At 44.0% G+C, this 115343-nt stretch carries 104 protein-coding genes and 1 tRNA gene (1 of these 105 running past the window's edge); 54 read left to right on the forward strand and 51 right to left on the reverse strand.

The features are described from left to right. The 5 genes from ACFPIB_RS01915 to ACFPIB_RS01935 all read left to right on the forward strand — a co-directional run. A protein-coding gene (locus ACFPIB_RS01915; RefSeq protein WP_378015726.1) for a glycosyltransferase crosses the window boundary here: on the forward strand, window positions 1-726 show its 3' portion. 465 nt of this gene lie to the left of the window's left edge; 726 of the gene's 1191 nt are visible here — the last part of the coding sequence; its start codon lies off the left edge, out of view; the stop codon is at window positions 724-726. 179 nt (window positions 727-905) lie between these two features. Further along, window positions 906-2117: a glycosyltransferase family protein gene (locus ACFPIB_RS01920; protein ID WP_378015727.1), complete on the forward strand. Its 1212-nt coding sequence runs from the start codon at window positions 906-908 to the stop codon at window positions 2115-2117. Window positions 2118-2122: 5 nt separating this feature from the next. Continuing rightward, entirely contained in the window at window positions 2123-3187 is a 1065-nt protein-coding gene (locus tag ACFPIB_RS01925) for a glycosyltransferase (RefSeq protein WP_378015728.1), read from the forward strand. Between the two features lie 52 nt (window positions 3188-3239). Then, window positions 3240-4229: a polysaccharide deacetylase family protein gene (locus ACFPIB_RS01930; RefSeq protein ID WP_378015729.1), complete on the forward strand. Its 990-nt coding sequence runs from the start codon at window positions 3240-3242 to the stop codon at window positions 4227-4229. After that, window positions 4219-4995, forward strand: a complete 777-nt coding sequence (locus ACFPIB_RS01935) for a formyl transferase (RefSeq protein WP_378015730.1) — start codon at window positions 4219-4221, stop codon at window positions 4993-4995. Before ACFPIB_RS01930 ends, ACFPIB_RS01935 begins: the two co-directional genes overlap by 11 nt. Here ACFPIB_RS01935 and ACFPIB_RS01940 read toward each other — a convergent pair. The 6 genes from ACFPIB_RS01940 to ACFPIB_RS01965 form a co-directional block, all read right to left on the reverse strand. Next, a complete protein-coding gene (locus ACFPIB_RS01940) occupies window positions 4976-6334 on the reverse strand; it encodes a hypothetical protein (protein ID WP_378015731.1) in 1359 nt (452 codons plus the stop codon). The two genes, ACFPIB_RS01935 and ACFPIB_RS01940, sit on opposite strands and share 20 nt — an antisense overlap. Window positions 6335-7155: 821 nt before the next feature. Further along, the gene (locus tag ACFPIB_RS01945) at window positions 7156-8097 is read right to left on the reverse strand and encodes a glycosyltransferase family 2 protein (protein WP_378015732.1); all 942 of its coding nucleotides are present in this window, start codon (window positions 8095-8097) and stop codon (window positions 7156-7158) included. Next, window positions 8084-9196, reverse strand: a complete 1113-nt coding sequence (locus ACFPIB_RS01950; RefSeq protein ID WP_378015733.1) for a DegT/DnrJ/EryC1/StrS family aminotransferase — start codon at window positions 9194-9196, stop codon at window positions 8084-8086. The genes ACFPIB_RS01945 and ACFPIB_RS01950 overlap by 14 nt, the downstream gene beginning before the upstream one ends. A 37-nt stretch (window positions 9197-9233) precedes the next feature. Next, window positions 9234-10172, reverse strand: coding sequence for a GNAT family protein (locus ACFPIB_RS01955; RefSeq protein ID WP_378015734.1), 939 nt, complete (start codon window positions 10170-10172; stop codon window positions 9234-9236). Next, window positions 10160-10564 (reverse strand): sugar 3,4-ketoisomerase, encoded by a 405-nt coding sequence (locus tag ACFPIB_RS01960; protein WP_378015735.1) that lies wholly within the window; start codon window positions 10562-10564, stop codon window positions 10160-10162. The genes ACFPIB_RS01955 and ACFPIB_RS01960 overlap by 13 nt, the downstream gene beginning before the upstream one ends. Window positions 10565-10671: 107 nt before the next feature. Beyond that, window positions 10672-11940, reverse strand: a complete 1269-nt coding sequence (locus ACFPIB_RS01965; protein ID WP_378015736.1) for a tetratricopeptide repeat protein — start codon at window positions 11938-11940, stop codon at window positions 10672-10674. Window positions 11941-12110: 170 nt separating this feature from the next. Here ACFPIB_RS01965 and ACFPIB_RS01970 point away from each other — a divergent pair, with 170 nt between their 5' ends. The 3 genes from ACFPIB_RS01970 (at window position 12111) to hpt (ending at window position 16626) form a co-directional block, all read left to right on the forward strand. Next, window positions 12111-13025, forward strand: a complete 915-nt coding sequence (locus tag ACFPIB_RS01970) for a M20/M25/M40 family metallo-hydrolase (RefSeq protein ID WP_378015737.1) — start codon at window positions 12111-12113, stop codon at window positions 13023-13025. Between the two features lie 92 nt (window positions 13026-13117). Beyond that, window positions 13118-15355: a sodium-translocating pyrophosphatase gene (locus tag ACFPIB_RS01975; RefSeq protein WP_378015738.1), complete on the forward strand. Its 2238-nt coding sequence runs from the start codon at window positions 13118-13120 to the stop codon at window positions 15353-15355. A 731-nt stretch (window positions 15356-16086) separates the two neighbouring features. After that, window positions 16087-16626, forward strand: a complete 540-nt coding sequence (gene hpt / locus ACFPIB_RS01980; protein WP_378015739.1) for a hypoxanthine phosphoribosyltransferase — start codon at window positions 16087-16089, stop codon at window positions 16624-16626. Here hpt and ACFPIB_RS01985 read toward each other — a convergent pair. Continuing rightward, on the reverse strand, window positions 16623-17351 hold the full coding sequence (locus ACFPIB_RS01985; protein ID WP_378015740.1) for a hypothetical protein: 729 nt from the start codon (window positions 17349-17351) through the stop codon (window positions 16623-16625). The two genes, hpt and ACFPIB_RS01985, sit on opposite strands and share 4 nt — an antisense overlap. Before the next feature lie 93 nt (window positions 17352-17444). Here ACFPIB_RS01985 and ACFPIB_RS01990 point away from each other — a divergent pair, with 93 nt between their 5' ends. The 4 genes from ACFPIB_RS01990 to dnaJ all read left to right on the forward strand — a co-directional run bounded on the left by ACFPIB_RS01990 (window position 17445) and on the right by dnaJ (window position 21089). Further along, window positions 17445-18032 (forward strand): adenylate kinase, encoded by a 588-nt coding sequence (locus tag ACFPIB_RS01990; protein ID WP_378015741.1) that lies wholly within the window; start codon window positions 17445-17447, stop codon window positions 18030-18032. Window positions 18033-18147: 115 nt separating this feature from the next. Further along, a complete protein-coding gene (gene obgE / locus ACFPIB_RS01995; protein ID WP_378015742.1) occupies window positions 18148-19140 on the forward strand; it encodes a GTPase ObgE in 993 nt (330 codons plus the stop codon). Window positions 19141-19349: 209 nt separating this feature from the next. Continuing rightward, window positions 19350-19931, forward strand: a complete 582-nt coding sequence (locus tag ACFPIB_RS02000; protein WP_378015743.1) for a nucleotide exchange factor GrpE — start codon at window positions 19350-19352, stop codon at window positions 19929-19931. Window positions 19932-19937: 6 nt separating this feature from the next. Continuing rightward, on the forward strand, window positions 19938-21089 hold the full coding sequence (gene dnaJ / locus ACFPIB_RS02005) for a molecular chaperone DnaJ (RefSeq protein ID WP_378015744.1): 1152 nt from the start codon (window positions 19938-19940) through the stop codon (window positions 21087-21089). 169 nt (window positions 21090-21258) lie between these two features. On the opposite strand, the gene ACFPIB_RS02010 is transcribed toward dnaJ, so the two are convergent. Further along, window positions 21259-22290: an alpha/beta hydrolase family protein gene (locus ACFPIB_RS02010; protein WP_378015745.1), complete on the reverse strand. Its 1032-nt coding sequence runs from the start codon at window positions 22288-22290 to the stop codon at window positions 21259-21261. Between the two features lie 69 nt (window positions 22291-22359). Then, window positions 22360-23139 (reverse strand): hypothetical protein, encoded by a 780-nt coding sequence (locus tag ACFPIB_RS02015; protein WP_378015746.1) that lies wholly within the window; start codon window positions 23137-23139, stop codon window positions 22360-22362. A 211-nt stretch (window positions 23140-23350) separates the two neighbouring features. On the opposite strand from ACFPIB_RS02015, the gene ACFPIB_RS02020 reads away from it, so the two are divergent. From ACFPIB_RS02020 to ACFPIB_RS02030, 3 genes are all read left to right on the forward strand, one after another. Beyond that, on the forward strand, window positions 23351-24286 hold the full coding sequence (locus tag ACFPIB_RS02020; RefSeq protein ID WP_378015747.1) for an ABC transporter ATP-binding protein: 936 nt from the start codon (window positions 23351-23353) through the stop codon (window positions 24284-24286). Further along, window positions 24279-25580: an ABC transporter permease gene (locus ACFPIB_RS02025; RefSeq protein ID WP_378015748.1), complete on the forward strand. Its 1302-nt coding sequence runs from the start codon at window positions 24279-24281 to the stop codon at window positions 25578-25580. Before ACFPIB_RS02020 ends, ACFPIB_RS02025 begins: the two co-directional genes overlap by 8 nt. 145 nt (window positions 25581-25725) lie before the next feature. After that, window positions 25726-26595: a ChaN family lipoprotein gene (locus ACFPIB_RS02030; RefSeq protein WP_378015749.1), complete on the forward strand. Its 870-nt coding sequence runs from the start codon at window positions 25726-25728 to the stop codon at window positions 26593-26595. A 72-nt stretch (window positions 26596-26667) separates the two neighbouring features. Here ACFPIB_RS02030 and ACFPIB_RS02035 read toward each other — a convergent pair whose 3' ends face one another. Continuing rightward, a complete protein-coding gene (locus ACFPIB_RS02035) occupies window positions 26668-27018 on the reverse strand; it encodes a HesB/IscA family protein (RefSeq protein WP_378015750.1) in 351 nt (116 codons plus the stop codon). Window positions 27019-27154: 136 nt separating this feature from the next. On the opposite strand from ACFPIB_RS02035, the gene ACFPIB_RS02040 reads away from it, so the two are divergent. Then, window positions 27155-27685 (forward strand): DUF7935 family protein, encoded by a 531-nt coding sequence (locus tag ACFPIB_RS02040; RefSeq protein ID WP_378015751.1) that lies wholly within the window; start codon window positions 27155-27157, stop codon window positions 27683-27685. Between the two features lie 160 nt (window positions 27686-27845). On the opposite strand, the gene ACFPIB_RS02045 is transcribed toward ACFPIB_RS02040, so the two are convergent. From ACFPIB_RS02045 to ACFPIB_RS02055, 3 genes are all read right to left on the reverse strand, one after another. After that, on the reverse strand, window positions 27846-29528 hold the full coding sequence (locus ACFPIB_RS02045) for a T9SS type A sorting domain-containing protein (protein WP_378015752.1): 1683 nt from the start codon (window positions 29526-29528) through the stop codon (window positions 27846-27848). A 184-nt stretch (window positions 29529-29712) separates the two neighbouring features. Beyond that, entirely contained in the window at window positions 29713-30861 is a 1149-nt protein-coding gene (gene bshA, locus ACFPIB_RS02050) for an N-acetyl-alpha-D-glucosaminyl L-malate synthase BshA (RefSeq protein ID WP_378015753.1), read from the reverse strand. A 288-nt stretch (window positions 30862-31149) separates the two neighbouring features. Beyond that, on the reverse strand, window positions 31150-34098 hold the full coding sequence (locus tag ACFPIB_RS02055) for a glycoside hydrolase family 3 N-terminal domain-containing protein (protein WP_378015754.1): 2949 nt from the start codon (window positions 34096-34098) through the stop codon (window positions 31150-31152). A 374-nt stretch (window positions 34099-34472) separates the two neighbouring features. On the opposite strand from ACFPIB_RS02055, the gene mutL reads away from it, so the two are divergent. From mutL to ACFPIB_RS02075, 4 genes are all read left to right on the forward strand, one after another. After that, window positions 34473-36323, forward strand: a complete 1851-nt coding sequence (mutL, locus tag ACFPIB_RS02060) for a DNA mismatch repair endonuclease MutL (protein WP_378015755.1) — start codon at window positions 34473-34475, stop codon at window positions 36321-36323. Between the two features lie 129 nt (window positions 36324-36452). Continuing rightward, window positions 36453-37241 carry a rhomboid family intramembrane serine protease gene (locus ACFPIB_RS02065; protein ID WP_378015756.1) on the forward strand — a complete coding sequence of 263 codons (789 nt, stop codon included), beginning with the start codon at window positions 36453-36455 and terminating at the stop codon, window positions 37239-37241. A gap of 6 nt (window positions 37242-37247) precedes the next feature. Beyond that, complete coding sequence (locus ACFPIB_RS02070; protein WP_378015757.1) at window positions 37248-38147, forward strand: rhomboid family intramembrane serine protease; 900 nt, start codon at window positions 37248-37250, stop codon at window positions 38145-38147. Between the two features lie 319 nt (window positions 38148-38466). Beyond that, window positions 38467-39849, forward strand: coding sequence for a DEAD/DEAH box helicase (locus tag ACFPIB_RS02075; protein WP_378015758.1), 1383 nt, complete (start codon window positions 38467-38469; stop codon window positions 39847-39849). Window positions 39850-40289: 440 nt separating this feature from the next. Here ACFPIB_RS02075 and mdh read toward each other — a convergent pair whose 3' ends face one another. The 4 genes from mdh to tilS all read right to left on the reverse strand — a co-directional run bounded on the left by mdh (window position 40290) and on the right by tilS (window position 44398). Continuing rightward, complete coding sequence (gene mdh, locus ACFPIB_RS02080) at window positions 40290-41228, reverse strand: malate dehydrogenase (protein ID WP_378015759.1); 939 nt, start codon at window positions 41226-41228, stop codon at window positions 40290-40292. A 127-nt stretch (window positions 41229-41355) separates the two neighbouring features. Continuing rightward, entirely contained in the window at window positions 41356-42087 is a 732-nt protein-coding gene (locus ACFPIB_RS02085) for a hypothetical protein (RefSeq protein ID WP_378015760.1), read from the reverse strand. Window positions 42088-42276: 189 nt separating this feature from the next. After that, window positions 42277-42990 (reverse strand): hypothetical protein, encoded by a 714-nt coding sequence (locus tag ACFPIB_RS02090; protein ID WP_378015761.1) that lies wholly within the window; start codon window positions 42988-42990, stop codon window positions 42277-42279. A 76-nt stretch (window positions 42991-43066) separates the two neighbouring features. Further along, on the reverse strand, window positions 43067-44398 hold the full coding sequence (gene tilS / locus ACFPIB_RS02095) for a tRNA lysidine(34) synthetase TilS (RefSeq protein ID WP_378015762.1): 1332 nt from the start codon (window positions 44396-44398) through the stop codon (window positions 43067-43069). Between the two features lie 323 nt (window positions 44399-44721). Between tilS and ACFPIB_RS02100 the strand changes: the two genes are divergently transcribed. The 9 genes from ACFPIB_RS02100 (at window position 44722) to ACFPIB_RS02140 (ending at window position 52934) form a co-directional block, all read left to right on the forward strand. After that, on the forward strand, window positions 44722-46398 hold the full coding sequence (locus tag ACFPIB_RS02100; protein ID WP_378015763.1) for an OstA-like protein: 1677 nt from the start codon (window positions 44722-44724) through the stop codon (window positions 46396-46398). A gap of 66 nt (window positions 46399-46464) precedes the next feature. Then, window positions 46465-47286 (forward strand): outer membrane protein assembly factor BamD, encoded by an 822-nt coding sequence (locus tag ACFPIB_RS02105; protein ID WP_378015764.1) that lies wholly within the window; start codon window positions 46465-46467, stop codon window positions 47284-47286. Window positions 47287-47346: 60 nt separating this feature from the next. Next, on the forward strand, window positions 47347-47673 hold the full coding sequence (locus tag ACFPIB_RS02110) for a DNA-directed RNA polymerase subunit omega (RefSeq protein ID WP_200504377.1): 327 nt from the start codon (window positions 47347-47349) through the stop codon (window positions 47671-47673). 6 nt (window positions 47674-47679) lie between these two features. Continuing rightward, window positions 47680-48237 carry a flavoprotein gene (locus ACFPIB_RS02115; RefSeq protein WP_378015765.1) on the forward strand — a complete coding sequence of 186 codons (558 nt, stop codon included), beginning with the start codon at window positions 47680-47682 and terminating at the stop codon, window positions 48235-48237. Then, window positions 48230-48880, forward strand: a complete 651-nt coding sequence (gene coaBC / locus ACFPIB_RS02120) for a bifunctional phosphopantothenoylcysteine decarboxylase/phosphopantothenate--cysteine ligase CoaBC (protein WP_378015766.1) — start codon at window positions 48230-48232, stop codon at window positions 48878-48880. The genes ACFPIB_RS02115 and coaBC overlap by 8 nt, the downstream gene beginning before the upstream one ends. Continuing rightward, window positions 48873-49778 (forward strand): type IX secretion system protein PorD, encoded by a 906-nt coding sequence (porD, locus tag ACFPIB_RS02125; RefSeq protein ID WP_378015767.1) that lies wholly within the window; start codon window positions 48873-48875, stop codon window positions 49776-49778. Before coaBC ends, porD begins: the two co-directional genes overlap by 8 nt. 209 nt (window positions 49779-49987) lie before the next feature. Further along, window positions 49988-50215, forward strand: a complete 228-nt coding sequence (locus ACFPIB_RS02130; protein ID WP_378015768.1) for a hypothetical protein — start codon at window positions 49988-49990, stop codon at window positions 50213-50215. A 6-nt stretch (window positions 50216-50221) separates the two neighbouring features. Beyond that, entirely contained in the window at window positions 50222-51874 is a 1653-nt protein-coding gene (recN, locus tag ACFPIB_RS02135) for a DNA repair protein RecN (protein ID WP_378015769.1), read from the forward strand. Window positions 51875-52115: 241 nt separating this feature from the next. Beyond that, window positions 52116-52934, forward strand: coding sequence for an enoyl-ACP reductase FabI (locus tag ACFPIB_RS02140; protein ID WP_378015770.1), 819 nt, complete (start codon window positions 52116-52118; stop codon window positions 52932-52934). Between the two features lie 495 nt (window positions 52935-53429). Here the strand turns inward: ACFPIB_RS02140 and ACFPIB_RS02145 are convergent, their stop codons facing one another. Further along, window positions 53430-53801, reverse strand: coding sequence for a cupin domain-containing protein (locus ACFPIB_RS02145; RefSeq protein WP_378015771.1), 372 nt, complete (start codon window positions 53799-53801; stop codon window positions 53430-53432). A gap of 30 nt (window positions 53802-53831) precedes the next feature. Beyond that, window positions 53832-54059: a Kazal-type serine protease inhibitor family protein gene (locus tag ACFPIB_RS02150; protein WP_378015772.1), complete on the reverse strand. Its 228-nt coding sequence runs from the start codon at window positions 54057-54059 to the stop codon at window positions 53832-53834. A 217-nt stretch (window positions 54060-54276) separates the two neighbouring features. On the opposite strand from ACFPIB_RS02150, the gene ACFPIB_RS02155 reads away from it, so the two are divergent. Beyond that, window positions 54277-54804, forward strand: a complete 528-nt coding sequence (locus ACFPIB_RS02155; protein ID WP_378015773.1) for a CsbD family protein — start codon at window positions 54277-54279, stop codon at window positions 54802-54804. A gap of 245 nt (window positions 54805-55049) precedes the next feature. Beyond that, window positions 55050-55409 carry a YtxH domain-containing protein gene (locus tag ACFPIB_RS02160; protein ID WP_378015774.1) on the forward strand — a complete coding sequence of 120 codons (360 nt, stop codon included), beginning with the start codon at window positions 55050-55052 and terminating at the stop codon, window positions 55407-55409. Window positions 55410-55669: 260 nt separating this feature from the next. Here ACFPIB_RS02160 and lysS read toward each other — a convergent pair whose 3' ends face one another. Next, window positions 55670-57208 (reverse strand): lysine--tRNA ligase, encoded by a 1539-nt coding sequence (gene lysS, locus ACFPIB_RS02165; RefSeq protein WP_378015775.1) that lies wholly within the window; start codon window positions 57206-57208, stop codon window positions 55670-55672. A gap of 210 nt (window positions 57209-57418) precedes the next feature. Here lysS and ACFPIB_RS02170 point away from each other — a divergent pair, with 210 nt between their 5' ends. After that, complete coding sequence (locus ACFPIB_RS02170) at window positions 57419-57886, forward strand: hypothetical protein (RefSeq protein WP_378015776.1); 468 nt, start codon at window positions 57419-57421, stop codon at window positions 57884-57886. A 187-nt stretch (window positions 57887-58073) separates the two neighbouring features. Here the strand turns inward: ACFPIB_RS02170 and ACFPIB_RS02175 are convergent, their stop codons facing one another. Then, a complete protein-coding gene (locus ACFPIB_RS02175) occupies window positions 58074-59105 on the reverse strand; it encodes a hypothetical protein (protein ID WP_378015777.1) in 1032 nt (343 codons plus the stop codon). Window positions 59106-59382: 277 nt separating this feature from the next. Here ACFPIB_RS02175 and ACFPIB_RS02180 point away from each other — a divergent pair, with 277 nt between their 5' ends. Continuing rightward, the gene (locus ACFPIB_RS02180) at window positions 59383-60540 is read left to right on the forward strand and encodes a trans-sulfuration enzyme family protein (RefSeq protein WP_378015778.1); all 1158 of its coding nucleotides are present in this window, start codon (window positions 59383-59385) and stop codon (window positions 60538-60540) included. A 91-nt stretch (window positions 60541-60631) separates the two neighbouring features. Here ACFPIB_RS02180 and ACFPIB_RS02185 read toward each other — a convergent pair whose 3' ends face one another. Both ACFPIB_RS02185 and ACFPIB_RS02190 read right to left on the reverse strand, forming a co-directional pair. Continuing rightward, complete coding sequence (locus tag ACFPIB_RS02185; protein WP_378015779.1) at window positions 60632-62728, reverse strand: carboxy terminal-processing peptidase; 2097 nt, start codon at window positions 62726-62728, stop codon at window positions 60632-60634. Between the two features lie 365 nt (window positions 62729-63093). After that, complete coding sequence (locus tag ACFPIB_RS02190; RefSeq protein WP_378015780.1) at window positions 63094-63624, reverse strand: hypothetical protein; 531 nt, start codon at window positions 63622-63624, stop codon at window positions 63094-63096. Between the two features lie 25 nt (window positions 63625-63649). On the opposite strand from ACFPIB_RS02190, the gene ACFPIB_RS02195 reads away from it, so the two are divergent. Next, the gene (locus ACFPIB_RS02195) at window positions 63650-63820 is read left to right on the forward strand and encodes a hypothetical protein (RefSeq protein ID WP_378015781.1); all 171 of its coding nucleotides are present in this window, start codon (window positions 63650-63652) and stop codon (window positions 63818-63820) included. Window positions 63821-63822: 2 nt separating this feature from the next. Here the strand turns inward: ACFPIB_RS02195 and ACFPIB_RS02200 are convergent, their stop codons facing one another. Further along, window positions 63823-65010 carry a proline dehydrogenase family protein gene (locus tag ACFPIB_RS02200; protein WP_378015782.1) on the reverse strand — a complete coding sequence of 396 codons (1188 nt, stop codon included), beginning with the start codon at window positions 65008-65010 and terminating at the stop codon, window positions 63823-63825. A 206-nt stretch (window positions 65011-65216) separates the two neighbouring features. On the opposite strand from ACFPIB_RS02200, the gene ACFPIB_RS02205 reads away from it, so the two are divergent. Next, complete coding sequence (locus ACFPIB_RS02205) at window positions 65217-66299, forward strand: chorismate mutase (protein WP_378015928.1); 1083 nt, start codon at window positions 65217-65219, stop codon at window positions 66297-66299. A gap of 56 nt (window positions 66300-66355) precedes the next feature. On the opposite strand, the gene ACFPIB_RS02210 is transcribed toward ACFPIB_RS02205, so the two are convergent. Beyond that, window positions 66356-66568, reverse strand: coding sequence for a hypothetical protein (locus ACFPIB_RS02210; RefSeq protein ID WP_378015783.1), 213 nt, complete (start codon window positions 66566-66568; stop codon window positions 66356-66358). Window positions 66569-66877: 309 nt separating this feature from the next. Next, complete coding sequence (locus tag ACFPIB_RS02215; protein WP_378015784.1) at window positions 66878-69544, reverse strand: cation-translocating P-type ATPase; 2667 nt, start codon at window positions 69542-69544, stop codon at window positions 66878-66880. Window positions 69545-69730: 186 nt separating this feature from the next. Here ACFPIB_RS02215 and ACFPIB_RS02220 point away from each other — a divergent pair, with 186 nt between their 5' ends. The 5 genes from ACFPIB_RS02220 to ACFPIB_RS02240 all read left to right on the forward strand — a co-directional run bounded on the left by ACFPIB_RS02220 (window position 69731) and on the right by ACFPIB_RS02240 (window position 73880). Then, entirely contained in the window at window positions 69731-70279 is a 549-nt protein-coding gene (locus tag ACFPIB_RS02220; RefSeq protein WP_378015785.1) for an energy transducer TonB, read from the forward strand. 8 nt (window positions 70280-70287) lie between these two features. Next, window positions 70288-70857, forward strand: a complete 570-nt coding sequence (locus ACFPIB_RS02225; protein WP_378015786.1) for a Crp/Fnr family transcriptional regulator — start codon at window positions 70288-70290, stop codon at window positions 70855-70857. A 66-nt stretch (window positions 70858-70923) separates the two neighbouring features. Continuing rightward, window positions 70924-71487 carry a DinB family protein gene (locus ACFPIB_RS02230; RefSeq protein WP_378015787.1) on the forward strand — a complete coding sequence of 188 codons (564 nt, stop codon included), beginning with the start codon at window positions 70924-70926 and terminating at the stop codon, window positions 71485-71487. A gap of 90 nt (window positions 71488-71577) precedes the next feature. Next, window positions 71578-72612 carry a 3-dehydroquinate synthase gene (gene aroB / locus ACFPIB_RS02235; protein WP_378015788.1) on the forward strand — a complete coding sequence of 345 codons (1035 nt, stop codon included), beginning with the start codon at window positions 71578-71580 and terminating at the stop codon, window positions 72610-72612. Then, entirely contained in the window at window positions 72609-73880 is a 1272-nt protein-coding gene (locus tag ACFPIB_RS02240) for a 3-phosphoshikimate 1-carboxyvinyltransferase (RefSeq protein ID WP_378015789.1), read from the forward strand. Before aroB ends, ACFPIB_RS02240 begins: the two co-directional genes overlap by 4 nt. A gap of 241 nt (window positions 73881-74121) precedes the next feature. Here ACFPIB_RS02240 and ACFPIB_RS02245 read toward each other — a convergent pair whose 3' ends face one another. From ACFPIB_RS02245 to ACFPIB_RS02255, 3 genes are all read right to left on the reverse strand, one after another. Continuing rightward, a complete protein-coding gene (locus tag ACFPIB_RS02245) occupies window positions 74122-74904 on the reverse strand; it encodes an ABC transporter substrate-binding protein (protein ID WP_378015790.1) in 783 nt (260 codons plus the stop codon). Window positions 74905-75214: 310 nt separating this feature from the next. Beyond that, window positions 75215-76285, reverse strand: coding sequence for a M42 family metallopeptidase (locus ACFPIB_RS02250; RefSeq protein ID WP_378015791.1), 1071 nt, complete (start codon window positions 76283-76285; stop codon window positions 75215-75217). 274 nt (window positions 76286-76559) lie between these two features. Next, the gene (locus ACFPIB_RS02255) at window positions 76560-78119 is read right to left on the reverse strand and encodes an acyl-CoA carboxylase subunit beta (RefSeq protein ID WP_378015792.1); all 1560 of its coding nucleotides are present in this window, start codon (window positions 78117-78119) and stop codon (window positions 76560-76562) included. Between the two features lie 217 nt (window positions 78120-78336). Here ACFPIB_RS02255 and ACFPIB_RS02260 point away from each other — a divergent pair, with 217 nt between their 5' ends. Beyond that, complete coding sequence (locus ACFPIB_RS02260; protein WP_378015793.1) at window positions 78337-79371, forward strand: TolB family protein; 1035 nt, start codon at window positions 78337-78339, stop codon at window positions 79369-79371. Window positions 79372-79479: 108 nt separating this feature from the next. On the opposite strand, the gene ACFPIB_RS02265 is transcribed toward ACFPIB_RS02260, so the two are convergent. Next, window positions 79480-82071 (reverse strand): ATP-dependent Clp protease ATP-binding subunit, encoded by a 2592-nt coding sequence (locus tag ACFPIB_RS02265; protein WP_378015794.1) that lies wholly within the window; start codon window positions 82069-82071, stop codon window positions 79480-79482. Between the two features lie 122 nt (window positions 82072-82193). Beyond that, entirely contained in the window at window positions 82194-82790 is a 597-nt protein-coding gene (locus ACFPIB_RS02270; RefSeq protein WP_378015795.1) for a WbqC family protein, read from the reverse strand. Between the two features lie 72 nt (window positions 82791-82862). Here ACFPIB_RS02270 and ACFPIB_RS02275 point away from each other — a divergent pair, with 72 nt between their 5' ends. Both ACFPIB_RS02275 and ACFPIB_RS02280 read left to right on the forward strand, forming a co-directional pair. Then, a complete protein-coding gene (locus tag ACFPIB_RS02275; protein ID WP_378015796.1) occupies window positions 82863-84389 on the forward strand; it encodes a GWxTD domain-containing protein in 1527 nt (508 codons plus the stop codon). Window positions 84390-84398: 9 nt separating this feature from the next. Beyond that, entirely contained in the window at window positions 84399-85310 is a 912-nt protein-coding gene (locus ACFPIB_RS02280) for a lysophospholipid acyltransferase family protein (RefSeq protein ID WP_378015797.1), read from the forward strand. A gap of 91 nt (window positions 85311-85401) precedes the next feature. On the opposite strand, the gene ACFPIB_RS02285 is transcribed toward ACFPIB_RS02280, so the two are convergent. Beyond that, window positions 85402-86034: an L-threonylcarbamoyladenylate synthase gene (locus ACFPIB_RS02285; RefSeq protein ID WP_378015798.1), complete on the reverse strand. Its 633-nt coding sequence runs from the start codon at window positions 86032-86034 to the stop codon at window positions 85402-85404. A gap of 69 nt (window positions 86035-86103) precedes the next feature. Then, window positions 86104-88011: a lamin tail domain-containing protein gene (locus ACFPIB_RS02290; protein WP_378015799.1), complete on the reverse strand. Its 1908-nt coding sequence runs from the start codon at window positions 88009-88011 to the stop codon at window positions 86104-86106. Between the two features lie 118 nt (window positions 88012-88129). On the opposite strand from ACFPIB_RS02290, the gene mltG reads away from it, so the two are divergent. From mltG to ACFPIB_RS02315, 5 genes are all read left to right on the forward strand, one after another. Next, window positions 88130-89188, forward strand: a complete 1059-nt coding sequence (gene mltG, locus ACFPIB_RS02295) for an endolytic transglycosylase MltG (protein ID WP_378015800.1) — start codon at window positions 88130-88132, stop codon at window positions 89186-89188. Window positions 89189-89493: 305 nt separating this feature from the next. Then, window positions 89494-89919 (forward strand): acyl-CoA thioesterase, encoded by a 426-nt coding sequence (locus ACFPIB_RS02300; protein WP_378015801.1) that lies wholly within the window; start codon window positions 89494-89496, stop codon window positions 89917-89919. Beyond that, a complete protein-coding gene (locus tag ACFPIB_RS02305; protein ID WP_378015802.1) occupies window positions 89903-90826 on the forward strand; it encodes a YihY/virulence factor BrkB family protein in 924 nt (307 codons plus the stop codon). Before ACFPIB_RS02300 ends, ACFPIB_RS02305 begins: the two co-directional genes overlap by 17 nt. A 251-nt stretch (window positions 90827-91077) precedes the next feature. Then, a complete protein-coding gene (locus ACFPIB_RS02310; RefSeq protein WP_378015803.1) occupies window positions 91078-92937 on the forward strand; it encodes a DUF4153 domain-containing protein in 1860 nt (619 codons plus the stop codon). 95 nt (window positions 92938-93032) lie between these two features. Further along, window positions 93033-93117 (forward strand) — tRNA-Ser (locus ACFPIB_RS02315). An 83-nt stretch (window positions 93118-93200) separates the two neighbouring features. Here ACFPIB_RS02315 and ACFPIB_RS02320 read toward each other — a convergent pair. The 5 genes from ACFPIB_RS02320 to ACFPIB_RS02340 form a co-directional block, all read right to left on the reverse strand. After that, the gene (locus tag ACFPIB_RS02320) at window positions 93201-93503 is read right to left on the reverse strand and encodes a TlpA family protein disulfide reductase (RefSeq protein WP_378015804.1); all 303 of its coding nucleotides are present in this window, start codon (window positions 93501-93503) and stop codon (window positions 93201-93203) included. 12 nt (window positions 93504-93515) lie between these two features. Then, window positions 93516-93824, reverse strand: a complete 309-nt coding sequence (locus ACFPIB_RS02325) for a thioredoxin domain-containing protein (protein WP_378015805.1) — start codon at window positions 93822-93824, stop codon at window positions 93516-93518. 130 nt (window positions 93825-93954) lie between these two features. Then, a complete protein-coding gene (locus ACFPIB_RS02330) occupies window positions 93955-94833 on the reverse strand; it encodes a DoxX family membrane protein (RefSeq protein WP_378015806.1) in 879 nt (292 codons plus the stop codon). Window positions 94834-94908: 75 nt separating this feature from the next. Continuing rightward, the gene (locus ACFPIB_RS02335) at window positions 94909-96459 is read right to left on the reverse strand and encodes a bifunctional metallophosphatase/5'-nucleotidase (RefSeq protein WP_378015807.1); all 1551 of its coding nucleotides are present in this window, start codon (window positions 96457-96459) and stop codon (window positions 94909-94911) included. A gap of 328 nt (window positions 96460-96787) precedes the next feature. Continuing rightward, complete coding sequence (locus ACFPIB_RS02340) at window positions 96788-97171, reverse strand: hypothetical protein (RefSeq protein ID WP_378015808.1); 384 nt, start codon at window positions 97169-97171, stop codon at window positions 96788-96790. Between the two features lie 129 nt (window positions 97172-97300). Here ACFPIB_RS02340 and ACFPIB_RS02345 point away from each other — a divergent pair, with 129 nt between their 5' ends. Further along, window positions 97301-97702, forward strand: a complete 402-nt coding sequence (locus tag ACFPIB_RS02345) for a rhodanese-like domain-containing protein (protein WP_378015809.1) — start codon at window positions 97301-97303, stop codon at window positions 97700-97702. A gap of 3 nt (window positions 97703-97705) precedes the next feature. Beyond that, window positions 97706-98647: a YeiH family protein gene (locus ACFPIB_RS02350; protein WP_378015810.1), complete on the forward strand. Its 942-nt coding sequence runs from the start codon at window positions 97706-97708 to the stop codon at window positions 98645-98647. 46 nt (window positions 98648-98693) lie between these two features. On the opposite strand, the gene ACFPIB_RS02355 is transcribed toward ACFPIB_RS02350, so the two are convergent. From ACFPIB_RS02355 to ACFPIB_RS02405, 11 genes are all read right to left on the reverse strand, one after another. Continuing rightward, window positions 98694-99953: an MFS transporter gene (locus ACFPIB_RS02355; RefSeq protein ID WP_378015811.1), complete on the reverse strand. Its 1260-nt coding sequence runs from the start codon at window positions 99951-99953 to the stop codon at window positions 98694-98696. A gap of 64 nt (window positions 99954-100017) precedes the next feature. Then, a complete protein-coding gene (locus tag ACFPIB_RS02360) occupies window positions 100018-100431 on the reverse strand; it encodes a DUF6691 family protein (RefSeq protein ID WP_378015812.1) in 414 nt (137 codons plus the stop codon). A gap of 28 nt (window positions 100432-100459) precedes the next feature. After that, window positions 100460-101017, reverse strand: a complete 558-nt coding sequence (locus ACFPIB_RS02365; protein ID WP_378015813.1) for a YeeE/YedE family protein — start codon at window positions 101015-101017, stop codon at window positions 100460-100462. A gap of 99 nt (window positions 101018-101116) precedes the next feature. After that, the gene (locus ACFPIB_RS02370) at window positions 101117-101443 is read right to left on the reverse strand and encodes a rhodanese-like domain-containing protein (RefSeq protein WP_378015814.1); all 327 of its coding nucleotides are present in this window, start codon (window positions 101441-101443) and stop codon (window positions 101117-101119) included. A 276-nt stretch (window positions 101444-101719) separates the two neighbouring features. Beyond that, the gene (locus ACFPIB_RS02375; protein ID WP_378015815.1) at window positions 101720-103132 is read right to left on the reverse strand and encodes an MBL fold metallo-hydrolase; all 1413 of its coding nucleotides are present in this window, start codon (window positions 103130-103132) and stop codon (window positions 101720-101722) included. 146 nt (window positions 103133-103278) lie between these two features. Next, the gene (locus tag ACFPIB_RS02380) at window positions 103279-104079 is read right to left on the reverse strand and encodes a sulfite exporter TauE/SafE family protein (RefSeq protein WP_378015816.1); all 801 of its coding nucleotides are present in this window, start codon (window positions 104077-104079) and stop codon (window positions 103279-103281) included. A gap of 85 nt (window positions 104080-104164) precedes the next feature. Continuing rightward, window positions 104165-104812, reverse strand: a complete 648-nt coding sequence (locus ACFPIB_RS02385; protein ID WP_378015817.1) for a Crp/Fnr family transcriptional regulator — start codon at window positions 104810-104812, stop codon at window positions 104165-104167. Window positions 104813-104834: 22 nt separating this feature from the next. Continuing rightward, window positions 104835-105290 (reverse strand): hypothetical protein, encoded by a 456-nt coding sequence (locus ACFPIB_RS02390; protein ID WP_378015818.1) that lies wholly within the window; start codon window positions 105288-105290, stop codon window positions 104835-104837. Between the two features lie 115 nt (window positions 105291-105405). Beyond that, on the reverse strand, window positions 105406-106746 hold the full coding sequence (locus tag ACFPIB_RS02395; RefSeq protein WP_378015819.1) for an MBL fold metallo-hydrolase: 1341 nt from the start codon (window positions 106744-106746) through the stop codon (window positions 105406-105408). 147 nt (window positions 106747-106893) lie between these two features. Further along, the gene (locus tag ACFPIB_RS02400) at window positions 106894-108285 is read right to left on the reverse strand and encodes a porin (protein WP_378015820.1); all 1392 of its coding nucleotides are present in this window, start codon (window positions 108283-108285) and stop codon (window positions 106894-106896) included. A gap of 161 nt (window positions 108286-108446) precedes the next feature. Next, window positions 108447-109295 carry a universal stress protein gene (locus ACFPIB_RS02405; protein ID WP_378015821.1) on the reverse strand — a complete coding sequence of 283 codons (849 nt, stop codon included), beginning with the start codon at window positions 109293-109295 and terminating at the stop codon, window positions 108447-108449. 195 nt (window positions 109296-109490) lie between these two features. Between ACFPIB_RS02405 and epsC the strand changes: the two genes are divergently transcribed. Together epsC and cysK are read left to right on the forward strand one after the other, a co-directional pair. Next, complete coding sequence (gene epsC, locus ACFPIB_RS02410; protein ID WP_378015822.1) at window positions 109491-110330, forward strand: serine O-acetyltransferase EpsC; 840 nt, start codon at window positions 109491-109493, stop codon at window positions 110328-110330. A 4-nt stretch (window positions 110331-110334) separates the two neighbouring features. Then, window positions 110335-111255, forward strand: coding sequence for a cysteine synthase A (cysK, locus tag ACFPIB_RS02415; protein ID WP_378015823.1), 921 nt, complete (start codon window positions 110335-110337; stop codon window positions 111253-111255). Between the two features lie 41 nt (window positions 111256-111296). Here cysK and ACFPIB_RS02420 read toward each other — a convergent pair whose 3' ends face one another. Both ACFPIB_RS02420 and ACFPIB_RS02425 read right to left on the reverse strand, forming a co-directional pair. Continuing rightward, window positions 111297-111776 (reverse strand): helix-turn-helix domain-containing protein, encoded by a 480-nt coding sequence (locus tag ACFPIB_RS02420; RefSeq protein ID WP_378015824.1) that lies wholly within the window; start codon window positions 111774-111776, stop codon window positions 111297-111299. Between the two features lie 354 nt (window positions 111777-112130). Beyond that, window positions 112131-112493, reverse strand: coding sequence for a hypothetical protein (locus ACFPIB_RS02425; RefSeq protein WP_378015825.1), 363 nt, complete (start codon window positions 112491-112493; stop codon window positions 112131-112133). Window positions 112494-113452: 959 nt separating this feature from the next. On the opposite strand from ACFPIB_RS02425, the gene ACFPIB_RS02430 reads away from it, so the two are divergent. Together ACFPIB_RS02430 and ACFPIB_RS02435 are read left to right on the forward strand one after the other, a co-directional pair. Next, entirely contained in the window at window positions 113453-114511 is a 1059-nt protein-coding gene (locus tag ACFPIB_RS02430) for a sensor histidine kinase (RefSeq protein ID WP_378015826.1), read from the forward strand. 32 nt (window positions 114512-114543) lie between these two features. Then, entirely contained in the window at window positions 114544-115242 is a 699-nt protein-coding gene (locus ACFPIB_RS02435; RefSeq protein ID WP_378015827.1) for a LytR/AlgR family response regulator transcription factor, read from the forward strand. The last annotated feature ends 101 nt before the right edge of the window (window positions 115243-115343 follow it).

Consider the following 115343-nt stretch of genomic DNA (forward strand, 5'->3'; position numbering starts at 1 on the left):
AAATATTCTTATGCCTTACTTCCAGTAGCAGAAAACTACCGTACAGAATTAATTAGTGAAGGGGTAAATGCTAAAAAGATAAAAACTGTCCCCTGTTGTATAAATAATGAAAAGTATGCTTTCAATACAATAATTCGTGAAAGATTACGACAGGAATTAGGGATAGGTTCCAAAGAAATAGTTGGAATTTATGTAGGTAAGTTTGGCGGCTTATATTATGAGAAAGAAGCCTTCGATCTTTTTAAAAAGTGTTTTGATTATTTCAATAATAACTTCAAGCTGTTAATTCTTTCTCCTAATGAACCAGACTACATAGAAAATCAATTATTAAATGCAAAAATAGAGTTAAATAATACTTATTTTAAGAAGGTTAAACCGGAACTTGTTCCTCAATATCTTTCTGTTAGCGATTTTGGAATTGCTACATATAAACCAGGTCCTTCTAAATTGTTTCTTTCTCCAATTAAAGTTGGAGAATATTGGGCAAATGGTCTTCCTGTACTTATTACCGATGGCATAGGAGATGAAACGTATCTTGTTGATAAGGAAAATTGTGGCGCAACATTTGTTGCTGGAGAGGAAAATAGTATAAGAAACGCTCTTGTAAAAATTGAAAAGATAATAAGTAATCCTGAAAGCAGAAAAAGAATTTCAATTTTATCTCGGAAATATAGGTCATTAAATATAGTTAGAGAAGTTTACAGGCAAATCTTAAGGCATAATTGATATTTAAGAGAGCTAATTGCTTCTTCTTATATTATTCTTCCCTTAATTATGCGGTCTGACAATATTTAATTAAAATATTTGTGAGTCATTTAGTCTTTAGGCATTAATTTTTTTTTATAGAATCAAATTTGATGTTAGTTATGTTGAGGTCTGGTTTATTTAATGTGAGTAATTAAGGTATGACTATTCTATATTTATGCTATTGGAGCATTAATGACGCTTTAACTGTAGCAACCTGTTTTCCTAACCTTAAAATCCTGAATAATTTTACTGCTATAGAAAAAATCGTTTTTATAACTATTGAAAGAAATTTTGAATCTGAGGTGAAATTTGCCCCATCTTTTAAAAATGAAAAGATAGAATTTAAACCCTTGCATTCATCTGATTTACATTATGGAGTATTAAATAAGATCAATGATTTTGTTTCTTTTCCAAAAGAACTGGCCAAGCTTGTTCAACATTACAAAGTAGACAAAATTATTGCTCGTGGAGCTCCAGCCGGGGCATTAGCTTATCTTGTGTGGAAAAAACTGAAAACCCCGTTTTTGGTAGAATCTTTTGAACCACATGCAGACTATATGCTTGAATCCGGTGTCTGGAAAAACTACGACCCCAGATATGTTTTTCAGAAGCATTGGGAAGAAAAGCAGAAAACAGTAGCAGCAGGGTTAATGCCCGTAGCTGATAATTATAAAAAGAAGCTTTTATCGGAAGGAGTAAGTGAACAAAAAATAAGGACTGTACCAGTTTCGGTTGATACGCAACATTTTAGCTTTAATAAGCCAGATAGAAATGAGATCAGGAAAAAATTGAATATTAGCTCTGATGGCATCGTTGGTATATATGTCGGCAAGTTCGGCGATATATATTACGACCAGGAGGCTTTTGATATTTTCAGGAAAGCGTTTGATTTTTTCGGGTTATCCTTCAGGCTAATTTTGCTTACTCCAAATAGTATTGATGAGGTTAAAGCAAAATTGTTAAAGATCGGTATTGATCCGGCAAAAGTATTTACAGCTAAAGTGGCTCATCATGAGGTACCACAATATTTATCTGCTAGTGATTTTGCTTTTTCTACCATAAAGCCAGCTGCTTGCCGCAAATACTGCTCACCGACGAAAAATGGAGAATATTGGGCTAATGGGCTACCAATTATTTTAACAGAAGGTGTTGGTGATGATTCTGATATTATAAAAAATGAAGGCGGTGGAGCTGTCTTTAATTTAGAAGTCCCTGGCAGTATAGAATCTGCTCTTCATGAGATAGCTGAAATTATAAGCGATCCCGGTTGCAGGGATGGTATTTTAAAGCTGGCTGAGAATCACCGGTCGTTAAAAAAAGCAGAAAGTGCATACCAATATTTCTTTGCCATGCATAATACTTCCGAGTAAAATTTATGAATATATTATTTATTGTACCCTACCCTGAAGGTAAAGCACCATCCCAACGATTCCGATTCGAACAGTATCTGCCTTTTCTGAAAGAGAAAGGATGGAATTATACATTGGCTCCTTTTCTTGACAATGCAACCTGGACAATACTTTATAAGCAAGGATATACTTTAAAGAAAGCTGCTGGTGTGTTAACAGGTTTTTTAAGGCGATTATTTCTCTTATTCAATTTAGGGAAATACGATTTTGTTTTTATTCATCGGGAGGCAGCTCCTTTAGGGCCACCGGTTTTCGAATATATCATTACTAAAGTTTTAAAGAAAAAGGTTATCTATGACTTCGACGATGCGATCTGGATGGAAGATTCCGCCGGAAACAATAAGATCGTGTCCGGCATAAAATGGTACGATAAGGTTAAAAGTATTTGCCGGTGGGCTTATAAAATAAGTGCCGGAAATACCTATTTGAGTAACTTTGCTTTACAGTTTAATAAGCAGGTGATCTTAAATCCTACTACCATAGATACTTTAAACCTGCATAATGAAGTAAAGGATCAGGATACCAAAAGAATTGTAATTGGCTGGACAGGAACACATACAACTTTGCGGCACCTGGCAATAGTTACGCCGGTAATTGCAGCACTTGAAAAAAAATATGATTTCGACTTTTGCGTAATTTCCAATGCTGCTCCGGAGCTACCGTTAAGATCTTTGAAATTTAAACCCTGGAAGAAGGAAACTGAAATAGAAGATCTGCTTTCGTTTAATATCGGCCTGATGCCTTTGGAAGATGATGCCTGGGCAAAAGGAAAATGTGCTTTTAAAGCTCTGCAATATATGGCTCTTGGCATTCCGGCGATTGTTTCACCGGTTGGTATGAATAGTGAAGTGGTTGATAATGGTAAGAATGGCTTTATTTGCAACACGGAAGCTGAATGGTATAACGCGATAGAAACCCTGCTTACGCAACCAGAAGTAAGACGCAGCCAGGGTAAAGCAGCCCGTGGAAAAATAATTGATAACTATTCGGTTCTGGCTAATCAACAAAACTTTCTGAAGCTCTTTAGCTAAGTTTTATTATTCTGATTTACTACTAGTTGCTTAATTTTAACCTTTTATCTCTGTGAAGCCTGAAGGTATTTTTGTTATTTCCCTTGATTTTGAATTGTTCTGGGGTGTCCGGGATGTACATACATTCGAATCTTATGGAGAAAATATTTTAGCAGTAAGAAAAGTTGTTCCTGCGCTGTTGCAATTATTTACGGAGTTCGATATACACGTTACCTGGTCTACTGTCGGTTTCTTGTTCTTTCGTACCAAAGAAGAATTGTTGCGGGGGGTACCAGAAATACGACCCGATTATACCAATCCGGTTTTGTCGCCTTATGCTGATCTGGTAAATATAGGTAAAGATGAAAATGCTGATGCCTATCATTTTGGCAGTTCATTAATAGAGCAGATAAAGCGCACACCGCATCAGGAGATCGGTACCCATACTTTTTCACATTATTATTGTCTGGAAGACGGACAGACGAGAGAATCGTTCCGAGCAGATCTTCAGGCTGCTATTAAAGTTGCCGGTCAGCAAGAGATCAGGATCGAAAGCCTGGTGTTTCCAAGGAATCAATATAACCGGCAGTACCTTGACATTTGTGCTGAGCTCGGGATTACGTGTTTCAGAGGGAATGAAGAAGCCTGGTTCTACCGGGAAGGTAATGCCGGTTCCCAGACATCGTTAAAAAGAGGCGCCCGCTTGTTGGATGCCTACCTGAATGTTTCAGGAGATAATTGTTATAGCCTGGAAGAGATTGCCAGAACCTATCCTTATAATATTCCGGCAAGCCGCTTTTTCCGACCATATTCTGAGCAGTTAAAGTTTTTGGAGCCGTTAAAAGTTAGCAGAATTAAAGCCGGATTAACAGCTGCGGCAAAAGAAAAGCAAGTGTACCATTTATGGTGGCACCCTCATAATTTTGGAAAAAATCTGGAAGAGAATATCGAACAATTGAGACAAGTATTGGTGCATTATAAAAATTTGCAGCAGCAATATGGTATAGCTAGTTTCACGATGGCTGAAATAGCGGCATTAATTAAAGAACAGTATGAAAAGTGATAAGAAAATAGTTTTATTAGCCGGAAAAGGAGATTCAACCAATATTATTTATCATGCTTTAGCCAAAGATTTTAATATTGCCCGGGTTATTATAGAAGATGGGGTAGATACTAAATCCTTTCTTAAAAGAAGGGTAAAGAATTTAGGTTATAATAAGGTATTGGGTCAAATTCTTTTTAAAGTTTTAGTAGATAAACCTTTGTCTGTTATTTCTAAGGGTAGGGTTAAGGCTATTTTGCAGCATGCCGGGTTGGTGAATACTCCGATACCGGAGGATATTATATTGCGTGTTAATTCGGTAAATGAAGAAGCCACTATAGAGGCCCTGATAAATCTGGAGCCAGACGTAGTGGTAGTTAATGGAACCAGGATCATTTCTAAAGCTGTATTAAACAGCATTAATGCGAAGTTTATAAATATGCATGCTGGAATTACGCCTTTATACAGGGGAGTACATGGTGGCTATTGGGCTTTAGCGGAAGGCGATCTTAAAAACTGTGGTGTAACTGTACACTTTGTAGATTCGGGTATAGATACTGGTACAATATTATATCAGACCTGCATTACTCCGGAAAAAGACGACAATTTTACAACCTACCCTGTATTGCAATTGGCTGCTGGTATTCCTTTCCTGAAAAAAGCTATAAACGATGTTTTGAAAGATCAGGTAAAGTTAATTACACCACCCGAAGGAAAGTCTGGTTTATGGTATCATCCTACATTCAGTTCCTACATTTGGCAGTGGATTAGGCGGGGTGTGAAATAGCTCTTGCAATAAGTTTCTTTTGCTTTTTTGCTGTTTGGGCATAACTACGCATAATATATAAGGCAGATAAATAAAACGGCATCAAGGGTATTTTATAACGGACCAGCGTTCCGAAATTCCCACTACTTGTGCCAACGCCAATCGCAAAAATTATTGAAAAGATAAAGCAGAATAAGAGAATAGGAGTATTACCAATAAGCTTCAGGCTTTTTAATATTCCTGTTTGATAAAAGAGATAAACTGTTAGATACATAAAAAAAACCGCTTCTAACGCTGAAAGTAGCATTACCGGGTTTCTGACCTCCCATAAGTATGGCCTGAATAATGTAACATTGACTGCTGCAGGAGCTAACTTTAACATACCTCCAATGGTGCCATCTAATTCTCCAATATTATAGGCAGACCCACTGGTAACATATTCGCTAAGATATACTTGGGTAATCTTTGATCTTTCACCCAACTTTTCAATATCATATTTTTCATCACCTGCGGTTATGTTCAAGGCTCCAAAATATGACACAATACCTCCTAAACCAATAAAAACAGGTTTAGCTATTAACCGGATAGTATGACTTTTAATTCTTCGGTTATTTTCGTTAAAGATCCAGAATAATGCGGGCGGAATAAATGATAAAAGGATATAGATTTTTACAGTAAGAATCAGGTAGCCAGCTATAATTAAGGCTACTATGGACCAGAAAATTTGTTTCTTTGCAATAAATATATTGTAAAACCCGAAAAACACCCAGCCGAGTCCCCCCAGGGTCAATGAGTCTTTCATCAAGCCGGAACCCCAGAAAAAGACAGAGGGAAGGAAGAAGATCGCAATTGCAAATTCTTTGGTGAGTTTTGGATAAAGTTCCAGGAAAGCAATGTATAAAGCCCAGAAGCCGCTAAAGCTAATAAATGCAAAAAATAGCGCAATCACCGTATAGGTGTTGAGTGCAAAAATACCTATAACTGACGCAATTTTAGCGATAAGGAACTCTGTAGGAGCCTTATACCAAAACATCCAGATAGTATATCTGTATGTATCAGAGTCATATTCTCCATGAGAAAAAAGTAGTTTTAGACCAATTTTTGGGGAATCATAAAAAGCTTGCGTAATCTGTTTGCTGTGCCAGAAGTAGTTAAAAGTATCGCCGGCAGGATTTCCTAAGCTGCCATAATAAAACTGGTAAATAAGCCCTAATGTAATGGCACCAATTAATTTTAAAGTTAAGGCAGGAATAAAATATTTTCTGGTTACGTTAGTAGTAACTTTCGGCCTGATCCAATAGGCCATACCATAGATCAGTATCAGGTATATAGGAGTTAAGAATAAATCTTTTAAATCCATAAGAATCTCTCTTTAGCAGAGAATATTGAAGAATAAAGAACAAATAATAACTAAACACCTTACATGATACCAATTTTTCATGTTGCGAAAAACAGTAACGGTAACATAAGTATAGCCTGCCTCCTTTAACATTTTTTATAGTTACAGTTCCAAAAGTCTGACTAAGATTTTTGATTCGGCAATTTTATAATGTTAAATGTTTCAAATGCGTCAATTTTTGAAAATTTAGGTAGAGTTTAGTACGGTGAAAAAGAGCAGATTTAGGATTACAAATGTACATAAAATCTACGACTTAAAAGTTGGAAAGCATGATAAATGCTACTTTTAGAGCTGAAAATAATAGCGTTTTAGTAAATAATATCTTTCTTAATTCCTTCAATTATATTTTGCAGTCTTGCACGGAATGGGTGTTTTTTAGCAAAGCTATTTAAAAGCTTATAATGCTTTTTTCCAGTTTAGGAGCTTACGGATGTTGTGTGATTTTTATAAGATCCAGCAGGAATAAAAATGTTAGGAGAAAGAAATATGTACGTTACGACAGGAAAATGCAATGTGGTGATTTTTACTGTGTTTTTGATGGTCTAGTATGGTTATCAAGCTAATATGGCTGAATTTTTCCTGCAATCTGGATATTCAGGGCTGAATTTTCAATCTAATCTAAAATTTTCAATCTAATCTAATCTAATAGGGATTAAATCTGTTATGCCATATGCATTCAGGTAAAAACAAAACCTAATATTCTGAAGCTTTATTTAATTAGGTGAATGTTGAGTTGATGTGAGATAAATAAGGCTTAACTAAAACCTTCTAAAATTGAAATATTACTTTAAATCATTTGGAAAAGCCTTTTCAACGATATATAAGGGTCTCTTCCTTGATGCATCTAAACCTCTCCAGACATATTCCCCAATAATACCCAGTGCAATCATCTGGAAAGAGGAAACAAATAGTAGAACTAGCATTATTGCCGTCCAGCCCTGGACGGCAATAACACCTGAGAATTTTGCTACTAAAATATAAAGGCCGTAAATAAAAGCTATAACTCCTAACAGTAATCCCATAACGGAAATAGCCCGGATAGGGAAATAGGAAAAGGCTAATAAAGAATCAATTAAGAGCTTTATTTTTTTCTTCAATGTCCATCGGGATTTACCAATTTCGCGTTGCTTGCGCACATAAGGAATATTTACATAGTCATATCCCATCCAGCTCATCAGGTAAAAAACGTTGGAATTATTTTCCTTTATTTTTAGAATTTCTTCCCTGATTTGTTTGTCAAAGAAAACAAAGTCGAAGCCTCCATCCGGAATGTTTTTTAAGGCAATTTTTTTCATGAGCCAATGAAAGCCGTTGGCGAAAAATTTTTGCATTGTAGATTCCTCGCGGTCCTGACGGTTGCCAATCACAAGTTTTAGTCCCTTTTTCCAATAAGCGTACATTTGTAGCATTAGTTCTGGGGGGTCTTGTAGATCGGCTGTAATAATTGCATTGCAATCGCCGGTCGCAAACTCCATTCCGGCAACAATAGCATTATAGGAACCAACATTGCCCGCCAGTTTAATAACCTTTACTTTTTCCGGATTTGCATTTCTGATCTTTAGGAGCTCGGCTAAAGTGTTGTCTTTAGAGCCATCGTCTACAAAAATGTATTCGAAGGTGACTTCCGGGGGAAACAAGGCCTCCGTTTCAAACAATTTCCCAGCAGTAACCGGAATATTTTCTTCGTTGAAATAGCAGGGGATTATAATGCTAAGCTTGGGCATAGAAGAAGCTTTTTATCTGATTACAAACTACCACAATTTCATTTTCGGTTAAACCGGGATACATGGGTAAGCTAAGGCTGGTATTGGCTAAAGATTCGGCTATAGGAAAATCTCCGGGATTAAAGCCGGAAGCCTGATACGCTTTTTGCAAATGGGGCGGAACCGGGTAATGAATCAGGGTGCCTATTCCATTTCTGTTTAAATGTGCCTGCAAAGTGTCGCGTTTGGAAGTACGGATAACAAACAGATGGTATACATGGGTAGCGCCAATAATTATTTTGGGCAAAATCAAATCTTCGATTCCTTCAAGCTCCCGATAGTAAATGGTAGCAGCTGCCTGACGTTGCTGGGTCCATTCTGTAAGGAAAGGCAGTTTTACATTTAATACTGCAGCTTGCAGTTCATCTAAACGGGAATTGATGCCAATAACTTCGTTGTAATATTTCTTTTGCGAGCCGTAGTTACGGATCGATTGTGCTTTTTGCGCAAGGTCAGATTTATTGGTAGTTATCGCGCCGGCATCGCCTAAAGCACCTAAATTTTTCCCTGGGTAGAAACTTGTGCCATTAATGTCGCCGAAGCTGCCTGTTACTTTGTCGTTAAAAGTAGCACCCTGGCTTTGCGCATTGTCTTCAACCACAAACAGATCATATTTTTTTGCAATTGCCATAATTGCATCCATTTCGCAAGCCTGGCCATATAAATGGACGGGCATAATTGCTTTGGTTTTGGAGGTTATTGCTGCTTCTATTTTGCACGGGTCAAGGTTATAGGTTTCCGGATCTGGTTCTACCGGAACTGGTGTTGCACCTACAAAAGATACTGCCATCCACGAAGCAATGTAGGTGTTTGAAGGCACGATCACTTCGTCGCCGGGGCCAATATTCAGCGTTTTTAAAGCAATATGTAAGGCATCTAAACCATTGGCTACCCCAATACAGAATTGTGTCTGGCTAAAATCTGCGTAAGCGGCTTCGAAATTTTTTACTGCCTTGCCTAAAACATACCATTGTGAATCAAAAACCTCTTCTATGGCTTGCATAATCAGAGGTTTTATCTGCTTATTCTGGGCTTCAAATGATAAAAATGGTATTGTCATGGGGTAAAAAAGGAAGTGCTAAGTTACGGCAAACAATTTAAATCGTGATACTTAATAAATGGGTTGTGCTTCCTAATTTAAAGCCAAGCTTTTCGGAAGTGCGGAAAACCGCTCTGTTAGTGGCTTGGGTAGTCATTAAAACGTAGCGGGTATTCCATTCTTTAGCGAATTGAATAGTTTCTGAAGCGAGTTTCAGGTGCCAGCCTTTGCAGTCCGGACTTACAGCCGTTAACAGGATCCGGGCAAAACTTGTGTTCAGTTGTTCAGCATCTTGTTTATGGCGTAAAATTGCCATAAAGGCTTCTGAATTTCGCTCATTTTCACCGGGGAGTAATACTAGATCGGCTAAACCTTTCTGACAGGCTTCTGCATAGGTTGCCAGGTAGTTGTCTGCTTGTTCAGGTGTAAAAAAGATGTCGGCGTGGTACCGGTCAAAAGGGTTTCGGTTTTGAGAGGCTACTTTTTTTATTAAATCGATATCGTTTTTGCCCGCTACCCGTACCGGAAATCTTTCAGATTCGAAAGTTTGTACCTGATCAAAATAATAATTCAGCCGGGTTTCACTTAGCCGGAAACCGGAAGCCGTAAAAGCCTGTAAAAGCAGACTGTCTTCCGCAGGAATTTCTCCGAAAAAGTAGCCCGGATTATTGGAATGTAAATGTTTGAGAAAACCTGCTACTGCCTGAACAAGGTCAACGAAATTATTTTCCGGATACAGAACGGTGAACAACTTGCAGGTAGAAACCTGAAAGTGATCGCTATCCCAGGGAAGGAAATGATACAAAAAGGAATAAGCAGCGCCATTTATTTCTATGTTGAAAGTAAAATGGTTGGCGGCTTGGTTCAGCCAAAGCTGCAATTGGTTCAGCAAAAAGTTGAAATGCGAATGTCGCCCTAGTTCCCGGAGGTAATTATAAGGTGAATAGTATAGCAGTCTTTCAGCCTGTTCATTAAAAGCCCGGATCACTTGTTCCATTGCTTGCGAAAATCAGCGTGATCCCGGATGTAATCTTCCTCATTATAAGGCTGAGAAGCTAATACCATCTGAATGGCTGTGTGAGAATACTGCATGGTATGCCAGACCGAAGGAGGAATATATACGCCTACATGCGGGTTGTCCAGAATAAAGGTGTGAATTTCACCGTCGGGCATTTCGGTAGTAACAATAATTCTGCCTGTTACTGCAACTAATACCTGCTCAGTCTTATAATGAGCATGTCGCCCTCTTACAATACTTTCCGGGGTATAGTAGGTCCAGAAAACGCGTTTAATGTCAAAAGGAATGAGGCTGGAATTTTCAGCAACGGAAATATAACCAATATCAGGTGAACCAAGTTTAGGGAATTCAATCAAATAAGGTTTATTCACAAGTATAGTATTGATAGGGCTTTATCCTTCAAAAATAATTATTTTTTTTAACGGTAGCGCTGTTTGATGTTGTGAAACGGAAGCTAAATCAACTGACAAAAAGAATATTATACCTTCCGATGCTTCTTTAACCAGCTTTTCGCAGCTTTATGCGGTTCAGATTTCTTATCGGCAATATCTTTTAGGCGCTCATAATGCTTTTTTGCCAGTTTCAGATCCTGCTGCTGTTCCGCAATTTTGGCCAGATTCAGCAATGCATAAAGTGCGTAGCCGGATTTCTCTTCGTTGGTTTGTTTCGAGAAATTTACACATTGCTCGTAATATCCTTTGGCGCGGTTCAGGTCTTTGTACTTGTTTTGGGAAATGTAGGCGAGAAAATAAGAAGCATAACGTCCGCCAATTTCTTCGTAGCCCGGCATGTGGCGGTTTAGTTTATCGAGAATGTCTAACGAAACGCGTTCAGATTCCATGAAATTGCCTTCCAGAAAAGCTAAGCGGGCGTAAAAGCGCTGGAAATAGGCATTATCCGGATAGGTGTAGGCCAGGTAACGCGAAATTGGCATGGCTGCAGCCGGGTTATTTTCTTCGTTGGCGTAGATCTTCATCAGGAAGAATTTCGCTTCGGTGCCAGTATAAAAACCGTTTGCTGCTACCGTATTCAGTTGTTGCAAACCAAGTTTTTTATCGCCATCCGGGAAGAACAGGAGCACTGGTTTAAGCAGCGGATAATTATTCGAGATCCAGACTGCGTAGTAATTATAAAGGCCTTCGCCAAATAAAAATTCCGGACTCAAGTCGTTGCCAACACGGCTTTTCTGCAGATATTCCAGCGAGTTTTTGCTGGCGAAAGTGGCTTTGCTCCAGTCACTACGTTCGGCGTGCAGGCGGGCTTTGAAACCGTATGCAGCAGCCAGGAAAAAGGCAGCTTCAAAGTTTTTCTCATTGGCATCAAACATCGCTTCGGCGTGCGTAATGGTGGTATCCATGTAAGCGTAAAAAGCGGCGTCGTATTGTTTGGTGCGAATATTCGTTGGTACAATTTTCCACCACTGGCTCAGGCCCATCAGAAAATAAGGCATGGGGTGTTTGGGGTAGCGGCGGCGCAGCGACTTGAATTGTTTTTCGGCTAAAGCGTATTTGAAATTGTAGAGATTATCTACTGCGCCACCAAGTTCGTTCTGAATATCTTTGTCGAGCAAAAGCATGCCGCGAATATCTTTGGGCTGCGGCAGCACTACCACCGAATCGATCTCGATCACGCGCATGATAGAATCTACGATCTGCTGTTCGCGGGCCGTATTGCGGATCGAATCGTTTTGAGCGTGGGCAGCGAAGGCAAAAAACGCTAGGGAAAAGAGGCAAAAAAGTCGCTTCATAGCTGCAAATAACAAAAAAACGAAAGTAATTAAAAGTAAACGCAACAAGTGCGATGGCGTTGTGCTAATTTTACCAGTATTATTTCCTGACTTTTTCGGTGCAAAACCATACCGTTTTTTATTGGTGATGGCTGAAAAGTACACACATACCTGCAATTGATAAAAACGCTATGGAATTACTGAAAAAACTCTGTGCCGTGCACGCGCCTTCTGGCAATGAAATTAACATGACAAATTTCGTGCTCCGTTATATTGAAACGGAAAAAGCGAACTGGAAATTGCAACCGCAAATTATTGTTGGCGAAACTTTTCAGGACTGTATTTTGCTGGTTTTCGGAAAGCCGCGGACGGCCGTTTTTGCCCATTTAGATTCCATTGGTTTTATGGTGCGTTATGGTAAACAGCTCATTAAAATTGGCGGACCAGATACAGAAACGGGTTACAAACTGGTAGGCGAAGACAGCTTAGGAAAAATTGAATGCACGCTGGTAGAAAATGAAGAAACCGGTGAACTGACCTACGATTTTGAACGGGACATTGAACGTGGCACTGAACTGGTTTTTAAACCTGATTTCCGCGAAACGGAAGAAACTGTGCAATGTTGCTACCTGGATAACCGGCTGGGTGTCTGGAATGCGTTGAAATTGGCCGAAACGCTGGAAGATGGCATTATTGCTTTCAGTTGCTGGGAGGAGCACGGCGGTGGTTCGGTGCGCTACCTGGCCAAATATATTTACGAAACTTACGGCGTGAAGCAGGCTCTTATTTCTGATATAACCTGGGTTACGGAAGGAGTGGAGGCTGGAAAAGGCGTGGCTATTTCCCTGCGTGATAGTTTAATTCCGCGGCGTAGTTTTGTAATGAAGATCATTGAGATCGCGAAGAAGACAGGAATTCCATATCAGGTGGAAGTGGAAAGTGCGGGCGGATCTGACGGAAAAGAGCTTCAGCACAGTGATATTCCCTGGGATTGGTGTTTTATTGGTGCGCCGGAAGATAACGTACATTCACCTAACGAGATCGTGCATAAAGCCGATATTCAGGCCATGGCGGAGATGTACAAGGTTCTGTTAAAGGAATTATAAATTTCACGTTTATTTCTTGCAGATTTCATTTAGAAAATTCTATATTTAGAGCAATTAAACTATGTTCATCATCAAGCTCAAAAATTTTTTAAATGGAAGAAATCGTTTACGCAGTCCCGGCGCTGGGAATCCTGGCGCTGCTGTACACCGCCGTTAAATCGGCCTGGGTAACCAGGCAGGATGCCGGCGACGAAAAAATGCAGACCATTGCCCGGTATATTGCCGAAGGAGCTATGGCTTTTTTGAAAGCAGAATATAAGGTACTTGCCTACTTTGTAATTATCGGCACTATTTTACTGGCATACCTGGGCTTTACCGGCGAAAAATCGCACTGGACCATCTCCCTGGCTTTTATTATGGGTGCCGTTTTCTCTGCCCTGGCTGGTTTTATAGGCATGCGCATTGCTACCAAAGCCAACGTACGCACCGCCGAAGCCGCTAAAACCAGTTTGTCGCGCGCGCTGAACGTATCTTTTACCGGTGGTTCGGTTATGGGTATGGGCGTAGCTGGTCTGGCAATTCTGGGTTTAGGCTCGCTGTTCATTGTGCTTTATCAGATCTTCGTGCAAAGTACCGGCGCCGATGTAAACGGCATCGAAATGGAACGTGCGCTGGAAGTTTTAACCGGTTTCTCGTTAGGCGCGGAAAGTATTGCCTTATTCGCCCGCGTAGGCGGCGGTATTTACACCAAAGCCGCCGACGTTGGCGCGGACTTAGTTGGTAAAGTAGAAGCCGGAATTCCGGAAGATGATCCAAGAAACCCCGCAACCATTGCCGATAACGTAGGCGATAACGTAGGTGACGTAGCTGGTATGGGTGCCGACTTATTTGGTTCTTACGTGGCTACCATGTTGGCAACCATGGTTTTAGGTCGCGAAATTGTAGCGAACGATAATTTTGGCGGGATTTCTCCGGTTTTATTACCGATGGTGATTGGCGGTCTGGGCATTATCTTCTCCATAATAGGAGTAATGTTCGTGAAAGTGAAAGAAGGCGGAAACGTACAAGGTGCGCTGAACTTAGGCAACTGGGTTTCGGTGATCTTAACGGCTGTAGCTTCTTACTTTGTAATAAACTGGATGCTGCCCGATACCATGAATATGCGTGGTTTCGAATTCACTTCCATGGAAGTTTTCTATGCCGTAATTGTGGGCCTGATCGTAGGTGCTTTAATGAGTATCATCACCGAGTATTATACCGCTATGGGCAAACGCCCGGTTAACAGCATTGTACAGCAAAGTTCTACCGGCCACGCTACAACCGTAATTGGTGGTCTGGCTGTTGGTATGGAATCTACGGTTCTTCCGATCATCGTTTTAGCCATCGGTATCGTGCTTTCTTACGCGTTTGCCGGTCTTTATGGCGTGGCAATTGCTGCCGCTGGTATGATGGCCACTACGGCTATGCAGCTCGCAATCGATGCATTCGGGCCGATTGCCGATAACGCCGGTGGTATTGCCGAAATGAGCGAATTACCGAAAGAAGTGCGCGAAAGAACCGATATTCTGGATGCCGTTGGCAACACTACTGCTGCTACCGGTAAAGGATTCGCCATTGCTTCGGCTGCCTTAACTTCCCTGGCTTTATTTGCAGCTTTCGTAGGAATTGCGGGTATCGATGCGATCAATATTTATAAAGCACCGGTATTAGCCGGACTTTTTGTGGGCGCCATGATACCGTTTATTTTCTCTGCTTTAGCCATTTCGGCGGTTGGTAGAGCGGCCATGGCCATGGTGCACGAAGTACGTCGTCAGTTCCGCGAAATTCCGGGCATTATGGAAGGAACCGGCAAACCGGAATACGAAAAATGCGTGGCCATTTCTACCCAGGCGGCTATTCGGGAAATGATGTTGCCGGGCGCAATTGCTTTGATCGTCCCGATTATTGTTGGTTTTGGTTTGAAAGGCGTTTTCCAGTACACTTCTTCCGCCGAAATTCTGGGTGGTTTACTGGCCGGCGTTACGGTTTCGGGCGTATTGATGGCGATGTTTCAGGCAAATGCCGGTGGTGCGTGGGATAATGCCAAAAAATCCTTCGAAAAAGGTGTAATGATCAACGGCAAAATGGAATACAAAGGCTCTGATGCGCATAAAGCGTCCGTAACCGGCGATACCGTTGGCGATCCGTTTAAAGATACTTCCGGCCCATCTATGAACATCCTGATCAAATTAATGTCTATCGTTTCGCTGGTAATTGCGCCGCACATCGCCGATAATTCCAGAGAGCACGATCGCCGCATCGAGAATCCGGAAAATACCATTCAGGCTCCGGAAGCACGTTACGATCAGAAAACTGAAAGTACACATGTGATTACAGTAGCCAGAAAGTAGTTAAGTTTTTGCATGAAAAACAGTAGCGTTTTTCACGCGAAAAGTCCATATGAAAAAGATCCTTCCCAGTTTCCGGAAGGATTTTTTTTTTGCAAATCAATCTACAGAAGTTGGTAGCAATTGATTTGAATACGATTTTAAGGCTTAGTGGGATAGGATTATGACAAAATACCCCACCTAAATCCTCCCCTAAAAACAGGGGAGGACTTTTGATCTGAATATGTACCGTCAGCTAAAGCAAACGGCAATGAATATTCTTAATTAATTTCCCACACCTATCGCCAGCGCAGCGTCGCGCGAAAATCACGTTAGTTAGAAAGCTAAACTAAAAAAGAAGCTGACTACGAAGGGAAACTGACACCAGTTTCTGCATGAGCGGCCTCCAAGTCTTCTGGTGCCGCAGGCATGCCGCGTGCGGCAAGGAAGGGTTGCAGCCGCGAACGCAGAAACGAAGCCGCCCGGCTAGAGGGAATAAATTGCCGATAAAAGTAGAAAGCTAGATGTTTAGCAAGAAAGGTCTTTCAAAAACGGTATGCTTTGTAGTTGAAAAACTACTTCCCGCCGATGAGGTCCTTCAGAGCTACGCTCGCAATCTTCGCGCTCCCGCGCTCAATTGTGCTCAGGATGACAAAAACGGTGTCCTTTCAAACTAAAAAACTCAAAAATACACGGAAAAACTTTTCCTTTTTTTGTATTACTTTTGATTTTTCAAACCTGATCAAACGTTACCAATGGCATCGCAATCCGTAACCCTGCACGATAAATCTTTTGGCATTTACCTTCCGGAAACTGAAATTCTCAACGATATTAAAGTTGTGGCTGACAGAATTAACGAAGATTACGCCAGCCTGAACCCGCTGTTTGTTGCAGTTCTGAACGGTTCGTTCATGTTTGCTTCAGATCTGTTAAAAGAAGTGAGCATGCCCTGCGAAATTTCTTTTATGAAGGTTTCTTCTTATGAAAATACCACCAGCACCGGGCAGGTTACAGAATTGGTTGGTTTGAAAGAAAATGTTGCCGGCCGGCACCTCGTTATTCTGGAAGATATTGTAGATACCGGTAATACCGTAGTGAAATTACTCGCTATGTTGAAAGAAAGAAATCCCGCTTCCATCGAGATCGCGACCTTGCTTCAGAAACCGGAATGCCTGAAGCACGAACTCAGCGTAAAATACATTGGCCGCGAAATTCCGAATGATTTTGTAGTGGGCTATGGTCTGGATTATAACGGTTTAGGAAGAAACCTGCGCGATATTTATAAAGTTCTCTAACGTTTTTTAAGCGTAGATTTGTAAAAAGAAACCAGATTTCCGTTCAAAAGTTCTACCATTTCCGGTTCCGAACGTTTCCGCGGCGGAATATTCTGCGATGCTTTTATGAAATATGGGAAAGGTTTATTGAGCTGGTGAAAATCATTATCGCGAACTACCAGTGCTTTAAACGAAACTTCGGCATTATTGCTTGAATTCAAATCATCCGGTTCCGGTCGGTATTGCTCCAGGTCGGTTATTTCAGCAACGTAGTAATTGCGGTCTGCAATTTCAGGGGCAGCCGTAAGTTCCAGATTCTCATTTACAAAGCTTCCTTTATAATCGCCCGATTTTATTTTGTCTGAATAACTGCTGAGAAAGAAATATACCGGGCAAAACTTAAAATGCTGCTGAAATGCGGCGATCAAACGCTTGTTTTCTGCTTCCTGTCTCCGCCGCAACGTAGCAGCCATCTGTTCATTCCCGGCTTTCTCCAGGCTGATAATTGCTTTTTCTGAGGTCCTGAGCCGAACCAGTAAAACCCCGTTTTTAAGGTTTTGAATATGAGTTCTTGCCTGTACTTCGGATGGAATTACTTCTTTTTTCTTTCCGGCCGGGCGATGCGATTTGCGGATAGTTTCTTCCATTTCCGGCTGCGTATTCAGAGCGTCTTTTTTATTTACCGGCGGATTTTGCTGCGCAAAGGTGTGTGCGGATAAAAGCAGTATGAGTACGATCGAAGCCATAGCTTTCTTCATATTAAAAGGATAATTTTCTGTAAGATTAACAGTTTCCGCGAATTTATTATTATTTTTGCTCTTTATTTTCACGAAGAAAGCATGCTGAACCTCGTTTTATTTGGCCCTCCGGGCGCTGGCAAAGGTACTCAAAGCCAGAAACTGATTGATAAATATAACCTTGTACACCTTTCTACCGGTGATTTGTTACGTTCTGAAATTACGGCGGGCACGGAGCTTGGTTTAAAAGCCAAAGCACTGATGGACGAAGGCATTTTGGTGCCGGACGAAGTGGTAATCGGGATGATCGATAACAAGCTGAAGGAAAATAAAACTGCCGGCGGCTTCATTTTCGATGGTTTCCCGCGCACGGTACCGCAAGCCGAAGGTCTGGATCGCCTAATGAAAGAAAATGGCACCGAAATTACCTGCATGATCGCGCTGGAAGTGGACGAAGAAGAACTTACCAAACGACTGTTGCTGCGCGGTAAAACTTCCGGCCGCCCCGACGATCAGAACGAAGACCTGATCCGCAAACGTGTGCAGGAATATAATAACAAAACTACGCCGGTAGCCAATTACTATGAAAAGCAAGGTAAATTCTTTGCGGTTCACGGCATTGGCGAAATTGAAGAGATATTTGACAATAGCTGCGCCATCATAGACCGGCATTTGGCCAAAGCACAATAAATAAGCAGTTTGAACCTATCGGAAAACGGTAGGGTTTCAGGCTGAAAAACTAATCGGAAGCCGGTTTTGCCTCAAGGTGAAACCGGCTTTCAGCTATCATTTAAAACCCCAGAACGTGTCAGGATCAAACTTCATCGACTACGTAAAAATATGTTCGCGTTCCGGCCACGGCGGCGCAGGTTCAGCGCATTTACACCGCGATAAAAAGAACGCCAAAGGTGGTCCTGATGGCGGCGACGGCGGGCGCGGTGGTCACATTATATTGCGTGGCAATGCCCAGCTCTGGACGCTTTTGCACTTACAATACCAGAAACACGTAATTGCCGGCCGCGGCGAAAATGGCGGTTCCAGCCACAGTACCGGTGCGCAAGGCCAGGATATTATTCTGGATGTACCTATTGGCACTATTGCCCGCGACGCCGAATCTGGCGAACTGAAAGCCGAGATCGTGGAAGACGGTCAGGAAATAATTCTTACTCCCGGCGGCCGCGGCGGTTTGGGTAATTCCCATTTCAAATCGCCAACCAACCAAACGCCCCGCCACGCGCAGCCTGGCGAAGAAGGCATTGAAGAGTGGGTAATTTTAGAATTAAAGTTACTGGCAGATGTAGGTTTAGTTGGTTTCCCGAATGCCGGAAAATCAACCTTGCTTTCCGTAGTTTCTGCAGCCAAGCCAAAAATTGCGAACTATCCTTTTACCACGCTGGTCCCAAACCTGGGCGTAGTGGCTTACCGCGATTACAAATCCTTCGTAATGGCCGATATTCCGGGTATTATTGAAGGCGCTTCAGAAGGTAGAGGCTTGGGAATTCGTTTCCTGAAACACATTGAGCGCAATTCCATTCTGTTGTTCATGATCTCGGCTGATAGCCCGGACATTCTGGAAGAATACCATATTCTGCTCAATGAACTGGAAACTTTCAACCCGGAATTACTGGATAAAAAGCGCCTGCTGGCTATTACCAAATCTGATCTGATAGACGATGAACTGGAAGCAGAAATGCGCGAAACCTTGCCAACCGACCTGCCGACTATTTTTATTTCGAGTATTACCAATAAAAATATTACCAAGCTCAAAGATATGATCTGGGAGGCGCTGAATGGTTAGTTACTGCTTGGTTTCGGAAGGCTAAGAGCTTTAGGTTTTGCTTCAGAAAACGGTAGGGTTTTGAGGCCAAAAAGTCACTGGCAAGCGTTCTTCATTAGGTTAGTTCCTAATTCTTAATTATTAATTTAAAAAGTGCCACAATGTCAGAAAAAAGCTTTGGCAAATTAATTGATAGGCTGGCTGATAAGTATAAAACGATAATTACAGGTATGAAAACCGGAAAAGATAAAAATACGCCCGACTCGGAAGAGCAAGTAAATAATCTGGAAAATATTGAAAAACAGGATGCTGCGGTAGAAAATGAAACTATTCCTGCAGATCATCAGATGCCGGGCGTGCCAACCGATGAGCTTTCGAAGACGGAGGAAGAACTGAGCGAGATGAAGGACAAGTACCTGCGCCTTTTCTCCGATTTTGAAAATTTCCGCCGCCGTACTTCCAAAGAACGCCTTGAACTGATGAAATCGGGTGGGGAAGACGTAATGACTGCCTTGTTGCCGGTAATGGATGACCTGGAACGTGCCAAAATGGCGATGGAAAATGCAACCGATGTAAATGCGGTAAAAGAAGGGCTGGAATTAGTTTTCGGGAAATTAACGAACGTTTTGCAGCAAAAAGGCCTTAAACCTATGGAGGCCAAGGGGCAGCCATTCGACGCGGATCTGCATGAAGCCATTACGCAAACGCCGGCCGGCGACGAGATGAAAGGGAAAGTGGTAGACGAAATTGAAAAAGGTTACTACCTGAATGATAAAGTGATCCGCTTCGCGAAAGTGGTTATTGGAGCATAAAATACAATGGCAAAGAGAGATTATTACGATGTGTTAGGCGTGAGCCGGGAGGCAAGTGCGGAAGAAATTAAAAAAGCCTATCGCAAAATTGCTATTAAATATCACCCCGATAAGAACCCGGACGACCACACGGCCGAAGATAAATTCAAGGAAGCAGCGGAAGCCTACGAAATTCTGAGCAATCAGGAAAAACGTGCGCGTTACGACCGTTTTGGCCACCAGGGCATGAACGGCGGCGGCGGTTTTGGCGGCGGTCACATGAACATGGAAGATATTTTCTCCCAGTTCGGCGATATTTTCGGTGGCGGTGGTGGCGGCTTCGGCGATTTCTTTGGCGGCGGTCAGCGGCAAGGTGGCCGGAGAGTGCGGAAAGGTTCTAACCTGCGCATTAAACTTAAGCTGAACCTGGAAGAAATTGCTAATGGCGTTGAGAAAAAAATTAAAGTTAAGCGCTACGTAGCCTGCGAAGCCTGCTCCGGTAACGGTTCTAAAAACGGCTCATCGCTCCAGAACTGTACTTCCTGCCAGGGTTCGGGCCAGGTTCGCAAGGTGGTAAATACCATGCTGGGTCAGATGGTGAGTACGGCAACCTGCCCAACCTGCCACGGCGAAGGCAAGATCGTAACGCAGAAATGCGACGTCTGTCATGGCGAAGGCCGTCAGTTGCAGGAGGAAGTAATTCCGATTAACATTCCGGCGGGTGTGGCCGATGGTATGCAGTTGAGCATGAGCGGCAAAGGCAACGTGCCGGAACGCGGTGGTGTACCGGGTGATCTTTTAATTCAGATTGAAGAAGAAGTACACCCAACGCTGAAGCGCGACGGCAATAACGTAGTTTACGACCATTACATCAGCTTTGTAGATGCAGCTTTAGGCGCGAGCATTGAAGTTCCAACCATAGAAGGCAAAGCGAAGATTACCCTGAAAGCCGGTACCCAAAGCGGTGAAATTCTGCGCCTGCGCGGCAAAGGCATTAAAGACCTGAACGGTTACGGAAAAGGCGACCAGTTGATCTACATCAACGTCTGGACGCCGAAAAACCTGAGCAGCAGCGAAAAAGATCTGTTAGAAAAGCTGCGTGATTCTCAGAACTTTACCCCAAGCCCGGGAAAAAATGAAAAAGGTTTCTTCGAGAAAGTGAAGGAATATTTCCAGTAATAATAAGCATTACCCTGTTTTATTGTTTTAGTTTTTGTTTGTAAGAAAAAGCCGCCCCGAAATTCTTCAGGACGGCTTTTTCGATTTAAAAACGGTAGGGTTTCAGGCAGAAAAAGTCAGCAGTCTTTTCAAAAACGCTATACTTTTGGGTCCAAAAAGTCGGAAACGTTTAATTCTTATCCAGCCAGGCTTTCCAGTCTTTGGCCGTTTGGGTCCAGCCAATTCCTCTATCCGGAATGCCTTCGCCTTTTGCATCTACTTTAAAGTAATTGTGCTCTAAACCGGGATAATCTTTAAAAGTAAAATTCTTCTTTTTATCGCGGATCATGGCAATGCGCATGTAGTCGTTGTATGGTGTGCAATTGTCTTTCGCGCCATAGGTAACCAAAACCGGCACTTTTATTTTCTGGAAATTTTCGAAAGAAGGTTGATTCGCGCTTAACTCATATTTGTATTGTTGCTCCAGGGTATTGCCGGGAGGTGTTTGAAGTTCTGGCGATTTATTTACCAGCTTTTCCCAGTAATCAAACATATCACGGGTGTAATTTCTTGTCGAATCATCGTATGGCCGGCAGGAATGTATTATGGAAGCCATTTGTCCGAACGGATTAGCGCTGGAACTGATCACGTGAGTAACGTCTTTAGAAACCGTAGCCAGCTTCGCTACAATGGTTCCGCCTTCGGAATGCCCGGCAATTACCATTCTGCTTTTATCTACCCAAGACTGCTTTTTCAGGAATTTTAAAACCTGCGCGTCGCGGTTTACATAATAATCTATGTTGTTAAGTTCCTGGTATTTTGCCGGAAAATGCCCGGTCTTCGGGTCGTTATATTCGCCGCGGTTGGTAATATTTTTTACGTTCACCATTACCGGAACACCGGGCTTGCTCACAAAAACCAGGTGGTAATCTTTTGTCAGAATGCGGGTGTCAAAAGGCATAATGGAATTGATACCCTGACCATCATATACCGACAGCAACGGACTAGGCAATGAGCCTTTTTCGATCAGCATTACGGGTTTGCGCAGGTTTTCTTCACCCTTTTTTGAATTTACCACCAGCTCTACGGTATCTTTCTTAAAAGGCATTTTCAGGATGCGGTAACCAAAATCTTCGGGTTTGTATTGTTGGGCAAATGCTCCGGAAACCTGAAGGAAAGCAAGCGCAAAGACAAAAAGGCTGAGCTTAAAGTTGATTTTCATAGGCAGTATTTTGAGTACTTTATAGGTTTGAAAACGGTAGGGTTTTGAGCAGAAAAAGTATGAAATGCCTTATTCGTAAAATATTGCGTTTCCATTTTCATCGTAATTGAATGTCCAGGATTGTTCAGCCGATTGATATACGAAGCCGTAGCGGTTTTTCCGGTGGCGGGTATAGCTTCTGAAATTATGATTTGATAAGGATCGTAAAAATATTTCCTCGAAAATAGCCAGGTTTTTCAGCGGGTTGGCAGCCTGATCATAATTGCCGAACGTTTCCGTTTCTGTATAAATTGTATCCTGCAGGTAATGATCAAAGCTTAAGGTTTCGGTTTTTTGAAGATTCCCTACTGCATCGAAAATGAAGTGCTTTGTAGTAGAAATGCTGCGGTCTTTGTGCTCGGTATAAAGTAGTTTGTGGCCGGCATAAAAAAACTGGGTAGTATCGTACGGGTGGTTAGTATTCATGGGGTCGTGCCGGATGATCTTCGCGATCCGGCCCCAGGAGTTCAGGAATATCCGTTTAGGTTCATTGGCAAAAGTTATTTCCGGATCTTTCTGTATGATGCTGATCTCGTGCCCCTTATAGCTTATCTCTTCGTAAAGTTCCGCGCGGAAAATGGAGCTAAAACCTGTATTCGGATTGATCTGAATAAAACCGCCCTGTCTTTTACTTACCAGACCCTTTGCGTTGTACGATAGCGTTACCAGCGGTTCCGGACCCATGAAAAAGTTAATGGGATAGGACATGTATTTTATCAAATATTTATCGGGCTTGGGCGCCGGGTTTTCAGTTTCGGGTTTGCAGGCGAAAAAGGGTAGGAAAAAAAGCACTAAAAGTAACTTGCGCATAAAGTAAAAGGCCAATTGATAACCCTAAGTTACAGGATTAAAGTTGCCTTTCAAATATACCTTGTTGTTGATGCAGTTTTATGTTAAAGGACATTCAGAATCAGTAATTTTCATTTTCATCATCAGCCAAAAATTATGCTTCCTGCTTGCAGATTCGGCGCAAAACCGTAGTTTTACAATACAAAACCCTAGCGTTTTCCGCACAAAAACTATGTTGCAGATAAAAGAAGTCAGTAAAAACTACGCCAACCATCTGGCCCTCGATCGGGTCAGTTTCGAGATTCCGAAGGGTAGCATTTTTGGGCTGTTGGGTCCGAACGGTGCCGGTAAAACCTCGCTCATTCGTATTATTACCCAGATTACCGGCGCCGATACCGGCGAGGTGCTTTTTAAAGGGGAAAAATTGCGCCCTGATCACATTCGGTATATGGGTTATTTGCCGGAAGAACGTGGGCTTTACAAGAAAATGAAAGTGGGCGAGCAACTGCTTTATTTAGCGCAGCTCAAAGGCCTGAGCAAAGCCGAAGCCACCAGCCGCATTAAAAAGTGGATCGATAAACTGGATCTGCGGAGCTGGCTCGATAAAAATATAGAAGACCTGAGCAAAGGCATGCAGCAGAAAGTACAGTTCATTGCCACCGTAGTGCACGAGCCTGAACTAATCATTCTGGACGAACCTTTTTCCGGCTTCGACCCGGTGAACGCCAACATTATTAAAGACGAAATTCTGGAGCTCCGTGAAAAAGGCTGCACCATTATTTTTTCCACGCACCGCATGGAGTCTGTGGAAGAGCTTTGCGACAACATTGCGCTTATCAATAAATCTAAAAAAGTGCTTGACGGTCCGGTTAAAGCTATTCGTGACAGTTACAAGACCAACACCTATATGGTAGAAGGAAAAGGCCATTTGCTGCTCGCTTCGCCCGATTTTAAGGTAGTGGAACAAACAGAGCATAACGGCCACTTCCGGGCTACGGTAAAGATCTTAGATAACCAAAGCCCGAATGTATTGCTGCGTTACATGCTGGACCGGGTGGAAATTCACAGCCTGATGGAAAAGATCCCGAGTATCAATGAGATCTTTATTCAGACCGTAACCGCCAAAGATATTCCAACTCCCACTTTAACCGAAGAACTCCATGCATAAGATCTGGCTCATAATACAGCGTGAATACTGGACCCGGGTACGGAAAAAAAGTTTCCTGATTATGACGGTGCTCGGGCCTTTGTTAATGGCAGCCACCATGATCGTGCCGATCTGGCTTACCACCATTTCCGATGAAGCTAAAACCATTGAAGTGCTGGATGAAACCGGCCTGTTTGCAGGAAAACTGAAGAACGAAGAAGACGTGAAGTTCAAAGTGGTGCCTGGGCCGTTGGAACTGGCTAAAAAACACGTGCTCGATGCCGAAAATACGGTATTGCTTTACATTCCAAAATTAGACCTGGACAAACCTGCGGGCATTAAACTTTATGGTTCTACCAACGGCGGCCTCAAATTGCAGGATAAGCTGGAAAAAATGCTCGAAAAAGAAATTGAAACGGAAAAATTTGCCCGTTCCGGCCTGGATAAAGCGGTGGTAGAAAAAATGCAGGCCAAAGTAGATATCGGCACCGTAAACCTGAGCGAAACCGGCGAAAAGAAAAGCAATACCGGCGTAACCACCATTATTGGTTTGTTCAGCGGTATTCTTATCTATTTCTTCATTTTCCTGTATGGCATGCAAATTATGAACGGGGTAATTGAGGAAAAAACCAACCGGATCGTAGAAGTGCTCATTTCATCGGTGAAGCCTTTTCAGCTGATGATGGGGAAAATTGTGGGCGTTGCTGCCGTTGGTTTAACCCAATTCCTGCTCTGGATCATGCTTTCAATTGGTATTTTTACGTTCGTTTCTTCCCGTTTTCAGCTGGACCGTTTCTCCGATAACAAAATTGAAGAAACCATGAAAAACGTGAAAGATGTAGATAAAGCCCAGGAAATGCACGAACTGATGTCGGCCATGAACAGCCTGAACATTCCGCTTATTCTGGGTTGTTTCCTGTTTTATTTTCTGGGTGGTTATCTGCTTTACGGTGCATTGCTTGGAGCTATCGGTTCGGCGATTGATAATGAAACCGATAAGCAACAATTTATGCTGCCCATTACCATTCCGCTCATACTTTCGCTGGTCGTTTCGCAAACCATGATCATTCAGAATCCGGATGGGCCCGTTGCTTTCTGGATGTCTATCATTCCCTTAACTTCGCCTATTTCTATGATGATGCGGGTGCCTTTTGGCGTGCCTGCCTGGCAATTGGTGCTTTCTATGGTATTACTCATTGCCGGATTTTTCTTTACCGTTTGGCTGGCCGGCCGAATTTACCGCGTTGGTATTCTGATGTATGGTAAAAAAGTGAATTACCGCGAGTTGAGTAAATGGTTGTTTTATAAAGGTTAAAAAAGTAGCGGAAGGTTTAAACCCTCCGCTACTTTTTTTGCTCCAAACCCTACCGTTTTTTATAATACTTTTCTTCTACTATAGTTGGTGCTTTTGAGCAGCAGCGTAGTTTTTAGCTCCGAAACCCTACCGTTTTTCTGAACATATGAAGCGCTTTTTAACTTTTCTGCCTTTCGTTTTGCTGTTGCTTGCTATGAAAGAAAAACAGGCTTACCAGTTGTTTACCAAAGAAGGCAAAGCTACCGACCGCGATAAAATGTTGCAGGAACTGGCCAAAGCCGATGTGATTTTGTTCGGGGAGCAGCATAACGATTCTATAGCGCACGCGTTGCAATTGGAAGTAGCCCAAAAACTGTTTCAGACCCACGGCAACCAATTGGTTTTAGGCGCAGAAATGTTTGAAGCCGATGTGCAGCTGGTGCTGAACGAATATTTTGCCGGCCAGATTCCGGAGAAAAATTTTGAAGCCGAATCGCGGCTCTGGAGCAATTATGCTTCTGATTATAAACCGCTGGTTATTTTCGCTAAAACCAATAATCTGAAATTTATTGCTACCAATGTGCCAAGGCGTTATGCAGCTGCGGTAGCCAATTTTGGGGTAGAAAGTTTACCGAATTTCAGCCCTGATGCTCAGAAATTTATGGCGCCGCTGCCTTACAAGATAGATTATGAATTACCGGGTTATAAAAATATGCTGAGCATGTTTGGCGGTTCGCACAGCATGGGGGAGAAGGGCAGTAAAATGGTAGCCGCGCAGGCGCTGAAAGATGCCACCATGGCGTATTTTATTTTGAAGAATTTACAGCCGGGCCAGAAATTCCTGCACTTCAACGGCTCGTACCATTCCGATAATTTTGAAGGAATTTACTGGTACTTGAAGCAGCTGAAACCCGATCTGAAGATTATGACGATCTCAAACCTGAGCCAGAAAGAACTGAAAAAACTGGACAAGGAAAACCGGAATAAAGCTGATTTTTTGCTGGTGGTTCCGGAAGATGCACCGAAATCGTACTGAAAGGGCAAAAGAAAAGTCCGGCTTGTTTCAGGCCGGACTTTTTTGTGCTAAAACGATAGCGTTTTTTATTGCTTATGCGGAGAATGAGCTGCCACAACCGCAGGTGCTTTTAGCTTGCGGATTGTTGAAGGTAAAGCCGCGGGCGTTCAGGCCATCCTGAAAATCTACTTCCATGCCCATAACGTACATGCCGTGCTTTTTATCCATGATCAGCGTTACACCGTCCAGGTCAAACGTTTCGTCGGCCTCTTTGGCTTTGTCGAAACCTAATAAGTAAGACATACCCGAACAACCGCCACCTTGTACGCCAATGCGCAGGCCGTAGCCTTCCGGCACGTTTTTATCTTGCATGATAAGCTTTACTTCCGCCAACGCCTTCTCAGTAATGGTGATCGGCGCTTTTTTTATTGTTGAAGTTTCCATGTTCTACAGTTTTGATGCGTAAAAATACGAAATAAATTCCGGAAAAAATCTGTTCCGTATTTTCTTAAAACGCGAATATTGCTGAAATGATTTCAAAAATATTCCGATATTTAGAACGCTAAAAATCTAACCCTTAATGAACACTTCCGAACTCATTTTCGACCTGCTGAAAATTATTCTGCCTTCTGCCTTACTGCTCGCCGGCATGTATTACCTGGTAAAAAGCTACGTAGACCGCGATTATAAACTCCGCTTGCTGGAATTACGCATGAAAAACGCCGAAACGGTGCTCCCGATCCGCCTGCAGGCTTACGAAAGGATGACCCTTTTTCTGGAACGCATTACGCCGAGTAACCTGCTTATTCGCGTGAGCAGCAGCGGCCACACCGCTTCCGATTACCACCGCATGCTTATTAATGACATCCGGAACGAATACAACCACAACCTTTCGCAGCAAATTTACATGACCGACGTGACCTGGGAGAAAATTCAGAGTGCAAAAGAAAATGTGGTAACCCTCATTAATAAATCGTACCACGAAATGCAGGACAAAAGCAAAGGCACCGATCTGGCCAAACGTATTCTGGAAACCATCATCGCACAGGAAACCGACCCGACCGCGCACGCCATTACGGTGATGAAAAAAGAGATAAACCAGGTTTTTTAACCGGAAACCATAGCGTTTTTACATAAGAAAGCCAGCTTCTGATAAGAGGCTGGCTTTTAGTTTTTCTGCCCGAAACACTACCGTTTTAAACGGAAAAACCTGTGAAGTTTTAAATACCTCACAGGGTTGAAGCAGTTTTCAGCTCAGAAATCCTACCGTATTACAGCTTAACTAACTTAGACGTAATGGTTTGTTTTTCGGAAGTAACGGTAACCTGGTAAATGCCTTTGCTGAGCTTTGAAATATCGAGTTGCTGGTTCTGGTTAGCTTTAGCAGTTTTAGTTTTCAATACAATTCGGCCGGTATAATCGGTAATAGCAATAATGGCATCCTTGTTTTCAAACGAATCCGGCAATTGAATCTGCAGAAGGTCGTTGGCCGGGTTCGGGAAAAGTTTCAGGGTTTGCTGAATTCTTTCAGACTTGGTTGAGCTTACCACTGAGTTTCGGAAGAAATTATGCACGGTCTGGGCATCCTGGGCGGCTGTTACCAGACTGTTAAGATTAGAACTTCCTCTACTGTAATTATAAGCTACCGTAAATTTTAGTTCCTGGCCAGCGTTCAGATTGAATGGGCCAATGGAACCAACGCCGCGTCGGTCACCCGGAACATTTGTAACGGAGGAAGTTAAATTATTCATTTCTGACCAGCCGTTTCCTGTAACAGGATTGCCAGGATACATATAGTTTGCCGGAGCATTCAGGGAATCAGTTCCTACTCCGCCATATGTTAATCGCTGGCCGATTTTCCAGTGTCCGCGCAAATAATTGTAATATCCAGCGGCACGATTCGGGTATCCATAATACGGATTCGAATCATGATAATAATACATAAAATGGCTCATTTTTTTATCTAAAAAGATTACTGATTGCGCAGGTGGGTTTGCACCGTAATAGCTGTTTAGATATGAAACTTGTTGTTGCCCATTATATGGATCGATTGTGATAATGCTATCTTCATCATAATTATCTGCATTATAGGCAAAGAAGCGGTTTTGAGTAGTATCACAGCCTACATAATCGTCACCATAATTGCCAAGGTCAAAATCGATCCAAATACCGGCATAGAAATCTTGCAAGTTAATGGTGCCGCGGTTTATGATACGGTATTCGGTAAAGAGCGTATTGAAAATGGCCGCAATATTTGGGTTATCGTAACCGTAATGCATCACATGAACTTCGGCATGCATGGAGGGTGAAGTTGGATATTTCACATTTCCATTATCGTTCAGAATGAGATAGATTGCCTGATCACCATTGATTTTGGGATAATCACCTTGCGTTGGCGAATAAATACCGTCATTATTCAGATCTATAAACGGAGCAAGTTTAGCCGCTTCGCCATTAGCCGTATTTCCATTGCCCGGCCAGGTAGCAATTGCTTGTGGCATGGAATAATTAGAATTGTTGTAATTGGCAATGTGATTCTGAATCTCGGCTTTACTTATTTTCCAAAGCTTATCATATTTAGCGGTATGTGATGGATTATGTATATTACCTATAGGCCCTGGCCAGTTATTTGCATCTGAATGCGGAGTACCCTGTCGATATGTTTGTGATGCAACGTATAGATTATTCTGCTGGTCTTTTCCTCCAATCCAGAGTGCCCCGGCAAAAATAGTGTGTTTCCCACTTCCACGAGGTACTTCAAAGGCAGAATTACCGGTAGAAGGATAAGGTCTGCTGGTAAAATCTAAGGTATTGAACATATCACCATTTGCTAAAATGCCAGGGTTGATATTTGAAACATCCAGGTTACTCACAGAAATTCCTTCGGTTTGCGTACCCTGGCTGAAAGCGTTTAAAGAAATTCCAAGTAGAAGGAGGATAAGTGCTTTTTTCATAGTTATCGTTTTGCGTTCTTTTAACAGACAAGCCAAATATTACAAACGCTGCTTCACATTTTAAAGAATGTTAAAATTTTTCTAAAGTAGTTTTTCTGCCCGAAACGCTACCGTTTTACAACAAAAAAGCCAACTCCTTTTTCAGAAGCTGGCTTTTAGTTTTTCTGCCTGAAACCCTACCGTTTTAAGCTTGCGCCGTTACCGATTCTTTCTGACTTTCTACGGCACGCTGATAGCATTTTTCGTAAAGCGGAACGATCTTATCCGTTTCAAATTCCTGGGCGTGGACTAAAGTAGCAGCTTTAAAACGCGGCAGATTTTCGTCTTTTAACACAAAAAGTGCATTTTTTACCATGTCATCCACGTCGCCGATGTCGCTCAGAAAACCGGTTACGCCCTGAATGTTAAGTTCCGGAATACCGCCCGCGTTCGAAGAAATTACCGGCACTTCGCAGGCCATCGCTTCCAAAGCCGCCAGACCAAAGCTTTCTTTTTCTGAAGGCATCAAGAAAAGATCAGCAATGGAAAGCACTTCTTCCACGGCTTCGAGTTTGCCTAAAAAGCGCACATCCTGGCAAATGTTCAGGTCGCGGCAAAGTTTTTCAATGCCCGGCCGTTCCGGACCATCGCCTACTAAAAGCAATTTGCTCGGAACAGTTTTGCGTACTTCGGCAAAGATCTTGATCACGTCTTCCACCCGTTTTACCTGGCGGAAATTGGAAGTATGCACCAGTAGTTTTTCGCCGAAAGGAGCAATGGCCGCCCGGAAATGTTCTTTGGGTTGTTTGCGGAAACGTTGCAGGTTTATAAAGTTCGGAATTACTTCTATCTCTTTCTCAACCTTAAAATACTTGTAGGTTTCCACCCGCAGATCATCAGAAACGGAAGTAACGCTGTCGGATTGGTTGATGCTGAACGTAACCACCGGCTCGAACGACGGATCTTTGCCGACGAGCGTAATATCGGTGCCGTGCAGCGTGGTAATAACCGGAATATTGATGTTCTGCGTTTTCAGGATCTGCTTGGCCATATATGCCGCCGATGCGTGCGGAATGGCGTAATGCACGTGCAGCACATCCAGTTTTTCGAACTTCACGATATCTACCATTTTACTGGCTAATGCGAGTTCGTAAGGCGGATAATGGAAAAGCGGGTAATCCGGAATATAAACTTCGTGGTAAAAGAGGTTTTCGTTGAAGAAATCGAGGCGGGCGGGTTGGCTGTAGGTAATAAAATGCACCTGGTGGCCTTTCTGCGCCAGCGCTTTGCCCAACTCCGTGGCTACCACGCCGGAGCCGCCAAAAGTTGGGTAACAAACTATACCTATTTTCATTGTGAAATTTTTTTTCGAAGCCGGAAATAGCAATTTTATTTTAGAGAAAGCAAACGGCTGCTTTAAAGTTTGGGTTATTTTAAACAGCAAGCCGGTATCTTTCAATAAACTGCTTTTAAAGAAAAATGGTATGGTTTTCAGCCAAAAAACTAACAACTAAATTAAAAATGGTAGGGTTTTCGGAGAAAAAGTAAAAGCTGAGTTAAAAACGGTATGGTTAAGCAACAAAAAAGTGCCGGAAGATAACTCCCGGCACTCATAAATATAAACCAACAACTATCAACCAGACTACGATTTCGGAATGATGGATTTGTAAACCACATCGTGAATACGCGTCCGGATGTTGTATTTTACGAGCTTGTTGTTTTCGGCATCCGGGTGCACCCGGTTTGAAAGGAAAATGTAGATCACTTTGTTAGCCGGGTCTATCCAGGCGCAGGTTCCCGTAAAGCCGGAGTGGCCGAACGTGCTTGGCGGCGCGAGGTCGGAAGTTGGGCCGTTGCCCGCCGGATCCATTTTATCCCAGCCTAAACCGCGACGGTTTTCCTTGTTCTGCCGTTTTGAAAACTCGCGCACCACCTGGTTTTTGAAGTATTTTTTTCCGCCGTAATTACCATTATTCAGGTCCATTTGCATGAGCACGGCCAGGTCATTTGCGTTCGAAAACAAACCCGCGTGACCAGCAACGCCGCCACTCATGGCTGCCATCTGGTCGTGCACATTGCCCCACACCAGGCTGTTCCGGAAGTATTTATCCTGTTCGGTGGGAGCAATGCGTTCGCGCGGGAATTTAGCCAATGGGTTGAAGGTCATGGTTGTTAAGCCGAGCGGCGCGTAGAAATTCTGATCCATGAATTCGTTCAGGTTCTGCTTCAGCATTTTTTCGGCCAGCTTTTTCAGCATAAAGAAACCCAGGTCGCTGTATTTGTATTCGTATTTTAAAGCGCCTTGTTTTTTCGAGATCAATTTCGATTTTATGGTCCAGCGCCACAGCGAATCTTCCATGGTTTTGGTAGCATAAACACCCGGAATTACTTCGTGTGGGAAATCAGCAGATTTTTCGCGGGCATAGTATTCCGGCTTCAGCGAATCGTCAACGGTGTTCTTCCAGAAAGGCAGAAACGGTTGCAAACCCGCTTGATGAATCAGAATATCACGGATGATCAGACCGCCTTTATTCGTGGTGCGAAGCTCCGGTAAATATGTGCCAATGCGTTCATCGAGGTTAATTTTGCCCTGATCTTTCAGGTACATGATGGCCTGCAGGGTAGAAGCTACTTTGGTAACCGAAGCAATATCGTAGAGCGTGTAATTGGTAACCTGCTGAGCTTTGTCGTAGGTATAATGGCCGTAAGCCTTGTTGAAAACTACCGCACCATTCTTCACTACAAGTACCTGACAACCAGGCGTAGCGGCGTAAGCAATGGCTTCAAGCGCAATATTATCAATCCCTTTCAGAATGTTCGAATCCATGCCCTCGCGTTCGGGTGTAGCATAACGCAGACGGTTAATGGCTGGCGTAGAAACACCGGCTCCCATCTTTACATTTTCGCTGGCCGTAACCGGGATACGGCCACGGGCAGGCAAGGCTCCAAATAAGATCTGCGGCACTACCATCTGCGAAACCGTATTGTCTTCAAATCCGCAAACCAGCCAATCGCTCGAATCGAATTGTTTCAGGCTGTAAGCATTTCCCATTACCGTTACCACTACTTTATAAGCACCGTTCATTTGCAGGCGTTTAATAAAATTGCGGGTGCCTTCGCCAATACCGAAATCTTTCAGCGGCGTGTTATTCATGCCATGAATACTTACCACTACAATATCAGAGCCCTGGAGTTTCGGGTAAAGCTTATCGAAGATCGAATCTGGCGCAAAGCGGTCCGGAACGTTCAGTTTAGTGAAAGGCGCGTAATTATCTAACGTGCGGGTAAACTGGTTATCGGGCGTAATGCCAATGGTAACCGAAGCGAAACTAATGGTATCTAAATTTCGGAATGGAAGCAGGTTGCTTTTGTTTCTGACTACGGTAGTAGCGCGCTCGTAGATTTCCTGCTGCACCACGGTGCTTACCGGTTTATCGATTTCGGCTGCCAGGTTTTTAGTTACAATTGGTTTGTATTTGTTCAGGCCGGCAAAATATTTCGCTTTCAGAATTTTCTTTACGCGCAGATCCAGTTCTTCCTGAGTGATTTTTCCGGCGGCAATGGCTTCCTTTATTTTAACCATGGCCGTTGGCACATCTTCCGAGAAAAGTAAAACGTCGTTACCGGCCAATAGCGCCATTACATCCAGTTCGCCGGGTTTGTAGAAGCTGCTTACGCCTTTCATATTCAGCGCATCGGTAAAGATCAGACCTTCATAACCCATTTTTTCTTTCAGCAAGCCGGTAACCAGCGTTTTAGATAAGGTAGAAGCCTGATTAGCCGTGCTGTCGATCTTTGGAATGTATAAGTGCGCCACCATTACACCCATAACGCCGGCTTCAAATGTTTTCCGGAATGGGTATAATTCTACTTCATTCAGGCGGGCGAGGTCGGCAGTAATTACGGGCAAAGCAAGGTGCGAATCGGTATCGGTATCGCCGTGGCCGGGGAAATGTTTGGCTACCGCAATAATGCCGTTGTCCTGCAAGCCTTTCAGATAAGCTACGCCGCGCTTAGCTACCTGTTCCTTGCTTTCGCCGAAAGAGCGGTTACCGATTACCGGGTTGGCCGGGTTTACGTTCACATCTACATCCGGCGAAAAGCTGATATGCACGCCTAAACGTTTCATTTTCAGCGCAATTTCTTTGCCCATTAAATAGATCAAACGTTCATCGTCCAATGCACCTAAGGTCATCTGGCGGGCATAGTGCATGGAAGAATCGAGGCGCATGGAAAGTCCCCATTCAGCATCCATGGAGATAAGCATGGGCACGCGGCTCTGGCTTTGGTAGCGGTTCGTTAAAACAGCCTGGCGGTAAGGAGTACCCTGCAGGAACATGAGGCCGCCAATGTTATAATCGCGGGCCAGCTGGTCAATTTTTTTATAATGATTTTCGTCTTTGTTGGAATAAGCGGCCACCATAAAAAGCTGGCCCAGCCGCTGGTCGGGCGTCAGGGACATGAAAACGCTGTCGACCCAGCTTTTTTCACGGACTACCAACAGGTTATCTTCCGAAGTATTGAACGACATAAGCGAACCCACCCCTCCAAGCAAAGACAAAAGAATTATTATCTGAAATAACTTACGCATTAGGTACTGAACTTCTAAAATTTGAATACGTCGGAATTACGGCTAATTTTGTGCAGCAGCAATTTCAGCGTTTCCTTACTTTTCCGGGCCAGTTGCATACGGTTTTTCCGTACAAAAGCTGGCTTTAGCGAACCAAGTACCGGTACTTTTAAGAGGCCGGCCTCAGTAAATTAACGCTGCCCGAAGCCGGATTCATACATTTCCGGCAGAACAAGTTTTTCGCCGGAAAACGATAGCGTTTTTAGGTAAAAAAGTCTTGGGGCAATTAGTCTGCAATATTACTAATAAATTTTATCACGGGGAGTAAAGCGGTTGTTTTTAATGCCTTAACTTGCTGCAAAGTTCCCGTTCCATTTTTAAGTTTTCAGTGCCACATGGCAGATATTATCCGTTTATTGCCCGAATATTTAGCGAACCAGATTGCGGCGGGGGAAGTGGTGCAGCGGCCTGCATCGGTGGTGAAGGAATTGCTCGAGAATTCGGTTGATGCCGGAGCCACGTCGGTGCAGCTTATTGTAAAAGAAGCCGGAAAACAACTTGTTCAGGTGGTAGATAACGGCCACGGCATGTCTGAAACCGATGCCCGCATGAGTTTCGAGCGCCACGCTACTTCTAAAATTAAAACCACCGAAGATCTTTTCTGCATCAAAACCATGGGTTTCCGGGGCGAAGCGTTGGCCAGTATTGCCGCCGTTGCGCAGGTAGAACTTAAAACCAAAAAGCGCGACGCCGATACCGGAACCTTGCTTTTAGCCGAAAATTCAGAGATCACTTCGCAGGAACACGTGGCCGCGCCCGACGGAACTTCCATTTCGGTTAAAAACCTGTTCTTTAACGTGCCGGCCCGAAGAAACTTTCTGAAAACCAATGCGGTAGAAATGCGCCACATTCTGGATGAATTTCAGCGCGTGGCTTTGGCAAATCCGCAAATTGCTTTTTCGCTTTATCAGAACGATTCCGAAGTTTATAAATTACCGGCCGGAAAACTGAGCCAGCGCATTATTAATCTGTTCGGGAATAATTACAAAGAGCAGATGGCCAGTGTGGAAGAAAATACCGATGTTTTGCAGGTGCATGGCTACATTGGCAAACCCGAATTCAGCAAGAAAACGCGCGGCGAACAGTTCTTCTTTGTGAACAATCGTTTCATAAAAAGTGCTTACCTGAACCACGCCGTGATAAACGCTTACGAAGGGTTGCTACCGAAAGACAGCCATCCGTTCTACGTACTTTTCCTCGAAATTGAGCCGCAGAGCATTGATATTAACGTGCATCCCACCAAAACCGAGATCAAGTTCGAAGACGAAAAAGTGATCTACGCCATTGTGCAGTCGGCGGTGAAAAAATCGCTGGGCGTGCACAACATTGCGCCTTCTTTAGATTTTGATGGCGATGTGAATTTTGCGCCTTTGAACCCCGTTCGCCTGCAACCCACAAGCACGTCTGATTTTGGTGGTTTTGAAAAGGCGCGCAGCTATAATGCTATGGTTTCGGGCCCGAAAAGTGGCAACGCGCAAAACTGGGAGCAACTCTACGAAGTAAGCCGCCGCGAACCCACTTTTCCGAAAAACGACAGCTTACCGGCTGGCCTCGATTTTGGCGACGAACCCGTTGAGACCAAGCCGCTCACGTTTCCTTCGGCTATGAATTCTGAAAAAGCGGGCAGCAAAGCGGCCATCCAGGTGCAAAACAAATTTGTGCTGGTGCCGGTAAAATCGGGCATTATGCTAGTAGATCAGCAGGCGGCGCAGGAACGGATCTTGTTCGAAAAATTCAGCAGCGCTTTAGATAAAAAGACCGGCGTTTCGCAAACCTTGCTTTTCCCGCAGGCCATTTCGTTTTCGCCTTCCGATTATAGTTTGGTTTTAGAGCTTTCCGCCGAATTTCAGGATCTTGGCTTTCAGTTCAGCGAGTTCGGCCACAATACGTTGCTCATAAACGGCATTCCGGCCGACGTGCCGCAAAGCTCCGAAAAAGAACTGCTGGAAAGCCTGCTCGAACAATATAAAAACAACTTAAGCGGTTTAAAGGTAAGCAAACGCGAAAGCCTGGCGCGCGCCATGGCCAAACGTGTGGCAGCCCGCTTCAGCAACCGCCTGTCGGACCTGGAAATGAACGCGCTGGTAGACAAACTTTTCGCCTGCCAAACGCCCAACTACACGCCCGACGGTCACAAAACCCTCGTAATGCTGGACAAAGACCGGCTGCAGGAGTTTTTTAAGTAGTGATTAGTGATTAATGAATAATGATTAGTTGAAATCTTAAAACGATATGTTTTTAACGTTAAAAAGTCATTCTTCAATATTCACATTTTCTCACTAATCACTAAACACTATTCACTAATCACTAAAAAAATGTTCCAACTCACCCCTACGGTAAAAGCGCTGCTCATCATGAACCTGGTCATTTTTATCATGACCAATTTCATTTTTCCGGAAGCCATGCAACAATTTGCCCTTTATGGTTTTCAGTCTGATAAATTCCGGGGTTACCAGTTATTTACGCACATGTTTCTGCACGCCGGCTGGGGTCATATTTTCAGCAACATGTTCAGTTTGTTCATTTTCGGACCGATGCTGGAATACCGTTGGGGCGGAAATCGTTTCCTGGTCTTTTATTTAGTTTGCGGATTGGGTGCAAGCTTGCTTTATCAGGGCATCCGGACTTATGAAATAATGGACATGAAAAAAGATGTTGCCGTTTATACCGAAAATCCGAGCCCGTTGGCATTCAGCCAGTTTTTGGATGAACACTTAGGCGGAAGATACAATCCGGAAGCGGTAGCGCAATACAAACGCGAAGCCGATAACCCGGCCATGGTACAGGCAACAATAGAATCGGTGAAAAGTGTTTACAATGACTTGGTTCAGAACGGCAAAATGGTAGGTGCATCCGGTGCGGTTTTCGCACTTTTAATGGCTTTTGGCATGCTCTTCCCGAATACCGAACTGATGTTGTTATTTTTCCCGTTCCCTATAAAAGCGAAATATTTTGTGCTTTTTTACGGCGCATACGAACTGTATGCCGGTCTGGCCCGTAATCCGGGCGATAATGTAGCCCATTTTGCGCACCTCGGCGGGATGCTTTTTGCGTATATTCTGCTAAAGTTCTGGGAACGCCACGACCGGAAAAATTTCTACTAATTCTCTATGACTTCGATCTTCGACGATATAAAACGCGTTTTTACGCAGGGCGGCAACGCGGTAACCAAACTGATCATGATAAACGTGATCGTGTTTGTTACGCTAATTTTGCTGCGCACCATTTCGTATCTGGTTGGCTACGGCGTTATTTACGAACTCGTAACTATAAACCTGGGTTTGCCGGCGCACATTATGCGGTTCCTGTTCAAACCCTGGACCATTTTTACCTACTTTTTCACCCACGAAGGTTTCCTGCACATCATCTTCAACATGCTGAATCTATATTGGTTCGGGTTTCTGGTGCGCGAATATCTGGGGAATAAAAAAGTGGTAAGTCTCTATATTTTAGGCGGTTTAGCCGGCGGAATTCTGTATTTGTTATTCTATAATCTGGTGCCTTTTTTCGAAGCACGTGCGGCAACAGCTGTCATGATCGGAGCTTCGGCCAGCGTGTTAGCCATTATTTTAGCCGCCGCTACGTTACTGCCAGATTATACGTTTAACCTGATCTTACTCGGTCCGGTGCGCATTAAATACATTGCCGCTTTTCTGGTAATTTTGTCCATTTCCGGCGCCGTTGGTGATAATGCCGGCGGAAATATTGCCCACTTAGGTGGCGCGCTCATCGGTTTCATTTTCATCAAACAGCTTCAAAAAGGCAACGATCTCGGAAAACCTGTACACGCAGTCGGCGATTTTTTCAGCAACCTGGCCGCCGGTCGCCCTAAAATGAAAGCCACCTTCACCAATCCCGGCCCGCGCACCCGCAGCACCACTACCACCTCCGGCAATGTTCGCCCCGACCAGAAAGAGATCGATATCATCTTGGATAAAATCTCGGAATCGGGTTACGAAAGCTTAACGAAAGAAGAAAAGCAAAAACTCTTCCGCGCCAGCCAGAAGTGAGTAATGATTAATGAATAATTATGAATGATTAATTTTTTGTTTGCAATCCGGAGTATCAATTACTCATTATTCATTAACAATTAATCATTAAAAAACGGTATCGTTTTGGGCCGAAAAATTAGTAGCGTAGGGTTTAAACCCTACGCTACTGTTGTTTAAAACGCTATGCTTATGACTCGAAAAATTGCTTTAAACCTGTGAATTTTTTAAAACTTCACAGGTTTTTTGTTTAAAAAAAGCTACCATTTCAGACAAAAAAAGTCGTAAACCGAAGCTCAAAATTATATTGCGTACTTTTGCGCTTACTTAAGAAACACTTATGGCCGTTTTCGACGCACTAAATCTGAAACCCGAACTTCTGCAACGTTTGCAGGAAATGAAATACCACACTCCAACTGCTATCCAGGAAACAGCTATTCCGCTTTTGCTGGAAGGCCATGATGTAGCCGGTCAGGCCGAAACCGGAAGTGGAAAAACGGCAGCTTTTGGTTTACCAATTCTGAATTCCGTTCAACTCGATCTGCAGCAAATTCAGGCCTTGATAATTGTACCTACCCGAGAATTAGCCGTGCAGGTGCAGAAAGAACTTAAACTTTACGGTCAGCAACTGCGGAATTTGAAGATCGGGGCATTTTATGGAGGCCATAAATTTTCGGAAGAAACAGCTTCATTGGCTTTCCCGCCGCAAATATTGGTAGGAACGCCCGGCCGAATTGTGGACCACCTGAACCGCCAGACCATCGATTTGAAACACATCAAGCAATTGGTTCTGGACGAAGCCGATAAATTGCTGGAAATGGGCTTTCAGGAAGAACTGGACCAACTAATGCGCAACTTGCCCAAAAAACGCCAGAGCATTCTATTCTCCGCCACCATGCCCGATAAAGTGAAAGGGTTGGTAGTGCGTTCGCTGAACAAACCCAAAATGTTACAGGTTTCCAAAGCCGCCAACCCAAACCAGATCCGGTTCTTAGGCATAAAAGTAAAGCCGGAAGAAAAGGAAACCATTCTGCTGAATTTACTGAACAGCATCGATCACGCCGGAACGGTAATTTTTGCCAACACCCGCGAAGCCGTAGATGGGCTGGTAGAATTTCTGCAAAGCAAAAAGATCGGCGCTAAACCACTGCACGGTGGCATGGAACAACCCGCCCGCGACAAAACCATGCTGCTTTTCCGCAACGGCACCATCCCGGTTCTAATAGCCACCGACGTAGCGGCCCGCGGCCTCGATATTTCCGCCCTCACCACCATTATCCACTTCGAGATTCCCCACGATGAAGAAGCGTTTCTACACCGTAGCGGTCGCACCGGCCGGGCTGGTAAAAGTGGCGTGGTTTACACCTTGGCTACTGAAAAAGAGGAAGCAAAACTACGCGAATGGGAACAAGTTAAAATAGACGAATGGCTGCCGGTTTCAAAATTCCAGCGCACGGCTGCCGTTTCCAAACCCAAAACCCAAACCGCTACTTTTACTACCATTCACATAACTGCCGGCAAAAAAGACAAGATCAGCCCGCGCGATATTGTAGGTGCTTTAATTGCCGAAGCCGGTTTGAAAATGGAGCAGATCGGGAAGATTGAGGTGCTGGAGCGCTTTAGTTACGTTGCCATTCCGCAGAAACAAGCCAATGCCATTATTGAGAAGTTAGGGCAGGGGCGTATCAAAGGGAAGAAGTTTAAGGTTAGTTTGGTGAAGTGACCTTTTTTGTCTGAATTTGGATTCGTCAGATTAATGGATTTCAGGATTTTGGATACGTGAAAAAACCACCCCAAACCCCTCCTTGTAAAGGAAGGGAGCTTTTACTTCAGTGGTTTATTCTTCTTCAGTATTTCTAGTTGACTTTTAGAGCCTTAAAGCATACCGTTTTTTATCTGCAATGCGTGCGGACAGGTCAAGCCCTGTCCCTACATGTGAACTGCGATATCTGATAACTCCCTGCTTGGAAAGGAGGGGTTGGGGGTGGTTGATTTGCTGTTGCTTGCTTTTAAAGATGAAGCCTGTTCAAAACAAAATCCTGTCCATACATAAATCCTAAAAATCGTTTTCAGACAAAGAATAAAAAAAGCAGCTCCGTTTCCGAAGCTGCTTTTCTAGTTAGAACCAGAAATGATTTCTAATTCCTAATTTTCAATTTCTAATTAAACGGCTGCTGGCATATTATCTAACACATCCATAACCTCACGAACAGCTTTTTCAGAGGCTTTTAACAGCGCCATTTCGTCTTCGTTCAGTTGCAGTTCGATCACTTTCTCAATACCGTTTTTGCCTAATACTACCGGAACGCCCAGATAAGTACCGTTGATGCCATATTCGCCTTCCAGCTTAATGCAAACCGGGAATACGCGTTTCTGGTCACGAACAATAGCTTCTACCATCTGCGCAGCTGCTGAACCCGGTGCATACCAGGCAGAAGTACCCATCAGTTTTACTAATTCGCCACCACCATTTTTAGTGCGGTCAACAATAGCTTTCAGTTTATCTTCGGCAATCATCTCCGTTACCGGAATACCACCAACGGTAGTGTAACGAGGCAGTGGAACCATGGTATCACCGTGGCCGCCCATTAATACCGCCTGAATATCTTTAGGAGATACGTTCAGTTCTTCGGCTAAGAAAGCGCGGTAACGGGCAGTATCCAGAATACCGGCCATACCCATAACTTTCGTGCGTGGCAGTTTGGAAGTTAAGTGTGCCGCGTAAGTCATTACGTCCAGCGGGTTAGAAACCACGATGATGATAGCTTCCGGCGAGTATTTAATGATGTTTTCGGTAACAGATTTAACGATGCCCGCATTGGTAGAAATAAGATCGTCGCGGGTCATGCCTGGTTTGCGCGGCAGGCCGGAAGTAATTACTACTACATCGGAGTTAGCAGTTTTGCTGTAATCGTTGGTTACGCCGGTGGTACGGGTGTCGTACAGGTTGATCGGGGCTTTCTGCCAGATATCCAGCGCTTTGCCTTCGGCGAAACCTTCTTTGATGTCAACTAAAACTACTTCGTTCGCGATCTCGCGGTAGGCCAGTACATCGGCACAGGTTGCGCCCACGTTACCGGCGCCAACTACGGTTACTTTCATTATATTCAGGTTTTTATGTGTAATAAATTCGGTTGGGTAAAATTAGGAAAAAACCGGAAAGCGGCGCGCGTTTTTTGTGGTTTTTTAATGGGGGGAGTTTTTGAGGGGAAAAGGATAGCGTTTTGATCTATAAAATCCGCTGATACTTTTTTCCGCCTATGGTTGTTAACCGAATTAATCCTTGTTTCGCAGAATAATATATGCTGTCAAGGCCAAGTGGACTATTTACGGAGCCACCTCCGGTTAAGAAAGGTTCATAGCTGGAGCACCTGTCGGAAATACTGGCAGTAACTAATTTACCGAATTGGTGTCCGTTAAAGGATATTTGCGGTATAAAATTAAAATTGCCGATTATTGGGTATAAGCTTTCTTCTGTTTTTCCTAAATAAATTTGTTCATTATTATATTGTTGTGAAATTTTAAAAAAAAGGTAGAAAGAACATTTATAATTCGATTTGCACGGCTTCATAATGCCCGGATCATTTGGGTTGTCGCCACTTTCAATGCGGGCTTCGAGCGAAATAGGTTGGTTTCGGTCGGTTGTAATATTTCCTTCAAAATGGGCCGTAACTTTATCCCAAGTTTCATAAACAGATTCGCAGGGCGTGTTTTCATGCCCGAGAGGTACGTACGTTACCGGCGCCAGGTCTTTATTTTTACAAACCAGGAAATATTTATTGCCTGCATTATCCAGAAAGTGCAGGGTGTCACCAGGTTGATTGGGAATAAAGCTTCTTTCCGTTACGCTTAATAAAGGCTTCTTTTGTGGATCACAATCTTCACGCAAGCAGCCTCCTAATATATTCCCTATAAACAGGAGAATCATTACTTGTAAAGTACGAGTGGCAAACAGCTTCATAATTGGTATTAAAATTTTGAATAATAACCATTATTCACGGAAGATGTTACAGAGAGAGTGTTTTTAACAAGCTATTTTCATTTCCCCTCAAACCAAACTTCCAAAACTTCCTCCGTTTTCTCACTAACCTTAAACCGGTTATCCGGCCGCTGACCAACCACCCATGCAATGCTTTGCTTAGGTTTTGCTCTATAAAACCCGCTGGTATTTTTTCCCGCCAACTGTTGTCAACCTGATCAAACCGTATTGAGTGGAATAATAAACACTATCTAGGCCCGCAGGTACCAAACTTGTTTCGCCGGAACACTTATTGGCAATACTATTCGTATTTATTTTCTGAAACTTCTGACCGCCTAACATTATTTCTGATTTAAAACCATAGTTTATTATTACCGGAAATAAGCTTCCTTCCGTTCTGCCCCAGAAAGTTTGAGGTTGATAAAGTCCTTTTTCCGAATTGTTAAAAATAAGGTAAAAGAAACATTTGTAGTTTGAGTTGCACGCGGGGTTTAATTCAAGACCACCTGGATCATAAGGTTGATATCCGCCTTCAATTTTAATCCGTAGCGAAATTGGTTGATTCTGATCATTTAATATGTTTCCTTCAAATTCAGCAACAAGCTTATCCCACCTTACATCCGTATCTTCGCACGGATTATTATGGCCGGTATGAGAAAAGCCGCTAGCCGCCAGGGTTTTATTTTTACAAACCATATAGTATTTCTCGCCAGCATTATCTTCAAAATGTAATGTGTCGCCGGGTTGGTTGGCAATAAAAGCTTTTTCTGTTTCGGTTAGGAGCGGGTTTAAGGTGGGACCACATTTCTCTTCACAACTGCTTAACGCAACTCCAAAAACCAGTAATAAAATTATTTTCGAAAAATAAAGGGCATAATTTCTCATAACTTATTCTGTTTCCGTAATGTTAACTATTTTACGCGAATTGTTATAGTGGTCCTGAAATTTATTTTTAAAAATTTTAACCTTTCCCCTCAAACCAAACCTCTAAAACGTCCTCGGTCTTCTCACTTACTTTAAACCGGTTATCCGGCCGCTGCCCCACCACCCAAGCAATGCTTTGCGCAGAAGTCAGCACCAAAACCTTCGATTTTAAATTCAGCGGTACTTTCTGGTCTATGAGCAAATCAGAGATCTTTTTCTTACCATTCATCCCGAGCGGAACGAACCAGTCGCCTTCCTGCCACGGGCGGAGTTTGAGCGGGAATTGCAGCAAGCCGGCATCTAAAGCGGCTATGTTTTTGCCTTTCGGAATTTTATAACCTTCGGCGGGGACGCGTTTCAGTTTGACAGTGAAGCTTTCGGCTTGCAATTCTGTGACGGTTTCCGAAATTTCGTAGGAGGCAAAGTGGCGCAGGTCTTTGGGCGTGATCACGAGTTGTTCGCGGTCTATTACCAGGTGGTGCGTCGGTGAATCGAATTGGGTGCCGGAAGTATTGCGCAGGTTTTCGGCAATTTGCTTCGACTTTTCGAAGGGAAAATGATACGGTTTTAGCAGCTCGTGCAGCACGGTGGCCAACGATAAACTCTTTTCCAGTTCTAGCACATTTATATAAGTTGCTTCGTCGGATTCTTTTACGGCGCGGTTTTTAACTTCTGCAACGTAATTTTCAAAAATGGCTTCGGCGCCGCGGATGCGTTCGGAGGTCTGGAAAATGGTTTCTTCCAGATTCGGGTTTAGCTTTTTGAGCACCGGTACTACTTCGTGACGCAACAGATTGCGCTGGTACTTGGTGGTTTCGTTGCTTGCATCTTCGCGCCAGGCCAGGCGTTTTTCCACCAGATAATCGTACAGATCGTCTTTGGCCATGCACAGCAACGGACGAACTAATTTGCCGTTTTTAGGCGGAATGCCGTGTAAACCTGCCAAACCGGTACCGCGCGTGAGGTTCAGCAGAATGGTTTCTAAGGTGTCGTTCTGATGATGGGCGGTGGCAATAAAGTCGAAACCAATTTCATGGCGCAGTTTTTCGAACCAGCTGTAACGCAATTGCCGCGCAGCCATTTGAATGGAAAGTCCGTGCTCATCGGCAAAAGACTGGGTGGAAAAATGTTCGGCGAAAAACGGCACTTCGTATTTCTTGGCCAGCTTTTTCACGAACAATTCATCGGCTTCGGAATCTTCGCCGCGCAACCCGAAGTTACAGTGCGCAATGGCAATTTCGTATTTTAGTTTGTGAAGAACATCGGCAAGAACTACGGAATCGAGGCCGCCGCTTACGGCTACTACAATTTTAGAACCGGCCGGCGCCAGTTCGTTTTCTTTTATATAAGAAGCTATTTTTTCGAGCATTGGGTAATGTGCAGATTTTCTAATGTTTTTTGTCCCCCTTTGGAGGGGTAGGATTACTTTATCTGAGTTTTTTATCAGTAATGTGTGGTCCTCCCCCCAGCCCCCTCCAAAGGGGGCCTTTTGTTTCCGTTAAAAATAAATTTCTTCACCACTTTATTATTTCGGGCGTAAATGCGTTTAAAAACAGGCCGGACTTTTTTCGGTTAAAAGCATAGCGTTTTTCGGATTTTGCTATTAAAAAACGCTATGGTTTCTGGCTGGAAAAGTCGCATTTAGGCGGTGCCGGCTTTTTTGCTAATTTTGCCCGCTTTACTAAGGTTTAAATGAAGATCACGAAAGTACTGCTTTTTCTGTTTTTTCTGGCCATTCCGGTTTTTCGGGTTTGGGCGCAACAAGGTCAGCCAAAGCCCAAAGGTGAGAAAGTGGAACTGGTGCGCGCCGATGCCCTGGAAGGTGGCGTTTTTAACGGCCGTGAGATCCGTAAACTGCTCGGTAACGTGGTTTTCAAGCAGCAGGACACCTATATGTATTGCGATTCGGCTTACCAATATGCCGATCAAAATGCCATGGAGGCCTTCAGCAATGTGCGCATTACGCAGGGAGATTCGGTAACGGCTACTTCCAATACGGCTTATTACGATGGCGATGCCCGGCGTGCGAAACTGCGCGGCAATGTAGTTTTGCAGGATTCGCGCATGACCTTAACCACCCCGAATCTGGATTATGACCTGGATCGGAAAACGGCTTTTTATAACGAAGGCGGTACTATTATAGACGGCACCAATAATTTAACGAGCCAGACGGGTGATTATAATACCCAAACCAAAATGTTCCACTTCACGCAGAACGTGGTACTTACTTCGCCGGATTATTTAATTACCACTAACGACCTGCTTTATCACACCGTTACTAAAATTGCTTATTTTAACGGGCCTACCAATATTAATGGCAAAGACGGAAAAATTTACGCCGAAAAAGGGAATTACAATACCATAACCAAGGTTTCGAACTTTGAACGGAATGCCAAAATTGAAACGGAAAAGTACCTGTTAGGCGGCGATGTTTTGTATTACAACCAGAATACCAAATACGGGCAGGCCGACGGTAACGTGAGCATGACCTCGAAAACCGATAACGTGATAATTAAAGGCCAACGCGCCAAATACTGGCAGAATACGGGCCGCGCCGAAATTACGGGAAGCCCGGTGCTGGAGAATATCATGGAAAATGATACGCTTTATATGTCGGCAGATATTCTGATTTCGGAAGAATCGAAAGATACGGCCAAAGCGAGCATGATCTATGCCTACCACGAAGTGCGGATCTTTAAAACCGACTTACAGGGGAAATGCGATTCGCTGACCTACAACCAGAAAGATTCGGTGATTTATATGTTTACGCGGCCTATTTTGTGGTCAGACAAAAACCAGCTTACGGCCAAACACATGCAGCTTTTTATCCGGAACAAAAAGCTGCACACCATGAAAATGTACACCGATGCTTTTTCGGTTTCGGAAGATACGCTTAAGAATTACAACCAGGTGAAAGGCCGCGACATGACCGCTTTCTTTAAGAACGATGCAATAAGAAGGGTAAACGTGAACGGCAATTCCGAAAGCATTTATTATGCGCTGGAAGGTGATACGGCTGTAACCGGCATGAACCGCGCCATTTGCTCCGACATGATGATTCAGTTCATGGAAAATAAATTGCAGAGCATTTCTTTCCTGGATAAGCCCGTGGCCCGCTTTATTCCGCCGCACGAACTCAGCCCGGAAGAAACCCGGCTGGATGGTTATCAGTGGCTGATCGCCGAAAAACCTACCCGCGAAATGGTGTTGGGGCCAAGGCTTCCGAAAAAAGTGGTGGTGAAACAACCTGCTGCTCCGGCCAAAACTACTCCTGCAAAAAACGCCGCCAAACCTACCCGCAAGGAGCAACGCCAGGCAAAGCGCGCCGCTAAAAATGCCTCAAAAGCGGCGAATGGCAAGAAACCTTAACAATACTGAACGGCTAATAGCGTTATCTTGGGAATTCTAAAAGATTATCGCTATTTTTGCGCCCTCATGAACAAACGAATTTTTCATATACTTCTTTTCTGGTCGGTAGCGGTGTTTTTTACTGCCTGTTCCGATTTTCAGAAGATACTGAAGAGCGACAGCGTAGATAAAAAGTACGAAGCCGCCCTGAAATACTACGAGAAGAAAGATTATTATAAAGCCGGACTTTTACTCGAAGAACTGATACCACTTTTAAGAGGTCGCCCGGAATCGGAGAAAGCGCAGTTCCTGTATGCCAATACCCAGTATTTTCAGCGCGATTACGTGCTAAGTGCGTATTATTTCCGTAATTTCTACGACACGTACCCGCGCAGCGAATTTGCCGAAGATGCAATGTTCCTGCACACCAAATCGCTTTATAAAGATTCGCCTTCCTTCGATCTGGACCAGACCAATACTTATACCGCGCTGGAAGCTATTCAGGAATACCTGAACCGTTACCCGCAGAGCAAGAATAAGGAAGAAGCGAACGAGATGTACGACGACCTGAACGAAAAACTGGAAGTTAAAGCATTTGAAAGCGCTAAATTATATCACCAGTTACGCCGTTACCAGTCGGCAATAGTTGCGCTGGGGAATTTTCAGACCAACTACCCTTCTTCGGAATTTAACGAAGAAGCGGCTTTTTATCAGATCGAATCGCAGTATAACTTGGCCAGAGAAAGCGTAGCCGAAAAGCAGCGCGACCGTTATTACGACGTTGTGGGCTTGTACCAGGGTTTTATTGATAAGTATCCGAAGAGTAAATATTTGCGTACAGCCGAAGGTTTTTATACGGCCGCACAAAGCCAGCTGGAAAAACTTCGGGTTTCGGCGGCAAAAGAATAGTGAGTTTTAAGGCTCAAAAGCCTACCATTTTTTTAACTTAGCATTTAAATATACACATATATGGCAAACGTACCTGCTTCAATTATTACCCGCAACATGGCCGAATTCGCAAAAGAAACCGGCAACGTGTATGAGTCTGTGGCAATTATCTCGAAGAGAGCAAACCAGATCTCGGTAAAACTGAAAGAAGAGCTGAACTCGAAACTGGCCGAATTTGCAACTACCGTAGATAACCTGGAAGAAGTTTTTGAGAACCGCGAGCAGATCGAAATTTCAAAATACTACGAGCGCCTGCCAAAGCCTACTATTCTGGCTATTGAAGAGTTCATGGAAGGCAAAGTGATGTTCCGCATGCCGGAAGAAGAGGAAGAAACGCCTTCATTGTAAATTGCTATGCTTCGGCATAAAAAGATCTTATTGGGCGTAACTGGCAGCATTGCGGCGTATAAAGCGGCGCATCTGGTGCGGTTACTCGTTAAAGCAGAAGCAGAAGTGCAGGTGATCCTGACCACTTCTGCTTCTGGCTTTATTACCCCGCTCACGTTGGCTACGCTTTCCAAACGGCCGGTTTTAACTGAATTTGTGAAGAACGAAAGCGGCGAATGGAACAACCACGTAGAACTTGGTCTGTGGGCCGATGCCATGGTTATTGCACCGGCAAGCGCCAATACGGTAGCAAAAATGGCCAATGGTTTCTGCGATAATTTGCTTACGGCCTGTTATTTATCGGCGCGCTGCCCGGTTTTTGTGGCTCCGGCCATGGACCTGGATATGTACCGTCATCCGGCAGTATCTGCTAATTTCGACAAACTGAAAAACTACGGTAACTATATCATCGAAGCGGGTTTTGGCGAACTGGCTAGTGGTCTGGTAGGGCAGGGCCGGTTAGCGGAACCGGAAGAGATTGTAGAAATGCTTTACCAACATTTTACGGACCTGCACATTGCTTAAGGGAAAAAAAGTACTGCTTACGGCCGGGCCAACGTATGAACCGATCGATCCGGTGCGTTTTATCGGCAACCACTCTACCGGCAAAATGGGTTTTGCGCTGGCAGAAGAATTTGCTGAAAAAGGCGCGGAAGTTATCTTAGTTTCCGGGCCGGTTAATCTCAAGACATTTCATCCGCAAATCCATACCGTTTCGGTAATGACGGCTGATGAAATGTTTGCCGAAGTGCAGAAATATGCAGCTGAAGCGGATATCTGGGTTTTTGCCGCCGCCGTGGCCGATTATAAACCAAAACAAGCCGCCGGAACCAAAATAAAAAAGGATTCTGATTCGTTTAGTATTGAGCTGGTGAAGAACGTAGATATTGCTGCTACGCTCGGGAAACAGAAAAAGCCGAATCAGTTTTCGGTGGGCTTTGCGCTGGAAACCAACAACGAACTGGTGCACGCGCAGCAGAAACTGCAAAAGAAAAATCTGGATATGGTTATTCTGAATTCGCTTCAGGATGCCGGCGCCGGTTTTAAACACGATACCAACAAGATCAGTATTGTGGAGCGCGATAAAATAACGAACTTTGAACTGAAGGCAAAAACGGCGGTAGCGCAGGATATTGTCCGGACGATAATGGAAAGAATGTATGCGTAAAGTTTTAGCAGCGGTTTTCTTTTTGATGGTATTGGGTTTGCAAACGCAGGCGCAGGAACTGAATTGCGAAATTACGGTTAATACCGAGCAGTTGCAGCAAGTGCCAAACAAGCGGATCTTCACCGAAATGCGTAACCAGATCTTCAATTATATGAATAATACGCGCTGGACCAACGACGTGTATAAGATGGAAGAACGCATAAACTGCAAGCTTTTCATTACCATTACTTCCATGCCCGAGATCGGGAACTACAAAGCCACAGTGCAGGCACTTTCGAGCCGGCCGGTTTACGGCACCGCTTACGAAACGGTGGTTTTTTCGCACATCGATAAAGACTGGAGCTTTGAGTTTAACGATGCGCAGCCGCTGCAATTCTCCGAAAACACTTTTACCTCTAATTTAGCGTCGCTGCTTTCTTTTTATGCCTATACTTTTATTGGTATGGACATGGACACTTACGCGCAGAAAGGTGGTTCGAAAATGTATGACAAAGCCGTGAATGTGATGAATAATGTGGTGGCGCAAGGTCAGAATAACCCCGGCTGGAAAGCTTTTGAAGGCACCCGCAACCGCTATTGGGTAATAAATGGCCTGCAGGATCCGCAAATGGAATCGGTGAGAAATGCGCTTTACAGCTACCATCTGCAAGGCATGGATATTTACATGACCAAACCGGAGGAAGCGCGCACCAATATTTTAACTGCTTTGCGAGGCATTCAACAGTCGGCCCGTTTAAAACCAGGCGCTGCCCTGATCCGCGATTTCTTCGAAGCTAAAACCGACGAGATCGTGAACGTAATGAAAGGTGCTTCGCCAGCCGATAAGCAAGCCGCGATTACATTGCTTTCCGAAATAGACCCAACCAATACGGCGCGCTACCAGACGATCATGCGTTAAATTTTTAATGATTGGAGGAGAGAATGCGTGAATAAGTCAATACTTGAATTTTTTCACAAAAATTTCACTTCAGCACTTTTTTGCTCAGAAACCATACCGTTTTCCGGAGTTTTTATAGTGAAAAAGCTACCGTTTTTTGCTGTTCGCATTTTCTAATTCTTTCATTCAATCATTCTCTGATTCACCAATTCACGCATTCAAAATTAAAAATGGGCAAGCGGCAGGTTCGTATTTTTCAGAAAAATCTGGTTGATAAGAAGGCCGAAATTGGGAAACGCGAGGTGCAGCTTATTTTAACCGATAACCGCGTATTTCACGGCACGGTAAACGAATTTTCTGATGTATCTTTGTGTATTAGAGATTACCGGCAACGTTTGCACACGTTCGAGCTGGGAGAGATACAGGAATTGGTTTACGACCTCGAAACGCTTTGCTGAAAATTCATGCTTGTTGATTTAAAAATACAGAATTACGCTTTAATTGAGAATCTGCAACTGCAGCCGTCGCCGTTGCTAAACGTGATTACCGGCGAAACCGGCGCGGGTAAATCTATCATGCTCGGCGCCATTGGTTTGCTTTTGGGTAACCGCGCCGATTCCAAACTGCTTTTCAATACCGAACAGAAATGCGTGATCGAAGGCGTTTTTAACGTAGCCGATTATGAGCTCCAACCGCTTTTTACGGCCGAAGATATTGATTACGATGCTACGTGTATTTTGCGCCGCGAAATTACGCCTACCGGAAAATCGCGCGCTTTTATAAATGATACACCGGTAACGCTGGAAAGCTTGCGCAAGGTTGGTACGTTCCTGATGGATATTCACTCGCAGCACGATACGCTGCAGCTCGGCGATTCGGCTTATCAATTGAATATTCTGGATCTTTACGCCGGCAATCAGAGAGAGCTGGAGCGTTACCAAACGGTATATAAAAACTTCAAAAAACTCGAAGCAGCTTATAAAAAACTGGAAGCTGAATTGGCGCAAAGCAACAAAGAGCTGGATTATCATACGTTTTTACTAAACGAACTTTCGGAAGCTGGTTTAAAAGATGGCGAGCAGGAAGAACTGGAAAGTGAATTGAAGCAACTGGAACACGCCGAAGAAATAAAGCTGAAGCTGAGCCAGGCTTTGCAATATTTAAGCGAAGGCGAAATGAACGTGGTGCTAGCCATGAAAGATGCTTCGCATTTACTGGGGCAGGTTGCCGCTTATTCCGATAGTTTTCAGGCTTTGAAAGAACGTTTGGACAGCAGCTTAATTGAACTGAACGATATTGCCGCTGAAGTGGAAACTGCCGAACGCAAAACCGAAGCCGATCCGCAACGTCTGGAAGTAATTCAGGACCGTTTGAATTTGCTCTACACGCTGCAGCGCAAACATTCCGTAAGAACTGTGGCTGAACTGTTGCTGATAGAGCAGGATCTGGAAGGCAAAGTTTCCAGTGTACATAATCTGGACGCGGCCATTGAGAAAACCAAAAAGGAAATGACCGCTGCTGCTGCGGAAGTAGAACAAACCGGAAAAACGCTATCGGAAAGTCGTAAAAAAGTGTTTCCAAAATTTGAAAGTGAGTTGCATGATCTGCTTTCTGAACTCGGAATGCCGAACGCCAGAATTGTGATCGAGCATCAAACAGTAGCGCCAAATCCAACTGGTTTAGACCTCGTTTCGATCTTGTTCAGTGCAAACAAAGGCGCGCAACCGCAAACCTTGAGTAAAGCTGCTTCTGGTGGTGAATTCTCGCGTTTAATGCTTTGCGTGAAATATTTATTAGCCGATAAAACTGCCTTACCAACCATCGTTTTCGATGAAATTGACACAGGCATTTCTGGCGAGATTGCGGTGAAAGTAGGCAAGATGATGCAGCAAATGGCCAAGAAACACCAGCTCATTGCTATTTCGCACTTACCGCAAATGGCTGCGCAGGGCAACGAACATTATTTTGTTTACAAACAAGACCGCGCCGACCGCACCGTTTCCAACATCCGGAAATTAAGCGAAGACGAACGCGTAAAAGAAATTGCCCAGATGATTGCCGGTGCCAACCCAAGCACCAATGCTTACCAAAGCGCGAAGGAGTTGCTGGCACTTTAGTCGTTGTTCGTTAATCGTTGCTCGTTATTCGAGTTTTTGATTTTAAACCTCACAGGTCTTAAGACTCGTGAGGTTTTTTGTTGCCTGACTTTTTTACCTAAAAACCATAGCTTTTTTTCTTGCAGCAAATCAAATTTCTATATTCAGATTTTCAGCTTTCAGCATAATTAGCAATATTGCAGGATTAATTTCGGCGTAGCTGTACGCGGATAACGAACAACGAATAACGACAAACGAAACTATGGCTTATAACCTGCTTAAAGGAAAAAGAGGAATTATATCCGGGGCTCTTAACGAGGAATCTATTGCCTGGAAAGTGGCGCTTAAGGCTCACGAAGAAGGAGCAGAGATCGTGCTGACAAATGCACCATTAGCCATGCGGATGGGCGAAATAAACAAGCTGGCCGAAACCTGCAACGCGCAAATTATTCCCGCCGATGCAACTTCGGTAGAAGATCTGGAAAACCTGTTCTCGAAATCTACCGAGATCCTGGGCGGTAAAATTGACTTTGTGCTGCACTCCATTGGTATGAGTCCGAACATTCGCAAAGGCAAAAACTACGGCGACCTGAACTACGACTGGTTCCAGAAAACGCTCGATATTTCGGCGCTTTCCTTCCATAAAATGATGGCGGTGGCTGAAAAGCAGGATGCGATGAACGAATGGGGCTCGATCGTAGCACTTTCTTACATTGCCGCGCAGCGCGTATTCCCTGATTATACGGATATGAGCCAAGCGAAAGCGGTTTTGGAAAGTATTGCCCGCAATTATGGTTACCGTTTTGCCAAACTTAAAAACGTACGTGTGAACACCATTTCTCAAAGCCCAACCATGACTACGGCTGGTTCCGGTGTAGGCGGTTTCGATGCTTTCTTTGAATATGCGAACAAAATGAGTCCGCTGGGTAATGCTTCTGCTGAAGATTGCGCCAACTACTGCATCATGATGTTCTCTGACCTGACGAGAAAAGTAACCATGCAAAACTTAATGCACGACGGCGGTTTCTCTTCTACTGGTATTACCGAAGATATCGTAGAAATGATCAGCCCGAAACAATAATATGCTAATTTTTTAATGGGCTGGTTTGCTAATTGGCACTAATAAAAAAAAGCCTCTGAAGAAATTCAGAGGCTTTTTTTTATTCATTAAATACTGTCATCCTGAGCGCGAGCGTAGGACCTTATTGGCGGTTTGGTAGAAAGTTAATCTTTGTGACTTTTTCATTAGAAAACCATAGCGTTTTGCAAGGCTTTTATAGTCTACTGAAGCGCTATAAGCAAACAAGGTCCTTCGCTCACGCTCAGGATGGCATAGTATGGTGCATTGTCTGGTGCAAGTGTTAAACGATAGCGTCACTTGTTTCTGGTTATGTCTGTAAGTCTTCAGACTTGCGTAAATACATTCTTTATAAACACGAGAGTCTGAAGACTTTCTAAAATATGTAGGCACAAGTGAGGCTATCGCTTAACACTTGCACCAGATAGTTTTCACTTACTAATTCACTCATTCTTTCATTCAAAGATAAGCACATTAGCACATTAAGCCATTAGAACATTACTCATCTTCCCGGTTCACGGTAGCAATATTGAATGCTGGAACGCAGAAAGAAACGTACTCGCAAGGTTCATCGAAAGGATTGGAATAGCGTACACGGGTTCCGGCCTTAATTAAAATAGATTGGCGTTCGCCGAGGTCTATTGTTTCATCATCCATTTCGATGCGTTTTTTACCGCGCAAAACCAAGGTTACTTCATCAAATTCCGGTTTCTGAAAAGGTTCGCTCCAGTTTGGCGGCGCCAGCATGTGCGCTACACTGTAAGCCGATGTGTGGGTAGTAGCCAGCCCGAAATGTTCTTCAATGCGCTTGCCGTCGGTGGTTGGAACCAGAAAAGGATTTGTTTGCAGAATGTATTTTTTATCGGACATAAAACGGTAGCTTTTTCACATTTAAACTCATTATTTACACGCGCCTTTGGTATAAGACGTAACGCCGGCATTGTCGGCCACGCAGGAATTTCCGTAGGTTTTGCCGTCGCAGCCGCACACGGGATCATAAATTTCGATGCAGATACCATCCGGGTTTACTTTAGCCGAATCGATGCAGGCGGTTTTTTCGGTGGTTTTGCAGGAGAAAAAAAGCAGGGCTGGAAACGCTATAGCCAAAGGCTTTAAAAGTGATTTCATAGATTCAGGTTGTTTTTTCAAATATACATCTTAAACTATCTTTTCGCTGAAACGTTTGCTTTAAGAGCCATAAATATGGGCTGGGGTGAAGTTGGCTGAAAAAAATTAACCAAAATCAACCCTTCCCGTATAGTCAATCTACGTTAAAAAAAAGCCGTTTCAGGCAGCGTATTTACTACCTCGAATCATCATTCTTCACCAATATAAAAATCTAATTATGAACAGCGGACATTTTAATAAAGGCGGTAAAAAAGTGAGATACGAAAATGCAGCCAACGCCAATTCTGGTCGCGGACAATATTCTACCGGAGTACTCGGAGCTTCTAAAAAGAAGAAGAAAAAATATACTTCCGATAATGGTAGCAGCAATAAAATCTGGATGGCTGCTTTGGCAGGTGCCAGCGCGGGCGTTATTGCCGGTTTGCTGATGGCTCCGGAAAGCGGTAAAAGCACCATCGACAGTTTAAAAAGAAGCGCCATGCGTTTAGGCGACCAGATGGACGAAACATTCCGAGTGGCGATGAACAAAATGGAAAATATGGGCCTTACCCGCGCCGGCGATAGCCTGCAGATCCAGGGAAACTGGGACCAGGTGAAAGGTAAAATGAAAAGCCAATACGGCGATCTGACCGATCAGGACTTGGCTTACCTGGAAGGGCAGGAAGATAAATTTCTGGGTAACCTCGAAACCAAGTTAGGGAAATCGAAGCGTGAACTGATCCGCTGGATCAACAGCCTGGCTTAATTTTAAAACATTTTTTCCGAAAGAAAAATACCAGAAAAAATGTTTGCTTAAATATATAATAAACTATATGTTTGAGCGTTCATCAGGTAAATAAAAACGGTAGGTTTCCGGACCTAAAAAGTCAGAAATTTACATATTGATAAAACCAAATATATCAATAAACGTTAAGCTAAATTATTGGAGCGGTTTGTAATACAGGCCGTGCCAATGTGAAATAAAAATCAACTCTATAAATTTATAATACTATGAAAGACAATAGCGGAAAAATTATTTTAGCGCTTTTAGCCGGTGCAAGTGCCGGAGTTATTGCCGGTTTATTAATGGCTCCGGACAGCGGTACCGCTACCCGCGACAGCCTGAAGAAATCTGCTTCTAAACTGGGCAAAGATCTTGAGAAAAAACTGCAGGAAGGTATGTCTAAAATGGAAAGCATGAATGCAGGCGGTCTGATCGATCAGGCTACTTCTATGCTGGGCATGAACAAAGGCGGTGATTCCAAAGCTGGTTCATCTGCTGGTTCATCTTCTACTTCCGGTGCCGGTTCTACTGGCTCAACGGGTTCTACTTCTGGTAGCAATGCCGGCGGTACTGGCAGCATGAGCTAATTTTTTCGATTTAGCAACCTTAAGCAGGTTATGCCCGTATAATAATGTATAGTCGGTTAACTAGTTTAAGAAGATTAATTGATAAGTGAGTTTTAGATTGAAAAACGAACGGGAATACGAGTTTGAAAGAATAAGTAAAAATGAAGTGAGTTATTTAAAATTCAGTCTTCAGTTTATCTAAGAAGAGTTAGTTAAGCGATTAAAAAAAAGTCCCGTTTGAAAAGACGGGACTTTTTTGTGTTCAAACCATACGGTTTTTATTATTCTTCTACGGTTTGCACCTGCTTTTCCGGTTTCATTTGCGGGAAGAACAGCACATCCTGAATAGAGTGGTTGTTGGTCATGATCATGCAGAGACGGTCTATACCAATACCCATACCAGCCGCAGGCGGCATACCATATTCCAAAGCCCGCAAGAAATCCTGATCGATGAACATCGCTTCGTTGTCGCCTTTGGCGGCCAGGTGCATTTGTTCCTCAAAACGGGCGCGCTGGTCTACCGGGTCGTTCAGTTCTGAATAAGCGTTGGCCAGTTCTTTACCGTTCACCATTAACTCGAAACGCTCAACCAAACCTTCTTTGCTGCGGTGTTTTTTACAAAGCGGGCTCATTTCCACCGGATAATCGGTAATGAAAGTTGGCTGAATGTAGTGGCCTTCGCATTTTTCACCGAAGATCTCATCGATCAGTTTGCCTTTACCCATAGAAGGTTCGGTAGGAATATTGAGTTGCTTGCAAACGTCGCGGAGCTGGTCTTCGTCCATACCGGTAATATCTATGCCGGTGTGCGTTTTAATGGCATCGAACATGGAAATGCGCTGGAACGGACGTTTGAAATCGATCTCGTTTTTGCCAACCTGAACTTTGGTTTTTCCGTGCAGGTCTAAAGCTACTTTCTCGATCATGGCTTCGGTCATATCCATCATCCAGTTGTAGTCTTTGTAGGTTACATACACTTCCATAACCGTAAATTCCGGGTTGTGCGTGCGGTCCATGCCTTCGTTCCGGAAATCTTTGGCAAATTCATAAACCCCATCGAAACCACCCACCAGCAATCTTTTCAGGTAAAGTTCGTTCGCGATCCGCAGATACATTGGGATATCCAAAGAATTGTGGTGCGTAATGAACGGACGGGCAGCTGCGCCACCTGGAATTGGCTGCAGAATCGGCGTTTCTACTTCCAGGTAACCTTGTTCGTTCAGGAAATTTCGCATCGAATTCATCAGCTTGGTACGCTTAATGAACGTATCTTTTACCTGCGGATTTACTACCAGATCTACATAACGCTGACGGTAACGCAGTTCCGGATCGGAGAAAGCATCGTAGGTTACTTTATTGCCTTCTTCATCTACCGCTTCTTTTACAATTGGCAGCGGTTTTAAGCTTTTAGCCAGCAGTTTAAGCTCGGTAACGTGCACCGAAATTTCGCCAACCTGGGTAACAAAAACGTAGCCTTTAATACCGATGAAATCACCAATGTCCAGCATTTTTTTGAACACGGTGTTGTACAGATCCTTGTTTTCGCCGGGCGCAATATCATCGCGGGAAACGTAGATCTGAATGCGGCCGCTGCTGTCCATAAGTTCGGCAAAAGAAGCTTTGCCCATAATACGGCGGCTCATTAAACGACCGGCCAGGCTTACTTCCTGGTAGTTGTTCAGTTCCGGTTTATAGTTTTCTTTTATTTCTGTGGCCAGAGCCGTAACGTCAAATAATTCGGAAGGGTAAGGGTTAATGCCCATTTCCATGAGGGCTTCCCGTTCGTGGCGGCGGCGTAATTCCTGTTCGCTTAGCTGCATTTTATTTTATAATTTTCTGATTTGTAAATTAATCTGCAAAAATGCGAATTTATTTGCGGATTCCGGCTGTTTCGGGCAATCTTTTCCATTTATAACCATTCGCGCTTAAATTCAGTATATGAGAAAAACGCTATGTTTTTAGAAGAAAAAACCGGGAAACAAATCTAAAACGGCTTATTCTCGTTTATAGCCTTAAACCAAAAATGAACTATGAAAAGCGAAGTAACTTTAATTTTCGAAGAGAACGACGGCACGCTGAACTGGCTATTTAATATAATTTCGTACGCCCATCATATTTCCGATGCTAAAGTAAAGGGGATGCTGGAACCGATGATGAAGGAATTTCTGCACCCGGAAAGCTACAATAAATTACTCGAACTTTCCGGCCAGAATATTCCGGAGGAAGAACTGATTTCCGAGCACCTGAATAAAGGCGTTATCAAATTCAGTTCGCCGAAAGTTACCGTGCGCGGCCCGAAAATTAAAGCCATGTGCTACATGATCGAACAGGCCGGCGCCATGCAGGATGCCGCTGCCGGCGAAGATGTACCGGAAAATGTACTGGCTTTATTTAAAGGCCACCAGGGAATTCTAGATCGCATTAAAGTAGTAGTTACCGAAGCCCTGCAAATTGCCGGCGCGAAAGGTGTGCAGATCGAAAAATTTAGCAGCCAGTAATTTTAATTATTAATTATTAGAAATTTCTGAAGCGGAAATTCAGATAATAAAAACCTCCCAGGTTTCTGAAACCTGGGAGGTTTATTCGTTTAGACTTTTTCTGCTTCAAACCATACCGTTTTTAAACAAAAAAGCACTGCTAGTTTCTTAGCACTGCTTTTTTAATTCGAGTAACGAACAACGAAAATTACGCCGCAAGTCCGATCTGGTAATTTTGGTCGTTGCTGAATAATGGTTCGATCATTTCGCGGAACCTGGCAGCCACAAAACCATCTTTAAGGTGCGTTGGCAATTCTTCCAGAACCTGTTCATATTTTTCCAGTCCCATCGCTTTGGCCACGTAACTTTCATGAATACCGTTCAGGTAACTCACAATGTTGAGCAGCGAATGATGGAACAACGTAAAATCGATATCGGCTTCTACAAAACGCTCAATTTCGCGGTGCGACGAAGAGATCTGTAACCGGCTCAGCAGATCGAAGAATATGGTATAGCCCATGCGCCAGGTAATTTGCTGCCAATGGCCGGCATTCCAGCGGTTCAGGATCTCGTTGGTTTTCGGGTTCCTGATTGCGGTGTTCGGGTTATTTTGCAACTGCGTTCTGATGGCAACTGCTTTTTGCTTGCGCGTGGTGCGTAAAAACTGCCCGATCTGCGCCTGGGCATCGATCTCTTTTTCAGCTACCTGCAAACCGGCTTTATAAGCGGCCAGCGGCAAACGGTGCACACTAAAATCGTTATAATGGCCAGCGGCATAAAAACCAATGGCTTTGGGGTAAGCGTTTCGCACCACCAATCGGCCTACTTCCCGCTGAATAACAGAAGCATTGTTCGTCTGGATGCCGCGCGTAAATAAAAAGGCCCGTAATCCTTCAAAAACGGTATAATAAGCCTGCGGAAAAGTCCAGTGCAGGGCGTTTCGCAAATAAGCTTCATCGCCAAGTTCGGCAGTAGCCCGCAAGGCGTATTCGGTGCTCCAGCAGGTATGTAATAATTTGGTTATTGCTTGCCGGTCCTCGGATTTAAGTTCAGTCTGCTGTTCATTTAAGAAAGTAAGGTGCTGCAAACCGGCGTCGGAAGCGTTGTTTTGTATATGGTAATTTATGGCAGAAAAATAATTCAGAAACACTTGTGCCGGAATAGATTTCCGCCAGGTTTCCTCGTTTTTTTTCTCTTCCGCAAACAGCGGAATCACATTTTCATCCGTTAGCTTTTTCATACTTTTTTAACAAAAAAACATACCATTTTAGTTGCAGAAAAGGCATTTAAATGGTATAAAGTTGTAATCGCAAGTTGTTGTAAATCAGTCGCTTGTAATGTCTATTGAAAATATTTTCAGATGGATATATAAGCTTGTGATTATCAGTGTTCTGAATGCAAGAATTTATAAAAACGCTATGCTTTTGGGCGGAAAAAGTGCTGTAAAACGAAGCCGGAAAAAGTAACTGAAAACGCTGAAATGAGTTTAAAGAAAAAGCAAATCTAAACCTGAGCACATGGAGCTTTCTTATATTCTGAACGAACTTGGCGAAGACCGTGAATTATATTTTAATTCGGTGGCGCCACCCATAATCCAGACAAGTAATTTCAGTTGCAAAACCGTAGATGCGCTGCGCGAAGCTTTGTTACACGAAAGTGAAGTAGATTTTTATACCCGCGGTAACAACCCCACAACCGACCTGCTGGAAAAGAAAGTTGCTGCTTTGGAAGGGGCAGAACATGCTTTAGCTTTCGGTTCCGGAATTGCGGCTGTTTCTGCATCCATCATGAGCCAGGTAAAAGCCGGCGATCACATTGTTTCCGTTGCCAAACCCTATAGTTGGACCAATTCGCTGCTCAAAAAATACCTGCCGCGTTTCGGGGTGGAAGTTACCTTTGTAGATGGCCGCGACGCAGCTAATTTCGAAAAAGCCATAAAGCCCAACACCAAAGTTTTTTACCTCGAAAGCCCTAATTCCTTCACGTTTGAATTGCAGGATATTGCGGCTGTTACCAAAATTGCCAAAGCCCATAATATCATTACCATTATCGATAACAGCTACGCCACGCCGCTTTTTCAGCAACCCATTGCGCTGGGTGTAGATATTATAGTGCACGCCGCTACCAAATACATTTCCGGCCATTCCGATACCATGGGCGGCATTATTTGCAGCACCCGCGAACGCATTAATCGAATTTTCGAATCGGAATACATGACCTTGGGTGGTATTATTTCGCCGTTCAATTCCTGGCTTTTATTGCGCGGTTTGCGCACCCTTCCCGTACGCATGGAGCGTATAGCCGAAACAACCCGCAAGGTGGTAGATTATTTAACCAAACAGCCGAAAGTGCAGAAAATATTTTTCCCATTCCTGCCTTCCGACCCGCAATTCGAACTTGCCAAAAGACAAATGCGCAATAATTCCGGCCAGTTTACCATTCAGCTCAAAACCGAAAACCTGCCGGAAATTGACCGTTTCTGCGATAATCTGAAGCACTTTTTAATGGCTGCCAGCTGGGGCGGACACGAAAGCTTAATTTACCCAACTGCTGCATCTTACAACGCCGGAAATTACAAATCGGACCTGCCACCAAATCTGATCCGTTTTTACATAGGGCTAGAAGATGCAGATTACCTGATAAAAGATCTGGACCAGGCTTTTGCGCTTATCTGAAAACGGTAGGGTTTTGAGTGTAAAAACTCACAGAAACAAAAAAGCCCCGGCAAATATGCCGGGGCTTTTTTGTTTCTTAAAGCAGTGCAGTTTATTTTACCACAGCTTTAGCGCCAGTCCACTGGTCTTTAATAATGTTGGTTGCTTCGCTCAGGTAAATATCTTTCGAAAGGCCTTTAATAAATTTGGCGTTAATATTTTGTTTTACCGTATCTGCGCCAATTTTATCGGTGTCCACTTTCAGGGCTGCAATCGTGAGTGGTTTGTTGCCTTTTTCTACTTCTTCGTAACGTTTGGCATCCTCTTTCGATTTTTTATTTTCCGCCATAAACGTAGTCAGTTTCAGCGAGCGGTTCGTATTATCCGATTGCTGTTTCATGCGCTGCGCAATTTCGGTTACCATTTTGAAATTGGCATTACCTGAAACGCGGGATGCAGAATTAGCTTTCAGTTTGGCAATATTCGGCTGGTTATTCCATTGCTTGTAACCGGCTGGTTTAATCTCATCCCACGGCAGCGGATAATCCTGATCTTTTTCGCCTTGCTCCAGATACGTGTACATATCCGGCAGTAAAATGTCCGGAGCAACGCCTCGAAGCTGCGTAGCACCACCATTCACCCGGTAAAATTTCTGGGTTGTCAGTTTCAGCGAGCCCAAAGGTTTAATCGCGTTAAATTCGCTTGGAACTACGTTATCTAAGTTAAAAACCTGCTGCACCGTGCCTTTACCAAAAGTAGCAGCGCTACCTACAATTACTCCGCGTTTATAATCCTGCATGGCAGCCGCCAGAATTTCCGAAGCCGAAGCACTGAACTGGTTTACCATAATTACCAGTGGACCATCGAACTGTACCTGTGCATCGCGGTCTTCCAGAATAGTAGGAGCAGATCCACTGGTTTCTACCTGCACCACCGGGCCACGCTCAAAGAACAAACCAGCCATCGTAACGGCATCCTGCAAAGAACCACCGCCATTATTTCTTAAGTCAAGAATTAAACCCTGAATATTTTGCTTCTTCAGTTTTTCAATTTCTTTCCGCACGTCATCGGCACTGTTACGGCCGCCTTTATTATCGAAATCGGCGTAAAAGCCTGGCAGTTTAATGTAGCCAACCGGCTTATCTGCATTTATCAAAGCCGATTGCGCGTAGGTTTCTTCAATGATCACAATATCGCGGATAATGGAAATTACTTTTACCGAGGCATCGGGTTTTTTAACCGTTAAACGAACTTCCGTGCCTTTTTTACCGCGCACCAATTGCACGGCATTGTCCAGGCGCATGCCTTCTACACTTACTGGTTCTTCATTACCCTGCGCCACTTTCAGAATAACATCGCCGGCTTTCAGTTCACCTTGGCGATACGATGCGCTGCCCGGCACAATTTCGGCTACTTTAATATAACCGTCGCGTTCGCTAAGCGTGGCGCCAATACCTTCCAGGCGGCCGGTCATAGCAATGTCAAAAGAAGCTTTGTCTTTCGGCGGGAAATATTCGGTGTGCGGATCGTAGGCGTTGGCAATTGCATTTATGTAAGCCGAAACGCTGTCGTTGCGGTCGAACTGGCTGATGCGACGATACATGTCGTCGTACGTTTTCAGCACTTTTTTACGGGCATCGGCTTCCAGTTCGGTATTGGTTTTAGCCGGCGTTTTATTGTCTTTTTTCGCCTGGGCTTTTTCCTGCATTTCAACCAGTTCGGCCATTTGCACCAGCGTCTGGTATTTCAGGTATTTTCTCCAGGCTTCGCGCTGCTCGGTTTTATCTTTCGGGAATTTCAGTTTTTCCGGGTCTAATTCCGTGCTTTCTTCTACCTCAAAATTGAAAGGCTTGGCCAGAATTTCCTTATAAAGTTCCTGGCTTTCTTTAGAACGAACATTGAAAATGCGCGTAGCGGCATCCAGGAATTCATAGGAACCATTCTGCACGTGCTCGTCTATTTTGGTCTGGTATTTCTGCAGTTTATCGATGTCTGTCTGCAGCAGGAATTTTTTATTGAAATCGAGTCGCTTCAGGTACAGGCCATATACTTTCTTCGAAAAATTATCGTCTAATTTCTCCGGCTTAAAATGGGCCGAGTTCAAACCCTGCATAAGTACGCGCAACAGAATTTCGTTTTTACCCTGGCCTGCAAGGTCCATCTTCTTTTCGCCGGAACCGGAATGCGATGTATAGCAGGCAAATAGCATGACCACCGAAAAAAGGGATGCTATAAAAATTGATTTAGATTTTAAATAATGCATATGCGTTATTAAAGTACGTTTCAAATATACACAAAAGTAATGCCTCGTTCAGCAGTTTCGCTGCAATAAGTCTACGGAAAAAAGCGGCATTTTAACGTTTGTTTCCGGACAATTTTACCGGTCGCTTTGTTTAAATACGGGCAATTACTTCCTTAACGAAATTCCGGGAAGAAAAATGCTATGGTTTGGAATAAAAAAACTGCCTGCCTTGATTTTTAAAAACCAGAAAAAGCTCATAAACACAGAAAAGCCCCCAAAAAATTTTGGAGGCCTTTTCTGTGTAATTGATTTTTAATTATTTAAGCGCCGGCTTAGCGATAGATATGCTCGCCGTTGCTGTTTTTCCATTCAGTTTCAAAATAGCGGGCATCTTCTTCGTTGCGTGGGGTTACACCCATTACAATGCCGCCTTCTTTCACGCCAGATTCATAAACTTTAGCGCGTTCTTCCGGAATACCAGAGCCAACTAAAGCTCCCAGCAAACCGCCCGTTAAACCACCGGCACCGGCACCAGCCAGACCAGCTGCTAACGGACCTGCAATTACCAGACCTAAACCAGGTAACGCTACTGAAGTACCTAAAGCGGCTAAAGCACCTACAATAGCGCCTAAAGTACCGCCAATGGCCGAACCGGCACCAGCGCCTTCCAGCGCTTTGCTACCTAATTCAGTTTCAGTGGTTGTATCAGAAAAATGTCTTTTACGGGTATCGTCAGACATTATTACGTTTACATCGTCTTTGGTATAACCGCGGGAATATAAAGAGTTGTAAGCGCGCTCGGCACTTGCACGGTCTCTGAACATACCTGTCATCATGCGGTTTGAATTGCTTGTATTTTCCATAGTTGCGTAAAAAAATTAAGTTTAAATGAATACTTTTTTAGGAGACTGGCAAACTTATCAGGTTGCGGTTCCGAGTATCATTAAACGCCTTGTTAACTTTTTGGTTACGGAAACAGCAGAAAAACCCGGAAAAGCAAAAACCGTTGCAGGAAGTCTATTTTTCCTGCAACGGTTTTCTTGGAAATGTTTTATTTGAGTTTACTTCTTCGCAGTTTTCCGGCGCTTCATTTCCTTACTTATCAGATTAAATTCGCGGGAGCTTTGGCCGGCAATTGCTGTGTTTTCGTTGGCGCGGCGCAGCAAATAAGGCATAACTGCTTCTACCGGGCCGTAAGGCACATATTTGGCTACGTTGTAACCGGCGTGGGCCAGGTTGTAAGATAAATTATCGCTCATACCCAGTAATTGCGCAAAAAAGATCCTTTCATCATTAGGTTGAAGGCTTTTCTCCGCCATCAGATCCATGAGTAAAGCAGAACTGGCTTCGTTATGCGTACCGGCGCAGATCGCAATTCTATCTACGTGTTCAACACAGAATTTCAGGGCTTCATTGTAAAGTTGATCCGAAGCTTCTTTGGTTGGGTTTATCGGGCTGGGTTCACCTTGTTCGGCAGCCACGCGGCGTTCTTTTTCCATGTAAGCACCGCGCACCAATTTTCCGCCCAGGTAATAATTTCCTTTCAGGGCATTTTCGTAATCGCGTTTAATTACATTCAGGCGGTCGTGGCGGTAAAGCTGGTAGGTATTGTAAACAATGGCTTTTTGCTTGTTATATTTTTCCATCATTTCGTAAGTCAGCTGATCGATCGTTTCCTGGATCCAGCTTTCTTCGGCGTCTATAAAAATGCGTACGTTCTTTTCAAACGCTTTTTTGCAGATCGCATCTACACGCTGCCGGCCCCGTTCAAAAGCCGCTTTTTCTGTTTCCGAAAGCGGGTTGTTTTCCTGTACTTTTTCCAGCAAAGCGGTATCGATCACGCCGGTAATTTTGAAAACCGAAAACGGAATGGCTTTGTTGCCGGCCGCTTTTTCTACCGTAGCAATAATTTCGTGCATGGTATGGTCAAAGCTTTTTTCACTGCCTTCGCCTTCTACCGAATAATCGAGAATGGTACCGATGTGCGATTGCGCCAGTTTGTTAATGGTGCCGGTACATTCCTGAATGGTTTCGCCGCCGCAGAAATGTTCGAAAATGGTAGGCTTTACCAGGAATTTTACGGGTAAATGCCATTTAAAAGCCGTTTCCAGGATCGGACCGCCGGTTTTTACCAGGAAATTGCTGTTCATGGTAGCAAATAGCCAGTACATTTTTTTTAGTTCAAAATCAGATTTCGAAGCAAATGCAACGGCGGTATCGTCGAAAGAAACTTTTTGACTCGGTTTCATTGAATTTTCAGGTAATTTTACAGCCGCAAAGATACGCAAAAGCGGCCGGATTGAACACGGTTTATCCTTATTTCCGGAAAGGCTGAGAAAGCTTTCTGGTGAAAGAAGAAGTGAACTTCCTGAACTGAAGAATAAAATTTCCGGAGGAAAACGCTATGGTTTTGGGCCTGAAAACCCGTGGCGCCTTTGCCCAGTACACGCAGCTTATGGAACTGAACCCCGCACAGAATTATTTTTCGCAGCTTTTAAATAACCGCCGCCCGCTTCTCATTTCCGGACCTTGCAGCGCCGAATCTGAAGCCCAGGTGTTGGAAACGGCATTTTCGCTTAAAAATACCGGCATCGATCTTTTTCGCGCTGGTATCTGGAAACCGCGTTCCAAACCCGGCACCTTCGAAGGCATTGGCGAAATTGGTTTGCAATGGCTGCAGCGCGTGCAGACTGAAATTGGTTTACCAGTTTCGGTAGAAGTTGCCACGCCGCAGCACATTGAGTTGGCGCTGAAATATGGCATCGATGTGTTGTGGATCGGCGCGCGCACTACCGTGAACCCGTTTGTGGTGCAGGAACTGGCTGAAACGTTGCGCGGCGTAGATATTCCGGTTATGGTGAAAAACCCTGTAAATCCTGATCTGGCTTTGTGGGCCGGCGCGCTGGAGCGTTTCTATAATATGGGAATCCGGAGTTTAGCCGCCATTCACCGAGGTTTTTCCGTGTTGGGTGAAAACCGCTACCGCAACGCGCCGCTCTGGCAAATACCGATAGAGCTGAAAAGCCGCTATAAAAACCTGCCATTAATTGTTGATCCGAGTCATATTGGTGGCCGGCGCGAACATATTTTGCCGTTAACGCAACAGGCATTAGATCTCGATTACGATGGTTTGATGGTGGAAGTGCATCCCAACCCGGCTGTAGCGTTAAGCGACGCAGAACAGCAACTTACGCCCGCTGCTTTTGCCGAAATGCTGAACCGTTTGCAGGTAAGAACTGCAAATTGCCCCGATCCGGAATTTCAGAATTGCGCCGAAGAACTCCGTGAAAAAATTGACGTTGCCGACCGCGATATTATTGAAATGCTGGCCCGCCGCATGGCTTTGGTTGAAAAACTGGGCGAATACAAAAAGCAGAATAACGTTACGATTTTACAAATAGAGCGCTGGAACGAAATTTTTAAAACCCGTCCGGAATGGGCTGCTAGAATGGGAATGAACCCAGGTTTTGTAGAAGAACTCTATAAACTTATTCACCTGGAGAGTATCAGGAAACAAACTGAGATAATGGAACGGTAGCTTTTTGCTTTAAAAGTATAGCGTTTTTTTCTCGTCAACTTGAGGATAGGAGAGATTTATTCGGGTTGGTAGTTTGGTTTGCTATTGAGTTTTTTTACCTGAAAGTATAGCGTTTTTTTGCTGTCATCCTGAGCACAATTGAGCGCGGGAGCGCGAAGATTGCGAGCGTAGCTCTGAAGGACCTTGTTGGCGGGCAGCAGTTTTTCAGCTAAAAAGCATACTGTTTTTGAAACGCCTTTTCTGCTAAACATCTGGCTTCTTGCTTTCATCGGCAATTTTCTCCCTCAAGCCGGGCGGCTTCGTTTCTGCGTTCGCGTCTCACCCTTTCCTAGCCGCACGCGGTATTTCTGGCGAAACCGGAAAGTGCGGAGGCCGCGCACGCAGAAACTGGTGTCATTTCCCTTCGTAGTCAGCTTCTTTTTTAGTTTAGCTTTCTTAATAACGTGATTTTCAAGCTACGCTGCGCTGGCGATATGCGTGAAATCTTGGTTAAGAATTTCCATTAGGGAGTTATGATTCAAAAAATTCTAAATTAAACAATTGTCCTGTAAATCCTTTAATTCTGTAAATCCTGTTTCTTACTTCCGCAGCATTTTCTCCAGCCGGTTTGCTACGAAAAGTACGATGCCTAATCCGAAAGAAATTCCTAATTGCTGAATGGAAAGTGGCACCAGCCCAAATATTTTTTGCAGGGGCGGGAAATAAATAGCCAGAAGTTGCAGCCCGACTGTGATAAATGTCAGGATTAGGAACAGCGGATTCGTTTTGAAAGTGAAAGGTGAACTTACGTGCGCCCGAAGGCCAAAAGCATTACCGATCTGGGTAAAACCAATGGTAGCAAAAATCATGGTTTGCCAGGTATGGTCATCGGGGTTGGCAGGGTTGTAATACCAGTAACCTGTTACCAAACTGATGATGCCGATCAGTAAACCAGACCAAAGTACATAGCGCAGGTCGGGACCGGTAAGTACAGGTTGCTCAGGATGGCGGGGCGGTTTTTCCATGGTCAGTTTTTCGGAAGGTTCGGTTCCTAAGCCTAAACCCATTAAGCCATCAGTAAGTAAATTGAGCCAGAGCAGTTGCAGTGGTTTCAGGGCGATGTGGATTCCCAACAAAGGCGCTGCCAGCATAACGAGGACTTTTCCCAAATTGCCGCCCAGCGAGAATTTTATGAAGCGGATAAGATTATCGTAAATTACCCGGCCTTCTTCAACGGCTGCTACAATGGTGGCAAAATTATCGTCCATCAAAACCATGTCGGAGGCTTCTTTGGCTACATCTGTGCCTGTAATGCCCATGGCTACGCCAATGTTGGCTTTCTTAAGCGCGGGGGCATCGTTTACGCCGTCGCCGGTCATGGCTACCACTTCGCCGTTTTGCTGCAGGGCGGCAATGATGCGCAGTTTATCTTCGGGGGAAACGCGGGCAAAAACTGAAATTTCTTTTACCGTTTCCCTTAATTCTTCATCCGTAAGCTTGAGCAGGGTTTCCCCGGTTACAGCATTCACGTTTTCAGATATTCCCAGTTCGCGGGCAATGGCGGAAGCGGTTAGCGGATGGTCGCCGGTGATCATAATGGGGCGGATCCCGGCATTCCGGCATTCTGCTATGGCTGGTTTTACCGCGGTGCGCGGCGGGTCGGTCATCCCGATCATGCCTACAAAGATCAGGTCCTGTTCCAGTTCGTCTTCGGGCTTTTCAGGCAAAGCCGATAGCGTTTTATAAGCCAGGCCCAACACGCGCACGCCTTCGCTGGCCAGGGCTTCGTTGGCTTGCTGAATTTCTTCCTGCCAGGTTTGGGTCAGTTGTTCCGGTTTTTCATTTACCCAGATATGGCTGCTGATCTGCAATAAACTATCTACGGCGCCTTTGGTAAAAGACATAAAATCTTTACCGCGCCAAAATTCAAAAAAAGTTTCGGTTGTATTATCTGGCAAACGGTGCACCGTAGACATGCGTTTCCGCTCCGAATCGAAAGGATATTCACTGACGCGGGGCAGAGTGTCCAGATGGCATTGCAAACCCGCCCGGGCAGCCGCGACCAACAAAGCTCCTTCCGTCGGGTCGCCGATGATGGTAAATTCTTCGTTTTCCGGACCAAAAGTAATGGAGGCATCGTTACACCAGGCGCCAATGCAAAGCGCCATTTTTACCGTTTCGGAATGCCCGTTTTTCTCTTTCAGTTCTTCAAGTTCTACGTGTTGGTCCGGAAGTTTAAGAGTGGTGGCGGTCATGCGGTTTTCGGTGAGGGTACCGGTTTTATCAGAACAAATTACTGTTACCGAACCCAAGGTTTCTACGGCCGGAAGTTTGCGTATCAGGGCGTTGCGTTTCAGCATACGTTTAGCACCAATGGCGAGGGTTATAGTAACTACCGCCGGTAAACCTTCCGGCACAACTGCCACCGCCAGACTAATTGCCGTCAGGAACATTTCTTCCAACGATTCGCCCAATAAAACGCCAATCCCCATCATGAGTGAGGCGGCTCCGGCTCCGATCAGGGCCAGCATTTTTCCCAGGCGATCCAGGCGTTTTTGCAAAGGTGTTTCTTGGTTTTTAACTTCCTGCAACATGGTGGCAATTTTGCCTAATTCGGTATTCATGCCGGTGCCCGTTACAATGCCGATGCCGCGTCCGTAAGTTACATTGGTGCCGAGATAAGCCATGTTTTTACGGTCGCCGAGCGGTAAGTCAGGAATATTCAGGGCTTCGGTAATTTTTTCTACGGCTTCGGCTTCGCCGGTTAGGGCGGCTTCCTGCACCCGGAGGTTGGCGCTTTCCAGCAGCCGCAGATCAGCCGGAACAATGTTTCCGGCTTCGAGCAACAGGATATCGCCGGGAACCAATTCGGGGGCAGCAATTTCCTGTACCTGGCCGGCGCGCCGCACCCGCACCGTGGGTACCGACATCTTTTTGAGGGCAGCCATGGCTTTCTCGGCGCGGAATTCCTGCACAAAACCGAGCACGGCAAAGAGCACCACAATGGCCAGAATAGCAATGGTTTCAATCTCTTTCCCCAGAAAACCCGAAATAAGAGCCGCGGCCAGTAAAATGAGCACCATGGTTTGGGTAAATTGTTCCCACAGCATGATCAGCGGATTTTTACCGGCTTTTTCTTCCAGTTCGTTCGGTCCGTATTTTTCCCGGCGCGCCGCAATATCTTCCGCCGAAAGTCCGGAGGTAGTTGTTTGGAGTTTCTCTAAAGTTTCTTCGGGAGAAAGCGTATGCCAGGTTTGGTTTTCCATTGGGGTTTTTAGCTGCAATAAGTCAAAGCAGGTTCATTAAAACGCTACGTTTTTTAACCGGAAAAGTCGGGTTTAGTTTTAAAAAGCTGTGGCAGGAACGTTTGGAAAAACATTGGTTAATTTTTGAGTTTTTTGCGTAAATTGTATAGCATTTTGAAGTATAAAGGAAAGGTATAACCAAGGATCATGGAAAATTTTAATAGTTTTAAAACTATGATGAAGGCTTATATATTTGTCCTGCTTTTATTTTTTACTTCAGAAATCGTTGTTGCTCAGAAAAAGGAAATTAACAATTCAAAAAGTAAAATCTCAGTAAAGAGCAAAACAAAAAAAGATGTAGTTACCGAAGGTCAAATACATGTAATTTCTTGTCCAGGGGTAATACCTCTTGACTACAAGCCAAACCATTTAGATTCAGGTAATGAAACTGTTTATAGTTCAGTAGATACAATGCCAGATTACAAATGGGGCGGAACTTCAGGGTTATTAAAATTCATCCAAGAGAATTTGAATTATCCTAAAACCCGGCTTTCTCAAGAAGGCTTAGTAATAACCCAATTCATTGTTGATGAAAATGGTAAAGTACTTGAACCTGTAATTTTGAGAGGTTTATGTTCTCAAGCTGACCAGGAAGCGTTAAGAATTGTCAGATTATTAGAGTTTAATCCTGGAATTCAGGATGGTAAAAAAGTAAAAGTTAGATATACACTTCCTGTAAAGTTTAAATATAAATAATCTTTCATTTGCAAACCTTAACTACCTTCCTCCAAACGCTCGCCAACTTCACCACTTCCGAACTGGAACAAATTACCAGCGTCTGGAACCGGAAACAAACGTTTAACCGCGGCGATTTTATTGTAAGCGCAGGCGAAGTGGAAACGCAGGTGCATTTCGTTTTGGAAGGTACACAAACTATTCATTACCTGGAAAACGGGAAGGAGATCTGCGTTGGTTTTGGTTATCCGGGCACCATTTTAATTGCGTATCCGTCGTTCATTACCGGTAAACCTTCCGAATTTTACGTGCAGGCTATTAAGAAAACGGAGTTGCTTTCCCTGAACCATGCGGACTGGAAAATGCTATTGGAAACGCTGCCGAAATTCAAGGATGTGTGGTACAAACTTACTGAAACGGCTTTGCTCGGCATGATGGCGCGCGAAGTGGAATTGCATATTGCTTCTAATGCGGAACGCTACGAACGTTTATTAAAGCGCAGCCCGCAATTGTTGCAGCAAATTCCGCAGCGCTACGTGGCTTCGTATTTAAAAATGGAACCGGAAACGTTGAGCCGCCTGAAGAAAATTATAGTCTGAAAATCTTGATCCTCGTCATGGTTTTGGGCTTTGTGGCGGCGGTATCTTTGTGAAAAACGAAATGCCATGAACCATACATTAGAGCAACTGCACCGCGAAACTGAAACTATTTCTAAGTTTGTAGAAACGGAAATAAAAAAGCTGCCGCTTGAAAAGCTGAATCAGAAACCGGCCAACGGCGGCTGGAGTTTGCTGGAATGCCTCGAACATCTGAACCGATATTCCAATTACTACCATCCGGCCCTGGAAAAAGCCATAAGCAGCAACTTTACGGTAAATACCAATCCTGAAATTACGCTTACCTGGATCGGGAAAAAATCGGTGGAAATGATCTCACCGAAGAACACCAAAAAGCATAAGACCATTAAGAAAATGAATCCGCAGGGTTCGGTGCTGCAAGTTTCAGTGGTTCATGGTTTTCTGAAAAACCAGCAGCAATTGCTTTCGCTTTTAGAAAAAGCCAGGCAGGCAGATCTGGGTAAAAAAGCCGTTCCGGTAGAATTTTTCCGCCTGCTTAAAATGAATATTGGCGAGACCCTGCTTTTTATGGTACTGCACGAACAGCGCCATTTCCTACAATTGCAGCGGATTTTTACGGAAGTTACTACCACCCGGAAAGCAGCAGCCTAAGCTTTACTTTTTAGCGCCAAACCTATACCATTTTCGCATTTCCGATTTCAGCCAATTAACCTTAATTTCGGCTGGAAATAGATTACCCAAATGGAAAACATTTTCTTCGGCACCGAAGCCTTTCCCAAACTTCAGGAATTTTTGCAGAATAAAGCTTTCAGCCAGGTTTTAGTTTTAGCAGATGAAAATACCCTGCGCGATTGCTACCCGTTGGTGAAAAAACAGCTAACCGAACATCACGTTTTGCAAATTCCTTCCGGCGAAGAAAATAAGACCTTAGTCACTTCCGAAAAGATCTGGCAATTCCTCTCCGAAAAGCAATTCGACCGTTGGAGCGTGGTGGTGAATCTGGGTGGTGGCGTGATCGGGGATATGGGTGGTTTTTGTGCGGCTTTGTATAAACGTGGCATTACGTTCGTGAATGTTCCGACTACTTTGCTGGCTATGGTAGATGCAAGCGTTGGTGGTAAAACCGGGATCGATTTTCTGAGTTTCAAGAACCAGTTAGGGGTTTTTCAGGAACCGAAAGCCATTTTTATTCATCCGGTTTTCCTGGAAACGCTATCGTTAAGGCTCATAAAATCGGGTTATGCGGAGGTGATCAAGCACTGGCTAATTGCTGATGCAGCTGCTTTCGAAACCCAGCGCTGGAACGGTTTGCTGGCCGCCGACTGGCAACAGTTAATTCCGGAATCGGTGGCAATAAAAAGCAAGATCGTGAAAGCCGATCCGCTCGAAAATGGTTTGCGTAAAGTCCTGAATTTCGGGCATACGGTGGGCCACGCAGTAGAAAGTTATTTCCTGAACCAGGCTGGCCGCGAGCTTTTACACGGCGAAGCAATTGCAGTTGGCATTATTTGCGAAAGTTATTTGTCGGAAAAGAAAGGGTTGCTTACCGCTTCGGAACTGAGTAAGATCGAAACGTTCATGGCTTCGGTTTTCGAGAAAGTTAAACTTACGCCCGAAGATATTGCTGGAATTTTACCTTATCTGCAGCAGGATAAAAAGAACTTCCGGGGGACAATAAACTGCGTTTTGCTGGAAGAGATAGGCAAGGCGATCTACGACCAACCCATAACCATCGCTGAAGTGGAACGTGCGCTTCATTATTACCAATTGCTATGAGCGCCAGGAACATCCGAATATCGCACCCTACGGGCATTTTAAAAGGTACCGTACAATTACCAGCTTCCAAATCGGAGAGTAACCGGGCACTTTTAATTCAGGCTTTAAGTCCGGAAAAAATTACGCTGCACAATCTTTCCGATGCGAACGATACCGTTTTGCTGCAACGTTTACTCTATGCTCCTGGAAAGGAAATTAATGCCGAAGATGCCGGCACAGTCATGCGTTTTTTAACGGCTTATTTCAGTTTAACCAATCAGCAAAAAGTTTTAACCGGAACGGAACGTATGTGTCAACGACCGATCGGAATTCTGGTAAATGCGTTGCGGGAATTGGGTGCCGATATTCATTATTCAGGGCAGGAAGGTTTTCCACCGCTGGAAATCCTGGGCTTTGACCCGAAGTTCTCAGGGTTGGCAAAAGTGAAGATTCGGGGCGATGTGAGTAGCCAGTATATTTCCGCTTTGCTGCTTTGCGCACCCATTTTGCCAGGTGGTTTACAGCTGGAACTGGAAGGTAAAATTGCTTCCCGGCCGTATATTGAAATGACACTGGCTTTGATGCAGCAGTTTGGCGTTGCTTCTGAACTGGTAGAAAACGCTATCGAAATTGCGCCAAAAAGTTATGCAGGCGGAGCGTTTTCGGTGGAAGCCGATTGGACGGCAGCGAGTTATTGGTACAGCATGGTTGCGTTGGCGAAGGAAACCGAAATATTGCTCTCAGGTTTAAAAGAAAATTCGCTGCAAGGCGACAGCAAAGTGGCTTCGCTCATGGAAGATTTCGGGGTGAAAACCACGTATTTACCGGAAGGAATTTTGCTTACCAAAACGCCTGAAAATACTGCAAAATCAGCGATAGATTTCTCGGATATTCCAGATCTGGCGCAAACGTTTGCCGTACTGGCCGCCGCAAAAAATATAGAACTCGAAATGACCGGGCTGGAAAGTCTGCGCATTAAAGAAACCGACCGCATTGTTGCGTTACAAACGGAGCTGGCTAAATTCGGGGCAGCTTTAACTGAAACTTCACCAGGCACTTTTTTAGTGAAAAACGGTAGCGTTTCCGGAGTGTGGGAGTTCGAATCTCCCCGCGAAGATAATTCAGAAACTAGATTTGAAACATATCACGACCATCGGATGGCGATGGCTTTTGCACCTTTGGCGATGTTGCAGGAAATTGAAATAGAAAATGCGGGAGTAGTAAGAAAATCGTATCCGAAGTTTTGGGAAGAACTGCGGAAAATTGGGTTTGAGATAATGAGCGTCTGAGAGTAGTTAGGTAAGTTCTTGGCAATAATAAAGTCCCCCTTTGGAGGGGGTAGGGGGAGGATTTCACGTTATTAAAGATTCAAATTGCGAAGATTCTCCCCTTGAGGGGAGTTAGAGGGGTGTTCCTCTTCAAACGATTACACCCCTCCAGCTCCCCTCAAGGGGAGAGTATCAGCTAAAGTGAAAATCCTGCCCCTACCCCCTCCAAAGGGGGACTAAAAATTACTTGTCTGTAGTACCGTTAAATTTCTGTCAGCAACTGCTGAAAATATTCCGGTGCTTTTAATAACCTGCTTCCGTACCAGCTGAACATTTCGCCATCTACGATTTTAATTTTTGCCTGCGGGCAGATCGCCTGAAATTCCTGAATGTGTTTTTCTTTGAAAGGGTAAGGTTCCGAAGAAAGTAAAATGATTTCCGGCTGCGTTTTCTGCAGTATTTCTATACGAATCTCCGGGTACCGTTCAGCATTGGCAAATACATTTTGGAGGCCGCAACGCTGCAACATATCGTTTATAAAAGTGTTGCTGCCTACGGCCATGTATGGGTTTTTCCAGATAAAATAAGCGGAGGAAATCTGGGGTTGCAGTTTCGGTAAAGTAGTAAAGCCGGCTTCAGTTTTTGCAGCAATTTCCGTAGCGTTTTTGGAAGTTCCGGTTAGCTCGCCAATTTTCCGGATCATATCCAGCGCATCTTCCAGGGTGAAAATATCACTCATCCAGACCGGGTATTTTTCAGCTAATTTTTCAATGCCTTCCTGGTAGTTTTCTTCCTTATTTCCGATGATCAAGTCCGGTTGCAAAGCATCAATCACTTCAAAATTGAAATTCTTGGTGCCACCGATCTTCGGTTTGGTTTTTACTTTATCCGCCGGATGAATGCAGAATTTGGTAACGCCAACCACTTCGTTTTCCAGCCCCAGATCAAAAAGCAACTCCGTTTGCGAAGGCACCAGCGAAATTATCCGCCTAGGTTTTTCGGCTAAAAAGATAGCGTTTTGAAGTTGATCGGTGAAGGTAGGCACTTGAATTCAATTAGAAATTAGAAATTCAAAATTAGAAATTTTTCAGGGAGTTTTTAGGGGAAAAAAGATACCGTTTTTGATGCGGTGCTTTGGTCTGTGCGCCACAGACCAAGGTGATTGATCAAAGTAATGAATTTCCTTTCCAATTCATTTGGTCATCTCGACGTCAGGAGAGATCTCCGAAGGAAAGTAGTAAGGCAGATTAGAAAGAAGTACGAACCCGTTGAGATCTCTCCCTGCGGTTGAGATGACAGTTTGGATTAGGCGAAAAAAAAAGCCCTCCCCTGAATTAGGGGAGGGCTGGGTGAGGTTACTTCAAATACCGGAAATCATGACCGGCTTCGAGCTGAATTATGAACTCGTACATCAGCTTGATCACGTTTTCTACATCGTCTTTATGCACGGTTTCTACGGTTGTGTGCATGTATTTCAGCGGCAGAGAAATTAGCGCCGAAGCTACACCGTCGGAAGAATACGCGAAGGCATCGGTATCAGTGCCGGTGGCGCGGGTGGCTGCAGCGCGCTGGAACGGAATTTCTTTTTTCTGAGCCGTATCGATGATCATTTGCAGCAGATTGTTCTGTACCGCCGGGCCGTAGGTTAAAACCGGACCTTTGCCGCAATGCTGGTCGCCGCTGATCTTTTTGTCGTACATCGGGCTTTGCGTGTCGTGGCAAACGTCGGTAATAATGGCCACATTCGGCTTAATGCGATGGGCGATCATTTCGGCGCCGCGCAGGCCAATTTCTTCCTGCACCGCATTTACAATGTAAAGGCCGAACGGCAGTTTTTTCTTGTTTTCGTGGAGCATCCTGGCAACTTCCGCGATCATGAAACCACCAATGCGGTTATCCAAAGCGCGTCCAACATAGTATTTGTCGTTCATTACCATCATTTCATCGGTGAAAGTAACTACGGTACCTACGTGAATGCCCAGTTCTTCTACTTCCGCTTTAGAACTGCAACCGCAATCGATGAAAATGTTTTCTACGGTCGGAGCTTTGTCGTTTTCTACTTTGCGAACGTGAATGGCCGGCCAGCCGAAAACGCCTTTTACAATGCCTTTTTTGGTGTGGAAATTTACGCGCATGCTCGGGGCAATAATGGCATCGGAACCGCCATTGCGGCGCACGTAAATGTAGCCCTGATCAGTAATGTAATTCACAAACCACGAAATTTCGTCGGCGTGCGCTTCAATGACTACTTTGTATTCCGCTTCCGGGTTAATTACGCCTACTACGGTGCCATACGTATCTACGAAATGCTCGTCGATGTAGGGCCTCATGTATTCGAGCCAGAGTTTCTGGCCTTCGGCTTCGAAACCGGTTGGGGAGGCGTTATTTAAGTATTTCTCTAAAAATTCGAAAGATTCTTTTCTCATAGTTTTAAAATATGCCTGGCATTTACAATGTGCCCCATACGCAATTAACACTTTTCGGGCTAAAAAGCATAGCGTTTTTGGGGAGGCCAATATAATGAAAAAAAGGTTGCCACGAACACGGAGCAACCTTTTTTGTGATGCAGAGAAATCTGCGTTGGTACTTTTGTCCCCCTTTGGAGGGGGTAGGGGGAGGACTTTTACGTTCTCTGAAAAAATATTTAGAATGCCTGAATTCCTCCCCAACCCCTCCAAAGGGGGACTTTTATCGGAATAGCTACAACGGAATATTGCCGTGTTTTTTCCGCGGAAGTTTCACCGCTTTGTTTTCCAGCATTTTAAACGCTTTGATCAGTTTGGTACGGGTTTCGGAAGGCGTGATCACTTCGTCAATGAAACCACGGTGCGCAGCGCGGTAAGGCGTAGCAAATTTCTCCTGGTATTCGGTTACTTTCTCCGCAAGTTTTGCTTCCGGATCTTCGGCGGCAGCAATTTCGCGTTTGAAGATGATCTCCGCAGCACCTTTAGCACCCATTACGGCGATTTCAGCCGTTGGCCACGCGTAGTTCATATCGGCGCCGATGTGCTTGGAGTTCATTACGTCGTAAGCGCCACCATACGCTTTACGGGTAATTACAGTAATTCTTGGAACGGTAGCTTCGGAGAAAGCATACAATAATTTCGCGCCGTTGGTGATGATGCCGCGCCATTCTTGGTCAGTACCCGGCAGGAAGCCCGGAACGTCTTCCAGCACTAAAAGCGGAATGTTGAAGCAATCGCAGAAACGTACGAAACGGGCGGCTTTGGTGCTGGCGTTAATATCTAATACACCGGCCAAAACGGCAGGCTGATTTCCAACAATACCAATGCTGCGACCAGCTAAACGGGCAAAACCAACTACAATATTTTCACCGAAGTTCTTGTGCACTTCCATGAACGTGTCCGCATCGATAATGCCTTCGATCACCTCGCGCATGTCGTAGGGCTGATTGGCGTTGGCTGGAATAATGCTGTCTAAAACCGGACGGCTTTCGTCTTCCTTCGCTTCGTAAGGCACCGCCGGAGCAGTATCTTCGCAGTTTTGCGGCATGTAGCTTAAAAGCGCTTTGATGTTGTTGATGGCTTCCACTTCGTTAGCGCAGGAGAAATGCGTAACGCCGCTTTTCGCGCTATGTGTGCTGGCACCGCCCAGTTCTTCGGACGTTACGTTTTCGTGAGTTACGGTTTTTACTACGTTTGGCCCGGTTACGAACATGTACGAAGTATTTTCAACCATCAGGATAAAGTCGGTGATGGCTGGCGAATAAACCGCGCCACCGGCGCAAGGACCCATAATGGCAGAGATCTGAGGTACTACACCCGAAGCCTGTACATTGCGGTAGAAAATATCGGCGTAACCACCCAAAGAAACTACGCCTTCCTGAATACGTGCTCCGCCGGAGTCGTTCAGACCAATTACCGGAGCGCCGTTTTTCATGGCCAACTCCATAATTTTAACGATCTTTTCGGCGTGCGTTTCGGAAAGCGAACCGCCTAAAACGGTGAAATCCTGGGAGAAAACGTACACCAAACGGCCGTTTACAGTTCCGTAGCCGGTTACCACGCCATCGCCTAAATAATATTCTTTATCTAACCCGAAATCTTTGGAGCGGTGCATTACAAATTTGCCGATCTCTTCGAAAGAGCCTTCGTCCATTAATAAGCTGATGCGCTCGCGGGCAGTGAGTTTGCCTTTTTTGTGTTGGGCATCAATTCGAGCCTGGCCGCCGCCTAAAAGTGCTTCTGCGTTCTTTTTCGCTAAAATTTCGGTGGGAGTTCCGGTATGAGTATGTGGCATGATATCCGTTCAATAATAATTCTGGCTTCAAATTTATTAAACAATGCCGGCATTACTATTTTTTGAAGCGGTTTTTTCAGGAGGAAGGAGTTTTTCGGGTGGGAGGGGTAGCGTTTTGGAGTGGAATTAGTGTGCTTATTTGTTTTGTTAATTTTGCAGAGCTATTTTTGCTCATTGACAGTTAAATTCTTTCTGTTAGTAGAGTTTAAAACAAAATATGAAAAAGATCTTTTATTTTATCTTGCTTCTGGCCATTTCATCCTGTAAAGACGACAAGGAGAACGTTGAACCAACTACTGAACCTGTATCCGATTTGCAGAAACTGACAAACCATCCGGAAGGGGTAGGAACGGTTGTAATTAGTGAAGATGGGAATACAATTTATTATACTTTACAAAATCCTCAAGCAGCCCCTGGAAATTATAATATTGACTTATATTCCATAGAATCTGATGGAACCAACCAAAAAAAGATTCTTACTTATCCAAATGTTTCTGCGCTATTGCCTGTGATATCAAAAAATAATAAGCAACTGGCTTTTTCAGTGTATAGGAATTCTTCTACTGGTATGCAAGGTGAAATAGTGGTTGGTAATATTGATGGAACAGGTTTAAGAATTATTCAGACTGATAATACTTGGATGCCTGTTATGGCATTTGTTGAAAATGACAACAGCTTATTATATAGCAAACAATCTACCGTTTGGAAGGTGAAAACAGATAATTCCAGTAATAAAATGATTGCTGGTGATGGTGGGACTTCAGCAAAGGCAGTCTCTGCAGATCAGAATTTAGTTTTAATTGAAAATTCTTCTGAAGCTTATTCAATAGATTTGGATGGCCAGAATAAGGTTAATTTAGGAAATAATTTTAGGCCCTGGATTATTTCTTCATTCAATCCCACTTTTTTACTCACCAAAATTATGCCTGTAGGTAGCATGCAAGCTACTGTGCAGATTTTTATTTCGGATGCAACAGGAACTAAAAAGCAGTTAACAAATTCAGAGGCTACAAACTTGCCAATCAGCTTTTTTCCAGATGGACAGGAAATTTTATTTACCTCTTATAAGTCTGCCTCTGCTCAGGGAGATGCTGAATTATATTCTATAAAACCAGACGGCTCCAACCTTAAGCGACTAACAAATAATAATTATGATGAGTGGGCGGTTGGGTTTTTAGAGCAAAAGCGAAAAGTTTTGTTTGGTTCTTCAAAAGATGGCGCTAATAATTTATATGTGCTTAACTTAAAATAAGATAGGCCTCGATTTTTATAATTTACTTTTTCCCGCCCAAATCCTACCGTTTTAAAAACAAAAAGCCCCGAATTATTTCGGGGCTTTTTCAATCGGGATTATTATTCTTTATTCCGAAGCTTTCGGATCGGTAGAAGTTGGTTCAGAGGTTTCCGGTAATTCGTCGGAGGCACCTTTGGTAGATTCGTCGCCGGTTTTTTCGGAAGCGAACGTGAGTTGCTCTTTGCCTTCTTCGTAATCTACTTTTATGGTATCGCCCTGCGCCATTTCTGCTTTCAGAATTTCTTCTGCTATCGGATCTTCAATGTATTTCTGAATGGCCCGGTTCAGCGGACGTGCACCGTATTTCGGATCGTATCCTTTTTCGGCTACAAAGTCTTTTGCCTTTTCGGTAAGCTCGATCTTGTAACCCAAAGCCTGAACCCGTTTGTAGAGTTTACCCAGCGAAATATCGATAATCTTATGGATATCTTCTTTTTGCAGGCTGTTGAACACGATAATATCGTCCAGACGGTTCAGGAATTCCGGTGAGAACGTTTTCTTCAGGGAATTCTGAATGGTCGATTTCATAATGTCATCCATGCTTTCCTGACGGGCTTTATTCGCAAAACCAATTCCGGCGCCAAAATCCTGAAGATCTCTTGCGCCAATGTTGGAAGTCATGATAATGATCGTGTTCCGGAAATCTACTTTGCGACCCAGGCCATCGGTTAAGATACCATCATCTAAAACTTGCAACAGCAGGTTGTAAACATCCGGGTGCGCTTTTTCGATCTCATCCAGTAAAACTACCGAATAAGGTTTGCGACGGATCTTTTCCGTTAATTGACCACCTTCTTCGTAACCCACGTAGCCCGGAGGCGCTCCTACCAAACGGCTTACGCTGAATTTCTCCATGTATTCGCTCATATCTATCCGAACCAAAGAATCTTCTTTGTCGAACAGATACGTAGCTAATACTTTGGCTAATTCGGTTTTACCAACGCCGGTAGGGCCCAGGAATACAAACGAACCAATTGGTTTTTTCGGATCTTTCAGACCAACGCGCGTACGCTGAATGGCTTTTACCAATTGCTGTATCGCGCGGTCCTGACCGATCACTTTGCCTTTCAGCTCTTCGCCCATGTGCAGCAATTTAGCACTTTCGTTCTGGGCCACGCGGCTTACCGGAATTCCCGTCATCATGGCAATAACTTCGGCCACGTTTTCTTCCTTCACGGTATAGCGTTTTTTCTTGGTTTCTTCTTCCCAGTTCTTTTTAGCGGTTTCCAGCTGGTCGATGAGTTTTTTCTCTTTATCGCGGAGTTGGGCTGCTTCTTCGTATTTCTGAGATTTCACGACCTGGTTTTTCTCTACCTTAATATTTTCGATAGATTCTTCCAGTTTCAGAATATCTTCCGGCACCACAATGTTGTTGATGTGCACGCGCGCACCGGCTTCGTCCAGAATATCGATCGCCTTATCTGGTAAGAAACGGTCAGACATATATCTATCCGATAACTTCACGCAGGCTTCAATTGCCTTGTCGGTGTACATTACGTGGTGGTGATCCTGATATTTGTCTTTGATGTTGTGCAGGATTTCCACGGTTTCTTCCGGCGTGGTAGGATCTACCATCACAATCTGGAAACGACGGGCAAGCGCACCATCTTTCTCGATGTACTGGCGGTATTCGTCCAGCGTTGTAGCGCCGATGCATTGAATTTCGCCGCGGGCTAAAGCCGGCTTGAACATGTTGGATGCATCCAGAGAACCGCTGGCGCCGCCGGCACCAACAATGGTATGCAGCTCATCGATGAACAGAATTACGTCCGGCGATTTTTCCAGTTCGTTCATAACCGCTTTCATGCGTTCCTCGAACTGGCCACGGTATTTTGTGCCGGCAACCAAAGAAGCAAGATCTAAGGTAACTACGCGTTTGTTGAACAATACACGGCTAACTTTTTTCTGAATGATTCTTAAGGCCAGACCTTCGGCAATGGCCGTTTTACCAACGCCTGGTTCACCAATTAAGATCGGGTTATTTTTCTTGCGGCGGCTCAATACCTGGGCTACGCGTTCAATTTCTTTTTCGCGGCCTACGATCGGGTCTAACTTATCTTCTTCGGCCAGTTTGGTTAAGTCGCGGCCAAAATTATCGAGTACCGGCGTACGGGATTTTTCGCCCGGTTTTTTAGACGTAGAGCTGCTGCCGGCGCGGGAAGAGCTGCCAAAGAGTTTGTCGTCGTCGTTGTCGTCGGTATCTGAAGAGGCAATGGGGTTGTTCTGCTGGTAATCCAGAGAATCTCTGATAGCTTCGTAGTTCACGTTGAATTTGGCTAGAGTTTGAGATGAAATATTGTCTTCGTCCCGGAGGATGGAGAGTAATAAATGTTCGGTGCCGATAATATCGCTTTTGAAAATTTTAGCCTCCAGGTACGTTATTTTGAGCACTTTTTCGGTTTGCTTCGTGAGCGGAATACTGCCGGTTATGTTGGTATTCGGCGAAGCGGTATTGCGGGTTGCCTGTTCGATGGAATATTTTAATTCTTCGATGGAAACGCCGAGTTTTTTGAGTAGGGCAATTGCGGTTCCTTCGCCTTCGCGGATCATGCCCAGCAACAGGTGTTCGGTACCAATATAATCGTGCCCCAGGCGAATGGCTTCTTCGCGGCTAAGCGAGATCACTTCCTTCACCCGGTTAGAAAATTTAGCTTCCATGTAATAGTTAAGTAAGTAATTAAGTTTGTTTTGCCACCGCTTCCGCATTTAAACGAAAACAGCTTCGTATATTTTTAAACAAGCTGCCTGCCTTTATTGTTCAGGTTAGGTAAGAAGCTGCGTTACAGGTAACTTATAGCTTCCGGCCCCTGATTGAAGAGCAGATCGAGCATGCTCAGGTTAGTTACAAATTGCCTGCCAAACACCTGGTTGTAAGGTTTTAGTGTCAGGCTGTCAGGTGCTTTTTTGGGGTGAATACAGGAGCGCAGATCTAGTACTGGTTTCTCATATTTTTCCTCATAACGTTCGGTTAAACGCAGGGGTTTTGTAAATTTTAAAAATTTAATATATAAGCCAAGAAATTCGCGGTTCAGTTCAAATAAAAATTGCGGCTGCTTTTCGTAAACGGCCTGAAAGTAATCGGCATAGAACTCAAAATAGGGCGAATTGCCGTAAGCCGATCTTATGGTGCGCCAATGCGTGTTCACCCAATTCTGTTCGTAATCAATTTCCAGCTCGGTAATTAACGTTTTGCGGTTGCCGCCTTTTACGGGCACGGTTAGCGCGAGCTCGCCCTGCGAGGTTAAAATATGACAGCGGTTGCGGTAACTTTGCTTTATATAGTTTTCGTGCGCTTCAATAAGTATCTCGTCGGCCTTATAAGCGTGCTGAAACCAGGCAATGCTGGGGTGGTAATGCAGTTCGGTAAGTAAAATCATAGCGTGGTTCGGGAACTTCCGGATTGCGATATTACTTATTTTACGTAACTTTAAGTTATTTATTGCAGGCGTATGTTTTCTAAGCGTTTTACTTTTCTGGCCATTTTTGCTACCGTTTTTGCGGCGGCGCAAGCCAAACAACTCGATGCTACCTTCGATCTGGTGCGTTTTAAAGCCACCGATAAACAAAATATGGTGGAACTTTATTGTTCGGTAAACGGCAATTCGGTGATCTATAAAAAGGTGCCCGGTGGTTTTCAGGCTTCGGTGGCGCTCGAAGTACAAGCCGCAGATTCAGCCGGAATACGTCATTTCGATAAGCTGTTAATGAAGTCGCCGGTGGTTTCTGATACCGCAGTTTTTCAGCCGGCTTTCAATTTGCAGAAGCGCATTTTTCTGCCCAACGGGAACTTCAATTTCAGCATAAAAGCCAAAGATGCCAATAGCACCCAGGCAGCCAGTAATATTGAACTGCCGCTGAAAGTAAGCTATAAAAAAGATGCCGTGCAGCTCAGCGATATCCAGCTGATCGATTCATATTCCAAATCTTCGGAAAAAAACGATTATACCAAAAACGGTTATAAACTGGTAAGTTACGTTTCTAATTTTTACCCGAAAGGCCTGAATAAACTAAGTTTCTACACCGAAATTTACAACGCCGAAAACGTTCTGGGTAAAGAAAAACCAATGGTGGTTTTCTATCGCATTATTCCAACCCGCGACAACCTGGCCAAGCTGACCATTGCCGGGCAGAAAGTAATGAAAGCTGCGCCGGCCAACGTGCTGTTGCAGGAACTGGATATTACTACGCTGGCTTCGGGCAATTATGATCTTTTTGTGGAAGTGCGCAACGAAGAAAATAAAGTGGTTGCTACCCAGCGGCGACTTATTCAGCGCAGCAATCCGCTTACCATAAACGAAGAAGTTGCTTTAAACGCCGTTGCGCCAGATCTGAAAGATACCGAGCTGCCACCGGCATTCGCGAGTCTCGATTCTACCAAATTCGATCTTTACCTGTATTCGCTGAAACCGATCTCAAATACAACGGAAGGCGCTTTTATTGAAAAGGTAGCCAAAAATGGTAGCAATTTTCAGAAGAAAAGTTACCTGTATAATTTCTGGAAAAAACGCGACGACGAAAACCCGGAACGTGCCTGGCTGGAGTACAAAACCCGGATAGAAGCCGTAGAAAAATCGTTCGCAAATCAGACCTTTCATGGTTACGAAACCGATCAGGGCCGTGTGTACCTGCAATACGGGCCGCCAAGCAAGATCAGCGACGAACGGACCGACGTAAACCGCACTTCGCGCAACACCGATTCCCGCCCTTACCAGATCTGGCAGTATTATACCTTAGGCGACCAGCGGAACCGCATGTTTGCTTTCGTGGAAATGAATTTAGGCAATAGTTATACGTTGCTGCATTCTACAGCTAAAGGCGAAGTGAACAATGTGGCCTGGAGGGCACAAGCCAGGTATAAATATGCAGGTTCAAAAAATCCGAGTGGTTTCGATCGTGATTCTGAACAAGGCAGCCATTTAGACAGCGAAGGCAACGAAAAGCAAACGCCGGGGCAACGCTTGCCGCAGAACCGCTAAGCAATTTTCATGCAGGCGTACCCTCCTAAAAAGCGTTATTACCCGTTGTGGTGGCTTTTGCTGGCTGTTTCCCGATTGCCGTTTCCGTTGCTTTATCTGCTTTCTGACTTTTTATGCCTGATCCTGTACCGTTTTATTGGTTACCGCAAAAAAGTTGTAAGATTGAACCTGCAACGGTCTTTTCCGGAAAAAACGGCAGCTGAAATTGTAAGCATTATTCCCGCTTTTTACCAAAATTTTTGCGATGTAATTGTGGAAACGCTGAAACTGGCCACGGTTACTAAGGCGGAAATGCGAAGAAGGACCAGCATGCCCGATTCAGAGCAATTTGCGCATGCGGCATCGGCCGGTCCGGTAATTATTCTGGGTTCGCATCAGGCAAACTGGGAATGGGCTTTATCAGCTTCTTCCGTACAATACAGCTTTCAGATAGATGGCGTTTACAAAGTGCTAAATAACGAATTTTTCGAATGGTTTATGCTCCGCACTCGCACGCGTTTCGGGCAGCACCTGGTAAATATGAAAGACACGCTGAAAGATATGATCCGCCGGAAAAATATTCTCCGGGCCATCAGTATGCTTTCGGACCAAACCCCACCGCGCGGCGAAATTCAGTACTGGACCACTTTTTTAAACCAGGATACCGCATTTTATGTGGGCGCCGATAAGCTGGCTGCCACTTTTAAATACCCGGTCTTTTTTGTGGAATGTGTGCGTGTGAAACGAGGCTTTTACGAGTACCGCATTTCGCAGCTTTGGGACGGGAAAACCGCTTTTGAGAACGAAGCGTTCCCGATTACAGAACGCTATGCCCGCAGGCTTGAAAAGTCAATACAGGAAAATCCGGCAGCTTATTTATGGTCGCATAAACGCTGGAAACACGCAAAGCCTGCTGCTTCAGAAATGGCTGCGGTGCAATAAAAACGGTTGGGTTTCGGGCCTGAAAACTAAAAACGCTATACTTTTCGGCTTCAAAAGTATAGCGTTTTTTTATGCTGAACAGCAGGCGTTTTTACAAATATTCATCCAGGTCACCGGCGCCTTCGCGTACAATTTCAAAAGCATCGTCTACGCAATTTACTACTGTAGAAGCAATGTTGTTTCCATAGCCGGCATCTATTACCGCATCTACCAGGCCGCGGTATTTTTCATAGATCAGTTCCGGGTCGGTAGAGTATTCTATCACCTCGTCTTCATCGTGAATGGAAGTGGAAATAATGGGGTTGCCGAGTTCGCGTACCAGCGTTAAACATATTTCATTGTCCGGAACCCGGATGCCTACGGTTTTCTTTTTGGCGCCGCCGAATTTAGGCACTTTAGCACTTGCTTCCAGAATAAACGTAAACGGGCCGGGCAACGCTTTTTTCATCACTTTGTAGGTTTGCGTGGAAATGCCTTTGGCGTAATCTGAAATATGTGTCAGGTCGGAGCACACGAACGAGAGATTGGCTTTTTCGGGTTTAATGCCTTTTATCTGGCAGAGTTTTTCTACCGCGCGCGCATTGTGCAGATCGCAGCCAATGCCGTAAATGGTATCGGTGGGGTAAATAATAATGCCACCCTGACGCAAAATGTCCACTACTTCCAGTATCTTTTTCAGCGGCGGGTTTTCGGGGTGAATTTTAATGAATTGGGCGTTCTTCATAGTTAGGTAAGGCAAAAATAAAAAAGGCTTCAGTTATTACTGAAGCCTTTTAAATAAGTTTGGTTTCGCTTAGTTAATTTTTACGAAACGTTTTACGGCAACACCTTGCTGGGTAGCAATGCGCAGCGAGTAAACGCCCGCCGGGAAGTTCGTCACGTTCAGTTCGGTAGCATTAGCCGGTACGTTAGCAACAACCTGGCCTAAAGCGTTCACTACAGAAATAACAGCGTTTTTAGTGTTTACAGCGCTTAAGTTCAATTTCAGCAAGTTAGCAACCGGGTTAGGATAAATGCTGATCGCGTTGTTCAGGTTTTCAGAAATACCGGTTACGTCGCGGATATCGGTTAAACGACGCGGAACGATCTGGTAGCCTTCATCACGTGGGTCCGAGTTGTCAAACTGTCCGCCGATACCAGTTAAAACGAAAGTACCGGTTGGAGCAGGAGCGCTAAAAAGGTCTGAATTAGCACCGATACGCATATCATACGTGTTTGTACCATCGGTTACTTTAACAGTAAAACCAGGCCCTGCGTTAGTCCACTCAGTAGGATCTACTAACGTAAGCGGATTAGCCAACGTGATCAGTTCAGATTCGGTGCTTTCATCCAGAACAGTTACTACTGCCGGCTGAATTAACGTGCGGTTTTTTGCTAAAACTTCAATAGAGTCTAAAACAATTTGCGTAAGGCCGTTGAAATGACCAACTGTTCCAACTACGTAAACTGAATCGCCTTCTACCGGAGCAGTTGCAGGAACAATTGCAGCAGAAGTTGTGAAGATACCAATTCCGCCCGTGTTGTCAATTAAAGTAAGTTGCAGACCAGAACCGGCAGTACGTTGGTTATCGCCGTAAAGCGTACCGTAAACTCTCACTTTTACGCCTAAAGAATCTGGCAGGAAAGTAGTAGGGTCGTTGTTGTCGATCTGGGTAACGGTGTAAGTTGGAACCGGAGCAACTTCGTTTTCCTGAATAGTTAAGGTGAAAGTAGAAGTGCCTAAAGTAATGCCGGTTGAAGGATTGCTCAGGGTTAAAACTACCGTTTCGTTCTGCTCCAGAATAGCATCGTCGATGATTGTAACAGTAACGGTTTTTGGGGTGTTATCGCCGGCTGCCCAGTTAAGCGTAGAACCAGTGAAAGTGAAATCGGTACCGGCAGTTGCAGTTCCGGTAGTAGCCAAAGCCACATCAACAGAAGCAGCAGCGGTTGGATTCGGGTTAGAAATGTTTACAGAAACGGTATGCGTACCACCTGCTACGTTCTCAGCAACGGTTGCTACACTGGCCGCAAAAGCAATGCTAGGGCCAGTTGGCGCTGAAATACAAGAAGAAGTATGAGAGCCAAAGTTAGTATAATCAGTGTCAATAAAGTCATCCCATTCGGCAGCTAACGTTGGGAAATCGCAAGGTGTATTTGAAGGTGGAGTTGTTACCCCGCCTGTAATAGTTGCTTTACGACGTAATACGCGGTTTGCGGTGCTTTTGGTAGTTGTAGCAACATTCCAGTCACTTCCCGGATCGCAGCCAATATTGCCAAAAATGTCAACAAAAACTTCCGTAGTACCTACCATTTTAACCAATGCAATTGCGTCATCACCGTTATGATTGGCTACGTTTGTTCCGCCGCTACCAGAAACTTGAATATCAGCAGCAGTAAGTAATGTAGCATTAGAACCGGAATTTGCAATAATATAAACATCGCCGGAAGCCAGGGTGCCGGTTAATGGAAGCGTAGCGGTAGCCGTTGCCGAACCATTCGTATACAGTTTTACACTATAGCCCGTTAATGCGATAGCTGCATTGGTTGGGTTATATATCTCGATCGCTTTCGAACCATTACCTGTGCCACCTTCCACATATTCTGAGAAGAATAGATCAGAGCAACCAGTTGTCTGTGCCTGAACTTCAGAAGCAGCTAAAGTAGTGCCGGAAAGCACTAAAGCCATAACTCCCAGTTTTTTAAAGTAATTCTGGATCATAAATTAAGGTTTAATTGAATATTTCGACTGAAATAAATGTTAATTTTGCGGGTCAAAACTAATTAAAATATAGACAAAGGACAAATTCTGCGACATTAAGAATTTGTTATCCAATTTTATGGCTACCAAACCTAAACCAAAACCACGCAACAAAACGCTTACGTATCTGCTTGTTCTTCTGTTGTTCCTGTTCGTGAGCTTTTCTTATTACGCTTACCAGCTCATGTACACCGATAACGTAGATACCAAGGGCAAACCAACTTATGTGCGCATTCGAAAAGGCCAGACCTACGAAGCCGTTATGGATTCTATCGAGGCCAAAGGCGTGATCATCGATAAACTGGCTTTCCGTTTCATGGCTAAACTCATGAATTATGATAAACTCGTAAAGCCCGGCCATTATCAGATTCCCGATAACGCCACCAATTACCAGCTCATCGGTATTTTGCGTTCGGGCCGCCAGACGCCTATTAAACTTACCTTCAATAATATTCGCCTGAAAGACGACCTGGCTGCCAAACTGGCCGGTTATCTGGATGCCGAAGAAGATGAATTCCGCGAAATGTTCAGCGATGAAGAATACCTGAAGCAATTCGGTTTTACGCCCGAAACCATCATGCTCATGTTTATTCCGAATACCTATGAACTGTACTGGAACACCACGCCGGAGCAGCTTATGGAACGCATGAAGAAGGAATACGATAAATTCTGGACCGCCGAACGCATTGCTAAAGCCAAAAAACAAGGCTTAACCAAGAAGGAAGTTTCCATTTTAGCCTCTATTGTAGAAGCCGAACAAAACCAGCACCCCGATGAAAGACCCAGAATTGCCGGTGCGTACCTGAATCGTTTAAAAATTGGAATGCCGTTGCAAGCCGACCCGACCGTAGTTTTTGCCGTCGGTGATTTCTCGATCCGCCGCGTACTGAACAAGCATTTAGCTACCGATTCGCCTTACAATACTTATAAATACAAAGGCTTGCCGCCGGGTCCGATCAATCTGCCTTCTATTCCTTCCATAGATGCGGTTTTAAATCCGGAGCAACACAAATACATTTATTTCTGCGCCAAAGAAGACTTTTCGGGTTACCACAGCTTTGCCGAAACCGAAAAAGAACACATCGCCAACGCCCGCCGCTACCAGAAAGCCTTAACGGCCGCTAAGATCATGAAGTAAGGTTTGAATTAGTGAATTATAGAATGCCTGAGTAAAAAATGCTATGCTTTTGGCCTGAAAAACTCGCGCATTTTATCGTTCAATAATTTACGCAATCAATAATTTTAAAAAGAAGCAGCGCAGCGGGAAAATCGTTGCGCTGCTTCTTTTTAAAACAAAATCGTTAACTTTCAGCCGTTAAAAACGGTATGCTTTCCGGGAAGAAAACTCAAAACGGTATGGTAGGAGCCTGAAAAAGTCAACTGCTAGATCGGATTTTCTTTCTTTGGAAACCAACAACGAACAACCAGCAACCAACAACCAAAATGTACCAGACCGATGTTCAGATAAGAGTGCGCTATTCCGAAACCGACCAGATGGGTTACGTGTATTACGGCAATTATGCGGCTTATTTTGAAGTGGCGCGCACCGAAGCGTTCCGGCGTTTAGGCATTCATTATAAAGAAATGGAAGCCGCGGGAGTAATGATGCCGGTGCTGGAAATGAAAACCAAATTTATTAAACCGGCCAAATACGACGATCTTCTCACGATCCGGTTGTTTCTGAAGCATAACCCAACGGCGGCGCGCATTTTATTTGAGTACGAAGTTTTTAACGAAGCGGAACAGTTGCTCACCATTGGCGAAACCACCATGGTTTTTGTAGATATGAAAACCGGCCGCCCAACGCCTACGCCGCAGGAAATTCAGCAAACAATGGCGCCATATTTTGCCGATGGGGTTACACGATAGATACATAAAACACAGTCGTCCGTACCGGCTCTTCATTGTTTTTCTGAAGAAGCTGCGGTTCAATAAAGGGCAGGCTTCGGTTTACGATGTGCTTACCGTGCTCATTCACGAAATGAAGCTCGATTCGGTAACCAAACGTTCGAGTTACATGGCCTATAACTTTACGCTTTCTATTTTCCCGGCCATTGTTTTCCTTTTTACGCTCATTCCTTACATCGGCGGCCAGGATTTTAACGAGAACATTATCGATTTTCTGCGCGATTTTATGCCGCCCGAAATGTTCAACGCTTCCGAAGGCACAATTAACGATATTGTAAACCAGCCACGCGGCGGATTATTGTCGGTCGGTTTTTTGTTTGCGCTCGTGCTTTCCAGCAATGGCATCATGGCTCTGCTCGATTCCTTCGATAAAAAATACCACACTTTCCGGCAACGCAGTTATTTAAAAAAGCGGCTGATTGCCACCGTGCTTACCATCGTTCTATCGCTTATCCTGTTCATCTCCATTGCCGCCATTTTCTTTGGAACTTACATTCTGGATGTGCTGGTTTATTACGATGTGGTTACAGAAACTTCTACCTACGGCCTGATCCAGGTTCTGAAATACATATCGGTGGTTTTCCTGTTTTTGCTGGCTACCTGCATGATCTATTATTACGTGCCCGCCATTCAGGATAAATGGCCGTTTTTCTCGGCCGGCGCGGTAGTTTCTACTTTACTGATCTTCCTGGTTTCCTGGCTTTTTTCGCTTTACATCAGCAGTTTCGATACTTATAACCACCTTTATGGCTCCATTGGCGCGCTGGTAGGTTTAATGATCTGGCTCGATTTTGTTTCCATGATCCTGATCCTGGGCTTCGAAATAAACATCAGTATCGATACGGTTACTAAACGGCTGGAAAAGTAGTTAATGATAACTAGGGTTTAGTATTTTAAATGCATTGAACTTTGTAAGTTTCAAGGTTAATACCATCATTCAAATGATAATAGGGTGGTGAAAATTTGTAGGTGTAAGCCTGAAGAAATTTACGGCTACTGGTAAGAACGTTTCTGCTAATCGCGAACAAGTTCCTTCTCTAGCGTTCAGGATGACAGGTGTATTTATGATATAGCTTCTGATTACTAATCATTAATCACTAGTCACTAATCACTAAAATTATGTTCTGGAAAAATCTTTCGCTGCTGGAACTTGGCCGCGGCGCCGTCAGCACTTTTTTGCGCTTCCCGCTTACCATTTTATCGGCCGTTTTCGGTACCGTAATTTGCTTTGAATTGCTGGAACTGAATTATCAGGCGCAGGAACAACAGCAATATCTCTGGAAGCTGGTGGTTTTTTCCTGGCTTGGTCTGATCCTGTTTTTCGACCTGGAACTGATGGCAGAACGCTATGGTTTTAGCCGGAAAAACCGGTGGTTTGTATTTGCCGGAGGCCTGGCCGCATTGCTCGCATATTACTTTTACCTCCCGCACCGGCTCGATAGCGAACACATGATCAAGTATGTGTGGCAGATCTTTTTGTTTGGTTTAGGTTTGCATTTGTTGGCATCATTCGCTCCGTATTTCAACCCGAAAACTGAACACGGTTTCTGGCAATTCAACGAAAAATTATTCCTGCGTTTCCTCACAGCCACGCTTTATTCCGGGGTTTTGTTTGTGGGTTTGTCGGTAGCCATTGTAGCCATTCAGCAACTTTTTCAGGTAGATTTCGACGATAAAATATTTGCCCGACTCTGGCTGTTTATGGCCGGCGTTTTTCATCCCTGGTTTTTCCTGGCCGGCGTTCCGAAAGATCTGCAGGCTTTAGAATCGGAAATCCGATACCCGAAAGGCCTGAAAGTTTTTACGCAATTTGTGCTGCTGCCGCTGGTTACGGTTTATTTGCTCATTTTATATGGGTACCTCGGCAAAATTATTATTGAGTGGGATTGGCCGCGCGGCTGGGTTTCGTACCTGGTTCTGAGTTTTTCCATTGTCGGTATTTTTTCGCTTTTATTAATTCACCCCATCCGTAATTCCGAAGGTAATGCCTGGATAAAAACCTATGCCAAATGGTTTTACCGGGCTTTATTTCCCTTGCTCATTTTGTTTGCCCTGGCAATCTGGCGACGCGTTTCCGATTATGGCATTACCGAAGAACGGTATTTTGTGCTGGCGCTGGCATTCTGGCTGTTTGCGGTAGCATTGTATTTCCTTTTCAGCCGAAGCAAGAATATTAAATTTATTCCGGTTACGCTTTGCCTTTTGGCTTTTCTGGTTGCTTTCGGCCCGTGGGGAGCTTTTGCCGTTTCGCAGCGTAGCCAGACTAATCGCCTGAAATTCTATCTGCAGAAAAACGGTATGCTTTCCGGCGAAAAAGTGCAGCCCGCCAAAACTAAAATTCCGGAAAAAGACGAAGCCGAAATTTCCTCTGTTTTAACGTATCTGGGCCGCATGCATAACTATGAAAGCCTGGAAACGATGTTCGGAAAACGGCTTGATTCCGTTAAAACTTCCGGAAGAGACGAACGAACTTACGCATCTTACCAAACCGAAGAACTGATGCGCGGCCTGAATCTGCAATATCGTACCACCAGGAATAATGCGCCCGCCGATGGAAAGCTTTATTTTAATGTTGAAACGAAGCGCCAACCGATTTTAAAAACCACCGGCTACGATTACAGTTTTGAACATTCCGTTTCCGGTTTTGCCCACGGCGAAGACGAACAGCAATTTGAACTCGGGAAAGAGCTGCTGTTTATTCAGTTTTCGGAGAAGGAGCAAAAGGTCTGGTTTAAAAAAGAAGATGAATCAGTAGCGTTAGACTTAGGTCCGGTGCTAAAGAAATTTGCAGTTACACGGCGAAAAAAAGTAAAACCGGAAGAAATGACCTTTATGCTGAACCTGAAAAACGCCCGTATAAAAGTGCTGATCCTGACTTTAAATGGCGAAAAGCTGAAACGGAAGTATAAAGTAACTCATTTAGACATGCAAATTTTAGTAAAAACGCAGCTTGTTTCAGATTCAGAATCAGAGAGATAGGTTTTTGGCTGAAAATTACTGCAACTTTTTTTAATTTTTTTGCGAAAATGGTTTTGTAAATTCGATTCAGGTGCATACTTTTGTATCATCAAAACAGAGAGATGGCAGAGTGGTCGATTGCGGCGGTCTTGAAAACCGTTGACTGTTAAAGGTCCGGGGGTTCGAATCCCTCTCTCTCTGCAAACAGAAACCCGAAGTAGAAATGCTTCGGGTTTTTTGTTTTGTTTCGGACATATTGCGGACACACAGAAGTGAATAACCTTTTATTGGGTTAACAACCTAAGATAATCTTGTACCTCTTTTGTATCATATTTAGCCATACCATCATGGCGCGCAGCTACGTTGCCGTCCTTACCCAAAATAAAAGTTGTAGGAATTGTTTGGCTCTGAAAGGTTGCTGGAAGGTTGCTGACGGGCAGATATACCGGAAAAGTATAGCCTTTCTTAGACACAAATTTCTTTACTTTTTCCGCACCTTCCTGGTCTACCGAAAGCATTACAAATGCAATGTTTCGATTATCCTTTACTTTATCATATAGTTTCTGAATACCGGGCATTTCAGCCACGCAAGGCGGACACTAGGTTGCCCAGATATTCATAAAGATCACTTTGTTTTTCAGGCTGCTGAATTTGATTGTATTTCCTTGCAGATCCTGTAATAAGAAGTCATTGGTAACCATTGCTTCCGGTATCAATGTTTTATCGATAGAAGTATTGCTTGCGGGGATTTCGGGTAGATCAGGTTTCATAATTCCGGTTGCCAATAAAACCCGTTGTACCTGTCCAATTGCTTCGGTATGAAGGCCACTCAGGTAAAGAAATCCGAAAATTACCAAGGTATAAACCCAGCCGGGAACGTTGCGGAATGAAAATTTATTATTTGTCATTTCTATATCAATTTAAAGGGTAAGACTCCCAATACTAATTACCAAAGGTACAGCCTTCAAGCTCCGGTTACAATGACCTAAGTTACCGTAGCCGGAACAGGGAAGCTTTTAGCAGTCAGTAACTACCGTTTTATAATTCTACTGTTACAAATCCGTCCTGCTTCAGATCGAACATATAGGTTAACCCGTTAGGAACAATGGTGGCACCTTCGAGTAATTCTTCGGGAGAAATCTTAAACTTTTCCAGCGACATACCACATACTTTAAACGTTACACCAGCCGCTTTACCAGCTTCAAAAACCGCCTTCATTTCGCTGTCTTTTTTGAATGCTTCCACCGATTTAGCACAAGCCATTACTACAATCTTGTCGGCGTTATATTTCGTATCCTTCCGCATGGTCTGAGCAGTATTAACAGCTGCTTTTAAATGGTCGGGCTGGCTGATCAGAATGCCGTAATTTTTCTTTGCCTGGGCAGTTGTTTTGGTAGCCGTATTAACCGCATTGGCTGAGGAGCAAGCACTAAACAAAGTAATTGTCATTATACCCAAAATAGCCATTTTTCCTCCGGAATTCAGCTTTGTAACTAACAGTTTCCGTTTTTGTAAAAACTGATCGAGCCCATAATAAACCGAACCATTCGCCATAAAGAAAACCAATACGCCCATAATGGCAATGTTTTTAAACAGCGGCCCCATCGTGGCGGCGCTACCTACCTGCACGGTTAAAGTTATCGGGATTAAGATCAGCATCAGTAAAAGGGCTGCCTTGCGGGTCTGAAAACCTGCGAATAGCATAAGGCCTCCAACCAATAAACCAATCCCAGCTAAAATTATAAGCGTTTCATGGTTAGATATAGAAGTAGCCAGGAAGCCCATTTTTGCTTTTTGTAATCGGGCTGCTGTTTCTGAAGTTTGGAACAAGTGGTTGAAAGCAGCGGTAATGAAAATAAGGCTTCCCATAATGCGTAAAGCCAGGAACGATATTTTATTCAGGGTATTTGGTTGCATAATATTATCTGTTTTAAAGTTAAATTGAAGCCCAAAACGCTATGGTTTCAGGGCAAAAAAGTCGGTACTTGTTTTTTACCGGAATACATAATCTACATTCGGCACCTGGCTTAAAACTGGTGCCGGCAAATCCAATGCTTTAGCTCGTCCATCGGTCTTAGGCGCTACATTGCCGTGTTTTTTCAGGTATTCAGCCATTACATCGTGAATGGTGTAGTCCAGCACTTTTGGGACTTTAGCGTTGGGCATCCGGCAGAGCATATGGTCTGGTTCGCCACGTCGTAAGCAGGCAGCCAGCGTGTATTCTTTTTTAAGTTCTATGAGTTTGCCGCCGATGGTTATAGATTGCACTCGTTGGCCTTTCGGAGCATTGGCGTTAAAAGTTATTTCCATTCCGGAAAAACGGATAAGCCAGCCGCCGAAGCGTTCCAATGGTTTTCCGGCAAATACGTTGTGCAGTTCTTTTTCCATCCAGTCCTGAATTTGCTGGCCGGTAGCTTTGCCCGTTTTCACATTTTCGTTTACCGGCAGCATATTCCAGATATCAGAGTAAGTAATAGCAGCTTTTCCGGAAGCACCGGGAATGATAGGATTACCAAAACGGAAGCCGTTGGAGATAGCAATGTCGGCACCGGTTTTCCAGCGAACAGCATCGGTAATCATATTATCCATTCCGGTTTCTACCACCAGGTAGCGGTAAAGCGGAGTAGTGGTGTAGCCTAAAACCTGGTTCATCTGAGTGCGGTACGGCGCAAGCTGTTCGTTTATTACTTGCTGAACTTCGGGATCGGCAGGATATTTTTCCGGATCTACATCGATCAGTTCATAGCGCTGGCCAACAATTTTACCGTCTTTAATATCCAGATCCAGGCGGCCGACGAACGAAGCGAAAGCCCCTGGCTCCACCACCTGGGCATATTTACGCTGGATCGGTTTCCGGATGCGTTCGTGGGTATCGTTGCCTAAAATAAAATCTACGCCTTTTATGTATTCCTGGTCGGCCAGGTGAATTTGCTTGGATATGCCGATGTGCGTAACCAAAAAAAGTACGTCAACTTTCTGAGCTTCTTTCAGTTCTTTTATCAGGTTTTCCAGATTATCTTCCACCTGTTTAAAAACCAAACCTTTGCTGAACGATGGGTTTTGGCGGATCGGCACTTCGGGATCGTTGTAAGAAATAAAGCCAAGTTTCACGCCATTTACTTCTTTCACCAGATAGGGCGGATAAAGCATTTGGTTGGTTTTTTCTTCATACACATTAGCGCACACAATTGGCGTTTCGAAAGATTTCAAAACGCTTTTCATTTTCTCCGGACCATAGATCACTTCCCAGTTACCGGGAATCAGGAAATCATAATCCATTGCCTTAATGATAGGGCCAAAGGCTTTTCCTTCGGTTAGAGCGGCAATGGCGCTGCCCTGGATCAAGTCGCCGCCATCTACTATTACCGTTCCGCCTGGATTTTCAGCTTTAATATGTTTGAATATGGTTTGAATATGCGCCAGTCCGCCCCGGGTTTTGAATTTGAATTGCCCGTTATCTACAAAGAACTCCTGATGCGGTTCCACCTGGCCGTGAATATCGGCGGTTTGAAGGATGGTTACAGTTTTTATGTCGTTTTGCATAGCGTTTTGGGCTGTAGTTGCGGTTTGATTTTGCTTTCCGCCTTGGCAGGAAGCCAGGAAGAATGTGGCTGCCGGGAGCGCAGACAGCGCTATTTTTTTAAGAAAATGAATCATTGTTTTTATTTAAAAGAAGGGAAAATGAAAAAACTGAAAACAGTCATTACTATGCTAAACAGCCTCTGAATTGTATTTTTCAGAAGGTAGTATAGAAATGCTGATCTCGTTTGAAAATGAATTAACGACACAGGAAAGGCATAGCCTGCCCAACATTTATTATGCGGGTGTGCTAAGCTTTAAAGTGCTAATTCAGGCTCTGATAAATAGAAAATTAAGCGAACCTTGGAGGATCAGGTTCTTCGGAAATGGAAAGGAAACGGTAAGAAACCTGCTGAAACGGAGTTGTTTCGGGCAGGGAAAATGGTAACAAAACCGCAACAGAAATTGCCACTGGCGGCGGTGCCAGCTTGCTGATACAAATTTTTACTTCCGGAGGTGTTTGTTTTGTTTTTTCGGAAGCAGGCAAAGTAAAATGCTTTTCCGGGTTCTTTTGATTTTGATTAGCAGCCACTAAGGTAGCCCTGGTTGCAGAACGGGTGCATTCCTTTTTGAAAACCACATATCCGGTGCCCGCAGGAGCAACCTGCAGCAGCGCCCACGACGACAGATGTATGATCAACATCAGCCAGGTCAGTATTTTAAGGTGGTTTTTCAAATTGGTTTAATTCATTCGTTTACAAAGATACCGGCTTTGGATTTAAGGTTATGTGATTTTTGTCACTGAACCTCTTTTATATAAAATGGTACTTGCAACTCATTTAACGTGAAATCAACCTTAACTGATATGAAAAGTCTTTTTGTTAACCTGATCCTTGTAACCATACTTACATTTTCTGGCTGTGCCCAAACGCAAAATTCTTCCGGTGGCACCAGGCAGGATGTAAATGCAACCCAGGCAAAAGAATTAATTACGAAGGAGGAAGAACTGGTAATTCTGGACGTTAGGACGCCGGAAGAATTTGCTAACGGGCACGTTGCAAATGCTAAAAATCTGGATTTCTACGCACCTGATTTTGAGCAACAATTAGAACAGCTGGATACCACTAAACCTTATTTAATCTATTGTGCTTCCGGCAACCGGAGCGGTAAAACAGCTACGCTTATGCAAAATAAAGGCTTTAAAAAGATCATCAACTCCCAGACTGGTTTCCAGGAATTAAAACAAGCTGCAGTACCTACGAAGTAAGCCGTGACGGAAAAAGTAAATCATAATCTTCGGCATTTAGTTTTCTGGCTTTTTCTGGTTCTTATCCTGGTTACAGACTTTATAAGTGCGCCACTGGCTTTGCTGGCTGGTATTGTGCTTGGTTTGAGCTTGGGAAACCCGTATCCAACGCAGTTAGGTAAAATTACCAAATATGCGTTACAGGCCTCTGTGGTAGGGTTGGGCTTTGGCATTAACCTGAACCAAGTAGCAGAAACTGGTCTTAGCGGCTTTTTTTATACAGCAGTTTCGTTGTTGGTAACGATGGTATTAGGCTGGTTCTTAGCAACGCTGTTTGGAGTAGAAAAGAAACTAAGCCACCTGATTTCTGCCGGTACAGCAATTTGCGGCGGCAGTGCCATTGCCGCAGTTGTCCCAGCCATTAAGGCTAACGAAAAAGAGATTTCCGTAGCTTTGGGAATTGTGTTTATTCTCAATGCGCTGGCCTTGTTTATTTTCCCCGTAGTTGGTAATTACCTGCACCTTTCGCAGGAACAATTTGGGGTTTGGGCTGCCATTGCCATTCATGATACCAGTTCGGTAGTAGGAGCTGCTACCATTTACGGTGAAAAAGCCCTGGAAATCGCCACCACCTTAAAACTTACCCGGGCTTTGTGGATCTTACCTATGGTGCTTTTTACTGGCCTGTTGTTTAAAACTGAAGGAAAAAGCGCTGCTTTCCCGAAATTTATTTTATTTTTCCTGGCTGCTTCCGTTATTAATACCCTGGTTCCTGGTCTGGAAAATGTTTACGACGGCCTTACCTCGTTGGCCAGAAAGGGCTTGATTCTGAGCTTGTTTCTAACAGGAGCGGGCATTAGCTTACGCTTGCTGAAAACCATTAATTACCGGCCTTTTTTACAAGGAGTTGTTCTTTGGGTATTGGTAGCAACCGGATCGTTGATTGCAGTTTTGTATTTGATATGACGTTAGGATTTCATCAGAATTCAGAACAAGATTGAAAATTTTTAACTTAGAAAGCAGGTTTAAGTTTTTGACATTTTTCGCTTCTCCAAAGCAACTTGTAGGTGCAACACATCCGGATCTCAGATAAAATTCCGGAGCCAACAGTCAGAAATGAAGTTCCAATAATAACTACTTCCAGCCCGAACAAATCACCAAAGATTCCAGCCAAAACTGCGCCTGCCACATACCCGAAATCCCGCCAGAAACGGAATATACCAAGACTTTGAGGTCGCTGACCTGGATGCGTATTTTCGGCTAACAACGTTATAAAATTGGGATAAACCAAAGCCGTGCCAACGCCTAATATAACCAGCGCAGCTATTAAAATCAGTAGCGATTGGCTGAATAAAAGTCCGGCTATGGCCACGCCTTGCAACATCATTCCTAAGCTTAGCAGCTGCTTTTTACATACTAAGTCACCAAGCTTACCGGTAACTAATTGGCCCAAACCCCAAACTACCGGGTAAATACCAGCCAGGATCCCGATCTCTTTCAACGTATAACCTTTTGATGCCAGCAGTACCGGTAAAAGCCCCCATAGAATACCATCATTCAGGTTATTTACGAAACCGTTTAGCGTTACAGATCCAAGATTAGCGTGCCGCCAAGTTGTATCTTTCCAGATGTTTTGCAGTAATGGAATATTGGTTTGCAGCGTTTCGGTTTGAACGTGGGCGTGGGTATCTTTTATCAAGAGCAGCGAAATCAGAAATCCAGCTACTGAAAACAGAATACCAGGTATAAAAGCGGTTACAATGCTACCAGATTCGGAAGCCAGGTAACCTGCCAGAAAAGCCATTAAGCCAACCGCCAGATAACCGGCAAATTCGTTTATCCCCATCGCAAGGCCCCGGTTTTTTTCACCAACCAAATCTATCTTCATTACTACGGTACTACTCCAGGCTAATCCCTGATTGATACCGAGTAACAGGTTCGCAAATATTACCCAATTCCAATTCGGTGCATAAATCAATAGCCAGGGAACCGGCAAAGCAAACAACCAACCGAGCAATAATATTTGTTTGCGGGAAAACCGGTTGGTCAGTTTACCCATCAACAAGTTAGCGCCTGATTTAGCCAAACCGAAGGCAACAATAAAACTCAACAAAGCTGAATGGCCGTTAAGCCCGAAATTGGTTTCGGCAAACTGCGGGATCACGGAGCGTTCCAGACCCACCATTGCACCCACAAATGCATTTACCAGCACCAGCAGCCAGAATTGACTGGCGTTTTCAGCTAACCCAAGTTTTATCCGTTTTTGGCTCATAATTGAAAAATTAATAAGGCAGGGTCAGACTTTCGAAGCTCAGAACCCTACCATTTTTTTACTATTAATGAGGAAGTTTGTTTTGGAAAAGCCCGTAAGCATAGGTACCCACAATCCCTCCGAAAATGGCTACCAGAATTGGCCAGTAACCGTGACCAAGATTTACAAAAAGCGGACCTGGGCAAGCACCAATCAGCGCCCAACCTAAACCGAAAACAGTACCACCTATCAGGTAACGGGCTACCGATTTTTCTTTATCAGTAAAAACTATCGGGTTTCCCTGAATGTCGCGGAGCTTGAATTTTTTGATGGTGTAGGTTAGCAAAGCAGCCAACGTAACTGCCGTACCTATTATGCCATACATATGGAAAGCCTGGAAACGGAACATCTCCTGGATGCGGTACCACGAGATGGCTTCCGATTTGCTCATTACAATACCGAACAGAATGCCGGCTAAAATATATTTCAGGAATTTCATTTCTTATTTATTAATGCTTAAACCAGGTTTAGAAAATTAAAGGCAACAGCAAGTGCGTCATAACTAATCCGCCAATGAAAAAGCCGATCACGGCAATTAAGGAAGGAAGTTGTAAGTTAGATAAGCCGCTGATGGCGTGGCCAGAAGTACAGCCACCGCCATATCGGGAGCCAAAACCGATCAGGAAACCGCCACCTAATAAGATCAGAAAACCTTTCAGGCTAAAGAGTGCTTCGGTACTAAAAATTTCTTCGGGCTGTAATCCTTTCGGAGCGGCAAAACCAATGGCTTGCAGATCCTGGATGGTAGCTTGGGAAATTTGAACTGCTTCGCCGTTGCTCAGAAATTCGCTGGAAATAAAGCCTCCGATGATAGCGCCAACCAGAAACATCAAATTCCAGGTCTGGGCTTTCCAGTTAAAGTCGAAGAATTTTACATTTCTACCAGCTCCGCAAGCAGCGCAAATGGTACGGAAATTAGAAGAAAAACCGAACGATTTTCCGAAGAAAAGTAGAATGGCCATTACCATTACAATAACGATTCCGGAGGTGTACCACGGCCAGGGTTGTTTTATTAATTCAAGCATTTGTGCAGATCTGTTTTGTTTTAAATGGGTTGAGAATTTAATTTTCATCCTGCCTTCCTGGGAAATCCCAGGAAAAGCAGGACGAAAGTTAAAGAATAATTAGCGTGGCCAAGCGCCGATGCCACCAGCCAGGTTATACACTTTAAAGCCTTGTTCGGCCATTAATTTACAGGCAGAACCTGAACGGTTACCGCTGCGGCAGAAAACAAAATATTCTTTGTCTTTATCAAGCTTACCTAAAGCAGCATGCAGCTGACCAGTCATAATATCGAGATTACGAGCGCCTGATATACTTCCGCCTTTAAATTCATCGGCAGTGCGCACATCTAATAGTTCGGCTTTGGGGGCTTTGGTGAAAGCCGTTTTGAATGCTTTACCATCCAGATCTTCGTAATTTTTCAGAGTTGTTTTAAATATATTGAACATGATGGTTATTATTAAATATTTATGGAAATGTTTGAAATTCTCCAGCCGGTATTACGCCGAATCTTCCTGCAGGAAATCCTGAAAAAAGACGGAAGCGTGTGAGAGTCCGGCTGGAACAACTGCAGATTTTAACCTGTTTATGATAGCGTTTTTGTCCCCCTTTGGAGGGGGTTGGGGGGAGGAAAAGAGATTTATCTGATTTTAATTTTTGATCAAATATTGTAAAGTCCTCCCCCCAAACCCTCTCCAAAGGGGGACTTTTACTTCGCTCTCCTATTACTTCAAGGTAGACGGGCAAACGTAAGCCGTTTTTGGTATACTGGTTTCTGCAATAGCTTTGAATCCGCCTTCTACGTTTATCAGATTTTCGAAACCACGGGCTTTCAAAATGGATGCTGCGATCATAGACCGGTATCCACCAGCGCAATGCAGGTAAACAGGTTCGTTTTTCGGAATTTCGGCCAGGTGATCGTTCAGGTAATCTAATGGTGCATGCATAGCGGTTTCTACGTGTTCCGCTTTGTATTCACCATCTTTCCGAACATCTACAATCTTAATGTCGTGGTCAGCATTAAACGCTTTTTCAAGTTCAGTAGCTGGAATAGATTTGATGCTATCGGTTTCTTTTCCTGCTGCTTCCCATGCCTGAATGCCACCTTTCAGGTAACCAATGGTGTAGTCGTAGCCAACCCGGGCTAAACGGGTAACTACTTCTTCTTCCCGGCCTTCTTCGGTAACGAGCAAAATTTCCTGTTTCAAGTCCGGAATTAAAGTACCAACCCAAGGTGCAAAGTTGCCATCTATACCAATGTTTATGCTGTTGGGAATAAATGTTTTCGTGAAAACTTCCGGCTTGCGGGCATCTAAGATCAAAGCACCAGTTTCGTTCGCAGCCGCTTCAAATGCTTCCGGTGAAAGCGCTTGCAAACCTTGCTTTAATACATCCGCAATGTTGGCATAGCCTTCCTTATTCATTTGCACGTTCATCGGGAAATAAGCAGGCGGAGCCATTAAGCCATCGGTAACTTCTTTAATAAATTCCGCTTTGGTCATATCAGCCCGCAAAGCATAATTGGTTTGCTTTTGGTTACCCAGCATATCATAGGTTTCTTTGCTCATGTTTTTGCCGCAAGCTGAACCTGCACCGTGCGCCGGATAAACCAATACATCATCCGCCAACGTCATAATTTTAGTGCGCAGCGAATCGTATAAATGACCGGCTAACTGCTCCTGAGTCAGGTCTGATTTCGCTGCCAGGTCCGGACGGCCAACATCGCCGATGAATAAGGTATCGCCTGAAAAAATAGCGTAATCTTTACCCTTTTCGTCTTTCAGTAAGAAAGTGGTAGATTCCATGGTATGGCCAGGAGTATGCAACACTTTCAGCGTTACATTTCCCAGTTTCAGTTCTTCATAGTCTTTGGCAATGTAGGCGTCATAGGTTGGCTGGGCATTCGGTCCGAAAATAATCTGGGCGCCGCTGGCTTTGGCCAGATCTACGTGACCCGAAACGAAGTCGGCGTGGAAGTGTGTTTCCAATACATATTTGATTTTTACGCCTGCTTTTTCAGCTTTTTCCAGGTATGGCGTTATCTCCCGTAATGGGTCGATGATGGCTGCTTCGCCGTTGCTTTCAATGTAATAAGCGCCTTGGGCAAGGCATCCGGTATAAATCTGTTCTACTTTCATGGTAGGTGATCCTTTTAAATTATTTATGATGAGTTTTTTACTTTTTCTGCCTTCAACCATACCGTTTTTAAGGCATGGCTGAATGAACAATACAAAGGTCGGAAGAAAGGAAAGGGTGGTCAGTGACTTTGGTTACACTGCCAGAATTATTGTAAAAGCGTTTCTTTCAGGATGATATAAATGCCCATAGCGAGTACAAACCAACCGAAACCGGTTTTAAGTTTATCGGAATGGATGCGGTGTGATAGGGCGGAACCGATGAAAATGCCGGCAACGGAAAGAGCCGAGAATGCCAGCAGAAAGCTCCAGTTTATATCGTAATTAAAAATGTCGCCTACAAAGCCAAACAGGGAATTGGCTGATATAATTAACAGGGAAGTTCCTACTGCCATGCGCATATCCAGCTTGCTGAATAACACCAATGCCGGAATTATAAGAAACCCTCCGCCAGCGCCTACCATTCCGGAAATAAGCCCTACGGTTACGCCTTGAAGCAATAGAGCTGGCACGTTCGGCGAATGATCCTCCGCTTCTTCAGCTGCCACTGCATACTTTTTCTTTTTAATCATACTCACCGAAGCAAAGATCATAAGTACGGCAAACAGGATCATAAGCAATAATCCTTTGGTAATGTCAAAACTACCAATACTAATAATGTGCTCAGGAATTGCGGGAACGATAAAGCGGCGGGTAAGGAATACTGTTAGCAACGACGGAATCCCGAAAACCATTGCCGTCCGGAAGCTTACCAGGTCTTTTTGATAAAATTTATAGCTGCCGACCAAACTGGTGGTGCCTACCACAAAAAGCGAATAAGCCATTGAAATTACCGGGTTCAGGCGCATGAGATACACCAGAATAGGTACCGTAAGAATTGAGCCGCCGCTTCCGGTAAGTCCAAGTGAAAGACCGATTAGCAAGGCGGCGATATATCCGAATATTTCCATAAGGTTAACAATTAATGATGCAAAATTACCTTATGAATTTGCCGCCTACAGTGACTTAAATCACGCAAGCTAAAAATGCAGTATTTTATACCTTCTCCAGATTGTGGACCTCCAGATAACTGCGGTGCAAGGTAACAGCCCCACGCTGTTCTAACTTTTTCAACAAACGGGAAATCACTTCCCGGGAGCTGTTCAGTTCTTCGGCAATTTGCTGGTGCGAAAGCCTGATCTCTGGACCACTGGTTTCTACGTGGCGTTTCAGGTAAAATAATAGCCGTTCGTCCAGGCTTTTGAATACAATGCTGTCCAGGGTTTGTAGCAGTTCTTCAAAACGTTCCCGGTAAGTGCCAATCACGAAATTGTGCCAGCTTTTATATTTGGCCAGCCATTGCTCCGATAAATGTGCCGGAATTAAAACAACATCGGAAGGCTGTACTGCTTTTGCTTTCACCTGACTGGTTTCGCTGCGGGCGGTACACATCATGGAAAGGGCACAGGCGCTTCCTGGTTCAAGGTAATACATCAGAAATTCATTCCCTTCATCATCTTCCCTGTACACTTTTAATAGTCCATTCAACAATAAAACATTGGAGCGGATGTATTGCCCGGTCTGAATGATGGGTTCACCTTCTTCCAAGTGTTTGATTACGCTTTCTTTTAAAATGCCTTCCAGTAATGGTTGCTCGAACTGGGGGAATTGCTTTTGTATTTCTCCTTTGTTTATAGAATCCATGAATTTTGTTGCAAGGTTAAATTTACTTTCGCACTATTTTTAATAGCGTTTCCGGAGCGGTTTTCCCGGAAGGTTGTTCAAAGTCGCCACGTAAAATTTTTAAGGCATAGCGTTCTTCGTCAATCTCTTTTCTGGTGCGGAAGCCTAATTTCCGCAGTACAGGCAGGGGAGGGCACCAGCCCTGAAGGCCGTGCTGCAAAAGAAAAGTAGTTACAATGCCTGGTACAATAAACCAACGTTTGTCTTTCGCAAAACCTAATAAAACGCCCGTTAAGGCCAGGGTTGAAGCGTTAACTTCCAGCACCCGTTCGATATCCCATTCTTTGTTCAGTTCTTCGATCCGGTCTTCCAAAGCTTCCAAACTGGCATAGCCATATTGTGAAATATTCTCCAGTATTTCCTGGTCCACGGCTTGGTTTGCTTTATCCGTAGAGCTGCGCCGTACCCGGCCTTCCTGATTTGTATTCATGTCTTCCATATTTTTCTTAGGCTATACGGAGTCAAAAAGAATGAGATATTTGAGGTTTTATTGAATGCAAAATAGCCAGCATCTGGTTAGGATACCGGCTATTGTTAGTTTTTAGATTTTGCTTTTATTTTTTGAAGTCATTCACCGCATCGCTCAGGTCTAAAACCTTGGTTTCTGGTAAAGCTTTTTCAAGAATACTGCTGCCGGCTGCCGATCGGTAACCGCCAGCACAATGCACCACTACGGGTTTATCGGTAGGCACTTCTTTGGCTCTTTCCCGCAGTTCCGGCAACGGAATTGTAATGGCCTTGTCGAAGAATCTGCCGGCTTTGGTTTCTGAACTGTTCCGGATATCTACAATAGTGTAGTTGTCAGGATTGTCTCTGAAGTCACCCAGGTCAATTTCCGGAGTAGTAGAAGCTGCTTGCTCGGTTTGTACAAAAGCACCTTTTATTAGTTGCTCGTAGCCAATTTTAGCGGCTTTCCGGATCAGGTCTTCCAGTTCATTGTTGCTTTCGGCAATCAGATAAAAACTTTCTTTCGGGTCTATAAGGCTGCCCAGCCAGGTTTCGAATTTACCGCCGTTCTGAATATTGATGGCACCTTCTATATGGCCTTTCTTGAACGTTTTTTCCGGCCGGGTATCTATTATCAGGGCACCATTTTCAGGTTTAAAGTTCTGTTCCAGGCGGTTTACTTTCTTTAGGCTGGGTTCGTAATTCGGCGCACCTTGTTTGTTCAGGCTTACATCGTAGCCAAAGTATTTCGGAATAAACGGCTGGTCTTCGGTAATGATCTTTACAAATTCCGCTTCACTCATTTCCTTTAACGCATAATTACCAATTTTTTCAGCGCCAATGGTGCTGGAATGCGCATCGGAAAGCGATTTACCGCAAAGCGAACCGGAACCGTGGGCTGGATAAACGAGAACATCATTAGCCAGGGGCATCAGTTTCTGGCGGGTGCTTTGGTAAAGCTGACGAGCCAGTTCTTCCCGTTTAGCCGTTACGTTACCGGCACTTTCCCGCAGATCAGGACGACCAACATCGCCGATAAACAGCGTATCGCCGGTAAAAACTGCTTTATCTTTGCCTTCGTGTTCCAGCACAATGCTGATACCATCGGGTGAATGTCCTGGTGTATGCAACGATTTCAGTTTTATCTTACCAAACTCCAGCACCGCACCTTCATCGAATGCTTGGTTTGGGTAGTCGGCACCTACCAGGCTATGCGTGTAAATGGTAGCCCCGGTTTTTTCGTGAATTTCCAGGTGCGAACTTATAAAGTCAGCGTGCGGGTGGGTTTCGATCACGCCAATAATTTTAGCGCCGTTTTGTTCCGCAAAATCGTAATAAGGCTGCGGATTTCGGGCAGGATCTATAAGCACTACTTCTTTAGCGCATTCGCTTAATATGGCATACGAAAAATGGGCCAGGCCTTTATCATTAAACTGCTCGATTTTCATAATCTTCTTTTTTACGGTTTCCTAATTCAAAATCTCTCTGAACAAAGCCAGATTTGAATTTTACGATACAAAGGTATAGCATCTCCGAAAGCCGTTCAGTGATGTTTGTCACATACAGGTAATAGCTATTAAGTGGATTGCGGTAGTTTAGAAAGTAAGCTGGCTAACGAAATTAAAGTGATGGAAGTTGGTGTTGTAAAACCGCTTTTCCAAAGGTAATTTTGTATTTGGTGAGAGCCGTGAAACGTATAATAAGCGGAAACTTAGCCCATTCAACGGCTCAAAATCTGGTTTATAAGTCAAATCTATCAGACCATTCCAATAGGAGGTTGCGCCATACTTGTTGAACCGGAAATCGTTGTAAGCTGGAAGCCAGGTTTTGGTTAAGGCTGCCTCTGTCGTTAGCTTATGCGGCAAGCTTTTACGGACCCTGAAAGCCAGGGCATTGGATTTTCCTAACCCTTCCAGGCGACCCCGGGGTGTAGTTACAAAAAACTGTTCCCGTCCGAATTCCCTTGGAAACAGAAACCTTCCGTCGGCACCCAGATGTAAATAGTTAGCAGAAAAATACCAGTTAGCTGGTTCGTACGCTAACATTCCACCCGCCAACCATTGTCGTTGATCCGGAAAATAAGCTAAGGCCGATTCCGGGTTTCCGCCACTTCCAACCTGTGACTGATACAAACCTTCCGCTCCAATTCTAACTTTAGGTTTAACTTCCAATAAAATCCTGCTGTAGGTAGTATTGGATACATTTTCGATCCAATAGTTCCAGGCTTCACTTTTCAGCAATCCTCTTTTTTTCCATTGAAAACCGGCAACCGCTACCCCGTTACTTTGTACCTGACTTTTATAGCCCGAAGGCCTACCGTTTTCATCTACTCCAACAGGATAAATGCCTACGCTTTCACCTGCCTGATGCCAGGAAACTGTGCTGCGGGGCGAAAAATGGTTGAACCAGGCTAAAATGATTTTGCTCTTCTGGATAACAGGTATTTCTACGCTGATGCCTTGAACCGAATAAGGTTTCATTCGGCCATCCTGAGGGTTAATTAGTGGAGAAGTAAAACTGAAACGGCCGATGGTTGCTTTTACTTGTTTGGTTTGATATTCCAGATACAATTCATACAAACGGTCCAAATCGGCTTTGTTTTCCGGAGCTTCTACATCAAATAATTCAAGCTCGTATCGGGGTAATTTACTGGAAAGAGGATCCGGTTCAGTCAGGTTAGAGGAAAAAGCGTTGTAGGTAAAAAGCCCAGCCAAGCCAAACCGGAAACCTCTGTACAGTGCTGTATGGAAACCTAAACGTGCCCCAATTGCATTGGCATAATAGTCAGAAAGTTCGCCCTGGTTCCAGGTAGCCATAAAGTAGTTTCGAATGTGGCCTTCGGTTTCTCCGTGTATAAAAACATCTTTTATATTTCTAACTTTTACAGAATCAGGAGGAATTTCAGGACCAGTGTATTGCTGGCCAAATGTTACCAGGCTAATAAAATAGCCCAGCAGTAAGAGTTGGAATTTGGGTTTGAAAAGCATTAGGAAAGTAATTCCAGATTAAAGCTAGCCCTAATCCGGATTAGGATTTCAGAAAATGTTTAAGAAATAGAAAGACAGTTTTTCACCCCAAAAGCATAGCGTTTCAGAAGCAGGTTTTTAAAACGAGGGAATAAATAGCAGAAAACGCTATGGTTTGCAGGCTAAAAACTGCTTTGTTTAATGTGGTAGGTCAGTAGCGGGCGGATACACCGGTTTATTAAGGTCTCGGCTGCACTACCGTGAAAAATTTTACTGAATCCGCTACGGTCATGAGTGCCGATTATTACCAGATCCATTTCTGTTTCCTGGTTGAAAGAGCGTACACCCTGCGGTACTTTGTAATCGTGTTTCAGATGCAGCTCGTAGTTTTGCAGTTGCATGGCCTGGGCAAATTGCTGCATGTTAGTTTTCAATTCTGTTTCCTGTTTATCATTGCTTTCTGTCATTATCTGAAGCATATGAATTTTGGCACCAAACAGCTTTTGCAGGTTTAATACGGTATTAGTTGCAGGGTTCTGTTGCTGCTTTTCGGTGAAATCGGCCACCCACAAAATATGTTGAATAGGCGATACGGAAGCAAATTCGTGAATAGAAATTACCGGAATCTGCGTGTGACGCACCAGCTGTTGGGCTTCAGATCCGGAAATTTTTTCAAGTAGTCCGGTTGCACCTTTTGTACCCATCACGATTAAATCTATCTGATTGTTTTTAGCATAGTTGGCCAGTTCCGTAGTCAGGCCGCCGTATAAGATTTGACTGGAAAACGAAAAATCAACGTGTTGTTTTAAGTTATTGAATTTTTCAGCCATTTCTTTTTCCCGGTTCTGAAGGGCTTGGTGGTCAATGGTTTCAGACGCACGATTACTGCCAGCCCAGTCAGCCTGGTTTACTTGAATAACGTGTACCAAGTGAGTTTCTACTGTTGCTTTATCCAGTATATACGACAGAAAATCAATTGCTTTGGCTGAAACCGGCGTAAAATCTACCGGGATCATTACTTTAAATTTCATAAACGTAGCTTTTAGTTACTTTTACTTTTTATGTTGAAAGACTTCGATCTTTTGCTTTCAGTTCGATACAAAGGTGAGCAACTAATAAGGGGCAGTCAGTGACATTGGTTACATAGCCCGGTTTAGGAAGGAAACTTTATCTCCAAGGGATTTTATATCCCTGAACACCTGCCTAAGCTTTGCGTTGAAAGCTTCATGAGCAGTCCGTTTATAAAAGAACTTTTTGTGGAGCATCACCGCATCAGGCATCAGGTGCCAGCTACAGCTATTTGTCAATTAGTAGAAGGGGTGTTGGGCTTATTTTTTCCGGTTTTGGCAGATCAGCGCTTCGAGTCTGAAAAAGAGCTGGAAGCTTACAAAAATGCGCTTCAATCGGAAATGGTGCGTGTTCTTACCGGTATGGAGCCAACTTTACCTATTCCTGCAGAAGAAGTAGTACAAAAGCTTTCCGAAGAATTACCTGGTATTTATAAATTATTGCTCGAAGATGCAGAAGCCATTGCGGCGGGCGACCCGGCTGCTCAAAATGTAGAAGAAGTGATCCGTACGTATCCTGGCTTTAGGGCGGTAGCTATTTACCGGGTTGCACATACCTTGCACAAGTTAAAAGTACCCTTACTGCCTCGTATTTTATCGGCTTATGCCCAGGCGCGTACCGGTATCGATATTCATCCGGGGGCGCAGATAGGTTCTCATTTCTGCATCGATCACGGAACCGGTGTGGTGATTGGAGAAACCTGCGTGATAGGAGATTATGTGAAAATTTATCAGGGCGTTACCCTGGGAGCTTTAAACGTGAATAAAACCTTGGCCAATAAAAAGCGGCACCCTACCATTGAGCATCACGTGGTAATTTATGCCGGAGCTACCATTTTGGGCGGCCAGACTGTAATAGGGGCGTATAGCGTAATAGGCGGGAATGTGTGGTTAACCGAAAGCGTGCCCCCGTATTCCCGGGTTTACCATAAACCTGAGGTAATTGTGCGTAAGCCTTCATTCCCGACCGATAGCTTTGATTTTGTAATATTAAACTGAAAATATGAAAGCAGAAAATATTTTACACACCATTGGCCAAACGCCGCACGTAAAGTTAAACCGCCTGTTTAAAGATCAGGCCGAAGTATGGGTAAAACTGGAGCGCAGCAACCCTGGTGGCAGCATTAAAGACCGCATTGCCCTGGCAATGGTAGAAGATGCCGAAAAGAAAGGCATTTTAAAACCTGGTAGTATCATCATTGAACCTACTTCGGGCAATACCGGGGTTGGTATGGCTATGGTGGCAGCGGTAAAGGGCTACGAACTTATTGTAGTAATGCCTGAATCTATGTCTGTAGAAAGAAGGAAGCTGATGCAGGCTTACGGGGCAAAACTGGAGCTTACAGCCCGGGAAAAAGGTATGAAAGGTGCTATTGAAAAAGCTCGGGAATTACTTGCCCAGAACAGTAATGCCTGGATACCGATGCAGTTCGACAACGAAGCCAATACCAGAATTCACGAACAAACTACGGCGCAGGAAATTTTATCCGATTTTCCGGATGGCTTTGATTATTTGATTACTGGGGTGGGTACCGGTGGCCACATTACCGGGGTAGCTAAAGTGCTGAAACAGAAATTCCCGAACCTGAAAGTATTTGCCGTAGAACCAACTGCCTCAGCTGTTTTAAGCGGAGGACAACCAGGACCGCATCCTTTGCAGGGTATTGGGGCTGGCTTTATTCCTTCCATTATGGATATTTCACTTTTAGACGGGGTAATTCAGGTTGAACAACCGGAGGCCTATGAATTTGCCCGGCGGGCTGCCCGGGAAGAAGGTTTGTTTATCGGTATTTCTTCGGGGGCATCGCTAGCCGCAGTTGCTAAAAAGCTGACGGAAATACCTGCGGGATCTAAAATCCTGACTTTCTGCTATGATACAGGGGAACGCTACCTTTCAGTGGAAGGGTTGTTTGTTAATAGTTGAGGATAAAAGGTTAAAGAGAATTTATGTGGTATTTACTTCAATTAAAGCCTAAGAACAATATTGTCTATCATTCTTAATATTCCAGTTTCGTATTCAGATATCTTATGAATGGTTTCCGCCGGAAGTAAGGATTCTAAAAGCCGATTTTCAATATCAGTAATATTTAAAACATCATATTGATCCAACGGTTCAGTAAGGTTATTCAGGAAGTTACACAAATCATTTTTGTAAGCATCCAAAGACCAGGATGGGAATTTCCACGTTCGCTGGTTAACTATTTTAGCTGTAAGAATGCCGTTTGCCACCAGTTGCCGGATCTTATCCGGGGAAATTTCTAAAATCTGCGCAGCTTCTTTCGTTGAATAAAACTCCTTTGTATTTAACGTAAGAAGTGGATTTGCTTCATGGAGCCGAAGTTCTAGCTTCAAATCGTCGCACAAGGTTTTCAATTTATTAACCGAATTATTTAAAAGTTCAAGCATTTGTTGCTTATCCAGCGCTTTGGCAATTCGGTAATTCAAGAAAGTTAACCCGTCTTTTTTGTTAAGGCTTTTGTGTTCGAAAATCTCCTTATAAAGCTCCTTTTTTCAATAACTAAAGGTAATTAATAATCATAATTCAGAAACCTCCTGTATATCATCCTCCGGGCTTAGCAGGATATATTTGTCGAACTCTTTTTCCGATGTGTGTCCGGTAAATTGCATGATTTTCCTTTTTAGGATACCTGCCTTCATTATAAAGAATGCTGGCAAGCTCAGTCTGCCGCTGTGGGAACCAGCTAATAAATAGTATTTGATTTCTTCATACTGTTCGAATTTAGATCTAACTTCTTTTACCCATACTTTTTCAACCCGATTGAGGAAATCATGGTAGAATTACTTTAAAAATACCTTTATGCATTTATTGTATTTCTGATCACTCATACCTAGGGTATAATCGTGCTTCTCCAATAAATCTTTGATTGTCTGATTAGAATTGAATAAAAATTCATTCTTGGTTTTCTGAGCTCTTTGCTTACCCATCTCCAAATGGTGCGGTTTTATCAATTCTAAGTCGGATATTCTATTGGCTGTTAACGTGCTGATCAAAAAGTAATTTTTTGCCCTAATCAGAACTTCTTTGTAAACAGATCTTTCTACTTCTTGTCCGGCAGAATATTCTAAATATGTATCATCATGTAGTTCAGCATCGAACCCAGGGGAAGAAAACAATTTTACGTCTTCTCTTTTTTTAGGCAAACTATTGGTTCATAAACTCTGATATTTGAAGTTCTTTCTTTACATTCTTCAAATGAAGTTTAAGAGTTTCAAAATTCAGGTTAACGCCTTTTTTGGTAATTGCCGATTTGAAAAAGGACATTAATGCATCTAATCTTTTCAATATAGTAATATTGTTCATGTCGATGCGATCATCAAAAATAACCTTTCCGGCAAGACTATGATTTGGGGTGCCTGGCTGTTTTTGATTTTAGGCTTATCGAAAAGAAAATAGTTGATCAGGTCCTTAAAGAAAACTTCATTGACATCGTCAAAAGAGTAGTCGATGTTCTTATAAAGACTGAATTGCTCATATCTAGATTTAACGGCGTTTACAATACTTTTTTATTCCTTTCCTTTTGTTCGTAAATTTTGTGATAATCGTCTAAGTAGCTTTTGATGGTGGCATAGTTTACCTTGTTAACTTCTTTATAAGTAGTTAAGAGTTTTTCAACCTGTTCCGGGGTTGGTTTATCATCATGCTTATAAATGTAACCTTCAATAATGGCTTCAATTCTTAATTGTTTATCATCCGATTTGGTTTTATCAACTTGAAAATCAGCAGGAGCAATGGCGTTATTTTTTCTGTAGATCTTATCTTCATTAAAAATCCCGGCATCTTTTACATAAATATTTGTCTTGAACCGTTTTATCTTTCCAACTTTGGTGTAGAGAATTTTAATATGTTTTTTTTTCTCTTTCCCGGACTGCTACCAAAGAGGTATATTTGTTTAATCTGGCCATTTTTTGTCGTCAAATAATAGTCAGGTAGTCAAAAAAGCAAGTGTGAAGTTATTGCTTAAACGCAGAACCTCTCTGCAAACAGAAACCCGAAGTAGAAATGCTTCGGGGTTTTTTGTTTTAATTCGGATATATTTCGCCTGCTTCAATTTCTTACAGGCACAGATAGGTAATTTGCCCGAAACCGCATTTATTTGTGCATGCCGAAAATAAGCTTCACACGCCTGATCAGAGTTCTTAAATTAGTGGGGCACGGGTGTTTCATCCTGTTTCTGATCGCTTTCCCGCTTTACGTTTTCTATGCCACGGGAGGTCCTAAAGAACCGCCGCACCCGCTTACTTTGCCTTTTATCTGGTGGTTCAGCTTGTCTTATATTATGCTCTTTTACGGCAATACGTATTATATCATTCCCAGAGTATTGCTCCGGAAAAGATACTTTTTGTTTCTGCTTATTGTGTTGGGTTTATTCCTGGTCTTTTATTTCGGCCGGCCGTTCCAGTTTCTCTTCGACACCATTCTTTTTTACAGGCAAGGGAGGGAAATACCTCCGTATCAGCCCTTTTCCTTCGATTTTCTTTCTCTGGTATTATTTGGGTTAATTATTACGCTGGGGCTCTGTATTCAAATCATTAAGCAGTGGCAACGAACCGAAAGACGCGCTTTGCAGGCCGAAACCGACAAAGCGAATGCTGAACTTTCGTTCCTGAAAGCGCAGATCAACCCTCACTTCCTGTTCAATACCCTCAACACCATTTACTCCCTCATTCTTACCCGCAATGATCTGGCCGCTGATTCGGTGTTGAAACTTTCCAGCATTATGCGCTATGTAACCGGCGATGCCACTGCCGATTTTGTTTCGCTGGAAAAAGAGATCGCCTCGCTTACCGATTATATTGAATTGCAGAAATTGCAGCACAACAAAAAAGTATTACTCGATTTTACGGTTACCGGCACGCTGGAAAACAAGCAAATTGCGCCACTGCTGCTACTTACTTATATTGAGAATGCATTTAAATACGGGATCAGCAGCCACGAAGAAGCACCTATCACCATCAGGCTGGAAATTGCAGAAGATCGCATCGATTTTTTCTGCCAGAACCGCATATTCGAAACGCCCCGAGTAACCGAACGCACCGGCATTGGTTTATTAAATACCCGTAAGCGCCTGGAATTTCTTTATCCGGGAAAACACGAACTCCTTATAACCAGCAACACAGAATTTTATACTGTTTCCTTAACCCTGAAGCTGGTTAATTGACTTTTTAGCCCCAAAAGCATACCGTTTTTATTATGATACTGAAAAGTGTAGCCATCGATGACTCGCCCTATGCGCTTGATATTATTAAACTTTATGCCGAAAAGATACCGGAGCTAAAACTGGTGCAAACATTCGACGATGCAATTGCCGGAGCCGAATTTCTGAAGGAGCACCCCGTAGATATTTTATTCCTGGACATAAACATGCCCGATATTTCTGGTTTGCAACTGGTTCGGGCATTAAAGGTGAAACCGCTAGTAATTTTTACTACCGCATATAAAGATTATGCTTTTGAAGGATTTGAACTTGAGGCTTTAGATTATCTGCTCAAACCCATAGCATTTGAGCGTTTTGCCAAAGCCGTGCAGAAAGCTGTAGATCTGTATGCCCGCCGCCAACCTGTAAAACCCGAAGATGATCATTATTTTTTTGTGTATTCGGAATACCAGGCCATAAAAATAAACGCGGCAGAAATAGAATACATTGAAAGTCTGAAAAACTACCTCAAAATTCACCTGGTGGATAACAGCACCGTGCTTACAGTTATGTCGCTTAAAAAGATCGTGGAAAAACTGCCGGAAGGAAAATTTCTGCGCATTCACCGTAGTTATGTAGTGCCTCTGGCCAAAGTTAAATCTGTACTCAACCGGAAAGTAATGCTTACCACCGGGAAAGTTTTTCCGGTTGGAGACAGCTATTTCCAGCAGGTGCAGGATTGGAAAAAGTCCTGATGGTATTTTGCTTTTCTGTTTTATTCCACTGAAGTTTCTAATAATCTTCCATTAATTTGAATGCTGGTCCAAACTAGTAGTACGTTCCTTCCTATTGCTCA

The organism is Adhaeribacter terreus (assembly GCF_042657365.1).
Lineage (GTDB): Bacteria > Bacteroidota > Bacteroidia > Cytophagales > Hymenobacteraceae > Adhaeribacter_A > Adhaeribacter_A terreus.

Excerpts from the sequence above, each read along its gene's own strand:
- ACFPIB_RS01920 (WP_378015727.1), top strand. The coding sequence starts at position 906 with ATGACTATTCTATATTTATGCTATTGGAGCATTAATGACGCTTTAACT.
- ACFPIB_RS01925 (WP_378015728.1), top strand. The coding sequence starts at position 2,123 with ATGAATATATTATTTATTGTACCCTACCCTGAAGGTAAAGCACCATCC.
- ACFPIB_RS01935 (WP_378015730.1), top strand. The coding sequence starts at position 4,219 with ATGAAAAGTGATAAGAAAATAGTTTTATTAGCCGGAAAAGGAGATTCA.
- ACFPIB_RS01940 (WP_378015731.1), bottom strand. The coding sequence starts at position 6,334 with ATGGATTTAAAAGATTTATTCTTAACTCCTATATACCTGATACTGATC.
- ACFPIB_RS01945 (WP_378015732.1), bottom strand. The coding sequence starts at position 8,097 with ATGCCCAAGCTTAGCATTATAATCCCCTGCTATTTCAACGAAGAAAAT.
- ACFPIB_RS01950 (WP_378015733.1), bottom strand. The coding sequence starts at position 9,196 with ATGACAATACCATTTTTATCATTTGAAGCCCAGAATAAGCAGATAAAA.
- ACFPIB_RS01955 (WP_378015734.1), bottom strand. The coding sequence starts at position 10,172 with ATGGAACAAGTGATCCGGGCTTTTAATGAACAGGCTGAAAGACTGCTA.
- ACFPIB_RS01965 (WP_378015736.1), bottom strand. The coding sequence starts at position 11,940 with ATGAAGCGACTTTTTTGCCTCTTTTCCCTAGCGTTTTTTGCCTTCGCT.
- ACFPIB_RS01970 (WP_378015737.1), top strand. The coding sequence starts at position 12,111 with ATGGAATTACTGAAAAAACTCTGTGCCGTGCACGCGCCTTCTGGCAAT.
- ACFPIB_RS01975 (WP_378015738.1), top strand. The coding sequence starts at position 13,118 with ATGGAAGAAATCGTTTACGCAGTCCCGGCGCTGGGAATCCTGGCGCTG.
- hpt (WP_378015739.1), top strand. The coding sequence starts at position 16,087 with ATGGCATCGCAATCCGTAACCCTGCACGATAAATCTTTTGGCATTTAC.
- ACFPIB_RS01985 (WP_378015740.1), bottom strand. The coding sequence starts at position 17,351 with ATGGCTTCGATCGTACTCATACTGCTTTTATCCGCACACACCTTTGCG.
- ACFPIB_RS01990 (WP_378015741.1), top strand. The coding sequence starts at position 17,445 with ATGCTGAACCTCGTTTTATTTGGCCCTCCGGGCGCTGGCAAAGGTACT.
- ACFPIB_RS02000 (WP_378015743.1), top strand. The coding sequence starts at position 19,350 with ATGAAAACCGGAAAAGATAAAAATACGCCCGACTCGGAAGAGCAAGTA.
- dnaJ (WP_378015744.1), top strand. The coding sequence starts at position 19,938 with ATGGCAAAGAGAGATTATTACGATGTGTTAGGCGTGAGCCGGGAGGCA.
- ACFPIB_RS02010 (WP_378015745.1), bottom strand. The coding sequence starts at position 22,290 with ATGAAAATCAACTTTAAGCTCAGCCTTTTTGTCTTTGCGCTTGCTTTC.
- ACFPIB_RS02015 (WP_378015746.1), bottom strand. The coding sequence starts at position 23,139 with ATGCGCAAGTTACTTTTAGTGCTTTTTTTCCTACCCTTTTTCGCCTGC.
- ACFPIB_RS02020 (WP_378015747.1), top strand. The coding sequence starts at position 23,351 with ATGTTGCAGATAAAAGAAGTCAGTAAAAACTACGCCAACCATCTGGCC.
- ACFPIB_RS02025 (WP_378015748.1), top strand. The coding sequence starts at position 24,279 with ATGCATAAGATCTGGCTCATAATACAGCGTGAATACTGGACCCGGGTA.
- ACFPIB_RS02030 (WP_378015749.1), top strand. The coding sequence starts at position 25,726 with ATGAAGCGCTTTTTAACTTTTCTGCCTTTCGTTTTGCTGTTGCTTGCT.
- ACFPIB_RS02035 (WP_378015750.1), bottom strand. The coding sequence starts at position 27,018 with ATGGAAACTTCAACAATAAAAAAAGCGCCGATCACCATTACTGAGAAG.
- ACFPIB_RS02040 (WP_378015751.1), top strand. The coding sequence starts at position 27,155 with ATGAACACTTCCGAACTCATTTTCGACCTGCTGAAAATTATTCTGCCT.
- ACFPIB_RS02045 (WP_378015752.1), bottom strand. The coding sequence starts at position 29,528 with ATGAAAAAAGCACTTATCCTCCTTCTACTTGGAATTTCTTTAAACGCT.
- bshA (WP_378015753.1), bottom strand. The coding sequence starts at position 30,861 with ATGAAAATAGGTATAGTTTGTTACCCAACTTTTGGCGGCTCCGGCGTG.
- ACFPIB_RS02055 (WP_378015754.1), bottom strand. The coding sequence starts at position 34,098 with ATGCGTAAGTTATTTCAGATAATAATTCTTTTGTCTTTGCTTGGAGGG.
- mutL (WP_378015755.1), top strand. The coding sequence starts at position 34,473 with ATGGCAGATATTATCCGTTTATTGCCCGAATATTTAGCGAACCAGATT.
- ACFPIB_RS02065 (WP_378015756.1), top strand. The coding sequence starts at position 36,453 with ATGTTCCAACTCACCCCTACGGTAAAAGCGCTGCTCATCATGAACCTG.
- ACFPIB_RS02070 (WP_378015757.1), top strand. The coding sequence starts at position 37,248 with ATGACTTCGATCTTCGACGATATAAAACGCGTTTTTACGCAGGGCGGC.
- ACFPIB_RS02075 (WP_378015758.1), top strand. The coding sequence starts at position 38,467 with ATGGCCGTTTTCGACGCACTAAATCTGAAACCCGAACTTCTGCAACGT.
- mdh (WP_378015759.1), bottom strand. The coding sequence starts at position 41,228 with ATGAAAGTAACCGTAGTTGGCGCCGGTAACGTGGGCGCAACCTGTGCC.
- ACFPIB_RS02085 (WP_378015760.1), bottom strand. The coding sequence starts at position 42,087 with ATGAAGCTGTTTGCCACTCGTACTTTACAAGTAATGATTCTCCTGTTT.
- ACFPIB_RS02090 (WP_378015761.1), bottom strand. The coding sequence starts at position 42,990 with ATGAGAAATTATGCCCTTTATTTTTCGAAAATAATTTTATTACTGGTT.
- tilS (WP_378015762.1), bottom strand. The coding sequence starts at position 44,398 with ATGCTCGAAAAAATAGCTTCTTATATAAAAGAAAACGAACTGGCGCCG.
- ACFPIB_RS02100 (WP_378015763.1), top strand. The coding sequence starts at position 44,722 with ATGAAGATCACGAAAGTACTGCTTTTTCTGTTTTTTCTGGCCATTCCG.
- ACFPIB_RS02105 (WP_378015764.1), top strand. The coding sequence starts at position 46,465 with ATGAACAAACGAATTTTTCATATACTTCTTTTCTGGTCGGTAGCGGTG.
- ACFPIB_RS02110 (WP_200504377.1), top strand. The coding sequence starts at position 47,347 with ATGGCAAACGTACCTGCTTCAATTATTACCCGCAACATGGCCGAATTC.
- ACFPIB_RS02115 (WP_378015765.1), top strand. The coding sequence starts at position 47,680 with ATGCTTCGGCATAAAAAGATCTTATTGGGCGTAACTGGCAGCATTGCG.
- porD (WP_378015767.1), top strand. The coding sequence starts at position 48,873 with ATGCGTAAAGTTTTAGCAGCGGTTTTCTTTTTGATGGTATTGGGTTTG.
- ACFPIB_RS02130 (WP_378015768.1), top strand. The coding sequence starts at position 49,988 with ATGGGCAAGCGGCAGGTTCGTATTTTTCAGAAAAATCTGGTTGATAAG.
- recN (WP_378015769.1), top strand. The coding sequence starts at position 50,222 with ATGCTTGTTGATTTAAAAATACAGAATTACGCTTTAATTGAGAATCTG.
- ACFPIB_RS02140 (WP_378015770.1), top strand. The coding sequence starts at position 52,116 with ATGGCTTATAACCTGCTTAAAGGAAAAAGAGGAATTATATCCGGGGCT.
- ACFPIB_RS02145 (WP_378015771.1), bottom strand. The coding sequence starts at position 53,801 with ATGTCCGATAAAAAATACATTCTGCAAACAAATCCTTTTCTGGTTCCA.
- ACFPIB_RS02150 (WP_378015772.1), bottom strand. The coding sequence starts at position 54,059 with ATGAAATCACTTTTAAAGCCTTTGGCTATAGCGTTTCCAGCCCTGCTT.
- ACFPIB_RS02155 (WP_378015773.1), top strand. The coding sequence starts at position 54,277 with ATGAACAGCGGACATTTTAATAAAGGCGGTAAAAAAGTGAGATACGAA.
- ACFPIB_RS02160 (WP_378015774.1), top strand. The coding sequence starts at position 55,050 with ATGAAAGACAATAGCGGAAAAATTATTTTAGCGCTTTTAGCCGGTGCA.
- lysS (WP_378015775.1), bottom strand. The coding sequence starts at position 57,208 with ATGCAGCTAAGCGAACAGGAATTACGCCGCCGCCACGAACGGGAAGCC.
- ACFPIB_RS02170 (WP_378015776.1), top strand. The coding sequence starts at position 57,419 with ATGAAAAGCGAAGTAACTTTAATTTTCGAAGAGAACGACGGCACGCTG.
- ACFPIB_RS02175 (WP_378015777.1), bottom strand. The coding sequence starts at position 59,105 with ATGAAAAAGCTAACGGATGAAAATGTGATTCCGCTGTTTGCGGAAGAG.
- ACFPIB_RS02180 (WP_378015778.1), top strand. The coding sequence starts at position 59,383 with ATGGAGCTTTCTTATATTCTGAACGAACTTGGCGAAGACCGTGAATTA.
- ACFPIB_RS02185 (WP_378015779.1), bottom strand. The coding sequence starts at position 62,728 with ATGCTATTTGCCTGCTATACATCGCATTCCGGTTCCGGCGAAAAGAAG.
- ACFPIB_RS02190 (WP_378015780.1), bottom strand. The coding sequence starts at position 63,624 with ATGGAAAATACAAGCAATTCAAACCGCATGATGACAGGTATGTTCAGA.
- ACFPIB_RS02195 (WP_378015781.1), top strand. The coding sequence starts at position 63,650 with ATGAATACTTTTTTAGGAGACTGGCAAACTTATCAGGTTGCGGTTCCG.
- ACFPIB_RS02200 (WP_378015782.1), bottom strand. The coding sequence starts at position 65,010 with ATGAAACCGAGTCAAAAAGTTTCTTTCGACGATACCGCCGTTGCATTT.
- ACFPIB_RS02205 (WP_378015928.1), top strand. The coding sequence starts at position 65,217 with ATGGAACTGAACCCCGCACAGAATTATTTTTCGCAGCTTTTAAATAAC.
- ACFPIB_RS02210 (WP_378015783.1), bottom strand. The coding sequence starts at position 66,568 with ATGAAAGCAAGAAGCCAGATGTTTAGCAGAAAAGGCGTTTCAAAAACA.
- ACFPIB_RS02215 (WP_378015784.1), bottom strand. The coding sequence starts at position 69,544 with ATGGAAAACCAAACCTGGCATACGCTTTCTCCCGAAGAAACTTTAGAG.
- ACFPIB_RS02220 (WP_378015785.1), top strand. The coding sequence starts at position 69,731 with ATGGAAAATTTTAATAGTTTTAAAACTATGATGAAGGCTTATATATTT.
- ACFPIB_RS02230 (WP_378015787.1), top strand. The coding sequence starts at position 70,924 with ATGAACCATACATTAGAGCAACTGCACCGCGAAACTGAAACTATTTCT.
- aroB (WP_378015788.1), top strand. The coding sequence starts at position 71,578 with ATGGAAAACATTTTCTTCGGCACCGAAGCCTTTCCCAAACTTCAGGAA.
- ACFPIB_RS02240 (WP_378015789.1), top strand. The coding sequence starts at position 72,609 with ATGAGCGCCAGGAACATCCGAATATCGCACCCTACGGGCATTTTAAAA.
- ACFPIB_RS02250 (WP_378015791.1), bottom strand. The coding sequence starts at position 76,285 with ATGAGAAAAGAATCTTTCGAATTTTTAGAGAAATACTTAAATAACGCC.
- ACFPIB_RS02255 (WP_378015792.1), bottom strand. The coding sequence starts at position 78,119 with ATGCCACATACTCATACCGGAACTCCCACCGAAATTTTAGCGAAAAAG.
- ACFPIB_RS02260 (WP_378015793.1), top strand. The coding sequence starts at position 78,337 with ATGAAAAAGATCTTTTATTTTATCTTGCTTCTGGCCATTTCATCCTGT.
- ACFPIB_RS02265 (WP_378015794.1), bottom strand. The coding sequence starts at position 82,071 with ATGGAAGCTAAATTTTCTAACCGGGTGAAGGAAGTGATCTCGCTTAGC.
- ACFPIB_RS02270 (WP_378015795.1), bottom strand. The coding sequence starts at position 82,790 with ATGATTTTACTTACCGAACTGCATTACCACCCCAGCATTGCCTGGTTT.
- ACFPIB_RS02275 (WP_378015796.1), top strand. The coding sequence starts at position 82,863 with ATGTTTTCTAAGCGTTTTACTTTTCTGGCCATTTTTGCTACCGTTTTT.
- ACFPIB_RS02280 (WP_378015797.1), top strand. The coding sequence starts at position 84,399 with ATGCAGGCGTACCCTCCTAAAAAGCGTTATTACCCGTTGTGGTGGCTT.
- ACFPIB_RS02285 (WP_378015798.1), bottom strand. The coding sequence starts at position 86,034 with ATGAAGAACGCCCAATTCATTAAAATTCACCCCGAAAACCCGCCGCTG.
- ACFPIB_RS02290 (WP_378015799.1), bottom strand. The coding sequence starts at position 88,011 with ATGATCCAGAATTACTTTAAAAAACTGGGAGTTATGGCTTTAGTGCTT.
- mltG (WP_378015800.1), top strand. The coding sequence starts at position 88,130 with ATGGCTACCAAACCTAAACCAAAACCACGCAACAAAACGCTTACGTAT.
- ACFPIB_RS02300 (WP_378015801.1), top strand. The coding sequence starts at position 89,494 with ATGTACCAGACCGATGTTCAGATAAGAGTGCGCTATTCCGAAACCGAC.
- ACFPIB_RS02305 (WP_378015802.1), top strand. The coding sequence starts at position 89,903 with ATGGGGTTACACGATAGATACATAAAACACAGTCGTCCGTACCGGCTC.
- ACFPIB_RS02310 (WP_378015803.1), top strand. The coding sequence starts at position 91,078 with ATGTTCTGGAAAAATCTTTCGCTGCTGGAACTTGGCCGCGGCGCCGTC.
- ACFPIB_RS02325 (WP_378015805.1), bottom strand. The coding sequence starts at position 93,824 with ATGACAAATAATAAATTTTCATTCCGCAACGTTCCCGGCTGGGTTTAT.
- ACFPIB_RS02330 (WP_378015806.1), bottom strand. The coding sequence starts at position 94,833 with ATGCAACCAAATACCCTGAATAAAATATCGTTCCTGGCTTTACGCATT.
- ACFPIB_RS02335 (WP_378015807.1), bottom strand. The coding sequence starts at position 96,459 with ATGCAAAACGACATAAAAACTGTAACCATCCTTCAAACCGCCGATATT.
- ACFPIB_RS02345 (WP_378015809.1), top strand. The coding sequence starts at position 97,301 with ATGAAAAGTCTTTTTGTTAACCTGATCCTTGTAACCATACTTACATTT.
- ACFPIB_RS02355 (WP_378015811.1), bottom strand. The coding sequence starts at position 99,953 with ATGAGCCAAAAACGGATAAAACTTGGGTTAGCTGAAAACGCCAGTCAA.
- ACFPIB_RS02360 (WP_378015812.1), bottom strand. The coding sequence starts at position 100,431 with ATGAAATTCCTGAAATATATTTTAGCCGGCATTCTGTTCGGTATTGTA.
- ACFPIB_RS02365 (WP_378015813.1), bottom strand. The coding sequence starts at position 101,017 with ATGCTTGAATTAATAAAACAACCCTGGCCGTGGTACACCTCCGGAATC.
- ACFPIB_RS02370 (WP_378015814.1), bottom strand. The coding sequence starts at position 101,443 with ATGTTCAATATATTTAAAACAACTCTGAAAAATTACGAAGATCTGGAT.
- ACFPIB_RS02375 (WP_378015815.1), bottom strand. The coding sequence starts at position 103,132 with ATGAAAGTAGAACAGATTTATACCGGATGCCTTGCCCAAGGCGCTTAT.
- ACFPIB_RS02380 (WP_378015816.1), bottom strand. The coding sequence starts at position 104,079 with ATGGAAATATTCGGATATATCGCCGCCTTGCTAATCGGTCTTTCACTT.
- ACFPIB_RS02385 (WP_378015817.1), bottom strand. The coding sequence starts at position 104,812 with ATGGATTCTATAAACAAAGGAGAAATACAAAAGCAATTCCCCCAGTTC.
- ACFPIB_RS02390 (WP_378015818.1), bottom strand. The coding sequence starts at position 105,290 with ATGGAAGACATGAATACAAATCAGGAAGGCCGGGTACGGCGCAGCTCT.
- ACFPIB_RS02395 (WP_378015819.1), bottom strand. The coding sequence starts at position 106,746 with ATGAAAATCGAGCAGTTTAATGATAAAGGCCTGGCCCATTTTTCGTAT.
- ACFPIB_RS02400 (WP_378015820.1), bottom strand. The coding sequence starts at position 108,285 with ATGCTTTTCAAACCCAAATTCCAACTCTTACTGCTGGGCTATTTTATT.
- ACFPIB_RS02405 (WP_378015821.1), bottom strand. The coding sequence starts at position 109,295 with ATGAAATTTAAAGTAATGATCCCGGTAGATTTTACGCCGGTTTCAGCC.
- epsC (WP_378015822.1), top strand. The coding sequence starts at position 109,491 with ATGAGCAGTCCGTTTATAAAAGAACTTTTTGTGGAGCATCACCGCATC.
- cysK (WP_378015823.1), top strand. The coding sequence starts at position 110,335 with ATGAAAGCAGAAAATATTTTACACACCATTGGCCAAACGCCGCACGTA.
- ACFPIB_RS02430 (WP_378015826.1), top strand. The coding sequence starts at position 113,453 with ATGCCGAAAATAAGCTTCACACGCCTGATCAGAGTTCTTAAATTAGTG.
- ACFPIB_RS02435 (WP_378015827.1), top strand. The coding sequence starts at position 114,544 with ATGATACTGAAAAGTGTAGCCATCGATGACTCGCCCTATGCGCTTGAT.